At 68.1% G+C, this 111,873-nt stretch carries 105 protein-coding genes, 1 tRNA gene and 1 pseudogene (2 of these 107 only partly in view); 50 read left to right on the top strand and 57 right to left on the bottom strand.

All coding sequences use genetic code 11. The features are described 5' to 3' along the window. Positions 1-578: the 5' portion of a tryptophan 2,3-dioxygenase family protein gene (locus RZA67_RS14770; RefSeq protein WP_317213481.1), read on the bottom strand. 277 nt of this gene lie to the left of the window's left edge; the window shows 578 of its 855 coding nt (coding positions 1-578); it begins with the start codon at positions 576-578; the stop codon falls past the left edge of the window. Between the two features lie 337 nt (positions 579-915). Here RZA67_RS14770 and pdhA point away from each other — a divergent pair, with 337 nt between their 5' ends. The 4 genes from pdhA (at position 916) to RZA67_RS14790 (ending at position 4,807) form a co-directional block, all read left to right on the top strand. Further along, entirely contained in the window at positions 916-1,998 is a 1,083-nt protein-coding gene (gene pdhA / locus RZA67_RS14775) for a pyruvate dehydrogenase (acetyl-transferring) E1 component subunit alpha (protein WP_317213482.1), read from the top strand. A gap of 73 nt (positions 1,999-2,071) precedes the next feature. Then, entirely contained in the window at positions 2,072-3,058 is a 987-nt protein-coding gene (locus tag RZA67_RS14780) for an alpha-ketoacid dehydrogenase subunit beta (protein ID WP_317214031.1), read from the top strand. A 1-nt stretch (position 3,059) separates the two neighbouring features. Continuing rightward, complete coding sequence (locus RZA67_RS14785; protein ID WP_317213483.1) at positions 3,060-3,413, top strand: SH3 domain-containing protein; 354 nt, start codon at positions 3,060-3,062, stop codon at positions 3,411-3,413. Then, positions 3,410-4,807: a dihydrolipoamide acetyltransferase family protein gene (locus RZA67_RS14790; protein ID WP_317213484.1), complete on the top strand. Its 1,398-nt coding sequence runs from the start codon at positions 3,410-3,412 to the stop codon at positions 4,805-4,807. The genes RZA67_RS14785 and RZA67_RS14790 overlap by 4 nt, the downstream gene beginning before the upstream one ends. Before the next feature lie 362 nt (positions 4,808-5,169). Here the strand turns inward: RZA67_RS14790 and RZA67_RS14795 are convergent, their stop codons facing one another. Continuing rightward, on the bottom strand, positions 5,170-5,814 hold the full coding sequence (locus tag RZA67_RS14795; protein ID WP_317213485.1) for an NAD-dependent dehydratase: 645 nt from the start codon (positions 5,812-5,814) through the stop codon (positions 5,170-5,172). Between the two features lie 101 nt (positions 5,815-5,915). Between RZA67_RS14795 and RZA67_RS14800 the strand changes: the two genes are divergently transcribed. Next, entirely contained in the window at positions 5,916-7,439 is a 1,524-nt protein-coding gene (locus RZA67_RS14800; protein ID WP_317213486.1) for a GGDEF domain-containing protein, read from the top strand. 13 nt (positions 7,440-7,452) lie between these two features. Here RZA67_RS14800 and RZA67_RS14805 read toward each other — a convergent pair whose 3' ends face one another. Further along, positions 7,453-9,561 (bottom strand): phosphoglycerol transferase I, encoded by a 2,109-nt coding sequence (locus RZA67_RS14805; protein WP_317213487.1) that lies wholly within the window; start codon positions 9,559-9,561, stop codon positions 7,453-7,455. A 241-nt stretch (positions 9,562-9,802) separates the two neighbouring features. Next, complete coding sequence (locus RZA67_RS14810; protein WP_317213488.1) at positions 9,803-11,443, bottom strand: AarF/UbiB family protein; 1,641 nt, start codon at positions 11,441-11,443, stop codon at positions 9,803-9,805. 181 nt (positions 11,444-11,624) lie between these two features. Between RZA67_RS14810 and RZA67_RS14815 the strand changes: the two genes are divergently transcribed. Continuing rightward, entirely contained in the window at positions 11,625-12,557 is a 933-nt protein-coding gene (locus RZA67_RS14815) for a DUF808 domain-containing protein (RefSeq protein WP_317213489.1), read from the top strand. Positions 12,558-12,581: 24 nt separating this feature from the next. Here the strand turns inward: RZA67_RS14815 and RZA67_RS14820 are convergent, their stop codons facing one another. After that, complete coding sequence (locus tag RZA67_RS14820; protein WP_317213490.1) at positions 12,582-15,020, bottom strand: DUF3772 domain-containing protein; 2,439 nt, start codon at positions 15,018-15,020, stop codon at positions 12,582-12,584. 63 nt (positions 15,021-15,083) lie between these two features. Next, positions 15,084-15,332: a hypothetical protein gene (locus RZA67_RS14825; RefSeq protein WP_317213491.1), complete on the bottom strand. Its 249-nt coding sequence runs from the start codon at positions 15,330-15,332 to the stop codon at positions 15,084-15,086. Between the two features lie 174 nt (positions 15,333-15,506). Between RZA67_RS14825 and RZA67_RS14830 the strand changes: the two genes are divergently transcribed. From RZA67_RS14830 to RZA67_RS14840, 3 genes are all read left to right on the top strand, one after another. Further along, entirely contained in the window at positions 15,507-16,001 is a 495-nt protein-coding gene (locus RZA67_RS14830) for a lipocalin family protein (RefSeq protein ID WP_317214032.1), read from the top strand. Between the two features lie 15 nt (positions 16,002-16,016). Continuing rightward, positions 16,017-17,219 carry an FAD-dependent oxidoreductase gene (locus RZA67_RS14835; RefSeq protein ID WP_317213492.1) on the top strand — a complete coding sequence of 401 codons (1,203 nt, stop codon included), beginning with the start codon at positions 16,017-16,019 and terminating at the stop codon, positions 17,217-17,219. A 125-nt stretch (positions 17,220-17,344) separates the two neighbouring features. Further along, positions 17,345-17,842, top strand: coding sequence for a hypothetical protein (locus RZA67_RS14840; protein ID WP_317213493.1), 498 nt, complete (start codon positions 17,345-17,347; stop codon positions 17,840-17,842). A 9-nt stretch (positions 17,843-17,851) separates the two neighbouring features. Here the strand turns inward: RZA67_RS14840 and RZA67_RS14845 are convergent, their stop codons facing one another. Continuing rightward, a complete protein-coding gene (locus RZA67_RS14845) occupies positions 17,852-18,298 on the bottom strand; it encodes a PepSY domain-containing protein (protein ID WP_317213494.1) in 447 nt (148 codons plus the stop codon). A gap of 145 nt (positions 18,299-18,443) precedes the next feature. Between RZA67_RS14845 and RZA67_RS14850 the strand changes: the two genes are divergently transcribed. From RZA67_RS14850 to RZA67_RS14860, 3 genes are read left to right on the top strand one after another with little or no spacing between them, the layout of a single operon-like run. After that, positions 18,444-18,719, top strand: a complete 276-nt coding sequence (locus RZA67_RS14850; RefSeq protein ID WP_317214033.1) for a PepSY domain-containing protein — start codon at positions 18,444-18,446, stop codon at positions 18,717-18,719. After that, on the top strand, positions 18,719-19,381 hold the full coding sequence (locus RZA67_RS14855; RefSeq protein ID WP_317213495.1) for a response regulator transcription factor: 663 nt from the start codon (positions 18,719-18,721) through the stop codon (positions 19,379-19,381). The genes RZA67_RS14850 and RZA67_RS14855 overlap by 1 nt, the downstream gene beginning before the upstream one ends. After that, positions 19,378-20,703 carry a HAMP domain-containing sensor histidine kinase gene (locus tag RZA67_RS14860; RefSeq protein ID WP_317213496.1) on the top strand — a complete coding sequence of 442 codons (1,326 nt, stop codon included), beginning with the start codon at positions 19,378-19,380 and terminating at the stop codon, positions 20,701-20,703. The genes RZA67_RS14855 and RZA67_RS14860 overlap by 4 nt, the downstream gene beginning before the upstream one ends. A gap of 148 nt (positions 20,704-20,851) precedes the next feature. On the opposite strand, the gene RZA67_RS14865 is transcribed toward RZA67_RS14860, so the two are convergent. Together RZA67_RS14865 and speA are read right to left on the bottom strand one after the other, a co-directional pair. Beyond that, positions 20,852-21,172 (bottom strand): DUF6122 family protein, encoded by a 321-nt coding sequence (locus tag RZA67_RS14865; RefSeq protein ID WP_317213497.1) that lies wholly within the window; start codon positions 21,170-21,172, stop codon positions 20,852-20,854. A gap of 59 nt (positions 21,173-21,231) precedes the next feature. Further along, positions 21,232-23,121 (bottom strand): arginine decarboxylase, encoded by a 1,890-nt coding sequence (gene speA, locus RZA67_RS14870; RefSeq protein ID WP_317213498.1) that lies wholly within the window; start codon positions 23,119-23,121, stop codon positions 21,232-21,234. A gap of 196 nt (positions 23,122-23,317) precedes the next feature. Here speA and speE point away from each other — a divergent pair, with 196 nt between their 5' ends. The 3 genes from speE (at position 23,318) to RZA67_RS14885 (ending at position 26,569) form a co-directional block, all read left to right on the top strand. After that, positions 23,318-24,172, top strand: a complete 855-nt coding sequence (gene speE / locus RZA67_RS14875) for a polyamine aminopropyltransferase (protein ID WP_317213499.1) — start codon at positions 23,318-23,320, stop codon at positions 24,170-24,172. A gap of 145 nt (positions 24,173-24,317) precedes the next feature. Beyond that, on the top strand, positions 24,318-25,193 hold the full coding sequence (locus RZA67_RS14880; protein WP_317213500.1) for a TIM barrel protein: 876 nt from the start codon (positions 24,318-24,320) through the stop codon (positions 25,191-25,193). 65 nt (positions 25,194-25,258) lie between these two features. After that, positions 25,259-26,569, top strand: coding sequence for a hypothetical protein (locus tag RZA67_RS14885; RefSeq protein WP_317213501.1), 1,311 nt, complete (start codon positions 25,259-25,261; stop codon positions 26,567-26,569). Here RZA67_RS14885 and RZA67_RS14890 read toward each other — a convergent pair. After that, on the bottom strand, positions 26,566-27,471 hold the full coding sequence (locus RZA67_RS14890) for an aspartyl/asparaginyl beta-hydroxylase domain-containing protein (RefSeq protein ID WP_317213502.1): 906 nt from the start codon (positions 27,469-27,471) through the stop codon (positions 26,566-26,568). The genes RZA67_RS14885 and RZA67_RS14890 overlap by 4 nt on opposite strands. Positions 27,472-27,852: 381 nt before the next feature. Between RZA67_RS14890 and RZA67_RS14895 the strand changes: the two genes are divergently transcribed. After that, a complete protein-coding gene (locus RZA67_RS14895; RefSeq protein WP_317213503.1) occupies positions 27,853-28,509 on the top strand; it encodes an RIO1 family regulatory kinase/ATPase in 657 nt (218 codons plus the stop codon). 41 nt (positions 28,510-28,550) lie between these two features. On the opposite strand, the gene RZA67_RS14900 is transcribed toward RZA67_RS14895, so the two are convergent. Continuing rightward, complete coding sequence (locus RZA67_RS14900; protein ID WP_317213504.1) at positions 28,551-28,889, bottom strand: P-II family nitrogen regulator; 339 nt, start codon at positions 28,887-28,889, stop codon at positions 28,551-28,553. 148 nt (positions 28,890-29,037) lie between these two features. On the opposite strand from RZA67_RS14900, the gene RZA67_RS14905 reads away from it, so the two are divergent. Continuing rightward, on the top strand, positions 29,038-29,289 hold the full coding sequence (locus RZA67_RS14905) for an accessory factor UbiK family protein (protein ID WP_317213505.1): 252 nt from the start codon (positions 29,038-29,040) through the stop codon (positions 29,287-29,289). A 44-nt stretch (positions 29,290-29,333) separates the two neighbouring features. Here the strand turns inward: RZA67_RS14905 and RZA67_RS14910 are convergent, their stop codons facing one another. The 8 genes from RZA67_RS14910 to RZA67_RS14945 form a co-directional block, all read right to left on the bottom strand. Then, positions 29,334-30,101 (bottom strand): MipA/OmpV family protein, encoded by a 768-nt coding sequence (locus RZA67_RS14910; protein ID WP_317213506.1) that lies wholly within the window; start codon positions 30,099-30,101, stop codon positions 29,334-29,336. Between the two features lie 89 nt (positions 30,102-30,190). Further along, complete coding sequence (locus tag RZA67_RS14915; protein WP_317213507.1) at positions 30,191-31,756, bottom strand: EAL domain-containing protein; 1,566 nt, start codon at positions 31,754-31,756, stop codon at positions 30,191-30,193. A gap of 222 nt (positions 31,757-31,978) precedes the next feature. After that, positions 31,979-32,485 carry a hypothetical protein gene (locus RZA67_RS14920; RefSeq protein ID WP_317213508.1) on the bottom strand — a complete coding sequence of 169 codons (507 nt, stop codon included), beginning with the start codon at positions 32,483-32,485 and terminating at the stop codon, positions 31,979-31,981. Positions 32,486-32,597: 112 nt separating this feature from the next. Further along, positions 32,598-32,981, bottom strand: coding sequence for a glycine zipper 2TM domain-containing protein (locus RZA67_RS14925; RefSeq protein WP_317213509.1), 384 nt, complete (start codon positions 32,979-32,981; stop codon positions 32,598-32,600). Between the two features lie 155 nt (positions 32,982-33,136). Next, positions 33,137-33,415 (bottom strand): hypothetical protein, encoded by a 279-nt coding sequence (locus tag RZA67_RS14930; protein ID WP_317213510.1) that lies wholly within the window; start codon positions 33,413-33,415, stop codon positions 33,137-33,139. A gap of 49 nt (positions 33,416-33,464) precedes the next feature. Then, entirely contained in the window at positions 33,465-34,610 is a 1,146-nt protein-coding gene (locus tag RZA67_RS14935) for an SGNH/GDSL hydrolase family protein (protein WP_317213511.1), read from the bottom strand. 11 nt (positions 34,611-34,621) lie between these two features. After that, positions 34,622-35,680, bottom strand: a complete 1,059-nt coding sequence (locus RZA67_RS14940; protein ID WP_317213512.1) for a DUF459 domain-containing protein — start codon at positions 35,678-35,680, stop codon at positions 34,622-34,624. Next, positions 35,667-37,157 (bottom strand): MBOAT family O-acyltransferase, encoded by a 1,491-nt coding sequence (locus RZA67_RS14945; protein WP_317213513.1) that lies wholly within the window; start codon positions 37,155-37,157, stop codon positions 35,667-35,669. Before RZA67_RS14945 ends, RZA67_RS14940 begins: the two co-directional genes overlap by 14 nt. A 272-nt stretch (positions 37,158-37,429) precedes the next feature. Between RZA67_RS14945 and RZA67_RS14950 the strand changes: the two genes are divergently transcribed. Next, entirely contained in the window at positions 37,430-38,020 is a 591-nt protein-coding gene (locus tag RZA67_RS14950) for a hypothetical protein (RefSeq protein WP_317213514.1), read from the top strand. Positions 38,021-38,085: 65 nt separating this feature from the next. On the opposite strand, the gene RZA67_RS14955 is transcribed toward RZA67_RS14950, so the two are convergent. From RZA67_RS14955 to RZA67_RS14985, 7 genes are all read right to left on the bottom strand, one after another. Next, positions 38,086-38,619, bottom strand: a complete 534-nt coding sequence (locus RZA67_RS14955) for a hypothetical protein (RefSeq protein WP_317213515.1) — start codon at positions 38,617-38,619, stop codon at positions 38,086-38,088. 34 nt (positions 38,620-38,653) lie between these two features. Beyond that, complete coding sequence (locus tag RZA67_RS14960; protein WP_317213516.1) at positions 38,654-40,282, bottom strand: hypothetical protein; 1,629 nt, start codon at positions 40,280-40,282, stop codon at positions 38,654-38,656. A gap of 38 nt (positions 40,283-40,320) precedes the next feature. After that, positions 40,321-41,076, bottom strand: a complete 756-nt coding sequence (locus RZA67_RS14965; RefSeq protein WP_317213517.1) for a hypothetical protein — start codon at positions 41,074-41,076, stop codon at positions 40,321-40,323. 109 nt (positions 41,077-41,185) lie between these two features. Further along, the gene (locus RZA67_RS14970; RefSeq protein WP_317213518.1) at positions 41,186-41,620 is read right to left on the bottom strand and encodes a RidA family protein; all 435 of its coding nucleotides are present in this window, start codon (positions 41,618-41,620) and stop codon (positions 41,186-41,188) included. Positions 41,621-41,721: 101 nt separating this feature from the next. Continuing rightward, the gene (locus RZA67_RS14975) at positions 41,722-42,159 is read right to left on the bottom strand and encodes an N-acetyltransferase (RefSeq protein WP_317213519.1); all 438 of its coding nucleotides are present in this window, start codon (positions 42,157-42,159) and stop codon (positions 41,722-41,724) included. Between the two features lie 89 nt (positions 42,160-42,248). Beyond that, on the bottom strand, positions 42,249-42,518 hold the full coding sequence (locus tag RZA67_RS14980) for a helix-turn-helix domain-containing protein (RefSeq protein ID WP_317213520.1): 270 nt from the start codon (positions 42,516-42,518) through the stop codon (positions 42,249-42,251). A 398-nt stretch (positions 42,519-42,916) separates the two neighbouring features. Next, positions 42,917-43,255, bottom strand: a complete 339-nt coding sequence (locus RZA67_RS14985) for a hypothetical protein (protein WP_317213521.1) — start codon at positions 43,253-43,255, stop codon at positions 42,917-42,919. 461 nt (positions 43,256-43,716) lie between these two features. Between RZA67_RS14985 and RZA67_RS14990 the strand changes: the two genes are divergently transcribed. From RZA67_RS14990 to RZA67_RS15000, 3 genes and pseudogenes are all read left to right on the top strand, one after another. Continuing rightward, positions 43,717-45,225 (top strand): YifB family Mg chelatase-like AAA ATPase, encoded by a 1,509-nt coding sequence (locus RZA67_RS14990; RefSeq protein ID WP_317213522.1) that lies wholly within the window; start codon positions 43,717-43,719, stop codon positions 45,223-45,225. A gap of 98 nt (positions 45,226-45,323) precedes the next feature. Beyond that, positions 45,324-45,967 (top strand): annotated as a pseudogene (locus tag RZA67_RS14995) (YiiX/YebB-like N1pC/P60 family cysteine hydrolase). 133 nt (positions 45,968-46,100) lie between these two features. Beyond that, complete coding sequence (locus tag RZA67_RS15000) at positions 46,101-46,814, top strand: hypothetical protein (RefSeq protein ID WP_317213523.1); 714 nt, start codon at positions 46,101-46,103, stop codon at positions 46,812-46,814. 36 nt (positions 46,815-46,850) lie between these two features. Here RZA67_RS15000 and yidA read toward each other — a convergent pair whose 3' ends face one another. Both yidA and RZA67_RS15010 read right to left on the bottom strand, forming a co-directional pair. Continuing rightward, positions 46,851-47,687, bottom strand: a complete 837-nt coding sequence (gene yidA / locus RZA67_RS15005) for a sugar-phosphatase (protein ID WP_317213524.1) — start codon at positions 47,685-47,687, stop codon at positions 46,851-46,853. 195 nt (positions 47,688-47,882) lie between these two features. Continuing rightward, a complete protein-coding gene (locus RZA67_RS15010; protein WP_317213525.1) occupies positions 47,883-50,213 on the bottom strand; it encodes a TonB-dependent receptor in 2,331 nt (776 codons plus the stop codon). A gap of 228 nt (positions 50,214-50,441) precedes the next feature. On the opposite strand from RZA67_RS15010, the gene RZA67_RS15015 reads away from it, so the two are divergent. Next, positions 50,442-51,113 (top strand): VOC family protein, encoded by a 672-nt coding sequence (locus RZA67_RS15015; protein WP_317213526.1) that lies wholly within the window; start codon positions 50,442-50,444, stop codon positions 51,111-51,113. A gap of 466 nt (positions 51,114-51,579) precedes the next feature. On the opposite strand, the gene ubiA is transcribed toward RZA67_RS15015, so the two are convergent. Beyond that, complete coding sequence (gene ubiA / locus RZA67_RS15020; RefSeq protein WP_317213527.1) at positions 51,580-52,473, bottom strand: 4-hydroxybenzoate octaprenyltransferase; 894 nt, start codon at positions 52,471-52,473, stop codon at positions 51,580-51,582. Positions 52,474-52,629: 156 nt separating this feature from the next. Between ubiA and RZA67_RS15025 the strand changes: the two genes are divergently transcribed. Then, positions 52,630-52,706, top strand: a tRNA-Arg gene (locus tag RZA67_RS15025). Between the two features lie 91 nt (positions 52,707-52,797). On the opposite strand, the gene RZA67_RS15030 is transcribed toward RZA67_RS15025, so the two are convergent. Then, on the bottom strand, positions 52,798-53,514 hold the full coding sequence (locus tag RZA67_RS15030; RefSeq protein WP_317213528.1) for a ComF family protein: 717 nt from the start codon (positions 53,512-53,514) through the stop codon (positions 52,798-52,800). A gap of 149 nt (positions 53,515-53,663) precedes the next feature. On the opposite strand from RZA67_RS15030, the gene RZA67_RS15035 reads away from it, so the two are divergent. From RZA67_RS15035 to bioC, 4 genes are read left to right on the top strand one after another with little or no spacing between them, the layout of a single operon-like run. Beyond that, complete coding sequence (locus RZA67_RS15035; protein ID WP_317213529.1) at positions 53,664-54,860, top strand: aminotransferase class I/II-fold pyridoxal phosphate-dependent enzyme; 1,197 nt, start codon at positions 53,664-53,666, stop codon at positions 54,858-54,860. An 8-nt stretch (positions 54,861-54,868) separates the two neighbouring features. Beyond that, positions 54,869-55,627: a pimeloyl-ACP methyl ester esterase BioH gene (gene bioH / locus RZA67_RS15040; protein WP_317213530.1), complete on the top strand. Its 759-nt coding sequence runs from the start codon at positions 54,869-54,871 to the stop codon at positions 55,625-55,627. 45 nt (positions 55,628-55,672) lie between these two features. Beyond that, positions 55,673-56,455 (top strand): SDR family oxidoreductase, encoded by a 783-nt coding sequence (locus tag RZA67_RS15045; RefSeq protein WP_317213531.1) that lies wholly within the window; start codon positions 55,673-55,675, stop codon positions 56,453-56,455. A gap of 12 nt (positions 56,456-56,467) precedes the next feature. Next, positions 56,468-57,349 (top strand): malonyl-ACP O-methyltransferase BioC, encoded by an 882-nt coding sequence (bioC, locus tag RZA67_RS15050; protein WP_317213532.1) that lies wholly within the window; start codon positions 56,468-56,470, stop codon positions 57,347-57,349. A gap of 37 nt (positions 57,350-57,386) precedes the next feature. On the opposite strand, the gene RZA67_RS15055 is transcribed toward bioC, so the two are convergent. Together RZA67_RS15055 and RZA67_RS15060 are read right to left on the bottom strand one after the other, a co-directional pair. Continuing rightward, positions 57,387-57,992 (bottom strand): YdcF family protein, encoded by a 606-nt coding sequence (locus RZA67_RS15055; RefSeq protein WP_317213533.1) that lies wholly within the window; start codon positions 57,990-57,992, stop codon positions 57,387-57,389. After that, the gene (locus RZA67_RS15060) at positions 57,977-58,939 is read right to left on the bottom strand and encodes a pyridoxal-phosphate dependent enzyme (RefSeq protein ID WP_317213534.1); all 963 of its coding nucleotides are present in this window, start codon (positions 58,937-58,939) and stop codon (positions 57,977-57,979) included. Before RZA67_RS15060 ends, RZA67_RS15055 begins: the two co-directional genes overlap by 16 nt. A gap of 154 nt (positions 58,940-59,093) precedes the next feature. On the opposite strand from RZA67_RS15060, the gene RZA67_RS15065 reads away from it, so the two are divergent. From RZA67_RS15065 to RZA67_RS15110, 10 genes are all read left to right on the top strand, one after another. Next, complete coding sequence (locus RZA67_RS15065) at positions 59,094-59,621, top strand: hypothetical protein (protein WP_317213535.1); 528 nt, start codon at positions 59,094-59,096, stop codon at positions 59,619-59,621. A gap of 480 nt (positions 59,622-60,101) precedes the next feature. Beyond that, positions 60,102-61,985, top strand: coding sequence for a tRNA uridine-5-carboxymethylaminomethyl(34) synthesis enzyme MnmG (gene mnmG, locus RZA67_RS15070; protein ID WP_317213536.1), 1,884 nt, complete (start codon positions 60,102-60,104; stop codon positions 61,983-61,985). Positions 61,986-62,179: 194 nt separating this feature from the next. Beyond that, a complete protein-coding gene (locus RZA67_RS15075) occupies positions 62,180-63,454 on the top strand; it encodes a glycoside hydrolase family 88 protein (RefSeq protein ID WP_317213537.1) in 1,275 nt (424 codons plus the stop codon). A 59-nt stretch (positions 63,455-63,513) separates the two neighbouring features. Beyond that, the gene (locus RZA67_RS15080; RefSeq protein WP_317213538.1) at positions 63,514-64,044 is read left to right on the top strand and encodes a gamma carbonic anhydrase family protein; all 531 of its coding nucleotides are present in this window, start codon (positions 63,514-63,516) and stop codon (positions 64,042-64,044) included. Positions 64,045-64,177: 133 nt separating this feature from the next. Then, a complete protein-coding gene (locus RZA67_RS15085; protein ID WP_317213539.1) occupies positions 64,178-64,870 on the top strand; it encodes an RDD family protein in 693 nt (230 codons plus the stop codon). Further along, on the top strand, positions 64,867-65,877 hold the full coding sequence (locus tag RZA67_RS15090) for a stage II sporulation protein M (RefSeq protein WP_317213540.1): 1,011 nt from the start codon (positions 64,867-64,869) through the stop codon (positions 65,875-65,877). The genes RZA67_RS15085 and RZA67_RS15090 overlap by 4 nt, the downstream gene beginning before the upstream one ends. Beyond that, positions 65,867-67,516, top strand: a complete 1,650-nt coding sequence (locus RZA67_RS15095; RefSeq protein WP_317213541.1) for a DUF4129 domain-containing protein — start codon at positions 65,867-65,869, stop codon at positions 67,514-67,516. The genes RZA67_RS15090 and RZA67_RS15095 overlap by 11 nt, the downstream gene beginning before the upstream one ends. After that, the gene (locus tag RZA67_RS15100; protein ID WP_317213542.1) at positions 67,513-68,709 is read left to right on the top strand and encodes a DUF4350 domain-containing protein; all 1,197 of its coding nucleotides are present in this window, start codon (positions 67,513-67,515) and stop codon (positions 68,707-68,709) included. Before RZA67_RS15095 ends, RZA67_RS15100 begins: the two co-directional genes overlap by 4 nt. Next, the gene (locus RZA67_RS15105) at positions 68,706-69,734 is read left to right on the top strand and encodes a MoxR family ATPase (RefSeq protein ID WP_317213543.1); all 1,029 of its coding nucleotides are present in this window, start codon (positions 68,706-68,708) and stop codon (positions 69,732-69,734) included. The genes RZA67_RS15100 and RZA67_RS15105 overlap by 4 nt, the downstream gene beginning before the upstream one ends. Further along, positions 69,731-71,032, top strand: coding sequence for a DUF58 domain-containing protein (locus RZA67_RS15110; RefSeq protein ID WP_317213544.1), 1,302 nt, complete (start codon positions 69,731-69,733; stop codon positions 71,030-71,032). The genes RZA67_RS15105 and RZA67_RS15110 overlap by 4 nt, the downstream gene beginning before the upstream one ends. A 99-nt stretch (positions 71,033-71,131) precedes the next feature. On the opposite strand, the gene RZA67_RS15115 is transcribed toward RZA67_RS15110, so the two are convergent. Then, complete coding sequence (locus RZA67_RS15115) at positions 71,132-72,310, bottom strand: glutathionylspermidine synthase family protein (protein ID WP_317213545.1); 1,179 nt, start codon at positions 72,308-72,310, stop codon at positions 71,132-71,134. A 4-nt stretch (positions 72,311-72,314) separates the two neighbouring features. After that, positions 72,315-72,887, bottom strand: coding sequence for a DUF1190 domain-containing protein (locus RZA67_RS15120; RefSeq protein WP_317213546.1), 573 nt, complete (start codon positions 72,885-72,887; stop codon positions 72,315-72,317). A gap of 208 nt (positions 72,888-73,095) precedes the next feature. On the opposite strand from RZA67_RS15120, the gene ilvD reads away from it, so the two are divergent. Together ilvD and RZA67_RS15130 are read left to right on the top strand one after the other, a co-directional pair. Further along, complete coding sequence (gene ilvD / locus RZA67_RS15125; protein WP_317213547.1) at positions 73,096-74,934, top strand: dihydroxy-acid dehydratase; 1,839 nt, start codon at positions 73,096-73,098, stop codon at positions 74,932-74,934. A gap of 36 nt (positions 74,935-74,970) precedes the next feature. Continuing rightward, positions 74,971-75,609, top strand: coding sequence for a hypothetical protein (locus RZA67_RS15130; RefSeq protein WP_317213548.1), 639 nt, complete (start codon positions 74,971-74,973; stop codon positions 75,607-75,609). 403 nt (positions 75,610-76,012) lie between these two features. Here the strand turns inward: RZA67_RS15130 and dinG are convergent, their stop codons facing one another. The 3 genes from dinG to aroE all read right to left on the bottom strand — a co-directional run bounded on the left by dinG (position 76,013) and on the right by aroE (position 79,591). Continuing rightward, positions 76,013-78,115, bottom strand: a complete 2,103-nt coding sequence (gene dinG / locus RZA67_RS15135; protein ID WP_317213549.1) for an ATP-dependent DNA helicase DinG — start codon at positions 78,113-78,115, stop codon at positions 76,013-76,015. Between the two features lie 281 nt (positions 78,116-78,396). Next, positions 78,397-78,744: a hypothetical protein gene (locus RZA67_RS15140; protein ID WP_317213550.1), complete on the bottom strand. Its 348-nt coding sequence runs from the start codon at positions 78,742-78,744 to the stop codon at positions 78,397-78,399. Between the two features lies 1 nt (position 78,745). After that, positions 78,746-79,591 carry a shikimate dehydrogenase gene (gene aroE, locus RZA67_RS15145; RefSeq protein WP_317213551.1) on the bottom strand — a complete coding sequence of 282 codons (846 nt, stop codon included), beginning with the start codon at positions 79,589-79,591 and terminating at the stop codon, positions 78,746-78,748. Positions 79,592-79,656: 65 nt separating this feature from the next. Here aroE and RZA67_RS15150 point away from each other — a divergent pair, with 65 nt between their 5' ends. After that, entirely contained in the window at positions 79,657-80,535 is an 879-nt protein-coding gene (locus RZA67_RS15150; RefSeq protein ID WP_317213552.1) for a hypothetical protein, read from the top strand. Between the two features lie 172 nt (positions 80,536-80,707). Here the strand turns inward: RZA67_RS15150 and RZA67_RS15155 are convergent, their stop codons facing one another. The 4 genes from RZA67_RS15155 to RZA67_RS15170 all read right to left on the bottom strand — a co-directional run bounded on the left by RZA67_RS15155 (position 80,708) and on the right by RZA67_RS15170 (position 83,384). After that, positions 80,708-80,998, bottom strand: coding sequence for an SHOCT domain-containing protein (locus RZA67_RS15155; RefSeq protein ID WP_317213553.1), 291 nt, complete (start codon positions 80,996-80,998; stop codon positions 80,708-80,710). 33 nt (positions 80,999-81,031) lie between these two features. Next, positions 81,032-82,021: a porphobilinogen synthase gene (gene hemB, locus RZA67_RS15160; protein WP_317213554.1), complete on the bottom strand. Its 990-nt coding sequence runs from the start codon at positions 82,019-82,021 to the stop codon at positions 81,032-81,034. 52 nt (positions 82,022-82,073) lie between these two features. After that, complete coding sequence (locus tag RZA67_RS15165) at positions 82,074-82,991, bottom strand: bestrophin family protein (RefSeq protein WP_317213555.1); 918 nt, start codon at positions 82,989-82,991, stop codon at positions 82,074-82,076. Positions 82,992-83,135: 144 nt separating this feature from the next. Next, positions 83,136-83,384: a hypothetical protein gene (locus RZA67_RS15170; protein WP_317213556.1), complete on the bottom strand. Its 249-nt coding sequence runs from the start codon at positions 83,382-83,384 to the stop codon at positions 83,136-83,138. 187 nt (positions 83,385-83,571) lie between these two features. On the opposite strand from RZA67_RS15170, the gene RZA67_RS15175 reads away from it, so the two are divergent. Further along, the gene (locus RZA67_RS15175; protein ID WP_317213557.1) at positions 83,572-84,033 is read left to right on the top strand and encodes a hypothetical protein; all 462 of its coding nucleotides are present in this window, start codon (positions 83,572-83,574) and stop codon (positions 84,031-84,033) included. A 43-nt stretch (positions 84,034-84,076) separates the two neighbouring features. Here RZA67_RS15175 and RZA67_RS15180 read toward each other — a convergent pair whose 3' ends face one another. The 4 genes from RZA67_RS15180 to RZA67_RS15195 form a co-directional block, all read right to left on the bottom strand. After that, positions 84,077-85,870, bottom strand: a complete 1,794-nt coding sequence (locus RZA67_RS15180; RefSeq protein WP_317213558.1) for a DUF885 domain-containing protein — start codon at positions 85,868-85,870, stop codon at positions 84,077-84,079. Between the two features lie 81 nt (positions 85,871-85,951). Further along, on the bottom strand, positions 85,952-86,464 hold the full coding sequence (locus tag RZA67_RS15185) for a cytochrome c oxidase assembly factor Coa1 family protein (protein ID WP_317213560.1): 513 nt from the start codon (positions 86,462-86,464) through the stop codon (positions 85,952-85,954). A gap of 34 nt (positions 86,465-86,498) precedes the next feature. Beyond that, positions 86,499-88,724, bottom strand: a complete 2,226-nt coding sequence (locus tag RZA67_RS15190; RefSeq protein WP_317213561.1) for a S9 family peptidase — start codon at positions 88,722-88,724, stop codon at positions 86,499-86,501. A gap of 73 nt (positions 88,725-88,797) precedes the next feature. Beyond that, positions 88,798-89,487, bottom strand: coding sequence for a glutathione binding-like protein (locus RZA67_RS15195; RefSeq protein ID WP_317213562.1), 690 nt, complete (start codon positions 89,485-89,487; stop codon positions 88,798-88,800). A gap of 109 nt (positions 89,488-89,596) precedes the next feature. Between RZA67_RS15195 and RZA67_RS15200 the strand changes: the two genes are divergently transcribed. Further along, on the top strand, positions 89,597-90,211 hold the full coding sequence (locus RZA67_RS15200; RefSeq protein WP_317213563.1) for a TIGR00645 family protein: 615 nt from the start codon (positions 89,597-89,599) through the stop codon (positions 90,209-90,211). A 174-nt stretch (positions 90,212-90,385) separates the two neighbouring features. Further along, positions 90,386-91,402, top strand: a complete 1,017-nt coding sequence (locus tag RZA67_RS15205; protein ID WP_317213564.1) for an energy transducer TonB — start codon at positions 90,386-90,388, stop codon at positions 91,400-91,402. Positions 91,403-91,806: 404 nt separating this feature from the next. On the opposite strand, the gene RZA67_RS15210 is transcribed toward RZA67_RS15205, so the two are convergent. The 5 genes from RZA67_RS15210 to RZA67_RS15230 all read right to left on the bottom strand — a co-directional run bounded on the left by RZA67_RS15210 (position 91,807) and on the right by RZA67_RS15230 (position 98,922). After that, on the bottom strand, positions 91,807-92,991 hold the full coding sequence (locus tag RZA67_RS15210) for an ABC transporter permease (protein ID WP_317213565.1): 1,185 nt from the start codon (positions 92,989-92,991) through the stop codon (positions 91,807-91,809). Next, positions 92,988-93,734, bottom strand: coding sequence for an ATP-binding cassette domain-containing protein (locus RZA67_RS15215; RefSeq protein ID WP_317213566.1), 747 nt, complete (start codon positions 93,732-93,734; stop codon positions 92,988-92,990). The genes RZA67_RS15210 and RZA67_RS15215 overlap by 4 nt, the downstream gene beginning before the upstream one ends. After that, entirely contained in the window at positions 93,731-95,248 is a 1,518-nt protein-coding gene (locus tag RZA67_RS15220) for an alpha/beta hydrolase (RefSeq protein ID WP_317213567.1), read from the bottom strand. The genes RZA67_RS15215 and RZA67_RS15220 overlap by 4 nt, the downstream gene beginning before the upstream one ends. A gap of 147 nt (positions 95,249-95,395) precedes the next feature. Beyond that, the gene (locus tag RZA67_RS15225; protein WP_317213568.1) at positions 95,396-97,969 is read right to left on the bottom strand and encodes a glycoside hydrolase family 3 N-terminal domain-containing protein; all 2,574 of its coding nucleotides are present in this window, start codon (positions 97,967-97,969) and stop codon (positions 95,396-95,398) included. Between the two features lie 203 nt (positions 97,970-98,172). Further along, the gene (locus RZA67_RS15230) at positions 98,173-98,922 is read right to left on the bottom strand and encodes a ferredoxin--NADP reductase (RefSeq protein WP_317213569.1); all 750 of its coding nucleotides are present in this window, start codon (positions 98,920-98,922) and stop codon (positions 98,173-98,175) included. 102 nt (positions 98,923-99,024) lie between these two features. Between RZA67_RS15230 and RZA67_RS15235 the strand changes: the two genes are divergently transcribed. From RZA67_RS15235 to RZA67_RS15250, 4 genes are all read left to right on the top strand, one after another. After that, entirely contained in the window at positions 99,025-99,975 is a 951-nt protein-coding gene (locus tag RZA67_RS15235; protein WP_317213570.1) for an ABC transporter ATP-binding protein, read from the top strand. Then, positions 99,972-100,766: an ABC transporter permease gene (locus RZA67_RS15240; protein ID WP_317213571.1), complete on the top strand. Its 795-nt coding sequence runs from the start codon at positions 99,972-99,974 to the stop codon at positions 100,764-100,766. The genes RZA67_RS15235 and RZA67_RS15240 overlap by 4 nt, the downstream gene beginning before the upstream one ends. A gap of 559 nt (positions 100,767-101,325) precedes the next feature. After that, positions 101,326-102,261 carry a 2-dehydropantoate 2-reductase gene (gene panE, locus RZA67_RS15245; protein WP_317213572.1) on the top strand — a complete coding sequence of 312 codons (936 nt, stop codon included), beginning with the start codon at positions 101,326-101,328 and terminating at the stop codon, positions 102,259-102,261. Positions 102,262-102,266: 5 nt separating this feature from the next. Next, the gene (locus RZA67_RS15250) at positions 102,267-103,151 is read left to right on the top strand and encodes an NAD-dependent epimerase/dehydratase family protein (protein WP_317213573.1); all 885 of its coding nucleotides are present in this window, start codon (positions 102,267-102,269) and stop codon (positions 103,149-103,151) included. Positions 103,152-103,181: 30 nt separating this feature from the next. On the opposite strand, the gene RZA67_RS15255 is transcribed toward RZA67_RS15250, so the two are convergent. Next, on the bottom strand, positions 103,182-103,997 hold the full coding sequence (locus tag RZA67_RS15255; RefSeq protein ID WP_317213574.1) for a TatD family hydrolase: 816 nt from the start codon (positions 103,995-103,997) through the stop codon (positions 103,182-103,184). 98 nt (positions 103,998-104,095) lie between these two features. On the opposite strand from RZA67_RS15255, the gene hrpB reads away from it, so the two are divergent. Beyond that, complete coding sequence (gene hrpB, locus RZA67_RS15260) at positions 104,096-106,600, top strand: ATP-dependent helicase HrpB (RefSeq protein WP_317213575.1); 2,505 nt, start codon at positions 104,096-104,098, stop codon at positions 106,598-106,600. 122 nt (positions 106,601-106,722) lie between these two features. After that, positions 106,723-107,124 (top strand): hypothetical protein, encoded by a 402-nt coding sequence (locus RZA67_RS15265; protein ID WP_317213576.1) that lies wholly within the window; start codon positions 106,723-106,725, stop codon positions 107,122-107,124. Positions 107,125-107,269: 145 nt separating this feature from the next. Here RZA67_RS15265 and RZA67_RS15270 read toward each other — a convergent pair whose 3' ends face one another. The 3 genes from RZA67_RS15270 to RZA67_RS15280 are packed head-to-tail and all read right to left on the bottom strand — an operon-like array spanning position 107,270 to position 109,027. Further along, positions 107,270-107,809: a pseudouridine synthase gene (locus RZA67_RS15270; protein ID WP_317214034.1), complete on the bottom strand. Its 540-nt coding sequence runs from the start codon at positions 107,807-107,809 to the stop codon at positions 107,270-107,272. 49 nt (positions 107,810-107,858) lie between these two features. After that, complete coding sequence (locus tag RZA67_RS15275) at positions 107,859-108,155, bottom strand: hypothetical protein (protein WP_317213577.1); 297 nt, start codon at positions 108,153-108,155, stop codon at positions 107,859-107,861. Beyond that, positions 108,152-109,027, bottom strand: coding sequence for a methyltransferase (locus tag RZA67_RS15280; RefSeq protein WP_317214035.1), 876 nt, complete (start codon positions 109,025-109,027; stop codon positions 108,152-108,154). The genes RZA67_RS15275 and RZA67_RS15280 overlap by 4 nt, the downstream gene beginning before the upstream one ends. Before the next feature lie 165 nt (positions 109,028-109,192). Here RZA67_RS15280 and RZA67_RS15285 point away from each other — a divergent pair, with 165 nt between their 5' ends. After that, positions 109,193-110,149, top strand: a complete 957-nt coding sequence (locus RZA67_RS15285) for an aldo/keto reductase (protein ID WP_317213578.1) — start codon at positions 109,193-109,195, stop codon at positions 110,147-110,149. Positions 110,150-110,192: 43 nt separating this feature from the next. Here the strand turns inward: RZA67_RS15285 and RZA67_RS15290 are convergent, their stop codons facing one another. The 3 genes in view from RZA67_RS15290 to RZA67_RS15300 are tightly spaced (at most 57 nt apart) and all read right to left on the bottom strand, a layout consistent with a single transcriptional unit that may run on beyond the window. Continuing rightward, complete coding sequence (locus RZA67_RS15290; RefSeq protein WP_317213579.1) at positions 110,193-111,101, bottom strand: NAD(P)/FAD-dependent oxidoreductase; 909 nt, start codon at positions 111,099-111,101, stop codon at positions 110,193-110,195. Then, complete coding sequence (locus RZA67_RS15295; protein ID WP_317213580.1) at positions 111,091-111,549, bottom strand: Rrf2 family transcriptional regulator; 459 nt, start codon at positions 111,547-111,549, stop codon at positions 111,091-111,093. Before RZA67_RS15295 ends, RZA67_RS15290 begins: the two co-directional genes overlap by 11 nt. A gap of 57 nt (positions 111,550-111,606) precedes the next feature. After that, positions 111,607-111,873: the final stretch of a LysR family transcriptional regulator gene (locus tag RZA67_RS15300; protein WP_317213581.1), read on the bottom strand. The gene runs 630 nt beyond the window's last position; the window shows 267 of its 897 coding nt (coding positions 631-897); its start codon lies beyond the right edge, outside the window — the gene reads right to left on this strand; it ends in the stop codon at positions 111,607-111,609.

The raw sequence follows: 111,873 nt of genomic DNA on the forward strand, positions 1-111,873 counted from the left end.
GTCCAGTCGCGCTGCAGCCCATCGGCCGGGATGGCGTGGCCGAAGCGCGCCAGGTACCTGAGGAACTCCTGGTACAGGCTCGGCGCCTCCAGCACGGTGCGCAGCTGGGCCTGGCCTGCCGGGTCGTGCTCGAACACCTGCAGCATCTGCGCGTTCTTGTTGCCCAGCAGGAACTCGATGTAGCGGTACTGCAGCGACTGGAAGCCCGAGGACGGCCCCAGCACGTCGCGGAAGCCCATGTACTCGGACGGGGTCAGCGTTTCCAGCACCGACCACTGCTCGGTCAGCTGGCGCAGCACCTGCTTGCTGCGCGCCAGCACCTTGCGGCACTGCCAGACCTCATCGCGCTGCAGAAAGCCGATCGCGGCCCCCAGTTCATGGCCGAGCAGTTTCAGCCACAGTTCCGAAGTCTGGTGCTGGATGATGAACAGCATCTCGTCGTGGTGCGGCGGACTGGACTGCGGCTGCTGCGCGCTCAGCAGCTGGTCCAGCCGCAGGTAGCCGCCATAGGTCAGCCGGTCCTGCAGGTCGGTATGGATGCCGGCTTCGAGATCGCGTTGGTTGTTGTCAACAGACATGGGCAGGCCCGTACAAGGGCCGGCAAGCGTACCGTATGCGACATAAGTTGACGGTTTTGCGCAGCCCGGTCCGAACCGGTTGCAACCCTCTGCACGGCGCTGCGGAGGCGCTTCAGCGCATGGAAGCGCTTGCAGCGCCCCCCGGCGACCACTCGGCGGGGGTATTCTGGTGCTCTGCAGCAACGGCTGAATACGTTGCTGCTGCTGGCCCGCACGCGGCAGCCCGGGGACTGAACAGGGTCCTCCTTGCTGCGCCGCAGGACAGCTTTTTCATACGTCGTCCTTAACATGGCGATTCATATCATTTGTAACTTCCTGTCAGAAGGTGCAGTACGCAATGACGGTTGCCGCCGAGTTCAAGATTGACTACCTGCAGTACCTGGATGCGGACGGCGCGCTCGTCCGCGACGACCTGCCCGCGTCGCTGCGCGACCCCAAGGTGCTGGTCCCCCTGTTCAAGCAGATGCTGTACGTGCGCACGTTCGACAGCAAATCCATTGCCCTGCAGCGCACCGGCAAGCTGGGCACGTATGCCGCGTGCCTGGGCCATGAAGCAGCGCACGTGGGCATCGGCGCAGCGATGCAGGCCGGTGATGTGTTCGCGCCCAGCTACCGCGAGTACGGCGCGATGTTCATGCGTGGCGTTCGCCCGTATGACGTGCTGATGTACTGGGGCGGCGACGAGCGCGGCAACGACTACACCGGCAACGCGGTGAAGGACTTCCCGTTCTGCGTGCCGATCTCCACGCAGTGCCTGCACGCTGCCGGCGCTGCGCTGAAGTTCAAGCTCAATGACGAAAAACATATCGCGGTGGCCGTGTGCGGCGACGGCGGCAGCTCCAAGACCGACTTCTACGCGGCGGTCAACTCGGCCGGCGCCTACAAGCTTCCGTTGATCCTGTGCATCGTCAACAACGGCTGGGCCATCTCGGTGCCGCGCTCGGCCCAGACCGGTGCCGAAACCCTCGCCCAGAAAGGCCTGGCCGGCGGCCTGCATTGCCTGCAGGTGGACGGCAACGACCTGATCGCGGTACTGGCCGCCATGGAACAGGCGCGCGAGCGCGGCCTCGCCGGCGAAGGCGGCACCGTGCTCGAACTGATGACCTATCGTCTTTCCGACCACACCACCGCAGACGACGCACGCCGCTACCGCGACGACGCCGAGGTCAAGGACGCCTGGACCCGTGAGCCGATGCTGCGCCTGCGCAGGTACCTCACCGCCCAGGGCGTGTGGAGCGAAGAGGAAGAGAAGGCCTGGGTCGAACAGTGTGCTGCGCGCGTGGACGAGGAAGTGAACCAGTACCTCAACACGCCGGTGCAGCCCATCGAGGCGATGTTCGATTACCTGTACGCCGACCCGCCGCCGGACCTGCTGGCCCAGCGCGCAGAGGCCATTGCCCTGGAGCAGCGCCATGGATGAGATCAAGCGCGGCGCACCCGTTTCCCAGGCCAATGCCGCCGACAGCGCTGCTGTGGCCGCTGGAGATTCCCTCATGACCACCACCCCCATCACTCTGATCGAAGCGATCACCCAGGCCCTGGCGTGGGAACTGCAACACGACCCGTCGGTGCTGGTGCTGGGCGAGGACGTCGGCATCAACGGCGGCGTGTTCCGGGCCACTGCCGGACTGCAGCAGCGCTTCGGTGCCCAGCGCATCCTCGACACCCCGCTGGATGAAACCACCATTGCCGGCCTCACCGTCGGTCTGGCCGCACAGGGCATGAAGCCGGTGGCCGAAGCCCAGTTCGACGGCTTCGTGTACCCGATGGTCGACCACCTGATCTGCCATGCCGCGCGCCTGCGCACCCGCACCCGTGGACGCCTGCACTGCCCGATGGTGCTGCGCGTGCCGTGGGGCGGTGGCATCCGCGCCCCGGAGCACCACAGCGAAGCCAACGAGGCGATCTTCACCAACGTACCCGGCCTGCGCGTGGTGCTGCCGTCCAGCCCGCAGCGCGCCTACGGCCTGCTGCTGGCCGCCATCCGCGACCCGGATCCGGTGATCTACATGGAGCCCAAGCGCATCTACCGCCAGTACAAGGAAGTGGTGGCCAACGATGGTGAGGCGCTGCCGCTGGACGTGTGCTTCGTGCTGCGCGACGGCACCGACGTGACCCTGGTCGCCTGGGGTGCCCAGGTCAAGGAAGCGCTGGAAGCGGCCGACAAGCTGGCCGGCGAAGGCATCAGCGCCGAAGTGATCGACGTGGCCACCCTGCGCCCGCTGGACTTTGCCACCATCGCCGAGTCGGTGGCCAAGACCGGTCGCTGCGTGGTGGTGCAGGAAGCACCGAAGACCGCCGGGTTCGGGGCCGAGATCGCCGCCCGTCTGGCCGAGGAGTCGCTCTACGACCTGCTGGCGCCGGTCGAACGCGTGACCGGCTACGACACCCACATTCCGCTGTTCCGCCTGGAGATGAAGTACCTGCCCAGCGTGGAGCGGATCGTGGCCGCGGCCAAACGCACCATCGCGGCGGGCTGAGATGAGGGCCCGCCTGATAGGCCCTTACCGCAGCCAGTATCCCAACCCGCTCCGGTTCCACACCGGCCAGATCGTCGAAGTCGGTGTACGTGACGAGGAATGGCCGGCCTTTGCCTGGGTGCGCACCGATGACGGGCGTGCCGGCTGGGCACCGGTAGCGTGGTTGCAGGTGCTCGACGAGGGTCGCGCCGAAGCGATGCGCGACTACGATGCACGCGAACTGGATGTGGAAAGCGGCGAGCTGGTCAAGCTGCATCATGAACATGGTGGCTGGTGGTGGTCCGAGCGCGCCAATGGCGCAACGGGCTGGCTGCCGGGCCGCGAACTGGAACTGCTGGAAGAGAACTGCACATGAGCCAGACCAAGAATTTCAATCTGCCCGACTTGGGCGAAGGCCTGCCGGACGCCACCATCGTGGAGTGGTTCGTCAAGGAAGGCGATGTCATCAAGCTCGATGAGCCGCTGGTCTCGATGGAGACCGCCAAGGCCGTGGTGGAAGTGCCCTCGCCGGTCTCCGGCAAGGTACTCAAGCTGTCCGGCGCCGCCGGCGACATCATCGCCACCGGTGCGGTGCTGGCCAGCTTCGAGGTCGACCCGACCCTGCCGCAGCGCGCTGATGGCCAGGACACCGGCCACAGCCACGGCCATGCACCGGCAACGCCGAGCACCGGCCAGCCCGCTGCCGGCCAGCCGGACAAGGTGGTGGCCTCCGACGAAGGCGGTTCGATCAAGGCCGAAGGCGAGCGTGACGATGCCGGCACCGTGGTCGGTGCGATGCAGAGCTCCAATACCGTGCATACCGAGCAGGCGGTGGCCGTCGGAGGCGTCAAGGCGGTACCGGCGGTGCGTGCGATGGCACGCAAGCTCGGTGTCGATCTGGCGCTGGTCCACGCCACTGGTACCGATGGCGCGGTGACCATGGCCGACGTCAAGCAGGCCGCCGCCGCAGGCACCGCAAAGCCGGGCAGCGCAGCGCCGCGGGCCGCGGCAGCGGCCGCACCGGCAGCCTCTCAAGCCGCAGCAGTGGCGCCGGTGACGCAGCAGAGCGCACGTGCCCCGCTGTCGGCAAGTGGCAAGCCGATGCGCACCCAGCCGCCGGGTGTGGCCGCGATGGGCCAGCCGGAAGCACTCAAGGGCGTGCGCCGCAACATGGCGCGGGTGATGGCCGACGCGCACAGCAAGGTGGTGCCCACCACGCTCAACGATGACGCCGACATCCATGCCTGGCAGCCGGGCAACGATGTCACCGCACGTCTGGTACGCGCGATCGTGGTCGCCTGCCAGAAGGTACCGGCGATGAACGCCTGGTTCGACGGCGAGGCACTGACCCGCACGCTGCACGCGCATGTGGATGTAGGCATCGCGGTGGACACCGACGACGGCCTGTTCGTGCCGGCCCTGCGCAACGCCGACATGCTCGATGCACGCGGTGTACGCGAGGGCGTGAACCGTCTGCGCGAGCAGGTGGAAGCGCGTTCGCTGCCGTCCTCGGAGCTAAGTGGTTACACCATCTCGCTGTCCAATTTCGGCATGTTCGCCGGCCGTTATGCCACGCCGGTGGTGGTGCCGCCGTGCGTGGCCATCGTCGGTGCCGGCCGCGCCCGTCACCAGATGACCCCGGTGATGGGCGGCGTGGAAGCGCACAAGGTGATCCCGCTGTCGGTGACCTTCGACCATCGCGCCTGCACCGGTGGCGAAGCCGCCCGCTTCCTGCGCGCGATGATGGACGACCTGGCCCTGGCGGGGTAAAGCCGGGCGCGGCACCCGGTAGGTGACGACCGTTGGTCGTCACTCGCGCGGCACCCCTGGAAGCGTGACGACCAACGGTCGTCACCTGCCAACGCGTGGGCCCCGTGCCCGGCGGCGCTTCAATCGGACCGCGATGCACCGGTAGGTGACGACCGTTGGTCGTCACACGCCCCGATGAAGCGTGACGACCCACGGTCGTCACCTACCAAAGCGGGGTCCCCGTGCCCGGTGGCGCCTCAATCAGACCGCGATGCACCGGTAGGTGACGACCGTTGGTCGTCACTCGCGCGGCACCGCTGAAAGCGTGACGACCAACGGTCGTCACCTACCATCGCGCGGCCTGTGCCGCGCAGAGCCCGGCACTACCCGGCCAGGGTGTGCGCGGGCACGATGTGCTCGCCGGGCAGCGGTGCCAGTGCGGCTTCCACCATCGCCTCGGCGATGCGCTCTGCCGGGTTGATCCGCCAGCCGCGCGGCAGCACCGGCCCGATGAGGCCCAGCACGATCTGCCCCAACCGCTCGGCGGGCCGGCGCTCGCTGCGCTGGCCCCCGATCAACCCCGGTCGCACCAGCGTCAGCGAGGCAAAGCCCAGATCGCGCAGATCCTGTTCGAGCGCACCCTTGACCCGGTTGTAGAACAGGCGCGAGCCCGCATCGGCGCCAGCGGCCGAGTTCAACACGAACACATCGGCACCGCCGGCCTGCGCCAGCCGGGCAAACGCCAACGGGTAGCTGCGGTCAACCTGCTCGAAAGCCTCGCGGCTGCCGGCCTGCGCCAGCGTCGTCCCCAGCGCGCAGATCACCGCATCCACCCGTGCCCACGCAGGCACCTGCGGCGGCTGTGGCAGGCGATCAAAGGCCAGCACCGGCACCTCCAGCGTCGGCGCAGTTACCGGCAGACCGCGCCGGCCGGGTGCCACCACTGCGGTACATCGGGGGTCCTCCAGCAGCCGGTCCAGGACGGCACGGCCGACCAGTCCGCTTGCTCCCAGCAGCATCACACGCATCGCGACCTCTCCTGCGGCATCCTTGCCCATCGTAGCGGTTCAAGCTGCCGCGCATCGCGCCGATATGCTGTCACCAGTACCTGCCTGCCCAGGATGTGCCCATGCCCGATCCCCGCGATGATCTGCCTGCCCCCGGTACCCAGTTCGGGCCGCTGGCGTCGGTGCGGGCCGCCGGCGACAACCGGGTCACCCTGGCCGGCAGCGGTGCGAGCCTACACCAGCTGTTTGCCCATGCAGATACGCCACCGGCGCTGCTGGCCGCCTTTGCCGATGGCATGGCGACCCTGCCCGGTGAACTCGGTGACATGGGCGACCGGCTGCAGTCGGCGCTGGCCAGCGAGGACTGGCTGCGCTACGGCCGGGCGATGCGCCAGCTGATCGACAAGTACATCCGCACCATCGAACAGCATTCGCCCGACGGGCAGCCGGAAAGCCTGCGCCTGCGTGAGCAGCTGCGCCAGGTGCTCGGGGTTACCGTGGCCAGCCTGCTGCGCCATGATCCCGAGCTGGGTGCCCAGGCCGTGCAGCAGGCCGCGCAATGGCGGCACTGGCAGCCGGGCCAGCCGCTGGACGCACTGGAACAGGCACTGCGCGAGCTCGGCCACCAGGTCGGCGTGCGCGCCGAAGGCTGGCAGGAGCGCGACGACCTGTTGCTGGGGCTGTTCGACCTGCTGCTGGACAACATCAGCGAGCTGCTCGACGACAGCAGCTGGCTGCAGGGCCAGGTGGGCGCGGTGCGCCAGCTGCTCAGCGGCCCGCTGGACAGCGTCGCCATCGAGCGCACCCGTGCCGAACTGCGCGAAGTGATCTACAAGCAGGGCCTGCTCAAACAGGGCATCGCCGATTCCAAGCAGGCCATGCGCGGGTTGATGGGTGAGTTCGTCGAGCGCATGGATGGCATGGCCACCAGCACCGGCGAGTACCACGACCGCATCAGCAGCTACGCCCTTGCACTGCGCGAGGCGCGCAGCATCGCCGACCTCAACGGCCTGCTGCAGAACGTGCTGCACGACACCGGCAAGGTGCAGGCGCAGGCCGCCCAGGCCCGTGATCATCTGGCCACCGCGCGGCTGGAGGTGGAGAAGGCCGAACAGCGCATCGCCGAGCTGGAGCAGGAGCTGCGCGACGTGGCCGACCAGGTCCGCACCGATCCGCTGACCGGCGCCCTGAACCGCCGCGGCCTGGACGAACTGCTGCACTCGGAGTTGGCCCGTGCCGAGCGCGGTGGGGGTCCGCTGGCAGTGGCGATGATCGACCTGGACGACTTTGCCGCCGCCAACACCGCGTACGGCCACGCAGGTGGCGACGCGCTGCTGCGGCATTTCGTCGGCGTGTGCCAGCTGCTGCTGCGCGCCAGCGACAGCATCGCCCGCCTCGGCGGCGATGAGTTCGTATTGGTGATGCCGCAGACGCCCGGTGCCGATGGCATGTCCACGGTGCAGCGCCTGCAGCGCTCGATGGCACAGCGCGCGCTCGATGTGCAGAACCAGCGCGTTGCGGTGCATTTCAGCGCCGGGCTCGCCCAGTGGCAGGCCGGCGATACGGTCGACAACCTGCTGCGTCGCGCCGACGAAGCCCTGTATGCGGCCAAACGCCAGGGCAAGAACCGCGCGCAGGCCGGCTGAGCGAGCGCGCTGCTCAGCCCTGCGGGCGCCGTCGCGACGGCACCAGCGCAAAGGTATCCACCGCCAGCTTCTCGGCGTGGTTCAACCAGGCGCGGATCTCCAGGTCATCCACTTCGTGGTCAAGTCCGAAGCTGACGTTGATGCGGCCACTGGCATCGGGCTGCACCCACTGCTGGGCCAGCACGACCTTGCGCTTGGACGACACCGCCTCGATCCAGAAGCCGCGCTGCGGCTGGGTGCTGGCCACCAGCTCCAGCATGTACTGCCCCGCCCGCGTACGGCGACCCTTGTCGGTGATCATGTGCGCCTGGCGCACGCTGGGACGTGGGCCATCAAAGGCATCCAACGGGGCATCCACCGCGATGCCGCCACGCAGCTGGTCGTCGCGGTACAGCTTGATGCCCCTGTCCCGGTTGACCAGCAGCGCACACCAGTCGCCGTCGGCCGAGCCGTCCTCGAAGGCCGTGCAGCGGTCGACATAGGCCAGCGTGCTGTCTTCGTCGGCCTGCTCGAACTGCCGCGAGGTGTTCTCCAGATAGACCGATTTCAGCGACCAGTCCTTGCCATATTCCAGCAGCACCGGCGGCTGCACATGCTGCAGGCCCACCACCACCTGGTTGTCTTCATCGATGCGAAGATCCCGGGTCGGTTCGCCCAGCCACAACGTGCGGGCAAATGACAGGTACTGCGGGTAGTCGCGGCCATGGTCGCGCGTGGCGGCCACACTTGCGCTCGGGGCACGCTGCGGGTCCAGCAGCGAACGACCGAAGCCGATGGAATTGATGGCCGGGTCGAGCAGGCTCAGCAGGGTGGCGCCACTGTCCAGCGTGCTGCCGTGCTCGGCCTGCAGGCTGCGCGGCTCGATGCCCTCGCCCAGGAAAAGAAGAAGGTTCTCGCGCTGTTCCTGCCGTGCCAGCACGTGGCTCAGATCGTTGGGCATGGCCAGATGATCCGAAGCGATCACGATCAGCGTGTCCTTGCCGTAGGGGCTGGCCTGGATGCGGTCGACCAGCTGTGAGATCAGCCGGTCACTGCACTTGAGCGCGTTGAGCAGGCCGATGTTGCCGTAGCGGCTTTCATAGCGCTCGTTGCGGCAGGCCACCGGCAGGTGACCGGCCGGATGATGGGTGTCCATCGTCAACGTGGTCAGCATGAACGGCGCGCCGGCACGCGAAAGCTGCTCGAAGCGGCTGTACGCGGCATCCAGCAGCACATCGTCATGCACGCCCCAGGCGGAATAGTGGATGCGTCCGATCTTCTTCTGCTGCTTGAACCAGGCTACGTCGTGCACTTCGTCAAAGCCATGACTCTGCAGGAACTGGCCCTTGCCGGCGAACTGACCGTTGGCACCGCCGAGGTAGTGATTGGTATAGCCCTGCTGCTTGAGGTAATCGCCCAGGCACACCGCCTTGGGCAGGAAGGTGCCCATGCGGTCCATGCTGTTCTCATCGCCCTGCGAGGTGGTCAGCGGCACGCCGCACATCGAGGCCACCAGACCGGCGATGGTCCAGCCACTGCCCTCGGCCGAATCCAGCCCCCGCACATCCAGCGCCTGGCCAGCCAGCCGGTTGAGATTGGGCGTCAGGCCGGGGAACGTACGCTCGTCGAGATAGGTCCGCTCCAGACTTTCACCGTAGATCCAGACGATGTTGCGCGGACGGGTCAGCGGCTGCGTCGGCACCTGGTACTCGGGCGCCACCTGCGAGTGGTCTACCGGCATGAGCTGGGCATACAGACGCCGCCCGTCGGCGTACAACGGGCTCACCAGTATCGCCACCAGCCAGAGGCTGGCAAAGGCAGCAAGCCACGCGCGGCCGTGACCTGCACGCCGCCAGCGCGTGACCCGCGTCAACGCCAGCGGCAGCAGCGAGAGCAGCAGCAACACCACGTACCCGGCAATGACCTTCTTGAACTCGACCACGCCGGCGCCTTCCATATCGGCGTTGAGGTGGTACAGCGTCGCCGCGTTGATGCCATCGCCTGACAGCTGATCGATCATCCACCAACTGCTCAACGCCACCATCAGCAGCGAAAGCAGGCTTGCTTTCCACCACAGCCCGGTATCAGAGACCAGCAGCAACCAGGCCAGCAGCAGCAACAACAGCAGAAGAATCGGAAGCATGGGCACTTTCGGCAGTGACGGGAGTGGTGATGGACGTCGTACCGACGCGCTGTCCATCCGACCGAAACTGCCAAGCACACCTGCATGACAGCCCGATGACCGGATCATGCCTGCACGAACCTGACTGAAATGTTTGCTGGAAGCGACATGTTGTCGCGGCAGCTACCTCGATGAACACGAGGTGATGAGCGCGATCACCCTGCGTGATCGCGCTGCATGGTGGCACGTCAGAGCGGCCGCCTCAGCGGTGCCCGCGTTCTTCGCGCGCACGCGCGCGCCGATCAAACAGCAGCGCGCTGGCGATGATCGACAGGCCGAGCACCACGCCGATCAGCATCAGCAACATGGCGATGAGCGGATAGCCGAACAGATGCCAGCCCGTGTCCACGCGCATCATCAGCGAGGCCGCCATGATCAGGGCAGCGGTGATGATGCCGGCCGACACCCGGTTGGCGATCTTCTGCAGATTCTCCATCAGGCGCGATTCTTCCAGCCCGGTCACCTTCATCTGCAGGCGGTTCTCGGCCAGCAGCGCCAGGATGTCGGTCATCTTGCGCGGTCCCTCGCGCAGCAGCTGCTGCAGCTCCATCGCTTCACTGGCCAGATTGGCGGCGGAGAGTGACTTGCGCAGCCGCGCGCGCACGACATGCTGCAGCTGTTTTTCCACCACCCGGCGCGTATCCAGGTCGGGCGCCAGCTGGCGGCACACCGATTCCAGGTTGAGCATTGCCTTGCCGATCAGGCTCAGCTCCGGCGGCGTACGCAACCCGCAGGCGGTGGCGATGCGCACCAGGTCCAGCACCACCCGGCCCTCGGAGAAATGCGAGCTGGCCGCATAACGGGCGATCATCTGCCCCGTCTCGCGCAGGTAGCGTTCTTCTTCGAATGCTTCCAGGCGGGTGCTGATACCAATGATTTCGTCGGCCACTTCTTCACCACGCCCATCCACGGCGGCAAACAGCACCTTCAGCAGCCGCTCGCGCAGGCGCGGCGGCATATGCGCGACCATGCCCAGATCGAAAATTGCCAAACGGCCATCGGTGGTCACGCGCAGGTTGCCCGGATGCGGGTCGGCGTGGATCTCGCCATGTACGAAGATCTGATCCAGGTAGCCACGGATCAGTGCAGCGGCCAGCGGGTCCATCGACTCTTCGGTACGGCGCACCGCAGCGATGGCGTCCACGCGTACGCCGTTGGCCAGCTCCATGGTCAACACGCGGTTGCTGCAGTAGTCCCAGATCGGCTGCGGCACCCACAGCCGCTTGAACGGCCGCAGGTGCTGCCCAAAGCGCGCAAGGTTCTCTGCTTCGGTCTGGTAGTCCAGTTCCTGCATCAAGGTTTTGCCGAACTCGTTGAGCCAGTCGCGCAGGCGCACGCGCCGACCCACCTGGGTCAGGTGGTCAGCGGCCATCGCAAAGCTGCGCAGGGCTTCCAGATCCGAGCGCAGCTGCGCAGCGACTTCCGGCTTCTGCACCTTCACCGCGACCTCGCGGCCATCGTGCAACGTAGCGCGGTGGACCTGGGCAATCGAGGCGCAGCCCAGCGGTACCGGGTCGAAGCTGGAGAACAGCTTGTTCACCGAGGCACCCAGCTCTTTTTCGATGATCGTATGGATGCGCTCCAGCGGGATCGGCGCGACCTTTTCCTGCATGCGCTCCAGTGCGGTGGCGAACTCGACCGGCACCATGTCCGGCCGCGTGGACAGCATCTGGCCGAGCTTGACGAAGGTCGGCCCCAGCGATTCAAGGTCGCTGACGAACTGATCCGGGTTGCCGTCGGCGGGCACCTCATGACCATGGCCGGCATCCAGGTTCATGCCGGAGAAGACGCCGGAATGGCGATAGCGCAGCAGCAGTCGCAGAATCTGGCTGCGCCGGCTCATGCCGGTGACCAGGGGTGTGGCAGGGGACGACGACGGCTGGTTGTCCACGCCGGGCTCCAACTCGGGAAAGGCCCCCAGTGTGGCCGGGTCCAGGTCATCTGCTGGTGAATCCCGCCGTCTTCCCGTACTCACCGCAGTTGGTCCAGAATCCGCCAACTCCGCTCTCTTTGATGTGACCTCCATGGCTGGTGCAAGCCTGTTCGCCCTGCTGGACGATATCGCCACCCTGCTCGATGACGTGGCCCTGCTGACCAAGGTCGCCGCGCGCAAGACCGCCGGCGTGCTCGGCGACGACCTGGCGCTGAACGCGCAACAGGTGACCGGGGTGAGCGCCAGCCGCGAGCTGCCGGTGGTGTGGGCCGTGGCCAAGGGCTCGCTGGTGAACAAGGCGATCCTGGTACCGGCTGCGCTGGCCATCAGCGCACTGGAGGCCTGGCTGCGCTCGCGGGGCTACAACGTGCCGATGATCGTGCCGCTGATGATGGCCGGCGGCGCGTTCCTGTGCTTTGAAGGCGTGGAAAAGCTGGCCCACCGGTTCCTGCACCCCGCCGAGGACGAGGCCGAACGCAGGGCGCAGCGCCAGCAGGCGCTGGCCGACGAGGCCGTGGACATGGTGGCGTGGGAAAAGGACAAGATCAAAGGCGCGGTGCGCACCGACTTCATCCTCTCGGCCGAGATCATCGTGCTCTCGCTGGGCGTGGTGGTCGCTGCCAGCGCCGGCTTCGCCCAGCAGGTAGGCACGCTGGTCATCATCGCGCTGGCGATGACGGTCTTCGTTTATGGCCTGGTGGCCGGCATCGTCAAGCTGGACGACGTGGGCCTGTTCCTGTCCCGACGCGGTGGCGTGCAGGCCACCATCGGCCGGGGTCTGGTGGTCAGTGCGCCATGGTTGATGCGGTTCCTGTCGGTGGCCGGCACGGCAGCAATGTTCCTGGTCGGCGGCGGCATCCTGGTACACAACATCGCCCCCCTGCACCACCTGGTGCAGGCATGGGCCGGCACCGGCGGCTGGGCATGGCTGGTCAATGCGCTGGCCAACGTGGTGGTGGGGCTGGTGGCCGGCAGCATCGTGCTGGCGGCCGTCACCGGCTGGAAAAAGCTGCGCAGCCGCTGAAACACCCGCGACGGGCGTGGCCCGTCACTGCCCCGGTGCGCCTGGCTGCGGCGGCGGGTCGCGCACCAGATGGATGTCGGTCGGCGTGGCCAGCGGGATGTTGCGCTCGGCCAGCGCCGGCAGCAGGCTGAAGTACAGGTCGCTGCGCGTGCCATACACCTGCCGCGGGCTGGCCACATAGGCGAAGCTGTTGACCGTGATCTGCCCGCCGGCGATGGTGTCGATGAACACCGACGGGGCCGGGTCCTGCAGCACGGCCGGGTGAGCGGCGTAGTTGTCCAGCAGCAGCTGGCGCAGCGCCAGCACGTCGGTGCTCAGCGGCACCGTGAACTGGATCTGGATCCGCCCCTGCATGTTGCCCATCGTCATGTTGCGGATGGTCTTGGTGATCAGCTCCGAGTTCGGCACGATCAGGGTCGACTTGTCGCCCACCTGGATCTCGGTCGAGCGCACGTTGATCCGGCGGATGTCGCCCTCCTGGTCACCCAGCTTGACCCAGTCGCCGATCTTCACCGGCCGTTCGGCCAGCAGGATCAGGCCGGAGACGAAGTTCTGGGTGATCGCCTGCAGGCCGAAGCCGATACCCACCGACAACGCGCTGACCACCAGCGCCAGCCGCTCGAAGCCGATGCCGAGGGCGGCCAGCGCCCACAGCACCGCCAGAATGATGCCGACATAGCGGGCAATCGTGCTGATGGAGTTGCGCGCGCCGGTATCCAGCTCGGTCTTGGGCAGGTAGGTCTCGGTGAGCCAGCGCTGGATCGCCTGCATCAGCGCCAGGCCGACCAGCAGCACCACCACGGCCAGCGCCACCTTGCCCGGCTCCAGCCGGATGTCCTTGCCGATCGGGATGCCGTCGCCCAGCGACTGCAGGGTGTCCAGCACCGAGCCGACGTTGCCGAACGGGACGGCCATGGCCAGCACCGCCAGCACCACCACCAGGATGCGCACCACGGCTGACAGCAGCACCCCGCCCTGCTCCACCTGCGCCGCGCTCAGCCCGGTGGTCAGCACCACCGTCCGGCCCAGACGGCTCTCCGGGTGCAGCATCCAGGTACACAGGTCATCGGCGAACTTGAGCAGCAGCCCGGCTGCCAGCACCACCACCGCGCCCCAGACCAGCTGCTGGGTCACGAACTTGGCGAAGTTGAGGTAGCCCAGCAGCACAGCGATGATCGCGGCCACCACCACGATGTTGCCGGCCACCCGCGCCAGCACCAGCCAGCCGCTGCGGATGTTCGGGCCACGCGCGCGGGCGTCGTTGGCCTGCGCTTCGGCGCGCTGCTCGGCCTGCTGGGTCTGCCGCCGGTGCAGGCGCGCCAGCGACACCAGCATCGCCATGATCAGGCCGAGATAGGTCAGCGCGATCAGGCCATCCAGCGCAATGGTGGTCACCTGGCTGCTGCGTGCTTCCCGGTCCACGCCGACCAGCAGCAGGTTCAACCAGGTCAGGCCAGCGGCGCACCAGGCGTACTTGCGCAGGCTGCGTGCCGCGGTGTCGTCCAGGTTCAGCAGCCGCCACGAGGGCCGCTTGGGCGCAAGCAGGCAGGCACTGAGCGCGCCGATGAAGGCAGCCACCACCGTGCCGAAGATGAAAAGCCCGGCCAGCTCCTGCAGGCGCGGCGCGATGGCGTCGATGGCCTGCAGCGATGCGACCAGCGCCCAGGCAGCCAGACCGGGCAGCAACGTGCCCACCAGCAGCAGCCAGACCGCCAACCCGGTACGCCGCAGGCGCCCGGCCGGAGCGCGCTCAGAGGCGGCATGGCGTCGGCCCAGCGCGCGCAGCCACAGACGTAGCGGGAACAGCAGCAGCACGGCCACGGCCAGACCGGCCAGCGGAAGCCAGATGCCTTCCTTGCGGATCGCCGCGCGCAGCGCCTTCTCGCCCTGCACGTAGAGAACGACGACCTGATCGGTATCACGCGGCACTTTCGCGGCCACCTGCTGCCACAGCGCCGGCGACAACGGCGAGCTTACCTTTCGCCCAAGCTGTTCACTGAACTGCAGCTTGCGCTGCTTTTCGATCTGCTCGGCAAGCTGCACCGCGCTCACCGAGGCCACACGGGCCTGCTTGATTTCTCCATCCAGTGCGCTGCGCTGTGCGTTCAACTGCCTGCGCTGACCCGCCACATCGCGGCCCTCGCTGCTGCCTTCGGCCAGCTCGCCCAGCTGCGCCAGCTGGTCATCGAGCTGGGCCAGCTGCGGTGTGAGTGCCTCGACCACGGCATCGGCATCACGCTGCGCCGACCGTGCCCGCTCGGCCAGCGTGGCCAGCGTTTCGGTGCTCTCGGCGTTGTCGATCTGCGCGCGGACCGAGTCGATGGCGCGCTCGGCGCGCTGCAGCAGCGCGCCCGGCTTCACCTCGTCAGCGGCGTGGGCCAACAGCGGCGCGGCAAGCAGCAGCCAGCACAACAACAGCAGGCTGCGGATCAGATGAGGGCGTTGGGAAGACAAGGACCACACCAGCGTTCTCGCGCGGACCACCGCGCCTGCGCGGACTATACGGCAGGCACTGTCATCGGTGGATCAGTAATGCAGCTGCAGTTCTTCCACCTGGCTGCGCTGTGCGGCATACCAGTCCTGGAACTCTTCTTCGGTGATCTCCTCGGGCGCATACACCGCCACCGGATCCCACTCGTGGTCGGTCGGCAATGGCTGGCGCGGCCCCGCGCGCAGCGAATAGCTGGTGCCGTTGTGCTCGACCACGTCGTCGACCTGCTCCCAACGGGCACGTTCGTAGGTGTTCTGGCCGGTCAACAGAATGACCTGGTACATGGGCATGTTCCTCCCTGGACGTCAGAGGCCAGCATAGCGCTGCACCGTGGTGGTGGCGTCATGTCGGCTGCCACGCAGCGTCGCACGGGTGACGACGCCGCGCATCGGCGCGCTTTCACCTGGCGCTGGCGGCGCACCGGGCATGGTGGCGGCAACCTCAACGAGAAGGCCTGCATGAGCGACCATCCGCCGCTGAAGACCGTTCCTGACCTGATGCTGCCACGCTACCTGGGCACCTGGTACGAGATCGCCCGGCTGCCGATGTCGCATGAGCCGGACGAGTGCACCGACGTCTCTGCCAACTACAGCGTGCTGGAGAACGGCAACATCCAGGTACACAACCGTTGTCGCTACAACGGCAGCGTGGAAGACGCCACCGGCGAAGCCACCGTGGTCGACAATGACAGCGCACGACTGGAAGTGAGCTTCCTGCCCAAGGGGCTGCGCTGGCTGCCGTTTGCCCGCGGAGACTACTGGGTCATGCAGATCGCCCCGGACTACAGCGTGGCGCTGGTGGGTACGCCGGACCGCAAGTATCTTTGGCTGCTCTCGCGCACGCCGCAGCTGGATACGGTGGTGCAGGAGCATTACCTCGCCAATGCGCGCGCACAGGGTTTCGACCTCGGCCCGCTCATCCATACCCCACATACCGGCCACCCCACCGCCTGACCCGGAAGCCCGTGCATGGATCTCAAGAGCGGCTATCCCTGGTGGGCGGTACGCAACGGGCTGATGCGTGCGTTTCCGCCGCTGCAGCAGGACGAAACCTGCGATGTGCTGGTGGTGGGCGGTGGCATCAGTGGTGCGCTGGTGGCCGATGAGCTGACCGCGCACGGCCACGATGTGGTGCTGATCGAACAGCGCGACATCGGCTGGGGCAGCACGGCGGCCAGCACCGCCCTGCTGCAGTACGAGATCGACACCCACCTGGTCGAACTGGCCGACCGCCATGGCGAGCAGGCCGCCGCGCTGGCCTACCGCGCCTGCGCCGAGGCACTGCCTGCGCTGGGCGAGGTGAGTGCGGGCCTGCGCGGGGTCGACTTCAAGCGCATGGACAGCCTTTATCTGTGCAGTCGTCCACGTGATGTGCCGCTGGTCCAGGCCGAGGGCGAGGCCCGACGCCGGCATGGGCTCGACGCACGATGGCTCTCATCCGAGGAACTGCGCGAGCACAGCGGCATCGATGCACCAGGCGCGCTGATCACCCGTCAGGCGGCCCGGGTAGACCCGTACTGTCTGACCTACCGGCTGCTCGAGCGGGTCTCCAGGCGCGGCGGACGCGTGCACGACCGTACTGTGTTGCACAGCCTGCAGACCAGCGCGCGCGGCGTGCACGCACGTACCGAACAAGGTCCGTTGGTCCGCGCCCGCCACGTGGTGATGGCAGCGGGCTATGCCAGCCAGCGCTGGCTGAAGCCGCGGGTGGCACGCAACCGCAGCAGCTACGCGTTGGTCACCGACCCGCTCGACCTGGGCGTACTGGGGACCACGATGGTGTGGGAGAGCGCGCGTCCGTATCTGTACCTGCGCAGCACGGGCGACCACCGGCTGCTGCTGGGTGGCCTGGACGACAGCATCGACATTCCCCTGCGCCGCGACCACCGCGTACAGCGCCGGGCTGACCAGCTGCTGGAGCGGCTGCAGCGCTGGCTGCCCGCGCTGCGGCCGACCCCTGCCTTCGCCTGGGGCGGCACCTTTGCCGAGACAGCGGATGGCCTGCCCTGGTTCGGCGCGCACGAACAGTGGGGGCCGCGCGTGCACTTCGCCATGGCCTACGGCGGCAACGGCATCACCTATTCGATGATCGGTGCCGGCCTGCTGCGTGCAGCCATCGAACGACGCCGGCATCCGTTGCAGGACCTGTTCGGGTTCAAGCGCAAGGTCTGAGCGGCGCTGCCGGGTACAACCCGGCACTACCCATGCCGGACGGCGACAGGCACTATTCAAGCAGGGGCTGCTACGGTCGCCTTCAAGCGCCGCGTGCGTTTCCTTCCGCTGCATGGAGTGTGCCGATGATCCGCCCCCTGATGCTGCTGTGCCTGGCCGCCGGCCCGCTTGCCGCTTCCGCACAGAGCGCCGCCGGTGCTGTTGGCCCGCAGTCCTCCAGCGGGCTCGACCTGGGCGTTCCGCAGGAACCGGTCCGCTACATGAACGACCCACGTTTCCAGCAGGACCCGCCGGGCACATATTACGGCGACAAAAGTGGCCCGCGGCCGCAGGGTGATGGTCGGATCGCCGAGGTCACCGATGACAAGGTGCGCGTCTCGGGCAGCTTCACCACGGGCATCGGCTACTCAAAGCAGGGTGGCAACAGCCACTACAACGCCGCCTCGCTCAATCTCAGCAAGAACTACACCACCGATGAGGGCAAGACCCACGGGGTCAACCTCAACATCAACGTGAGCGAGGGCAAGGGGCCCGGCTTCATGGGCCCCTGGGGCGGCTACGGTGGCGGCTTCTACGGCCCAGGCCGCGGCTACTGGGACTACCCGCCGCCTTACGGCTGGTAAGCCGCGCCGTTACAGCCAGCCATCGCGCTCGCTGTGGATCAGGCGGCCATCGTGGCCGCTTAGCCGGGCTTCCACCGGCTGGTTGCGCGCATTGCGGGCCTCCAGCTTCCACGTCGCACCATCGCGTTCCAGCTTGTGGATGCCGTGCAGGCCCTGCTCCTTGGCTTTGGCCAGCAGTTGCTCGACGCTCAGCTCGCTGCGCCCGTCGAACGCGTCGAAGATCTCCCCATTGCGCGGGTCGACATAGACCTCGCGGAAACGCCCGTCATCACGGCTGACGTCGGCCTCCCACAGACCATCATCCTTTTCAATCTCATGGATGCGGCTGTACCCGGCGGTACGCAGCAGCTGTTCGACCTCGGCCAGCGTCGTGGCGGCAGCGGGCGCGCGGGGCGCCTGTGCCGACGCGGTGGCAGCCAGCAGCACAGCGGCGGCGACGGTAAGTGACTTGATCATGACATTCTCCTTGGGGGCGGGACGGTCCCGGCCTGCCCCTGCAGTGTGGCGACTCTGTCTAACAGCCTTCTAGGCAGCGCTGTTAGTCGATGGTTAGCCTGCACCGGCGATGATGGTGCCCATGTCAACGCGCCCCCGCCTGCTGCTGATCCTTGCCCTGCCGCTGCTGGCCAGCGCACCGCTGGCTGCCGGCCAGGACCCGGTGCAGCAGGATGCCCGCCAAGCGGTGCAACAGGGCCGTTACCTGCCGCTGGAAGACGTTGTGCGCGATGCACTGCGTCGTCATCCCGGCAAGCTGCTGGAGGTGAAGCTGGATGAAGGCATCTACGAGATCGAGATCCTGCGCAGCGACGGCGTGGTGGTCGAGCTGGACTATGATGCGCGCAACGGCAAGCTGCTCAAGACGGAGCTCGATGACTGATGCGGATCCTGCTGGCCGAGGATGACGCCGCGCTGGCCCAGCGCCTGCAGCCCCTGCTGGAGGACGCCGGCTACGTGGTGACGTGCCTGCATGATGGCGTGGCAGCCGAAGTGCATGGGCAGATTGAAGACATCGAAGCGGCCATCGTCGACCTGGGTCTGCCCGGACTGGACGGGCTGAGCATCATCGAGCGCTGGCGCGCCAATGGCCGCCACTTCCCCGTGCTGGTGCTGACCGCACGCAACCGCTGGCATGACAAGCTGGCCGGCTTTGATGCCGGTGCGGACGACTACCTCACCAAGCCGTTCCAGCCCGACGAACTGGTGCTGCGCCTGCGCGCGCTGATCCGGCGCAGCCGGGGCCACGCCAGCCCGCGCCTGCACTGCGGGCCGCTGCAGTTGGACATCAACGCTGCGCGGTTCACCCTGGACGGCGAGCCATTGGTCCTGAGCCCGCAGGAGTTCCGGCTGCTGAGCTGCTTCATGCACCAGCCCGACCGCGTGATCGGCCGCGAAACGCTCGGCGAACACGTGCTGGAGGGCGGCTTCGACCCGGATTCCAATGCGCTGGACGTGCTGCTCGGCCGCGTACGGCGCAAGCTGGGCATGGACCTGATCCAGACGGTGCGTGGCCACGGCTGGCGCCTGTCGGCCCCGGCATGAGGCGGCCCTCGCTGCGGGCACGGCTGCTGTGGGCCGGCGGCCTGGGTCTGGTCCTGGTCACGGTGGTGGCCACCGCGCTGCTGGGCCATCTCTTCGAGCGCAGCGCGCGCGACAATCTCGATGCCACCCTGGAACAACACCTGCTCACGCTACTGGCGCAGGCCGAAATCGATGCACAGGGCCGCCTGGCGCTGCGGCAGACGCCCAACGATGCACGCTTCCAACGGGTGTTCTCCGGCGCGTACTGGCAGATCGCCGACGCGCAGGGCCGGCCGCTGCTGCAGTCACGCTCGCTGTGGGACCAGAGTCTGGTGATGCCGGCGGCCACCGGCACGCCGCGTTCGATCGACCTGCCCGGGCCGCTGGGACAACCGCTGCGTGCCCGTCTGCAGCAGGTACGGCTGCCGCGTGCACAGGCCCCGATGCAGGTGGCGGTAGCGCTGGATCGCGGCGGCATGCAGGAACAGGTGGCACAGTTCCGCCAGCGCAGTGCCTTGGCGCTGGCGGTGCTGGTGGCCTGCTGGCTGGCGGTGCTGGTCAGCGTGGTGCATTTCGGGCTGCGCCCGCTGCAGCGGCTTGGTCGCCAGGTCGAACACGTACGCCGCGGCGACAGCCAGCAGATCGACACCGCAGCGCTGGGCGCCGAGCTCGCCCCGCTGGGGGAAGAGCTCAACGCACTGCTGCAGCACCATCAGCGCATGGTGGCGCGGGCCCGCACCAGTGCGCAGGATCTGGCGCATGCCTTGAAGACCCCACTGACCGTGCTCGGCACCGAGGCGGCCGGCGATGGCGTGCACTGGCGGCAGACCCTGCACGAACAGGGTGCGCGCATGCAGGCCAGCATCGACCGTTACCTGGCGGCCGGGCTGGCGGTGGACCACCGCCAGCGCAGCGAGGTCGCCCCTGTGCTGCAGGCGCTGTGCCGGCTGATGACGCGCGTGCACGAGGCGCGCGGCGTGCAGTTCAACACCTCAGCGGTCGTGCAGCCGTTGGCGTTTGCCGGCGCCAGTGCCGACCTGGAGGAGATGTTGGGCAACCTGCTGGACAATGCGGGCCGATGGGCCGCCGCGAGGGTGTGGGTGGAAGCGCGCTCCGAGCAGGATCAGCTGCGTATCGATGTCAGCGACGACGGTCCCGGGTTGAGCGAGGACGCACTGCAGCAGGTCACAAGGCGCGGCGTGCGCCTGGACGAACGCGAAGGCAGCAGCGGGCTGGGGCTGGCGATCGTAGGCGATGTTGCGGCCAGCTACGGCGGACGCCTGCAGTTGCGGAACCAACCCGACGGCGGCCTGCGCGCCACGCTGTGGCTGCCGGAAGCCTGAGTTCGCCTTGCGGGGCATCATCGCGACCCGGCCGACCGGTAGAGCCGACCCTACGGTCGGCTCGCCGCGCGCAAGCGCGGTGGTCTGGCCGGCGAGCAGCCGACCGGGGGGTCGGCTCCACCACAGCAGCGCGCGGTGGGCGGCGCGGTCAACGGTGGTGCATCCACCAGCAGTCAATGGCGTCCAAGGCGATATGCACCAGCAGACCAATACCCAACAGGCGCGTTTTCTTCGGTACGCACAGCCCGGCGTAGACCGCGATCGCTGGCGCAGTATGCAGGGGATGGAACCCGATGCTGCAGCGGTTCGGCGCATATACCGGGTCGGCCAGCAGATGGTCCAGGTCGATGATCCACCCCAGCAGCAACAGCAGCCAGGCCGAGGCGAAACGCTTGCGCCAGAACATCCACGCCAGCAACGCCGGCACTGCCGCGTGCAGGAACAGGTGGAAGATCGCGCGTGCGCTCATCGGCTTCCCTCATCGACAGGGCACCGCGCCAGGCGCGGTGCCCTGTCTGCCGGCCCTGCTCAGGCCAGCGGCTCGTCGGACAGGTAGGTGTACCCGGTCAGGCCGGCTTCCAGCGCCTGCGAGAGCTCGGCGGCGCGCGCCGGCGGGAGCGCGGCGGCGGCTACCCGCTTGGCATAGGTGGCGCGCAGTTCGTCCAGCGAATAGCCCACGTAGTCCAGCATCACGTCGGTGGTATCGCCCCGGCGCTGCTGGGTGATCGCATAGCCATCGGCATCGGCCACCACCTCCACCGCATCGGTGTCGCCGAACAGGTTGTGGATGTCGCCCAGGATCTCCTGGTAGGCACCGACCATGAAGAAGCCGATGCGGTAGCTCTCGCCGTGCTTCAGCGCATGCAGCGGCAGCGAGCTGTCCAGGCTTTCATTGCCCACGTAGGTGTCGACCATGCCATCGGAATCGCAGGTCATGTCGGCGACGATGCCGCGGCGCTGCGGGCGCTCGTCCAGCCGCTCGATCGGCACGATCGGGAACACCTGGTCGATGGCCCAGACATCCGGGATCGACTCGAACACGCTGAAGTTGACGAAGTACTTGTCCACCAGCCGCTCGTTCAGCTCGTCCAGCACCGGGCGGTGGCTCTTCTCATCGAAGCTCAGACGCGCGCGCACGCCATGGGCGATGGCGTAGAACAGATCGTCGATACGCGCACGCTGCGGCAGGTCGATCTGGCCCAGCGCATAACTGGACAGGCCTTCGGCGTGGAAGTGCTGCGCTTCCTGCCACAGCTCGATGGCCGGACGCACATCCAGCTCCTGCTGGATCTCGCGCAGATGGCGGATCGAGGCCGGCTCATCATCGTGCTGGTCGGGGATGCGGCCTTCCTGCGCCTGTTCCACTTCAGAGACGTTGGCAATCAGCACGGCGTGGTGCGCGGTCATCGCACGGCCGCATTCGGTGATGATGCGCGGCGGCGGCAGCCCATGCTCTTCGCAGGCACTGGCCAGCGGCTGCACGATGTTGCTGGCGTAGGAGTGCAGCCCGTAGTTGATCGAGCAGAAGCTGCGCGAGCGGGTGCCTTCGTAGTCCACGCCCAGCCCGCCGCCCACGTCGACGTGGGTGATCTTCGCGCCAAGCTGCGACATCTCGACGAAATAGCGGGTGGCCTCGCGCATGCCGTTGGCGATGTCGCGCACGTTGGAGATCTGCGAGCCCATGTGGAAATGCAGCAGGCTCAGGCAGTCGGCGTACTCGGTATCGCGCAGTGACTTCCACAGGTCCAGCAGCTGACGCGGCGACAGGCCGAACTTGGCCTTGTCACCGCCGCTGTTCTGCCATTTGCCAGCGCCCAGCGAGGCCAGCCGCATGCGCACGCCCAGACCCGGCTTGACGTCCAGCGCCCTGGATTCTTCCAGCACCAGCTTCAGCTCGGAGGGCTTTTCGATGACGATGAAGGTCTGCAGGCCCAGCTTGCGCCCGATCAGCGCCAGACGGATGTACTCGCGGTCCTTGTAGCCATTGCACACGATCACCCCACCCGGGCGCGACAAAGCCAGCACGGCCATCAGCTCGGGCTTGCTGCCCGCTTCCAGGCCAAAGCCCTCGCCATGGTGGCTGGCCAGGGTGCCGGCCACGCCGCGGTGCTGGTTGACCTTGATCGGGTAGACCGCGGTGTAGCCGCCGGCATAGTCCCAGTCCTGCTGGGCCTGCGCGAAGGCCGCCTGCAGCTTGCCCAGGCGCTGCCCGAGAATGTCCGGAAAACGCACCAGCAGCGGCAGTTTGGCCCCGGCTGCGCGCGCGGCGTCGACCACATCGGGCAACGACACGACCGGGCCGTCGGCCCCTGTCGGTCTCACTACCATGTGCCCGGCCTGATCCACATCGAAATAACCGTCCGCCCAATGCGGAATCGAATAGGTCTTGCGGGCTTGGTCGAGGGACCAATCGGTCATTGCAGTCGGCCTGGTTGGTAAAAAAGGGGGTGCATGATAACCCCTGATCGACCAAGGGTTCGTTATCATGCGCGCCCGCGCCCGTGCCCAGGCCAGAAACCTGAACGGGGCCCCCGTCCGGACGTGGCTCTGCCACGCGGCCTCCGCCGCCAGCCCGGTCGCCCCCATCCTCCGAACAGGACCTACAGGACTCTCCATGACTGACAACAGCAACTGGTACATCGAGCATTTCGAACGCACCGGCTCGGCCATCGGCTACCGCCTCACCGGCAAGCTGGATGAAGTGCAGTCGCCGTTCCAGAAGATCGAGATCTTCCAGACCACCGACTGGGGCAACCTGATGACCATCGATGGGGCCATCATGCTGACCACCAAGGACAACTTCTTCTACCACGAGATGATCAGCCACCCGGTGCTGTTCACCCACCCCGCCCCCAAGCGCGTGGTGATCATCGGTGGCGGCGACTGCGGCACCCTGCGTGAAGTGCTCAAGCACAAGGGCGTGGAGAGCGTGACCCAGTGCGATATCGACGAGCAGGTCACGGTGATGGCGCGCAAGCACTTCCCGGAACTGTGCGACTCCAATGACGACCCGCGCGCCGAACTGATGTTCGACGACGGCGTGGCCTACATGGCCAACTGCCCGGCCGGCAGCGTCGATGTGGTCATCGTCGACTCCACCGACCCGGTCGGCCCGGGCGAAGGGCTGTTCAACAAGGCCTTCTACGAGAGCTGCTTCAAGGCGCTCAAAGACGATGGCATCCTGGTGCAGCAGTCCGAATCGCCGCTGATGCAGCTGGCGCTGATCAACGAGATGCGCACCGAGATGGGCAAGGCCGGTTTCGGCTCGTTCAAGACCCTGCCGTTCCCGCAGCCGTGCTACCCCACCGGCTGGTGGAGCGTCACGCTGGCGCGCAAGGGCCAGCCGGGCTTCGACTTCCGCCAGGCCGATGCCGCCGCCAAGTCGTTCGACACCCTGTACTACACCGCCGCGCTGCATACCGGCGTGCTGGTCACCCCGCCGTTCGTTGAAGCCGCACTGACGCGCTGATCGCCAGACGCGCGTGCTGGAGGCAACCGGCGGTGTTTCCCACTGCCGGTTGCTGGTTTTACCTACATCCGAGCCTCGTGCCCCCTTAAGGCCCTGAGCGGCCGGGGTGCGCAGACTGATCCCATCGTCATGCATGGGGTCGTTCATGGAAACCGTACCCGGTGCCCGTCGCCACGTACCGGCGGCCGCGCGGAGGATGTGGCCCCGTTTCATGCGCGCGGCCGCCCGCCATGATGCCCTGCCGGCTGAGACCGGGCTGCGCTGCGCCGCGCTGCAGGGCTACAGCCACTGGTACATCGACGGCAACCTGCGGGGCGAAGAGCCGTCCGGTTTTTCGGCCTCGAGGCTGCAGGCGCTGCACACGGCAATCGCGCATAACGGCGTGCAGCCGATCTACCACGGCAGCTGCCGCAGCATGCTGGGCAGCCGCGAACGCGCGCGGGCCGATGCCGGCGTGACGCACGTGCTTGATGAAATCGAGCTGTGCAATGCGCTGGGCGGCGCGCCGCTGGTTCTCCACGGCGGCGGCGTGAGCGCACCGCAACGCTCGCCGCAGGCACGCGCGCGCGCCTTACAGCAGGCGGTGGAAACGCTGCGGCCACTGGTCGACATTGCCGCCACGCGCGGCGTGCCGGTCTGGATGGAGAGCCTGTGCGGCTACATGCGCTTCCACCCGTTCGACTACCTGTGCACCACCGAAGAAGAAGTCACCAGCATGCTGGAGCAGGTCCCACGCCTGTGCTGTTTCCTCGACGTGTCCAATGCCTGGATGAACGGCGGCGACCCGGTGGCCATGTTCCGCCGCCTCCATCACCGCATCGTCGGCCTGTGCATCAGTGATCTGGATCGCTGCGGCATGGCCCGGCACGCCGCCGAGCACGCCACGCCGCCCGTCTGCAGGCTGCTGGCAGCGGCCGACGCCCTGGAGTGGAGCGGCATCATCGCCTTCACGGCGGAAACCACCGATGTGCGGACAGGGCTGCATGACCTGGACCAGCTGCTGCGGCGGACACCGCCATGAACCGATCACGGAAGCGGCGCAACCGCGCAGCGTCGTCGGCAATGCCCGATGCCCGGAGCTTGACCATGTCCCTTGCAGCACGATGCCCTGCCCGTCCCCCGTCGTTGCACGGACTGCAGCTGTGGCATGCGCGCATGCGCGCCGCGCCATTGCAGCTGGACCTCAGTCGCGACCGGCTCTCACCGTCACAACAGGCCTTGTCGCAGGACCTGCTCAGCCTGCCCGGCGAGGCGCCCTATGGTGGCGAAGGCGGCCAGGACTGGCTCGATGGCGAGGGCTCGCGGCAAGGACTGGTCGCGCTGCGTGGTCTGCTGGGGCCCATGCTGCTGGGTATCCCGGCCGAGCAGGTCGCACTGCAGGGCAACAGCAGCCTGCAGCTGATGCATGCCACCGTCGGCCACGTCTGGGTTCGCGGTCTGCCGGGCCAGCGGCCATGGAGCCGCGCGGGGCGCGTGCGCCTGCTCTGCCCGGAACCGGGCGACGACCGCCACTTCGGCATCTGCCGCTATTTCGGCCTGGGCATGGTGCCGGTACCGATGCGCGCCGACGGGCCGGACATGGACGTGGTCGAGGCCCTGGTGGCGACCGATCCCTCCATCCATGGCATGTGGTGCACGCCCCGGCATGCGCGGCCCAGCGGCTGCATCTACAGCGAAGGGGTGATGCGGCGGCTGGCCGCGATGCCCGCAGCCGCGCCCGACTTTACCCTGCTGTGCGACAACGGCGGCGCCCTGCTGGATTTCGACCCGGCCCACGCACCCGCGCCACAGCTGCATGCCGCCTGCGTGGCGGCCGGCCATGCACAGCGCGCGCTGTCCTTCGCCTCGACCTCGAAGATGACCCTGCCGGGCAGCGGGATCGCGCTGTTTGGTGCCAGCCCGGAACGCCTGCGCTGGTGGCTGCGGTGCCAGCGCGCGCACGGCCTGCGCAGCGATACGGTCAACCAGCTGCGCCACCTGCGCCTGTTGCGCAGCGCCGATGACATCATCGAACGGATGCGCCAGCACGGGCGCTTGCTGCAGCTGCGGTTCCGGGTGCTGGAGAGCGTGTTCCGGGAGCTGCTCGACGACATGGCCGGGGTGCAGTGGCGCTCGCCTTCCGGCGGTTACCATCTGGCGCTGAAAGTGCCGGGCGGGTGCGCCGCGCGGGTGGCCACGCTGGCCGCCGATGTGGGCGTGCAGCTGCCCGCACCAGGCCTGACCCACTGCACCGGTAACGATGCCGGCGACTGCTGGCTGCCGATGACGCCCTCACGGCTCAGCCCCGATCAGATCCGCATGGCGGCGATGGTCGTGGCCCTGTGCGTGCGCCTTGCCAGCGCCGAGCGCGCCGCCGCCCGAGCGACGGCGGAGACGGCCCTTCTCTCGCGGGCCTAGAGCGCCCAGATGCCGGCGATCACCGCCAGGACCAGGCCCCACTTGATCACCTGGTAGGTCACGAAGCTGCGCTCGCGCAGCGCCTTGGCCTTCAGACGCACCTTGTACAGCCCGCCAAATGCCTTGTTGACCCCGCCGGTCGGGTCACCGGGCAGGTTCGGGGAGGCGCCGCCGGCCAGCAGCGTGGCCGCCACTGCCTTGTTGAACAGCCCCGGCAGACCGAAGCGCAGCGGGCGGGCGATGTCGCAGAACAGGATCACGCGGTCCTGTTCGGTGTCATTGTGCGCGTGGTGGATGTAGGTCTCGTCGAACATCATCCACTCACCGTCGCGCCAGCTCTTTTTGACCCCGTCCACCTCGATGTAGCAGCCATCGTCATTGGGCGTGCTCAGCCCCAGGTGCAGGCGCAGCGAGCCGGCAAACGGGTCGCGGTGCGGGCGCAGTTCGCTGCCGGGCGGCAGCTGCGCGAACATCGCCGCGCGCACATCGGGAATCGATTCGATCAGCGCGACGGTCTGCGGGCACATCGCCTTGGCCGAGGGATGCGAGGGGCCGTACCAGCGCAGGTAGAAACGCTTCCAGCCGCGGCGGAAGAAGGAGTTGAACCCGGCATCGTTGAAGCTGCTCGAGGCGGCGATCTTCTGGGCATCGCGCAGCGCCAGCGCCTCATCACGGATGACCTGCCAGTTCTGCCGCAGGGGCTCGAGTTGCGGAAACTCCTTGCCCGGGTCCAGGAACGGCGTCGTCGGTACCTTGGAGAACAGGTACATGATCACGTTGATCGGCGCCATGAAGCTGGAGTGGTCGAGCAGCTGCCGCGACCAGCGCGCGCGGACCCTGCCACGGTAGTGGATGTACAGCACGCAGGCCACGAACAGCAGCGCAAGCACGATCTTGATCATCGAATTCCTCCGGCACGGGCCGGATAGCAGAAGAGGGCAACACCTGCGGCAGGCGCCACAAGAGGCATCGCGCCGCAGGAGCCGGTCAGGCTGGCGGCGACGAGGCGATATGGTCGGCAGCGGCCCCGCTGCGGTCAAGGACTTCGCGTGCCGCCCCGCCCACGCTCACTCGGGCGATGTGTGCGATATGTGATGAAAATGCCGGGTTTCGTTTCAATTGCGCTGCCGAATACCCGTTTCACGACGCACTGTTGCATTCAAGTGGGTAATGCGCCATGGATTAACGTACTCGGCAGTACTAAAATTAACGAAAACTTAGCTCCCTTCCTCACACCGGTTCGCTTGACGCTTTGCGCCGCCCACCGGGTAGCCGAGAACGTCATGAACACCCTTGCATCCCAGATCCCCGTCTGCGGCGACGACGCCGCGATCCCGCAGCTGCTCAAGCGCGGTGAGCGCTTCCTGGAACCGGATGTCTACCGCACCTGCATGCAGGGGCAGCCAGCCGTGGTAAAGGACTACACCCGCTATCAGGGCACCCTGCTCTCGCCGCTGGCGCGCCTGCTGGTCAAGCGCGAGGCCCGCATGCTGGGCCGCCTGACCGGCTGGCGGCATGCGCCGGCCTTGCTGGGCACGATGGGCGGCTTGGCACTGGGCATGGAGTTCATCCCCGGCGAGACGCTCAGCAGCGCGCAGGCGGTCAGCGCCGAGGTCTTCGAGCAGCTGCAGCACGCGTTGTCGCGCCTGCACGGCGAGGGCATCACCCATAACGACCTGCATGGCACCAATGTGGTGGTCAGCGCGGGCGTTCCGGTGCTGCTGGACTTCACCTCGGCCTGGCGCACGCCGCGCTGGCTGCGTCGCGGTCCGCTGTCACGGCAGCTGCGCCGCTCGGACCTGAAAAACCTGCTGAAGATGCGCCAGCGCATGACCGGCCAGCCGCCGAGCCCGCGGCAGGCGGCGCTGGTGGCCGACCCCACCTGGGTAGCCGCGATCCGCCAGGGCTGGAAGCGCTTCTACCGCTGGGCCAAGCACTAGGCGCTGCGCGGAAGACCGGCCCCTGCCGGCCAGCCGCCGCGTCAGAGCGCGTCGGCGTCCAGCTCACCGGTGCGGATGCGCACCACGCTGCCCAGGTCGTACACGAACACCTTGCCATCGCCGATCTTGCCGGTGCCGGCCGCCTTGACGATGGCTTCGACCACCGACTCCACCTGGTCGTCGGTCACCGCCACTTCCAGCTTCACCTTGGGCAGGAAATCCACCACGTATTCGGCGCCGCGGTACAGCTCGGTGTGCCCCTTCTGCCGACCGAAGCCTTTCACCTCGGTCACCGTGATGCCGGTGACGCCCCGCTCGGCCAGCGCTTCGCGCACGTCGTCGAGCTTGAACGGCTTGACCACCGCCATGACCATCTTCATCCGTCGTTCCTCCACTCTGATGGCGGGGAGAATAGCGCCTGCCCGGCGCTGACGCGACGGCGCCGTGCTGGGCGCCGGTGGCGCACGGCAGTATCCTTGCCACGATGCCTGCGCTCAACGCGCGGGCCATTGCATTGATGGAGCCCGCATGATCGACCTCACCCACCTTGATGACCTGGCGCGCCGCCTCAGCGACCTGGTGCCGCCGGGCCTGCGGCAATCGCGCGAAGAGCTGCAGTCCACGTTCAAAAGCGCGCTGCAGGCCGGGCTGGGCAAGCTGGACCTGGTGACCCGCGAGGAGTTCGAGGTGCAGCGCGCGGTGCTGCTGCGCACGCGGGAAAAGCTGGAGACGCTGGAAGCGGCAGTAGCCGCGATGGAGAAACAGCCGCCGCAGGGCTGAGCGCGAGCGGGCGGCGCCTGCAGGCGGCCGCCCGGCTGGCGTACTCAGAAGCGGTAGTTCACCGAGGCCAGATAGCCGTTGGCCATGCTGCGGCCCACCATCGGGCTGTTCTTGACCTCGTCGGACAGGCGCAGCGAACGTACCCCGACCGTCGCGTCCCAGCGCTCGCCCAGCGAGATCCGCGCAGCAATGGACACGTAGGGCGAGACCGAGCTGCCCGGTCGATAGCCCGGCAGACCCGAGCGGGCTGCTTCGCGTGCGCTGATGCCATAGTAATAATCGTTCATGGCCGCGCTGGCGTATTCCACGCCCACCATCGGAATCCAGGTGACCCGGCCACTCGGCAGCGGATAGCTGTAGTTGAGGTCGCCGGTGATGCCGCCGCCGTGCCCGGTGATTTCCTTCTTCACCGCTGCGCCGACCATGCCCCATTCAGCGCGCCAGCGCGCGTCCAGGCCGGCCACGCCGGAAAAATCGCGGTTGTCGAGTTCGCGCATCGCGGCCAGCCGTGCATCCTTGGCCCGGTAGCGCTGCGGATGCAGGGTGAGCACGGCGTTGAGGTCGAACTGCGGCTGCTGCATCAGTCGATAGCCCACTCCCGGTCCTCTCACGAAGAACCTGTCGCCCTCGTAGGCAAAGGTGGGCACCGGCCAGGCCCGGTTCCGGTAATGGCGGTACGCACTCGGGCTCCACGCGGCACCGATGCCGGCACTCCAGCCGCGGTGCTGGCCGGGGTCGGTGTCATCGGCGCGCGCGGCGCTGATGAGAGTCATCAGGGCGGCGCTGCACACCGCAGTCAGGCAAAGGCGCATGGGCGATCCGTGCTGGAGGAAAGTGACAACCCTGCACCATGCGCGGCGAACGTTGCGCGAACATTGCGCGGCGGTGCGCACGCGGTTGCTCAGGGCAACGCGGCCAGCCCGCGCTGGCGGCCCAGGTCCTGTTCCAGCGCCACCTCGCGCGAGATGTCGGTGAACAGACCGAACCAGCGCGGTTGACCGGCGCCGACATGCAGCGTGGCCCGGCTCACCACCCAGCGCCACTCCTGCCCCGCCCACAGCACCCGGAAGCGGGTCTGGAACTGGGTGGCATCGATCGCGCGCGCATTCCACTCCGCACGCACACGCACGCGGTCCCTCGGATGCATGCGGGCATACCAGCGGTCGATGCGCTGTTGCAGGCTGGACCCTTCGTCGTCCATGGCATGCGGTGAGATATAGCTCAGCACACCCGAGGCTTCGGCCACCCACATCACCGTCGGGCTGTCCAACGCCATGCCGAGGTCGCCCTGCTCGCGCAACTGCAGTGCGGCCTCATAGCGCTTGCGTTCGGTAACATCGATGCACACCACCGACACCCCGAGCAGCACACCGGCCGCATCCAGTACCCGGTCGTGGCTGATCAGCCAGGTCTCTTCGCGGCCGGCAAAGGTGAACTCACGCAGGTCGCCCTGACCGTCGTACAGTGATTTCAGCAGCACGGCGAGCACGCGCTGGCGCAGCGGCTCGTCCAGCACGTCGCCGACCTGGCGCCCCAGGATTGCCGACCGCTGCAGACCGATCATCTGGCAGAAACGCAGGTTCGCATCGATGAAACGCAGGTCCGGGTCGATGAAGCACAGACCCACCGGCGAACGATCGTAGAGAATCTCCAGCTGGTACTGCCGCTGGTAGGGCGAGAGCATCGAGCCACCGCCCACGCGCTGCTGTGGCTGGTAGGCGGTCAACCATGCCTCAAGCTGGCTGGCCTCCATCGCTGCGGCCAGCAACCAGCCCTGGTAGGCGTCACAACCGATGCTGGCCAGGAAATCCAGCTGGAAACGGGTCTGCACACATTCGGCCACCACATCGGCACCCAGACTCTTGCCGAGTCCGACGATGGCCGAAACGATCTTGCGGCTGGCCTCATCCTCTTCCAGTGTCTGGATGAAACTACCGTCGATCTTGATCTTGTTGAACTCGAAGCGATGCAGACGCACCAGGCTCGAGTAGCCGGTGCCGAAGTCGTCGAGCATCGTCTTGATGCCGACCCGGCGCAGCAGCGCGATGCTCAGCTCGGCCGCCTCCTCATCCTCGACCACTTCGACTTCGGTCATCTCCACACGCAGGCGATGCAGCGGAAACGCACACTCGGCCGCCACATCCAGCCAGTCCTGCACGAAGGCCGGTTCGATCAACAGGCCCGGCGGGATGTTGAACGCCAGATAGAACTCACCGGCACATTCGCGCGCGGCGGTGCAGGCCTGGCGCATCAGCGACAGCGTCAACGCCGCGAGCATGCCGCCGCTGCGTGCCAACGGGATGAAGGTATCCGGCCGGATCGCCCCAAGCTGCGGGTCGGTCCAGCGCGCCAGCACTTCAAAGCCGCGCAGCTGCCCGGTGGCGACCGACACGATGGGCTGGAAGCAGGGATGCACACGCTTTTCTTCGATCGCCGTGCGCAGGCGCTCCACTTTTGCGAGCGCCATCAACCGGTGACCCCAGGACAGGGCAGGACAGCCCCACATCGACCGGTGCACGCGCTGACGCATTTTCTGCGATTTGCATCACACTTTTTTCGACATTGCCGCGTTTCTGCGTCATCCATGCGTTGAACCCACACCAGCAAGCTGCGACAAAACGTCATCCTGCTGTTCCTGCGGCACGCGTCAAGCGGTTTCTGCATGTGTACGCGGATGCCCGCGACGCGGTCAGTCCGGATCGTCAGCCTGCAGGCAGTCGCGCAGGCGGCGGTAGGTGTCCGGGTCGAGTGTGATATCGAACCCGGCGCCGCTGCGCAGCGTCATCCGGTCCTCGCCCCGTGCCAACGCAAAGGTGCGTGTGCCATCAACCGCTTCGAACCAGCCCGCGCGCACGCCATCGGCGCTCATGCCATTGGTGCGCCGTGGCAGGCGCCGGGTCGGCACCGGATCGAACTGCACATCTGCCAGTGGCGCCTGCGCACGCCAGAAGCCGGCCCTCACATGCAGCACGCCATCGCGCACCTGCACCTGCGACCGGCTGGCCAGCATCACCGTGGAAGCCACGCCCGCCAGCGACAGCAACCCCGTCACCGCCAGAACGATGAGCTTGCGGCGTCGTGGCAACCGGGTAAACAGACAGACCATCACGCCGGCGCCGAGCGCGAGCAGCGCGGGGATGACGCCGGATATCACCATGTCCGGTGACAACAGGGAAACCGGGATCTCGCATTCCATCGCATGCCACTCCTGTCCAAGCCCATGAGAAAAACAAAAGCCCCGCCCTGGTGTCAAGGCGGGGCCGATGCATCAGGCCTGGACTGCAGGGGCGTTGCGCACCCCTGCTGGATCAACGCCAGCCGTGACGGCGGCGGTCGTGATGACGACGGTCGTGATGATGGCGCTTGTCATGACGACGGCCGTTGTCCCAGTGACGTGCCTGGTTGCGGCGATCATAGCGGTGATCGTAGCGACGGTCGTGACGGTAGTCGCGGCGGTCGTGGTCCTTGGTGGTCAGGTTGCCGATGGCACCACCGGCCACCGCGCCACCGATGGTCATCGTCGGGTCGCCATTGGAGACCACATGCCCGGCGACACCACCGACGGCCGCACCGATCAGCGTGCGCTTGTCCTTGCGTGACATCGCATCGGCGTCACCCACAGCTGCAGCGCCGCCAACCAGTACCAGGGCCAGGGCGATACCACGGAAGCTGAGCGAGTTGGCGTTGAACATGGCGGTTCTCCAGAAGCAGGTGGTCGGGGCGACCTGATGTGCAGGTCATTTACGACTTGCAGCATCGATTCCGCTCGCTGAAGATTTCCGGAACATTACCCGCCTGGCTGAAGGGAAACCGCTTCCAGATTCAGCTTCCGCAGCCGACCGGCGCCTCAGCGCTGCGACTGCTCGCAGGCGGTGGCTTCACAGGCGCCCGCATCACGCCTGGCCAGTTCCTTGCCTACGTAGTAGCCGCCTGTCAGCAGCGCACCTGCCAGGCCGATCCCCAGCGTGATACGGCGCGCCAGAGGCGTGGGCCCGCCGGAAACTGCCAGGCACAGGAACACCAGCGGAAACCAGTGCGTGCTGGACGACATCGCCAGCACCATGAAAAACATCGCAGCGGCGAAGGCCACCGACTGCGTGCGCGTCGTGCGCGTTCGCTGCTGCATGCTGCTGTCCTCCCTGGACCTGATGTTCAAGCGGGCAGCATGCCACCGTTCAGCGCGGTGCCACCAGCCCCTGATACAGATCATCGGCGGCGCGCTCGTAGCCTTCCTTGCTGAAATGCACACCGTCCTTGCGCGCCAGTCCACTGCCCACCCAGCCCTTCATCGAGCAGCGTCCCCCCATCGCCTGCTGCCAGTCCCAGTACAGCGTCCGCCGTTGCTGGGCGACCTCGCGCTGGATCTGCTGCACCATGTCCAGCGAGGGCGCGCGCTGGCCACAGCTGCCCGCCTGGCTCTTCAGCGACTCCGGCGCACCGATGACCAGCACACCGACGCCCGGCAGCTGACGTCGCAACTGGTCGATGGCCGCCTCCAGCTCGCCGCGGAACTGTTCAGCGCTGAGCGGACTGCGGAAGGCTTCGTTGGTGCCGTAGGCAATGGCCACGATGTCCGGCTTGCCCGCCGCCAGGTCCTGCATCCAGCCCGGGCGCCAGCGCGACCAGTGCGCCAGCTCTGCCCCGTTGATGCCCACTGCCGACACGATCGCGCCCGGGCGGCCACTGCCCAGCCACCAGCCACCGATGCGGGTCTCCGGGCTGCCCTGGGTGGTCAGCGTGAACGGAAGCCGCGCCTTGAAACTGAAGCTGGCCCAGCCCGGTTCGACCACCGGACTGCTGAAGCGCAGCTGCCGGCCATCGGCATCCACCACATCCAGGTCCGGGTCCGTGGCGCCCTGGCTGAGCAGCACGGTCACTTCCTGCAGGGGCTGGTCACCGGCCTTGGACTTGATCGTCAACGCGGTCGGCGTGCCACCGCCCTGTGCGATCAGGCCACCGAACGGGTAATCGGCTTCGCCGGAACTGCGGCTGCTGAGCAGCACCAGTCCCTGCTGGTCATACCCCACCCGCGACATGCGCTGGCCATTGAACCAGGCCGGCATCGCCCAGCCCATGCCCCCATCACCGATGCGCTGCTGCAGGCGTTCGCGCAGCCGGTCGGTGAAGTAGTCACCGGCCGTATGCGAGTCGCCGATCTGCACCAGATGCAGGCGCGCGCCGGCCTCCGCGCCGGGTTGCAGGCGGGCCAGCGCGCGCGCCGCAGGCGCATCGCCGAAATCCTGCAGGGCATGGGCGGAAACCGTGGGGCTGGCCGCCAGCACGGCAGACAGGGCGAGGGCAAGCAGGGCAGGAGCGCGCATCGACATCCGTATCATCGGGAAGGGGGGCGGAGCGTCTCCAGTATCCTGCCTGCCAGATAACGCTGGCCAGCGACCGAGAAGTGGATGCCGTCTCCGCTGCGCATTTTGACCAACTGCCCGTCTACATCCACTGAATCCCGGTAACCGCCTTCGGCGCCCGCACCCGGCAGCTCGGCGCGCGAGGGCAGAAACACGGCGCCCTGCTTCTCCACTTCGCTCTGGATCACCGTCATCAGCCACTGCATCTGCCCGTCCAGGCGCGCAGCCTTCATGCCCGGTGCGCCCACCCACAACGTGGAAACGCCGTGTGCGGTGTTGAAGTTGATGATGCGGGCCACCCGCTCGCGGTAACGCTGCTCCCACGCTTCACTCTGGAAGCGCAGGTAAGGCCCGCCGTGGCGCGCCGGATCAGGCATATCCCACGGATCGTTCGGGCCCAGCATCACCACCACCAGACGCAGGGTCGGGTCGTCCTTCACGGCGGCCTCGATGGTCGCCGGCCAGTCGAACGAACCGGGGTAGGACAGCCCGGTGCTCTGCCGGCTCAGGTTCTGGCTGCTGATGCCAAAACGCTGGGCAAGCTCACGCTGCAGGTGCGGAGCAACGCCCTGCATCAGCGAATCGCCGGCCATCAGCACGTGGTCCTGCGCCGCCAGCGCCAGGTAGCGCTCCTTCAACTGCTGGGCTTCCAGCTGCGCAGCCTCGGCCAACCGCTGCTGCCGCAGTGCTTCGGCCGCAGCGGCCTGCTGGCGCTGCCGCTCGTGGTAGGACTCGGTCAGCACCATGCGCTGGTTGAACGCCTCGGTCACCTGTGCGGCCTGGCCTGCAATGCGGTCGCGCAGCTGACCATAGCCTTCATTGAGGCGCGTCCACGCCTGCGCGCCCACGCGCCACGCCGGCACGGTGGACAGCGGCGCCAGCGGGCTGGGTTGATGGTAGGTCTGCTCCACGTACGTCTCGATCGACTCCTGGGTCAGCCAGAGCGAAGCCGCCGCAAGCACCACCAGCACGAACAGCGTGCCCAGCACCGAGGTCGGCTGTGCGCGTACTGCCGATTCAGAAGTTTGCATACAGGAACCCCGGAATGCCTGACGGCGCGAACAGGACGATGGCAGCCAACGCGGCGAACAACGGTGCCGGGCGCAGCACGGTAGGCAGGTGGTCCACCATCGCCGCAAAGCGGCGCGGCACGTGCTGCAGCAGCGGGTAGACCAGCCACAGCAGCCCCATCGCCAGCAGCAGCGGCACGGCATGCGCCTGCGCGGGAATGTCGTGCACGTTGCCCAGTGCCGCGAACACGGCCATGGCTTCTTCCATCGAGCGCGCGCGGAAGGGTACGAACGCGGCGCAGACAAACTGCACGGTGATCAGTGTGCCCAGCACACGACCCGGCCAGCCAAGCGCGGCCAGATGATCGCGCCGGCGCGCCGGCATCAGCCAGGACAGCACCGCATCGCCAATGTTCAACAGCACCAGCGCGATGCCGTGGATCAGCCCCCACACCAGGAAGTTCCAGCCAAAGCCGTGCCAGATGCCCGACAGCATCATCGCCACCAGCAGGTTGAGCTGGGTGCGCACCCAGCCATCGCGGCTGCCACCGAGCGGCAGATAGATGTGGTCACGGATCCACGTGGACAGGCTGATATGCCAGCGGTTCCAGAACTCGCGGATGTTGTGCGCCAGCAGCGGCGCGCGGAAGTTCACCGGCAGGCGAAGACCCAGCAGCAGGCCCAACCCCACCACCATGTCGCTGTAGCCGGAGAAATCCAGGAACAGCTGCAGGGTGAACCCGAAGATCGCCACCAGCACATCCACACTCTGATACAGCGAAGGATTGGCGAACACGGGGTCCACGGCCAGCTGGGCCAGCCAGCCGGCCAGCCACCACTTCTTGCACAGCCCCAGCAGGATCAGGCTCACCGCCAGCGTCGGTGCCAGCATCGAGCGCGGCTGCCGGGTCTGGATCTGATCCAGCGCATTGCAGGGCTGATCATTGATGTCGGTCAGCTGCCTGGCATCCACCGTGCGGTGGATCGGCCCGGAGGTGATGGTCAGGAACAGACCGAAGTGATGCAGCAGGTCGAGCAGGGACAACCGGCGCACAGCGGGAATCTGCCCGCGATACTGGCCCACCAGGTAGCTGATGGCCTGGAAGCTGTAATACGAAATCCCCAGCGGCAGCGCCCAGGTGGTTTCGAACGGCGCGGCCGGCAGCCCACGCTGCTGCAGCCCGGCGGCGATGACCGGGCGGAAGAACTCCGAATACTTCCAGAACGCCAGATGGGCCACCGCCACCAGCACGCCCATCACCACCCAGAAGCGGCGCCAGCGGCCCTGCGCGTCGGCCAGCGCCAGCGAGAACAGATAGATCGCCGCGGTGAAGCCAACCAGCACCAGCACCGCCACGCCGGTAACGAAGTACCACAGCATGCCGAGGCTGGCGACGGTGAGCAGGAGATTCTGGGTCTGCGGGCTGCGTCGGAACGACCAGTACAGCGGCAGGAACAGAAGAAAGCCGAGCGCGAATTCGATCGAGATCAGGCCCATCGGGACCATCCCCGCACGCAGGGGCGCGCTGCGCCCGAAAGCTGCCAATCCATGGTTCTACCCATCCGCTCGTCATTGAGCGGCGAGGACATTGCCACTGCGTCCGGCAAACTTCAAGCACTTCCTGCGCAGGGGCGCACGCCTTGCGCGCCGGGGCATCGGCGCCAGAAATCCGGCGCACGCAAGCGGGCTGTCCTTGGCTACCATCGGCTGCCCGCCTCTGTTTCGCAACGGGCGGCCATCATCCCCGGGAACAAGGAAAAGAAGGACCTATGCGCACCCTGCCCACTTTGCTGCTGGCTGCCAGCAGCGCCTGCCTGCTCGGCGCCTGCCAGCCGGCTGCCGCTCCGCCTGCACCGCCCGCCCCGGCTGCGCCTGCCACCGACAGCGCGCCGCCAGCACCCGCTCCGCCGGCACCCGAAGCGCCCGCCGCACCGGCACCGCCAGCTGCCCCGGTCGCAGCGGCTGACACGGCCGTGCCCGCCTCATCGCTGCGCGTTTTCTACTGCCGCACCAACAGCAGCAAGACCGTCGAGCTGTTCGACGAAGGCACCACGATCCGCTACGTCTACACCGCGGCCAACGGCAAGCCGGAAATGGTGCTGGCCGTGCCGCGCGCGCGCGCCACCACCTGGCAGTGGGCAGGCGTGGGCCGCAGCATGACCTACCGGGTCAACGTGCCCAACGGCGATACCGTGTATTCGGTGTTCTGGAGCGCCGAGCGCGACCCGGATGCGGCCGAGCCGGTCAGCGCGGGCGTGGACGTGCAGATCCGCGGCGCGCACGCGGCCACGGTCAACTGCCGCCCCGACACCGCCGACAGCCAACTGGAAGGCATCGACCTGGCGCCTGAAGCCGACTGAGCCGCAGCGTGGCGGGCGGCGCTGTTTGCCGTCCGCCACACGCCATCGCGCCCAGGCAGCACCGGTTACAACGCGGTCAGTCTGCCGCCCACATAGCGCCAGGCCTTCTCACCCTCGGCGGCCGGCATGCTGACCACCACCGCCGCGCCCTCGGTTCTGAGCTGCGGCACGTCCGAACAGGTGCCGAATTCGGGCGAGACCACGGCCTGCCCCTGCGCGTCCACTTCAACGAAGAAGTACTGCGCCGGGCACGCCATGCCGCCACTGATCTCAGCGACCAGCACCGCCTGCCGTGGCCCCATGTCGACCCCTCGCACCAGCTCGTGCAGGAAGGCCTTGGGGCGGATCGTCCGCGCATCGAACAACAGCGCCTGCTCGCCCATCAGGCCGGTGACTTCCAGCATGCCGGCGTTGAGCTGTACCCGGTCGTCGGCAACCTCGAACAGCTGGGCGGTGTCGCCGTCCGCGTCCACCGGGGCGGGCGCATCACCCGTTTCCGCCGTGCCCGGCGCCTCTCCCTGCGCTGCGGTCGGCGTCGGGGACGGCGAGCAGCCCGCCAGCAGCGCCAGGGCAGTCACAACGAGAAGAGGCTTGGACATCGCGGTCATCCGGTCGGGGGAAGGGCAGGCGCGCTCAGGGCAGCAGTCGGAAATCCCAGGTTCGCGGCTCCAGCACCCACTGGTAATGACGCAACTGCAGCTGGCTTATCGGCCGCTGCGCGGCAATCTCAAGCCGGAACGGCTCATTGCGGCTTTCCCAGGCCAACGGCAGCTCGGCCAATGCGTTCACCTGGCCCAGTCTGATCGGCAGCACGGAAAGCTCGGTGAAGGGGATCGGCTCGCCTGCCGCATCCAGTGGCACCACCACCGTCCACAGGCCCTTCGGCCCCCGCTGCGCCTGGCGCGCATGACGCACCGTCACCCGCAGCGGCGAGGTGTGATCGATCTCCACCGACGCGTTCACCGCCGACGGCTGCCCGACCGGCACGGTTTCCACCGAGTGGACGCTGTAGACCTCCGCGCCCACCATCAGACGCAGCGTCGCCAGTGCATCGCGCAGCGCCTGCGAACTGCCCAGCGGCAGCCGGAACGGAAAGTCCACGGCCTGCTCATCGGCGGTGTAGTGCGACGGCAGGAACAACGTACGCATCACTGCCTGCGGCTGCAGCCCGGTGATGGGTTCGCCCGACGCGTCCAGCGGCACCACCGCGTTGAGTCGAGCGACCAGCAGCGCCTCGTCACCCGGTGCGGTGGACAGGCGCGAGCGCGCGCCCAGTCCCAGCCGTGCGCGGCCGCCAGCGGCGTCCGGCAGCCAGCCAAAGCCCATGTTGCGCTCCAGCGCCGGCAGCGCGTCGGCGGCCACCATGTGCGGCTGCAGCTCGCCCGCCGGCACCGGGTCCAGGCGGTACAGGCCCACCTCATCGACCGTGCCGTCAAACGGCGGGCGTGACAGAGTCTCTTCGATCTGCCCCACGTAGTCCTGGTACATCGCAAGGTCCTCGGCCATCTCCAGCCGGGGTTCGAACGCCATGTCCGCCACGTGGATCCGGTGCACCCGCGCCGGCACAGAGCGCGACGCCCGCTGGGTGAGCTCCATCCGCAGCTCGATCGGCATGCCATCGGCCAGGTCCACCGCCACGCGGCCGGCCCCCTCAATGCCCCTGCCCCGCACCTGCAACGCCAGCACCACCTCCGCCGGTGTGACCTCAAGGACCTCGACCTCGGCGGTGAGCGCGCCAAAGGGGTCCAGCCGCATCGGCGTTTTCGCCCGCTCGCCCACCGCCAGCCGCCGCGGCAGCACGAACGGCCGGATGCCCGGCGCCTGGCCGCGCAGCAGTTGATGCGTCAGCTGGTCGCGGTCGTGCGCGTGAAGCGCCCTGGCGGCCTCGGCATCCTGCGCCTCGAGCGCGCCGATGCTGCCCGACCCGGAAATGGACGAGGCAAACCCACCGCGCACCAGCGCGAGCACCCGCGCGTCATCGGCGTTGTCAGGGTCGAGCGAGGCCGCATCGACATCACCCTGCGGCCCGTTGGCCTCGCGCCACCACAGCGGCTGCACCTGCACGCGGCGGCGACCGTTGGCTGCCTGCTGCAGTTCCACCCCATGGAAGCCCGCGTACTCGGCGCTGCCTTGCGTCGCGCTGCCCTCTTCGGTGGCATGACGCACGTAATACAGCGCACGCTCTGCTGCGTGGCCGCTGCCCATCACCAGCACCAGCGCACCCAGCGCCAGCCGCATCCACCCTGCCCGACCTAGTTCCATCCGCTACCGCCCTTCCCTGCATCAACAAGGACGCAAGTCTAGCAATCTGCTACCGATGCCCCGGCCGCCACGCTGACATACATGTCCAGCGACGACGCCACCGGCGTGACGAGCGGCCCCAGCTGCACCTGCAGCTCGGCCGGCAGGCGATCCGCTACGGCGTACAGACCTTGCTGCAGGTCATCCACCAGCGCACCCTCCAGGCGGCCACGTGACTGCAGCTGCACCGACACGGTGGCCTGCTCCGCCCACGCCGGCGGCGCCATCACGTGGATCAGCGAGCCGAGCGCGAACAGCGGTGCATCCGGCTGCCCGGGCAGATCAAGCCACACCTGCTGCGCATCCACCGCCGTATCCGCCGTCGGGCGCCGCAGTGCCCAGGCCTGCAGCTCATGCCGACCCGGCATCGGCATCGCCGTCGCCTGCAACGCGTCTGCCAGCAGCGCCAGTGCCGCGTCCACCTGCAGGCCGTGGCGTGCCAGGTCGCAGGGATCGAGCTCCAACCACACCTGGATCGCGCCCGGCGCCGGCCCGAAGGCGATGAACGCCTCGGGCGGTGCCAGCAGCGGCAATACCTCGGACCGCATCACATCCAGCAGTTCCTGTTCGCTGTGCATGGCACTGCTGACCGTGACGAACGCCGTTGGCGCAGCGCCCTGCTGCCACGGCTGCAACTGCAGCCGCGATTCGGCAACGTCCGTTGCCTGCGCGCGAGCCAGCCACGGCAGCAACGGTGCACACCCCATCGCCGCCAGCAGGCGACGACGCGAAATCCTGTCATCCACGCGATCCATGCCCCATTGTAGTGCCGGCCTCTGGCCGGCAGGGGACCCGGGTGACTGCGTTCCGCTGCAGGAGGCATCCAGTGCTCAAGAGGTTGGCCTTGCTGACGCGGCCCGTACGCTATCGCGTATACGCCTCTGCTTCGATCTCGAACAGCATGCCCTCAAGGGCCAGCCGCGAAACAGGAATCAGCGTACACGTGGGCGCACCGGCATCGCCCCAGTACGCGCGCATCTGCCGGGCCAGCAGCTCAAGTCGGCGGTCGTCGTGGTCCACGACCAGCACACGCACGCGTGCCACGTCGGCGAGCCCGGCATCGACCGAGGCCAGGGCACGCTGGAGATTGGCCAAGGCCTGCACGACCTGGTCCTCGAACACCGGCGACAATCTGCCCTGCGCGTCCTCGCCGCCTTGGCCGGCGATGTGGACCAGCCGCGCAGGCAGCTGCACGACGGCAACATGCGAATAACCGTTCGGGGCTGGATCGTAGAGGCCAGCCGGGTTGCTGAGGGTAACCGTAGAGGTGGAAATGTTGGAGGTATGCTCGGAATGCATGACAGATGCCGTTTTCAGGGAAACCGGCATGCTAGGGGCTCAACCTTGGTTGAGGTAAAGCGCCATGGGTGACCTCCTGTTCATCAGCCGTGCTGCTGGATTCATTCGCCCAGCGTGAGTTGCCAACGCATCGTCAGTTCCGGCTGCCCGGTGACGGGGTCGAGTGACTCGGCAATCGTCGAGAATCCAGCGGCCTCGTAGAATGCGATGGCGCGCGCATTGGCGCTGTAGACACTCAGTTCGAGCGTCGGGCGCATGCGTTTGGCCTCGTCCAGCAACTGCCGGCCAAGCCCGCGTCCCTGCGCCTGCGGGCTGACAAACAGCGCAGCCAGACGCGCCTCATGCACTGACACGAAGCCAAGTACCCTGCCGTGTTCTTCAGTAACCCGCGTCTCGGCGAGGGGCAGGTACATATCGCGCATGGCGCCGAGTTGTTCTCGCCAGAACGCTTCAGGGATGAAGTGATGGGCGCGGATAGAGGCGTCCAGCCAGACGTTGAGGACGGCGTCGGTGTCGGAAGGGTGATAGGGGCGGATCACGTTGGCTCCTGCGGGTGTTCTCCGTTTTGTGGAGCGTAAGACTAAACGCCTTCAGTGTTTCAGCTGCCCGACCGCTCGCGACTGGTGGCTCATCGATGAGCGCTGCGTTTTTTCGCTTTCGCCTGCAGCAACTGCATGGCGGCGTCAGGAACATCAACCTCCACGCGTATCCCCAGTTCGTCAAGAACCTGGAAGAGCTTCTGCCATTGCACCGTGCCGCCACCGCGCTCGACCTTGGCCAGGAAGTTCTCGCTGACGCCGATGCCCTCGGCCGTATCGTCCTGTCGCATCCCTTGCTGCTTGCGCGTGGCCCGGACCAGCGGGCCGAGATCATCGTAAGACCTCAATCGGATCTTCATTCAAAGTCCTTTGGTTCATGAGGACTTATGCCGCCTGCGCGCAGGCAACATCAAAATCCTTGCGCTCGTAAGGATCTGTGCCGCATCCACTCCCATTCGACCACGTTCCTCACGCTCATGAGGATTTTATCTCCACTCACGGTTCTCCTGAGGCCTGGCTCGACTTGCCACTGCGTTCTTCGGCACAGCTTGCACCTTGGACGATGCTAGCGAGCTACGTTGTGGAACAACGCGCACCTGACCAAAGCGATGGGCAACCAACAGTGGCACCGGCATGGCTGGAGGGTAGCGGGCCACGGCACGCCGAGCAGTCGCTCCTGTGGAGCCGCCCCATGGTCGGCTGCTCCCCGAACAGACCACGCAGAGCGTGCCCACGCTCGCGCGTCGCACAGTGAGCCTCACGCAGCTCCCTCGTACACGGGCGGCAGCAACGCCGATGCCTGCATCATCGCCAACAACCCGACGAGTGCATGCAGGTGCTCACGCGCCACGCAGCCCAGCTCGCCGGTGCTGCCGATCAGATCCACCACCGCAGTGCGTGCATGGCGCGCCTCTGAAGGGTGATCATCGGCAAGTTCGTCAAGAAGGCTGAGCAGCATGGCCAGCTCGCCTCGCTCCGAATGCCCCAGGTGGTCGACGGGTTCAAGCAAGCTGGCAAGCGCGCTGAGGGAAAGACGGACCTTGTCGAGTCGATCAAGGGTGGAACCAGCGAATTGCGGCGTAACGGCAGAGGCCATAACGAAGTCCTTGTAGAGTGAGGACCGCCGCCCTGGCTCTCAGACAAGGGTGGCGGACGACACTCGGTTGAGAGTCCGGGCCACAAGCTCCGGCAGATCTTCCGATCTGCGCGCGCCTGGGCCATGGGCAGTTACCCCATCCCAGATCAGCGGCAGCAACGTGTTGCCGCGCCTTGGAAGAGGTGCTGGTGCGCTCGTGGACGGGCTCTCAAACCCGGTCACCGATTGTGCGGTGACGGTGGCTACGCTACAGAAACGCAATTTCTGCCACAAGGCGCGACGGGCTTCGATTCACGAAGGATATCGCGCCACCCGCTTTCAATTGATTGCACCTTCATTACCGCGCGGCACTCGCGGGTGGCACCCCCTTTCTGCCTACGCCGCCGTAGTCACCGCACCGACTGCTTCGCACCGCCCGATGGCACAGGCTTGAACTCAAGCCAACCCGCAAGGAACACCGCATGAGCCTGGCGCTGGTCCACAGCCGTGCACGCTGCGGCGTCGACGCGCCACTGGTACGGGTGGAGGTCCATCTCTCGGGTGGATTGCCGGCAACGCAGATCGTCGGCCTGCCGGAAACGACGGTGCGCGAATCACGCGAGCGGGTGCGCGCGGCCCTGCTCTGCGCGCGCTTCGACTACCCGCAGCGGCGCATCACGCTCAATCTGGGGCCGGCTGATCTGCCCAAGGAAGGCGGTCGTTTCGATCTGGCAATCGCGCTGGGCATTCTCGCCGCCAGCGGGCAGATCGATGCCGAACAGACATCGCGGCACGAGTTTCTGGGGGAATTGGCGTTGACAGGGGAGTTGCGGCCGGTAGAGGGGGTGCTGCCGGCCGCAATTGCCTCTGCCGAGGCAGGGCGGACGCTGTTCGTGCCCCCGGGCAACGCGGCCGAGGCCGCGCTCGCCGAACATGCCGATGTGCGCATCGCGCGCACCCTGTTGGAAGCCTGTGCCTCGGTTGACGACCCGCAACGGCTGCCGCGCGCCCAGCGCGTGGCCACCGAGCAGGAGGCCGCATTGGACCTGGTCGACGTGCGCGGCCAGGCGCACGCGCGGCGGGCGCTGGAGGTCGCTGCGGCCGGCGGCCACCATCTGCTGCTCATCGGCAGCCCCGGCTGCGGCAAAACCCTGCTCGCATCGCGGATGCCCGGCATCCTGCCCGAAGCCAGTGAAGCCGAGGCGCTTCAGGCTGCCGCCATCGCTTCGGTCAGCGGGTTGGGGCTGAACCCGAGGCGCTGGCGACAGCGCCCGTTCCGGGCGCCACACCACAGCGCCAGTCCGGCCGCGCTGGCCGGCGGTGGCAATCCACCGCATCCCGGCGAGATCTCGCTGGCCCACCACGGCGTGCTGTTTCTCGATGAACTGCCCGAGTGGAGCCGCAATGCGCTGGAAGTGCTGCGGGAACCGCTGGAATCCGGGCACATCCGCATCAGCCGCGCCGCACGCAGCGCGGTGTACCCGGCGCGCTTCCAGCTGGTAACCGCGATGAACCCCTGCCCTTGCGGCTGGGCGGGCGATCGCAGCAACCGCTGCCTGTGCACGCGCGAGCGCATCCTGCGCTACCGCTCACGGGTCTCGGGCCCGTTGTTGGACCGCATCGACCTGCATGTCTGCGTGCCACGGCTGTCGCCCGAGGAGTTACGCGATGACACCCCAGCCGGAGAGAGCAGCGCCATCGTGCGCGCGCGCGTGCTGGCCGCGCGTGAGGTGCAGCTGGCACGGGGCGCACTCAATGCTCATCTGGACAGCCGTGGCCTGCGCGACTGCGCGCACCTGGACGAGGCCGACCAGACACTGCTCGAACAGGCCATCGAGCGGCTGCAGTTGTCCGCACGTGCGATGCACCGCATCCTGCGCGTTGCCCGCACGATTGCCGACCTCGATGGCAGTGAGAAGATTCAGCGCGCGCACCTGACCGAGGCGATCGGCTACCGACAACTGGACCGGGGTGGCGCGATGGGCGCATGAGACCGCGACACTCGCCGCCCCGCGGACCAGCGGGCCAGCGGACCAGCGGGCCAGCGGGCCAGCGGGCCAGCGGGCCAGCGGGCGCTACAATCCACCCCATGCGTACGCTCATTCTATTGCTTGGCCTGCTGCTGCCCCCTGCCTGCCCGCCGCTGCCAGCGGCGTCGAGGTGCGCGAGGGCGACCTGCTGTTTGTCACCGCCAGCAACACTGGTCTGAGCGGCGCGATCAACGATGCGACGCGCCGGGCGGATCAGCTCAGCTTCGATCATGTGGCGATGGTCGCCAAAGCGGCCTCGTCTGCGGACGATGACGGTGCGCTGCAGGTATTGCATGCCGACAGCAAGGGCTCGCGCGAGCAGTCACTGGCCGAGTTCAGCCAGGAGGCACGGGACAAGCAGCGGCAGGTGATGGTCTATCGCTTGAAGGCGCCGCCGCGCAATGCCATCGGCGATGCAGTGGCCAAGGCGCGTACGATGCTGGGCAAGCCGTACAACACCACCTATGTGCAGTCCGAAGACAGTTATTACTGCTCGGACTTCATCGAACGCGCGTTCCGGGCCCACCACGTTTTCCACACCCAGCCGATGAACTTCCGCAATGTGGAGACCGGCGAGTTCCCCGCACATTGGCAGACCTTCTATGCCGGGCTGGGCATGCAGATCCCGCAGGGTGAGCCGGGCACCAATCCCAATGACATGGCGGCCGCACCGGTGCTGGAACGGGTCGGGCCGCTGTACTGAGCAGCGCGGGCGGCCCGGGCCGGCCCACGCGGGGCTGTGCGACGGGCCCGCAGCTGGCATAGTGGAGCACCGGCCAGGATTGGCGCAGCACACCGCCATGGCGCCGGCCACCTGCGTTGCTGCGAGGAATGTCATGCACCGGATTGCATTGTTGTTCGCCCCACTGCTGCTGGTTGGTACTGCCACAGCGCAGACCGTTTCTTCTCCCGGCTACGACGTGTACGTCGAGTTTCTCTGGTCGAAGACGCCGAGTGGCGCGCTGGCACGCCAGGAAACACGCACCTTCGCGCTTGAGCCAGGCCTGGACCCGCAGGTCTGCGTGGTGGTGAGCAGCCCGCGTTTTGCGGTCGACGCCGTGGAGCTGCAGGCCGTGGATGCACAAGGCAATGAGGTCACCCGCAGAATCTATCCCGATGTCGATGGCAGCAAGCGCTGTGTTGCGGCTGCGCTTCCTGCCGATGCAGCTCCTGGAAAATGGACCTACAAGGTCCGCGTCAACAGGCTGGACGAGGTCGCCGGCGAACGCAGCATCGATGTCTTCAGGACCATGGATGCGCTGGTCGCGCATGTTGCGCAGACCATGCCCGGCCTGCCCTATGTGCTGGGCCGACCGAACTACGACCGTTCGATTCCCCCGGCCAGCTACAACGGGGAGCTGGTCTGGGTGATGCATGTAAAGCCCGATGGCACGGTCAGCAAGGTCGACGTCGATACCGCCACCGGCATTGGCGAGCGGATGCGGCCCAGCGCCGTGGCGGCGGGCATGATCTCGCTGTTCCCGCCGGACCCGAAGCGGACCGCCGATGCGACCTTCCGCCGCCACCTTTCCCTGCGGCCGGACAACTGAGCGCGCAGCGCCCGGCCCGCGGCCGACCTTACCGGTTCACTGAGCGAGAACCAGCCGCTCGATGGCCAGCGCCACACCGTCCTCGGCATTGGTTGCCGTGTGGTGCAGCGCGGTCTGCTTGACCGCGTCCACCGCGTTGCCCATCGCCACGCTGGTGCCGGCAAACTGCAGCATGGTGAGGTCGTTTTCCTGGTCACCAATAGCCATCACCTGGCTGCGGTCGATGCCCAGCTGCTCGGCCAGCTTCTGCAGGCTCGGCCCCTTGCCTGCGCGGTGGTCGAAGATCTCCAGGAAGAAGGCCGCGCTTTTCAGCACCGCAAAACGCTCGGTCAGCGCGCTGGGCAAGCGTTGGATGGCGGCATCGAGCACGGCCGGCTCATCGATCATCATCAGTTTGATGAACTGCATTGACGGGTCGATCTCGTCGACCGCGCGGTAGGACAGTGGCATGTTGGACAGATGCGAGTCGAGCACGGTGTACGGGCTGATGTCACGGCTGGTGGTGTACAGGCGCTGCCCGTCCATCGCCTGGAAGTGCACGCCCAGCGCGCGCGCGATGCCAGCGCAGAACTGGAAGTCGTCATGGCTGAGCGGGTATTCCACCACGCGGTGGCCGTCGCTGATCCGCTCCACCACCGAGCCGTTGCATGCGATGCAGTAATCCTGCTCGCCCGCGATCCCCAGCTCCTGCAGATAGGGCGCCATCCCGGCCACCGGTCGGCCACTGGCCAGCACCACCTGCACGCCGTGTGCCCGCGCGCGGGTGATGGCCTGCTTCACGCGTGGGGTGATGCTGTGCGTGGGATCGAGCAGCGTGCCGTCCATATCGATGGCGATCAGGCGGACGGGCGAGGCAGCGTGGTGCATATCCATTGGGAAAAGGGCCGACAGCTTGGGGGTGCCGGCCATTATCGCCCGCGTGGCCTTGCCACGCTGCGCGCGGAGCCGACCGTGGGGTCGGCTCTCCCGATGCTTCTCCGGTAGGTGACGACCGTTGGTCGTCACTGCATCTGCTTGCCGCGCTGCGCGCGGAGCCGACCGTGGGGTCGGCTCTCCCGGTCGGGGGGCTCAGAGCTTGAGGTTAAGACCGATCTGGAAGCTGCGGCCGGGCAGTGGGGCGATGTACTTCAGCGGGGAGTTGTGTGGGCGTGCTTCCTGGTCAAGCAGGTTGCTTGCGTTGACGAACACTTCCAGCCCGGCCACCACGTTGCTGCGCAGTGCGATCTGTCGGCTGACCTGCATGTCGACCAGATTGAAGCCAGGCAGCGGAATCTCTTCGCTCACGTTCCTGCCGAGGTACTTCTGCCTGTCGTAATACGTACTGGACAGGCGCGCGCGCCAACCCCGGTTCTGCCACTGCAGCGTCGCGCCATAGCGGTTGGTCGGCATGTTCGGCAGGTACTCACCGTCATTGTGGGCACGCAGCGTGTCGGGATGATCGGCCTTGTTCTTGACCAGATCGGCGAACGCCGAAGCCTCGAGTTGTCCGTAGCTGCCAACGTCAATCGCCTGCGACAGGTCGACCTCGAAGCCCTTCACGGTGGTGTCGGTCTGCTTCCAGTACTTGAGCGGCATGCGGTTGGCGGTCTGCAGGCCGGAATAGCCCTGATAGAGGAAGTTCTCGTACTTCATCAGGTACGCGGTGGCCGTGGCCTCGAAGCCGGCTGCGTTGAACAGGACGGTGAACTCGGTGTTGCGCGCGCGTTCCGGCTTGAGGTTCTGGTTGCCCTCCTCCTGCGTCATCACCGCGTAGTGGCGATTGCTGGCGTACAGCTCATTGATCTCCGGCGCACGCTCGGAGGCGGAGTAACGCAGCTTGGCGGCCAACAGCCGACCGAGTTCAACACGGGTGCCGAGGTTGTAGCTGTCGAGGTGGAAGCGGCGGTCCTGCAGGCGCACATTGGGTGAATTGCGCGAGGTGCTGAAGCGCCCCGGCTGGATGCTGTGCTCCACGCGCTCATGGCGGTAGCCGGCATCAAACGCGGCCCCGTCGAGATCCAGTGTCTGGGTGAGGAACACGGCCTGGGTGTCGGTCCTGACATCAGGCAGGTAGCGCTCCTTGCCGGCACCGACCACATCGCGCGAACGGTAGTCCACGCCCAGCAGGCCGCTGAGCGCGCCGATGCGACGCTGGGCCAGCAGCAGTTCGGCCTGCTGGCTGTCGAAGTCGTACGCGTACGCGCGGCTGGCGCCAAGATATTCACCGGAGGTGTTGCGCACCTGCGAGGCACGCAGTTCGACGTTCTCCAGCAGCGGCAGCGGCTCGCGCAGCAGCGCTTCCACGGCGTACTTTTCCTGCTTGAGCTTCACCCCCACCGGACGGTCCTTGCTCGGGTCGGCACCGAAGGACTGGTTCTCCATCGAGAAGCCGGGCACGCCGTACTCGCTGTCTTTCCAGTCGACGCTGGCCGCCACGTAGCCGCGCTCGAAGAACAGGGTCGAACCGGCGGCGACGTTTGTGTTGCGCGAGTAGCTGTTGCCCAGGCGGCCGCGGTAGTTGGGGGTCACATCGTTGTTGATCCTGCGCTGCACGTAGGATGGGGTGCCCTGCACATAGTCCGGGTTGACCGGGTTGACATAGGTCCTGCCACTCCACACCGAGGTCGGGCGGTTGGTGTAGAAGGAGAACTCACCGTCGGCCCAGTCCGGGTTCTCGCGCATGAACTGGTCGATGTACGGCTGTGAGGCCTTGTTGTAGACCTGCTGCACCCGCGCTTCCTTCTGGCAGGCATCGGCCAGCGCACTGTTGACCCCGCCGGCCACCGGGAACAGCTGGGTGTTGCAGACCGCCGCCTTGCTGTTGCCGGGGATGTCGTAATGCGAGATGCGCTGGCTGGAGAACTGCAGGTTCGTGGAGATGTTGCGCTGGTTGTTGAAGTTCATGCGGAACCCCTGCGCGTCGGCCGCATTGATGCCCTTGCGCAGCACCAGTTCCATTTCCTGGTCCTTGTCCTCCATCCTGCGCGAGATCAACCCGGAGTCGATGTCGACGCTGCCGCCGATGGCATTGCCACCGTGGCGCACGCTGTCGGAGGACTTGTTGACGGTGACGCTGCGTACGAACAGCGGATCGAAGGGAATGTTGATGTTGCCGCTGAGCGCGTTCATGCCAAGGATGGACTGGCCGTCTTCTAGCACCTGCACGCGGCTGCCGCCGAGGCTGCGGATCACCGGCGCGCCGGCATTGGGCCCGAACGCACTGCTCTGTACACCGGATACCCGCTGCAGCATGTCGCCCAGGCTGCGGTCCGGCGCGTTGATGTTCTCCACCTGGACGATGCTGTCGATGCGCGACGGGCTCTGCGCACGCACGTTGACGGTAGGCAGGGTAGCGTCGTCGGCGCCGTAGGCGGTCTGGATACTGAGCAGCACGGCGGCGGCGAGGAGGTGGTGGCGCATGAGGGTCCCCTGGAAAAAGAGGCGGGATGTTATAACATTGCATTAACATTAAACAACTGCTGGTCGCCAGCCTGCCGAACGGCGGCGCCGCTAGGCAACGCGGGATCAAGCACCCCCCGGACGGTGTCGTTGGTTGGCCGTTGGCGGCGGCAAGCGCCGCGTGGATCTCGACCGCGCCCGAACGCTGCCGATGCCAGACTCACCCGAACGCTTCATGGAGCTGGCGCCATGCGTATCCAGCAGATCGTTCTTCCGGTGACCGATGTCGAGGCTGCCGCGGCGTGGTTTGCCGAGGTGCTGCAGTTGCCCGTGGACGGCGCGGCGATCACGATCGGCTGGAGCCGCATCGTGCTGCAAGCCGCCACCCAGCCCGGCGACGGCGTGGTGCATCTGGCCTTTAATGTGCCCGACAATCGCTTCGCCGCAGCCGAGGCGTGGCTGCGGCAGCGCGTGCCGCTGCAGCGCAACGCCGAGGGCGATGACTATTTCGCGCTGCCAGGCAACTGGCTCTCGCAGTCGATCTATTTCGCGGGCCCCGACGCCATGATTCTTGAACTCATCGGCCGCCGTCGCCTGCCGGCCAGCAGCGCGACCGGGCCGTTCCACGGCAGCGAACTCACCTGCGTCAGCGAAGTCGGACTGCCCAGCGACGATGTGGTCGCATTGGAGCGCCAGATTGCGCAGCAGTTCGGGCTGTCCCCGCTGTCACCGTCCTCGCCGCACTTCGCCCCGCTGGGCGATGACGAGGGCCTGCTGATCGTGGTGGCAGCGGATCGAACCTGGTTTCCTGAGCAGACTCAACTACCCGGAGCGCGCGGTATTGAGGTCACCCTCTCGCTTGTGCCGGCTGGTGCACACCTTGCCGACCTCGCGCAGGGCTGGGTGCTGAGCAGCGCCTGAGGTCGCCTGAACGACAAGGTCCCGCCGTGGCGGGACCTTGGTCTGTCGTCGCGCAGCACCCCTGAGGGTGCAGCATCGCACTTACTCTTCTTCTTCGTTGTCCTGCGGGCGCTGGGTGCGCTGCTGCTGATCCGCGCCGCCTTCCTTCTGTGGGGCACGCTGGTTCTGCTGCTGGTTCTGCTGCTGATTGGCCATGATTGCTCTCCACTGCCGCGGACGGAATGTCGCGGTCGGGGCCATGGTTCCGCCGAGCGGGTTAAACGCGCGTGCGAACAAGTGCAGGCTCGCGTCAAAGGTCGTGATTCAACACGCACAGACCCTAGTGCCACAAGGGTCTGAACGCTTCATCAGCACATGGCATAAGCAGATGCAGCGGGCGGGGATTCAGCTTGAAGCCACGCTCGCCCTCGCGAGAGAGACGATCAGCTCGAGAATCAGCAGCAGGAGCGCAGCCGACGACCCCTGACTACCCCTTCAACGCAAGATCAGCGGCGATGCCCGCAAACAAGGCCGCCCCCACACAGTTGTTGTGCAGGAACGCCTTGAAGCACGCCTCCCGCTCGCGGTGGCGGCACAGCCAGAACTCGTAGACCACCAGCAGCGCCGCCACGCCTACGCCGGCCGCAAAGTAGACGCCCAGGCCTGCACGCACGCCCACCAGCGCCATCGCACCCAGGAACACGGTGTACAGGATGCCCTGGATCACCAGATCCAGATCGCCGAACAGGATGGCGGTCGAGTGCGAACCCATCTTCAGATCGTCGTCGCGGTCGACCATCGCATACCAGGTGTCGTATGCGGTCGACCACAGGATATTGGCCACGTACAGCAGCCATGCCAGCGCCGGCACCTCGCCCTGGATTGCCGCAAAGGCCATCGGCACGCCCCAGCCGAACGCCATGCCCAGGTACACCTGCGGCAGGTGGGTGTAGCGCTTCAGGTAGGGGTAGCTGGCCGCAAGGAACACACCGACGAAGCTCAAGGCAATGGTCAACCCGTTCAAGGTCAGCACCAGCGCGAACGCCACCACCATCAGCACCGCAAACAGCAGCAATGCCGAGCGCCCACTGACCGCGCCACTGGCCAGCGGGCGGTCCTTGGTGCGCTTGACGTGCGGGTCGAGCCAGCGGTCGGCATAGTCGTTGATGACGCAACCAGCCGAACGGGTCAGCCAGACGCCGGCGGTGAACACGAACAGTATCCACAGCGGCGGCAGACCATCGGCGGCCAGCCACAGTGCCCACCAGGTCGGCCACAGCAGCAGCAGCGTGCCGATCGGACGGTCGGCGCGCATCAGTTTCCAGTAGTGACGCCAGCGCGGAAGGGCGGCGTCGGTGGGGTCAAGGCGGGTAGAAGGCATCGCACAAGGATACTCCCCGTGTGCCCGGCGATGACGGATGCAACAGCAGGGGGAGATTTGTTGCGCGTTTATGGATAGAATGCCGGACCCGCATCGCTGTTGCGCAGCGTTGCGATGTCCGCCCCGGCCTGCCGGTGGCGCGACGAACAGCAAAACGCGCCCGTAGCTCAGCCGGATAGAGTAGTGGCTTCCGAAGCCATTGGTCGGGGGTTCGAATCCCTCCGGGCGCGCCAGTTGCACTGCCAAGGATCTGCCCTGGCGAACAGAAGACCCGGATCGCTCCGGGTTTTTTTGTGCCCGCGTGGCGCTGCGCCGCGTGTATCCTCAGACGCCCCTGCCGGGTTTGCCCGGTACGCGCGCGCATACCCAGACGCGGACCTCATCCACGCCGTTGCTGCGCAGGTAACGCGCGATCTCGCCCACCGTGCTACCCGTGGTCATCACGTCGTCCACCACGGTCAGGCGCGGCGGTGGCGCACTGCGCAGTGCGAAGGCGCCGCTCAGGTTCGCGCGGCGCTCGGCGGCGCTGCGCTCGGACTGCGGCGCCGTGGCCCGCTGCCGTTGCAGGCCGTGCCAGCAGGGCTGACGCAACAGGCGGCACAGCTCGGCGGCCTGGTTGTAGCCTCGCGCGCGCAGGCGCCGGGCATGCAACGGCACCGGCAGCAGGGGTGGGCAGCACCACGGCGGCGGGGCACGCTGCATCAGCTGGGCCAGCAGCCGGCCCGCCGCCAGGTCCTGCTGGAACTTGTAGCGACGCAGCAGCTGGTCCACCGGCGGCAGATACAGCAGGCTCGCCCAGCTGGCGGCCTGCGGCGGCGGCGTGCGCTGGCAGACGTCGCACACCAGCGGCGCGTCGAGCGCCATGGGCAGCGCGCAGCGTGGACATGCCCTGCCCGACCACGGCAGCACCGCCAGGCAGGCCTGGCACAGGTCCAGTCCCTCGTGGCCGGGATCACCGCAGACCAGGCAGGTGTGCGGCAACAGCTCGGCCAGCAGGCGCTGGCCGCCATCTGCCACGCGCTGGAACCAGGAAACCGGCATGGCGGCATGCTCCCCCCGGCAACGCCGCAGCGCCATCAGGCAATGACGCGGCGACCGCTTCCCGCGCGGGAATGCCGGCGCACGCGACGCGCATGCGGTGGTTTTGCCGACGCGCTACCCTAGCCGCCCTGTCATTGCCGGTATTGCACATGGCCCGTCCCGATCTGTTCGCCCGCGCTCGCGTCCATGCGGTGCAGGCCACGCCGCACGGCACCGTGCATGGCAGCGTTGGCCGCCGCGACGGTGCACGGGTGGAGGTCGACGGACAATGGCTGTGCGACTTCAGCAGCCAGGATCATCTGGGCCTCTCCTCGCACTTCGCGGTGGTCAATGCGTTGCAGGACGCGGTGGCACGCGAAGGCGTCGGCAGCGCTTCCCCCCATGGTCCGCCGCCCCGCCATGCGGCGTGCCAGGCGCTGGAACAGGAACTGGCCGACTGGCTGGGCCAGCCACGTGCGCTGCTGTGCGGCAATGCGCTGCTGGCCAACCTTGCCGTGCAGCAGAGCCTGCTCGAGGACGAGGCCGATGTGTGCGTGCAGGACACCCTCAATCACGCCAGTCTGCTCGACAGCACGCATCTGGCCGGCGCACGCCTGCGCCGCTACCCGCATCTGGATGCAGAAGGGGCCCTGCGGCAGCTGCGCGCGATGCCGGGCGGTGCCGCCCTGCTGGCCACCGAAGCGGTGTTCGCGCTGGAAGGCGACAGCGCGCCGCTGCGCGCGCTGGCGCTGGTGGCGCGGCAGCAGCAGGCGCTGTTGTATGTCGATGACGGCCACGGTCTGGGCCTGCTGGGCGAGCAGGGAAGCGGCAGTGTCGCCGCTGCGGGGCTGGGCAGCGGCGATGTGCCGCTGCAGCAGGTGGCGCTGGACAAGGCGCTGGGCTGTGCGGGTGTGGCGCTGCTTGGCGATGCCGCGCTGCTCGACCATATCGCTGGCACCGCTGCCGCCACGCTGGCCGCGCACGCGCTGCACCCGGCGTGGGCGGCGGCGGCACTGGAAGCCGTGCGACTGACACAGCGCGAGCAATGGCGCCGCGACAAGCTGCAGGACGCGGTGGCCCTGTTCCGCGCCGCTGCGGGCCGTCACGGCCTTTCGCTGAGTGCGTCCACCTCGGCGATCCAGCCGGTGCTGTGTGGCAGTGATGCCGACACCGTGGCGATGGCGCACGCACTGCAGGCCGCCGGTTACCGGGTCGAGGCGGTGCTCGCGCCGCAGGTGCCCACGGGGCGTGCGCGGTTGCGCGTGTGTCTCACCGCCCTGCATGCGGTCAGCGAGATCGAGGGACTGGTCGCCGCCCTGGCTGCGGCGCGCGACGCCCTGCCGCGTTCCGCTGCGGCCATTGCCTGAGCCGGGCCATGCATATCGAGGTCAGTGGCAACGGGCCGGATCTGGTACTGCTGCATGGCTGGGCGATGCACGGCGAGGTGTTCGCGCCGCTGGTCGATCAGCTGCGCCCGCATTTCACCGTGCACGTGGTGGACCTGCCCGGCCACGGCCGCAGCGTCGAGGACAGCACGCCGCTGCGGCTGCCCTACGTGGTCAATGCCATCGCGGCGGCCACGCCGCCAGCGGTGTGGTGCGGCTGGTCGCTGGGCGGGCTGTTCGCGCAGCACGCGGCGGCGACCGCGCCGAAGGTGCGCGGGCTGGTGATGCTGGCCTCCAGCCCCCGCTTCGTGCGGGGCCACGGCTGGCCCGAGGGCGCCGATGCGGCCGTGTTCACCCAGCTCGGCCAGGCGCTGCACGATGATTTCGCCAGCACGATCGAGCGTTTTCTGGCACTGGATGTGATGGCCACGCCGGAGGCGCGGCAGCAGATGCAGCAGCTCAGGCAGCGCCTGCTGGACCTGCCCCCGGCACCGCGGGTGTTGCAGGAAGGCCTGAAGCTGCTGCAGGACACCGACCTGCGCGGCGCGCTTTCCGGCCTGCCACGTCCCAGTCTGTGGATGGCAGGGCAGCGCGACCGGGTGGTGACCCCGGCAGCGATGCAGGCTGCGGCGGCACTGGCGCCGCGCGCCCACGCGCTGACCATCGCCCAGGGCGGTCACGCGCCGTTCCTGGCCCGGCCGGAGCAGGTGGGACAGGCGCTGCAACAGTTCGTTGCCACCCTGGCATGAGCAGATGGGCGAAAATGACCGCCACGACGAACACGGTGGAATGACATGGACCTGGGAATCGCCGGCCGCTGGGCGCTGGTATGTGGCGCCAGCAAGGGACTGGGGCTGGGCTGCGCACGCGCGCTGGCCGCCGAGGGCGTCAACGTCGTCATCGTTGCCCGTGGCGAGCAGGCCCTGCAGCAGGCGGCGCAGACGCTGCGCGCGCTACCCGGGGCCGGCCAGGTACTCGCCGTGGCCGCCGACGTCACCACCGAGGCCGGCCGTGCCGCGGCGCTGGCAGCCTGTCCCCAGGTCGACATCCTGGTCACCAATGCAGGCGGTCCGCCCGCCGGCGACTTCCGCCAGTTCCAGCGCGAGGACTGGATCGCCGCGCTGGACGCCAACATGCTCGCGCCGATCGCGCTGATCCAGGCCACCGTGGACGGCATGCTCGCGCGCGGCTTTGGCCGCATCGTCAACATCACCTCGTCCTCGGTAAAGGCGCCCATCGACATTCTGGCGCTCTCCAACGGCTCACGTTCGGGCCTGACCGGTTTCAGCGCCGGCCTCGCGCGGCGTACCGTGGCCGCCAATGTCACCCTCAACAATCTGCTGCCCGGTCAGTTCGACACTGACCGGCTGCGCGGCAACTTCGCCTTCATCGCCGGCCAGCAGGGTCGCGATGCCGAGGCGGTGGCCGAGCAGAAACGCAGCAGCATTCCCGCCGGCCGCTTCGGCCACCCCGACGAGTTCGGCGCTGCCTGCGCCTTCCTGTGCAGCGCGCACGCCGGCTACATCACCGGGCAGAACCTGCTGATCGACGGCGGCGCCTACCCGGGCACGTTCTGACGAGAAACCACGATGTCCCGCTTCGACCCACATCACGTCCGCCGCGCCTATGGTCGCGCGGCCCACAGTTACGACGACGCCGCTGCGCTGCAGCGCGAGGTGCGCCAGCGCCTGATGGAATCACTGGATTACCTGGAGGCGCGCACGCCGCAGGTGGTGCTCGACGTCGGCGCCGGTACCGGACATGCCAGCGCGCAGATGCGCAAGCGCTGGCCCAAGGCGCAGGTGATCGCGCTGGATGTGGCCGCGCCGATGCTGCAGCAGGCAAAGCGCCAGGCCGGCTGGTGGAAACCGTTCCAGCGCGTCTGTGCAGATGCGGCCGCGCTGCCGCTGGCTGACAACAGTGTCGATGTGATCTTCTGCAACCTGTGCCTGCAGTGGTTGGATGATCTGCCGGCCGTGTTTGCCGGCTTCCGTCGTGTGCTCAAGCCCGGCGGCCTGCTGCTGTGCTCCACTTACGGGCCGGAAACGCTGGTCGAGTTGAGCGAGGCGTTCGCCCGCGATGACAGCGCGCCACACGTAAGCCGGTTCCCGCCCATCGCCCAGTTCGGCGATGCGCTGATGATGGCCGGCTTCCGCGACCCGGTACTGGACCGCGACCTGTTCACGCTGACCTATGCCGACCTGCCGGCGCTGATGCGCGAACTGCGCGCGCTGGGTGCCACCCATGCGGCCACTGACCGCCGCCGCACCTTGACCGGTCGCGGCCGGTTTGCCGCCGCAGCGGCAGCCTACGAGCCGCTGCGGCGTGCCGATGGCACGCTGCCCAGCAGCTGGGAGGTGCTGTACGCGCATGCCTGGGCGCCCGAACCGGGTGCGCCGATCCGCGAGCAGGGCAGCGACGTGGCGGCGGTGCCGGTCAGTGCGATTCCGATCCGGCGCAGGACACCCTGAGGCAGCGCTGCGTGAATCAGCGGGGCAGAGCCCCGCTCTACGCTAACAGGTCGCGATGGAAGAAATAGACTTCCTGCAGCAGGAAGCGCCAGCTGGTGTGGAAGCTGCGGAAACGGGTGCTGGGTGTCGATGACCCCAGCGCCTCGATCCCCAGGCCGCGGCTCAGGCGCAGCGCGCGCGCCATGTGCAGCGGGTCGCTGACTATGATCACCCGGTGCAGGCCACGCTGCTCCATCAGCCGCTTGGCTTCCACCAGGTTCTGCTCGGTGTTGCGCGAGGCCGTCTCGATCAGGATGGCGTCATCGGGAATGCCTTCGCGCAGCGCGTAGCGCCGGGCCACCTGCGATTCGGAAAAGCGCGCGCCGCTGCCACCATAGCCGCCGGTGAAGATCAACAGTGGCGCATAGCCGGCGCGGTAAAGATCCAGGCCATGACGGATGCGCTCCTGGAACACCGGTGACGGCTTGGCATCGTAGGCGGCCGCACCGAGCACGATGATCGCATCGGCATTGCTGGCCTGGTCGCGCTCGCCGACCCAGAAGATCCAGGCGATCACCCCCAGCAGCCATGCCAGCAGCAGCACCAGCAGGCGCCAGGTCCAGAGCAGCAGGCTGGGCCGTCGGCGGCTCATGCAGGCCTCCACGGCAAGGCATCAAGGTCGACATTGCCGCCGGACAGCACCAGCCCGATGCGCTGGCCGGCAAACCGCGCCGGCTCGGCCAGAACGGCAGCCAGCGCGATCGCCGAGGACGGCTCGACCACCTGCTTGGTGATCTGCCACAGCAGGCGCATCGCCTGCACGGTCGCCGCATCGTCCACCGTGATGACCTCGGCGCCGGCAGCACGCAACACCGCGAAATTGGGCGCGCCCAGCGTGCCGCGAAGCCCGTCGCAGACAGTGTCCGGCGTGAACTCCAGGCGCAGCGCGCCGGCGGCCAGCGAGGCGGCGGTATCGGCGGCACCGCTGGGCTCGGCCAGCACCAGCCGGGTCGTCGGCGCGTATGCCCGCAGGGCCAGTGCCGTTCCGGCCGCCAGGCCGCCGCCCCCGACCGGCACCACCAGCACGTCAAACGGCCCGTCGGTGCCCAGCAGTTCCAGCGCGGCGGTGCCCTGCCCGGCCATCACCTGCGCGTCGGCATACGGATGGACCACGCGTGCCCCGGTCTCGGCCTGCACCTGCGCGCACAACTGCTCGCGGGCGGCAATGGTCGGCGCGCAGCGCCACAGGGTGGCGCCGTGGCGCACTATGTTGGCCAGTTTGGCAGCCACCGCCCCTTCGGGCACCACCACATGGCAGGCGATGCCACGCAGACGGGCGGCCAGCGCCAACGCCGCGCCATGGTTGCCGGAAGAATGGGTGACCACGCCGTAGGCGGCCTGTTCCGGCGCCAGCGCCATCACCGCATTGCACGCGCCCCGGAACTTGAAGGCCCCGCCGCGCTGCAGGTGCTCGGCCTTGAAGGCCAGCCGTGCGCCGGACAGGGCATCCAGTTCGCGCGAGCGCAGCACCGGGGTCAGCGCGGCATGCGACGCCAGGCGCGTGGCGGCAGACAGCACATCAGCAGCGGTGGGCAGCGGCAGCTCGTTCATCCAGCAAGATTAACGTATGGCCCGCTGGCCATGGCGGCGGCCAACGTGCCAGCATGACTCTCGTGCGCCGCCATTCATGCTGTGTAAGGTGGATTAAGGGCTGATTCAATGCCCCGGCCGGAAGCTGGACGCCAAACCCCAGGGGGCCTCTGTCATGAAAACTCGCCTGTTCCTTGCCGGTGGCCTGCTGTTGGCCCTTACCGGCTGTGCATCCTATGACTATGTCGGCGGTGGCGGCGGCGGTGGCTACTACCACGGCGCCCCCTCGACCGAGTACCGCTATCCCTACGGCTACCCCTCGGCCTACCCCTATGGGTACGGCGGTTATTACGGTGGTGGCTACTACGGCAACGGTTACAACTACCCGATCTATCGCCCGGTGCGCCCGGTGCGTCCGGTGCGTCCGCCGCCGCATGGTGGTCACACGCGCCCGCCGGTGGTTCGTCCGCCGGATCATGGCCACCGGCCGCCGCCGCGACCGCCGCGCAACAATGGTGGCGCACCGTGGCGCAACATGGATTCAAACGCACCGCGTCCGCGCCCGCCGGAAAACCGTCCGCCGCCGCAGCAGCGTCCGCCGCGTCCCGCTGCCGCTCCGGCACCGCGTGCGCAGCCGCCGCGTTCGATGGGTTCGCCGGCGCGGAATATGAACCGTGCCACAGAACGGAGAGTTGAACCCTGACAACCCCTTGAACCTTCGACACTGAACGTTCAAGCTAGCCGCACAGTGACGCGCTGCGTCGCAAAGTGACACTGCAGCGTCCCATCGGTTTCCATGCCGATATCCGCCAGGAACCTCTGGATCCCCCCTGTTCCGGCCCTGACGGATGTCGGCACCCATAAAGCCAAGGCCCCGCATTGCGGGGCCTTGGTGTTGTCAAGCCGTGTAGATCGCGCATAAAAACAGGGCCGACAGTCCCCCGACTGTCGGCCCCTGGCTTCCCCTTCGTGCATCTGGACCGGCCCCTGTTCCAATTCCGGCCCTGCACGCCTGTCGGCGCGGATCACGCTGGGTGCTATTGGGTTATCTGCAGTAATCGTGCCAACTTTAGGGTCGATTTCGCTCCGGCCCTGCGCACGGCGCCCGGCACCACTCCGATTGGCGCTAAAATCGCCACCCTACGGCGCCCTGGCGCCTGCCCGCCCCTGATTGTCATTGCCCATGAGCCCCTCCTTCCATCGTTACGACGTCATCGTCATCGGCGGCGGCCATGCCGGTACCGAAGCCGCGCTGGCGGCTGCCCGCACCGGCGTGCGCACCCTGCTGCTGACCCACAACATCGAGACCGTCGGTGCGATGAGCTGCAACCCGGCCATCGGCGGCATCGGCAAGGGCCACCTGGTCAAGGAGATCGATGCGCTGGGCGGGGCCATGGCCCATGCGGCAGACCGCGCCGGCATCCAGTGGCGCACGCTCAATGCCTCCAAAGGCCCGGCCGTGCGCGCCACCCGCTGCCAGGCCGACCGCAACCTCTACCGCATGGCAATCCGCCAGATCGTCGAAGCGCAGCCCAACCTGACCGTGTTCCAGGCGGCCGTGGATGACCTGGTCATCGAGGGCGACGCGGTGCGCGGTGTCATCACCCAGACCGGCCTGCGCTTCGACGCCGCCGCGGTAGTGCTGACCGCGGGTACTTTCCTGGCCGGCAAGATCCACGTCGGCCCGACCCAGTATGCCGCCGGCCGCATGGGTGACCCGCCGGCCACCACGCTGGCCACGCGTCTGCGCGAGCGCCCCTTCCAGGTGGACCGCCTGAAGACCGGTACGCCGCCGCGCATCGATGGGCGCTCGCTGGACTACAGCCTGATGGACGAACAGCCGGGCGACACGCCGCGGCCGGTGATGTCCTTCCTCGGCTCGGTGGACGAGCACCCGGCACAGGTGAGCTGCTGGATCACCCACACCACCGGGCAGACCCACCAGATCATCCGCGACGCCCTGCACCGCTCGCCGCTGTACAGCGGGCAGATCGAGGGCATCGGCCCGCGCTACTGCCCGTCGATCGAAGACAAGGTGGTGCGTTTTGCCGAAAAGGCCAGCCACCAGATTTTCGTCGAGCCCGAGGGGCTGGGCATCATCGAGATCTACCCCAACGGCATTTCCACCTCGTTGCCGTTCGACGTGCAGCTGGAGATGGTGCGCAGCATCCGCGGTTTCGCCAACGCGCACATCACCCGCCCGGGTTACGCCATCGAGTACGACTTCTTCGACCCGCGCGGCCTGAAGGCCAGCCTGGAAACCAAGCTGGTCAACGGCCTGTTCTTCGCCGGCCAGATCAACGGCACCACCGGCTATGAGGAAGCGGCCGCACAGGGTCTGCTGGCCGGCCTCAACGCGGCGCGCCAGGTGCGTGGCGAGGAGGGCTGGTGCCCGCGTCGCGATGAGGCCTATCTGGGCGTGCTGGTGGATGACCTGATCACCCATGGCACCAACGAGCCCTACCGCATGTTCACCAGCCGCGCCGAGTACCGGCTGCAGCTGCGTGAGGACAACGCAGACCAGCGCCTGACCCCGGCCGGTCGCGAACTGGGGCTGGTCGACGACCGCCGCTGGGCGGCGTTCGAGGCCAAGCAGGCGGCGGTGGCGGCCGAGCGCGCCCGCTTGGGTGCGCTGTGGGCCACACCGGCCAATGCGCTGGGCCGCGAGGTCAATGAAACGCTGGGTGTGGCGGTCAGCCGCGAAACCAATGTGCTGGACCTGATCAAGCGACCGGAACTGGATTACGCCACGCTGATGCAGGTGCCGTCGCTGGGCCCGGCGGTGGCCGATGCCAAGGTGGCCGAGCAGGTGGAGATCGGCATCAAGTACGCCGGCTACCTCGAACGCCAGCGCGAGGAGATCGCACGCCAGCAGCGGCACGAGGCGACGCCGATCGCGGCGGGCTTCGACTATGCGACGGTGCGCGGGCTGTCGGCAGAGGTACTGCAGAAGCTGGAGCGCGTGCGGCCGGAGACGATCGGCCAGGCGCAGCGGATTCCGGGCATGACGCCGGCGGCGATTTCGCTGCTGCTGGTGCATCTGGAACGCGCCCGCCGCGTAGCGTGACCTGGTTGCCCGGTAGGTGACGACCGTTGGTCGTCACGATCCTGTGTGTTGCCGGGCAGAGCCCGGCCCTACGCGTTCGATTGCCCGGTAGGTGACGACCGTTGGTCGTCACGATGTTGCCTGTCGCGGCTGCCGCTGGTCTTGCCGGCGCTTGGCGCCACACTGGCCGTGTGTGCTCGCACCGGGGCTGAGAGATGGAACGCCGTTGTCGGGTGGTCGCGTGTTCGGCGCTGTTGCTGCTTGCGGGGTGTGCTGCCGCGCCGCCGCCGGACAGCATCTGCGGTACAACCTTCCAGGGACGTACGCCGCTGCAGTGGGCGGTGCACATCGCCGATGCCGAGATGGACAGCAAGGGCGGAACGCCCGAGCACCAGCCCGGCCAGCGTGGGCGGCTCGGCAAGGGCACCGACTACGCCAACGCATTCTGGGCGATGGCCCTGCTGCGGCTTGCGGTGGCCACCGGCGATGAACGCTACCGCCGCTATGCGCAGGCCATCGTCAGCGAGGTGGTCGACAGTGCCGGCGGCGACGGCCACCGGCCTGTGCCTGCATCGATCGGCTTCAACCAGATGCTGACCGGACGTGTGCTCATCGATGCGATGGAACACGATGCCGATGCGCGGCTGGTGCAGGCCGCGCATCGCTTCCGGCGTGCACTGGATGCCCTGCCGCGCACCACCGAAGGCGTGTATGCCTATCACCCCGGCAACATCATCGCCGATGGGCTGTACATGACCCTGCCGTTCCAGGCGCAGTACGCGCTGCGCTTCGGCCGTGGCGAGGACCGCGACGACGTGGTGCGCCAGCTGCGCGTCAGCCAGCAGCGCCTGTTCGATCCGGTGGTCGGGCTGCCGCGTCATGGCTGGGACGAGACCGGCCACGAGCGGTGGGCCGATGCCCGCAGTGGGCGCTCTCCGGGATTCTGGGGCCGCGGTGCCGGCTGGTTCATGATGACGGTCAGTGACACGCTGGATTACCTGCCCTTCGGCTATGACCGCGAGCGTGCGCAGCTGGTGCAGCAGCTGCGCGCACTCACCGCCGCGCTGCCGCGCTGGCAGCACCCGCGCAGCGGGCTGTGGCACCACGTGCCGGACAAACCCGGGCACGCCGGCAATGTGCTTGAAACCTCGTCCACCGCGATGTTCACCTACGTGCTGGCCAAGGGCATCAACCGCGGGCATCTGGATGCCGGCCTGCGCCGCACGGCCCACGCCGCCTATGCGGGGCTGCTGCGTCACCGCCTGCAGGTGGATGCAACGGGCCGGCCCCACCTGCTCTACGGCAGCAACGTGGCCAGTCTTGGCAAGGTGCCGGGCCAGCCCGATCCACAGGTGTACCGCGATGGCTCATGGGCGTACTACATGAGCGAGGGCTTCAGTGCGGACAACCCGCACGTGATCCCCGCCTTTGTCATCGCTTCGATCGAGATGGACCGGCTGGTGCAGACCGCCAGGTGTGACCCGCGTTGAGTCGGCGCACGTCGCAGACGGTTATCATCGAGGCCACTGACGATGCTGCCGGAGTAGCGATGACCCCCCTGCGCCCTTTCCGCAACACGATGCCGGTACTCGGTGAACGGGTCTATGTCGATCCCGCCTGCACGATCATCGGCGACGTAGAGCTGGGCGATGATGTCTCGATCTGGCCGGGGACCGTGATCCGCGGCGACGTCAACCACGTCCGCATCGGCGCTCGCACCAATGTGCAGGACGGTACCGTCATCCACGTCAGCCATCACAGCCCTTACAACAAGGCAGGCTTTCCGACGCTGATCGGCGAAGGTGTCACCATCGGCCACGGCTGCATCATCCATGCCTGCAGCATCGGTGACTACAGCCTGATCGGCATGGGGGCCTGCATCCTCGATGGCGCCCGCGTGGAAAAGCATGCTTTTGTCGGCGCCGGCGCGGTGATCGGGCCGGGCAAGGTGGTGCAGACCGGCGAGCTGTGGGTCGGCAACCCGGCACGCATGACCCGTCGCCTCAGCGACCGCGAGATCGAGTCACTGCGGTACTCGGCCGATCACTATGTACGGCTGAAGGACGAATACCTGGCGTGATCGGCTGCAGGCAGGCCATTGCAGGTGCTGACCTGCTAGAGTCGGGCTCCGACCAGGACGCAGTCGAGAGCCCCATGCCCGTGGCCGCATGCCGGAGAGGACCCCGGCGCCCCCACCCGGCCGTGTCACACCCATGAGTGACGCGACCATGCTGGACACCTACCGCGAAGTGATCACGCCCGAAGGCGTGCCGCTGCAGTTGCCAGCGGCCGGCCCGGTGCCGCGCGCGCTGGCGTGGCTGGTCGACCTCGGCATCCGCTTTTCAATGATGGTGGTGATGGCCATTCCGCTCGCGCTGCTTGGCGACTTCGGCCGCGGCATCAATCTTGCGGCGATGTTCCTGCTGCTGTGGGGCTATCCCATCGTGCTTGAAGCGGTATGGGGCCAGACCCTGGGCAAGCGCGCGCTTGGCCTGCGTGTGGTGGCCGCCAACGGCGCACCGATCGGCTGGAGCGCCGCGATCGCGCGCAATCTGCTGCGCACTGTGGACATGCTGCCGGTGGGCTATGCGATTGGCCTGCTCAGCTGCCTGTTCGATGCCCACAGCCGCCGGCTGGGTGACATGGCGGCCGGCACGCTGGTGGTGCACGTGGACAGGCTGCCGCCCCCGCCTGCGGTCGGCATCGACAGCGCATTGCCGTTGCCGCAGCCGCTGCGTGCCGAAGAACAGGCCGCGGTCATCGCCTTCGCCGAGCGTGGCCCGCGCCTGTCGCCTGCGCGCCAGCAGGAACTGGCCGCCATTGCCGAGCCACTCACCGGTGCCACCGGCCAGGTGGGTGTGCTGCGCCTGTACGCCATGGCCAACGGTCTGCTGGGGCGGCAATGAAGCAGGAACAGTTTGTCGCCCGTCACCAGCAGGAATGGCTGGCACTTGAACAGTGGCTGGCGCGCGCGCCCACGCGGCGGCGCCGGCGCCGGCAGGCGCCCGCTGCGGCAGCGCCGAGCAACGTGCCGGTGCTGGAAGATGCAGCGCTCCCGCAGCACTACCGCCGCCTGTGCCAGCAGTTGGCGCTCGCGCGCGAACGCGGCTACAGCCCACAGCTGGTGGCGCGCCTGCAGCAGCTGATGCAGCAGGGCCACACCGCGCTGTACCGCACGCCGCCTTTCAGCTGGCGCACGGCGCTGGCGTTCCTGCTGGCCGGCTTCCCGCGCCTGGTGCGCAGCCAGGCCGGCAGCATGTGGGCGGCGCTGGCGATGTTCGCCGTGCCGCTGATCGCCAGCTTCGTGCTGGTACAGCTCAAGCCCGAGCTGATCCACCTGCTGATGGACAACGCGCGCATTACCGAGATGGAGCGCATGTACGACCCCGCCGCCGAGCGTCTGGGACGTGACAGCGGTACCGACTGGATGATGTTCGGCTACTACATCATGAACAACATCAGCATCGGCCTGCGCACCTTCGCGCTGGGCCTGCTTGCCGGCGTCGGCACCATCGCGGTGATGCTGTTCAACGGAGTCGGCATCGGCGCGGTGGCCGGCCATCTGCAGCACATCGGCCACGGCGGCCCGTTCTGGCAGTTCGTGGTCGGGCATGGGTCGTTCGAGCTGACGGCCATCGTCATTGCCGGCGGCGCCGGTCTGCAGCTGGGCATGCGGGTGCTTGCCCCCGGCCGCCAGCGCCGCATCGACGCGCTGGTGGATGGCGGCCGGATCGGCGCGCGGCTGTGCCTGGGCGTGGCGGCGATGCTGCTGGCGGCGGCCTTCATCGAAGCGTTCTGGTCGTCCATCGCCTCGGTCCCGGCGTGGATCAAGTTCAGTGTGGCCGGCGTGCTCTGGACGCTCGTGCTGGGGTGGCTGGCGCTGGGCGGCCGCGGAGGCACCCATGCAGATTGAACAGCTCGGCGTGGTGCTGCGCGAGCGCAGCGCATGGCAGGCCATGGAGCTGGGCACCGCGCTGGTGCGCCGACGCGCGCAGGCGGTATGGGGCGCCTGGCTGCTGGCCAGCCTGCCGCTGCTGGTGCTGGCCAACGGCCTGGCGCTGTGGCGCGGCACCGGCAGCATGGCGGCGCTGCTGGTGATGTGGTGGTGCAAGCCGCTGTTCGAACGTGTGGTGCTGTACGTGCTTTCGCGCGATGTCTTTGGTGAGCCGGTGACCGCCGTGCAGGCGCTCAAGGCCCAGCGGCACTGGGGCGGCAACGGTTTCTGGGGCTACCTGGGCTGGCGTCGGCCCAGCCTGCTGCGCAGCGTGTGCCTGCCGGTGAACCTGCTTGAGGGTGCGGCTCCTGCCCTGCGTGCACAGCGCCGGCGCGCGGTGCTGGCCGATGCGCTGGGGCCGGCGGTGATCCTGGCCGGCGCGTGCATGGTGTTCGAGGGCGTGCTGTTGCTCGGTGGCCTGCTGGCAATCTTCATGTTCGTGCCGGTGGACCTGCTGTCCGATTCCTGGCACGCCGCGTGGCAGCTGATCAGCGTGGACACACCGCTGTGGGCGAAGATCGCCTTCAATGTGTTGTGCTGGATCGCGGCCAGCATCGTTGGACCGTTCCATATCGGCGCCGGCTTCGGCCTCTACCTCAACCGCCGCACGCAGATGGAAGCCTGGGATGTGGAGCTGGGTCTGCGCCGCCTGCGCGAACGCCTGCGCCAGGCCGCACCGCTGCTGGTGCTGCTGCTGGCGCTGGGTTCGCCGCTGCTGTCTTCTCCGCTGCAGGCCCAGAGCCGGACCGCGCAGGTGCAGGCGGACAGCGCACCGGCAGAGGAAGAGGACGGCGGCACCGACGATGCGGCGATGGATGCTGACGACAGTGCGCAGCGCCATGGCCGCACGCCACAGCACGCCGACAGCCCAGCGGGCATCTTCGGCGACCTGACGCCGGTGGATACCGCCGGTTTCCGCCAGGCGGTGCAGCGCGCGTATGAAGACCCGCTGCAGCGGCCCACGCGCACGGTCACCCGCTGGGAGCCCAGACCCAAGGCGCCGCAGGATGCCGCGCCCGAGCGTGACCTCGGGCCGCTGGGCGAGCTCATCCGCACCCTCGCCCAGGGCGCGGCGACGTTCATGGCCATTGCCGGCGAATGGCTGCTGTGGGGGGTGCTTGGCATTCTGCTGCTGATCCTGGCGCTGACCGCGCGGCGCTGGCTGCCGTGGCTGCGTGTCGGCAAACGCGTGCGCAAGGCGCCGCCCAGCGCCGTAAAGGAAGATACCCTTGCGCTGCCCGAGCAGCTGCCGCCGGACATCGCCACGCGCGCCCGTGCGCTGTGGGCGCAGGGTCTGCCGCGGCAGGCACTGGCCCTGCTGTACCGCGCCAGCGTAATGGCGGTCGAGCAGCGCAGCGCCGTGAACCTGCCGCCGGGCGCGACCGAAGCGGAGGTGCTGCGGCTGTCGCGGCGCATGAGCGATGCGCGCGACCGCGAGCTGTTCGCCGCCATGGTGCGCATGTGGCAGTACGCCGCCTACGGAGACCAGCTGCCGGATACCGCCTCCTTCGAGACACTGGCCGGGGCGCTGCAGGCCCAGTACCGGTGGCCGGCATGAGCGCGCGCGCCGGGTGGATGCTGGTCAGCGGTGTGATCGCACTGGTTGCCGCGCTGGTGGCGCTGTTGTTCCTCGGCACGCACGAGCGCGTGACCACCACCGAGGTGCTGCCACCGCAGGGCGAGGCCCGCTACAACCCGCTGTACGTACTGGGCCAGGCCCTGCGCGCGGACCGCCAGACGGTGCACTCGCGACCGACCCTGGACATGCGCGCGATGGCGCCGGCGGCCGGCGATACCATCGTGCTGCTGCAGGACCCGGGCGAGCTGGTACCAGCGCAGGCCGATGCGCTGCTGGCCTGGGTCGAGCGCGGCGGGCACCTGCTGGTGCGCACGCCCCCGCCCGGCGAGGATGCGCAGCGCGCCGAACCGCGTCTGCTGGCACAGCTGGGTGTGCAGAGCATCGGCTACGGCGCCAACTGCCAGTACTTCGATGTGGCCGATGATCCGGGCCACGTGGAGTTCTGCGAAGGGCGACGCTTCGGCCTGGACGAGGATGCCGCCGCACGCACCGAGGTCGACTGGCGCAGCACAGCGGGCCGGGTGATGGTGCGCCTGGCCCGCGGCCAGGGCAGCGTGGATGTGCTGGCCGACATGGAGTTCATGAAAGGCCGCCCGGACAAAGGCAATGTGTTCGAGCGCGCTGCGCGGGAACGGGAGGCGCTGGACCAGCCACGCGATGGGCTGTATGACCGCGCGCATCGCGACCTGACCCGTTACCTGCTGCAGCCCAACTATGGCAAAGGCACGTTCTGGCTGGTCTACGCCGGCCGCCCACCGACCCTGCTCGCACGGCTGTTCCATCAGGGCTGGCCGGTCTGGGTGCCGCTGCTGCTGGCCCTGCTCGGCTGGCTGGCGATGCGCGCGCAGCGTTTCGGCAGTGAACTGCCCAGCCCGCCCGAGGCGCGCCGTTCGCTGCTCGAACACGTGCATGCCAGCGGCATTCTGCTGTTACGCCGACGTCAGGGCCCGGCCCTGCATGCCGCGATGCGTACCCTGGTGCTGCGTCGCCTGCAGCGGCGCGCGCCGGTGGCCGCCGCGCTGCACGGAGCCGCGCAGCACCAGGCCATCGCCGAGCTGCTGAGCTGGCCGGTCGAGCGCGTGCGCACCGCGCTGGCCGACCTCCACGACCACAACGCGTCCGCCCTGGGCGAACGCATTTCCCTGCTGCTTCAGATGAGACGCCTGCTATGACCGAACAGGAAAGCCCCGTTCCCCCGCCGCTGGGCGCCGTGCCGCCGCCGTTGACCCCGCTGCACCCCGGCAGCGCCGCGCTGGTCGAACGCGTGGATGCGATCCGTGAAGCGGTCGGTCGTGCCTTCATCGGCCAGCCCGAGGTGCTCGACCAGATCCTCACCGCCCTGCTCGCCGGTGGCCACGTGCTGATCGAAGGCGTGCCCGGGCTCGGCAAGACCCTGCTGGTGCGTGCGCTGGCGCAGGCACTGGAGCTGGACCATGGCCGCGTGCAGTTCACCCCGGACCTGATGCCCAGCGATGTCAGCGGGCACGCCGTCTACGACCCCAAGAGCGAGAGCTTCAGAATCCGCCGCGGCCCGGTGTTCACCCACCTGCTGCTGGCCGACGAGATCAACCGCGCACCGGCCAAGACCCAGTCGGCGCTGCTGGAAGCCATGCAGGAAGGCCAGGTCACCATCGAGGGCAAGTCGTTTCCGCTGGCCGCACCGTTCATGGTGCTGGCCACACAGAACCCGGTGGAGCAGGAGGGCACCTACCCCCTGCCCGAGGCACAGCTGGACCGCTTCCTGCTCAAGGTGATCATCGATTACCCGGCACTGGAGGACGAAAAGCGCATGGTCGATGCCATCACCACCGGCCGCAGTGCCGGCGATTTCGACCTGAGCCAGGTGGCCCGCGTGCTCAATGCCGGTGACGTGGTGGCCCTGCAGCAGGCCACGGCGTCGATCCGGGTCGACCCGGAAGTCATCGACTACGCAGTGCGTATCGTGGCTGCGACCCGGCAGTGGCCCGGCATCGCACTCGGTGCAGGCCCGCGTGGCAGCATTGCCCTGGTGCGCGCCGCACGTGCGCAGGCCCTGTTGAGCGGCCGCGATTTCGTCACCCCCGATGATGTACGCGACGTGGCCCGGCCAGCGCTGCGTCACCGTATCGCGCTCGCCCCTGAACTGCAGATCGAGGGCCAGGGCAGCGACCAGGTGATCGCCGCCCTGCTGGCCAAGGTGGAAGCTCCCCGGCAATGAGGCCGGCGCCGCTGCTGCTGGTGATGCTGCTGCTGTGGGCCGCCGTGGGCGGTGCTGCCGTAGCGGGCTGGCTGCCCCTGTGGAGCTGGCCTGTCGCCGGTGGCGCCATCACGTTGTTGGCGGCAACCGACCTGCTGCGGCTGCGGCTGCAGCCTTCTCCGCGCCTGCAGCGCCAGCTGCCTGACGTCCTTGCGCTGGGCGTGCGGCGCACGGTGCAGCTGCAGGTGGAAAGCAGTCGATCGCAACATCTGGATCTGTTCGACCTGGTGCCAGGGGGCTGGCAGTGCGACGGGCTGCCGCGCCGGGTGCAGGTGCGTCCGGGCACCATGGCAAGCGTTGCGTATCACGTGCAGCCGCGGCAACGGGGCGAGGCGGAGTTCGCTGGCGTGCACGTGCGGCTGCACTCACCGTGGCGGCTGTGGCGTCAGCGCCGACTGCTGCCGCCGGCGCTGAAGGTGCGGGTGTTTCCCAACTTCGCGCCGCTTGCCCGCTTTGCTGTGTTCAGTGCCGAACAGGCGTCGCGACTGGTCGGCGCGCACCTCAAGCGGCGCCGTGGCGAAGGCACGGATTTCCACCAGATGCGCGAGTACCGCGTCGGTGACAGCCTGCGCCAGATCGACTGGAAGTCGACCTCGCGCGCCGGGCGGCTGATCTCGCGCGAATACCAGGACGAGCGCAACCAGCAGGTCGTGCTGATGATCGATACCGGTCGCCGCATGCTGGCCAGCGAAGGCGGGCTGACCCACTTCGACCACGCGCTCAACGCAGCGCTGGTGGTGGGCTATCTGGCGCTGCGCCAGGGCGATGGTGCCGGTCTGTTCGCCCGCACGCAGCAGGGCACGCGCTGGGTGGCGCCGCAGCGCGGGCTGGGCACCCTGCAGCAGCTGCTGCAGGCCAGCTACGACCTGCAGCCGCATGCGGTGGCCACCGATTTCCTGGCTGCTGCCACCGCGCTGACGCAGCGGCAGCCACGGCGCGCGCTGGTGATGCTGGTGACCAACGTGCGCGACGAGGACATCGACGACCTGCTCGGCGCGGTGCGCCTGCTGCAGCGCCGCCATCTGGTCTGCGTGGCCAGCCTGCGCGAGCAGGAGCTGGAGCAGGCGCTGGAGGTGGAGGTCGATGGACCCCAGCAGGCAGCTCAGGCAGCAGCGGTCGCGCTGTACCTGGAACAGCGTGCCAAAGCACACGACGCCCTGCGCGCCGAGAAGGTGATGGTGCTGGACGTCACCGCCGACGCCTTGCCGGCCGCGCTGGTGCAGCGTTATCTGGCGGTCAAGCGCGAAGGACTGTTGTAGCGCCGAGCCTGCGGTCGGCTGCTCTCCGTCCAGATCGCGCTGGCCTCACTGCGCTGCGCGCGGCGAGCCGACCATGGGGTCGGCTCTACCAACGGACAGTCACACGTAGATCTGCGTCGGCGCTTCGTCGATGATGGCGTGCGGAACAAAACGGGCGCTGTCCCGGGTGATCGCGCTGTCATCCTCGCGGATGCCGATGCCACAGGCGTGGTCGCCGATGACCCAGCTGCCGATCAGCGGATAGCCGCCGTCAAAGCGCGGCAGCGGGTGCGCACGCTGGATGATTGCCGGGCCGTCGTAGGGACCTTCACTGCGCTGCCGGCTGCCATCGGCCAGGTGCATGTCGATGTTCGCGCCTTCGCGCGAGAACAGCGGCTTGCGCACCCAGCCGGCGGCCAGCGTGCTGCCATCATCGAAGTGCGCTTCGAGCAGATTCGGGTGACCCGGATGGCGCTGCCACAGCAGCGGCAGGATGCCCTTGTTGCTCAGCACCGCTTTCCATGCCGGCTCCAGCAGCTGCAGGCCCGAGCTTGGCAGGGCCTGACCGAACTCCTCGGCCATCAGGTCTTCGAGCGGGTACAGCTTGAACAGGCTGCCGATCACCGTGTCGTCCACTGCAGTGAAGCGGCCGTCCTCGGAAAGCCCGATGTCCTCGATGGCGATGCCCTCGCCATGCAGCCCGGCCTGGGCCGCACAGTCACGCAGGTAGTCCACCGTGCCGACATCTTCCTGCGAGCTGCCCACGGCGCTGAAGTACAGCGGCGGCGGCAGCCGCGAGGCGAGTTCGGCAAAGCGCTCCACCAGTGCTTCATGCATGCCGTTGAACTGGTCCGCATGTGCAGGCAGGCGCCCGGCGTTGCGCTGGTCCTCCAGCCATTGCCACTGGAAGAAGCTCGCCTCGAACAGCGAGGTCGGGGTGTCGTAGTTCAGCTCGTACAGCTTGGCCGGCCCGGTGCCGTCGTAGGCCAGGTCGAGCCTGCCGTACAGATGCGCGTGGCGTTGACGCCAGCTGTCAGCGATCCAGTCGCGGTACTGCGCGGGAATGGCGAGCTGGTCCATCAGCTGCTCGCTGCCGACCACCTCGTCCACCAGCCCCAACGCCATCTGGTGCAGCTCGGCGCTGGGGTCTTCGATGTCCTGCTCGATCTGGCGCAGGGTGAAGGCGTAGTACGCCGTTTCATCCCAGTACGGCTGACCGTCGATGGTGTGGAAGCGGAAGCCGGCTTCCTCCGCGCGTGCCCGCCACTGGGCACGCTCGGCAATGCGTACGCGCTGCATCCGATCAGCCGCCGACGCTGTTGTTGCTGCGGCGGGCGCTGGTGCTGCCGAAGCCGCTGCGGCTGGCGGTGACGGCGCGGTTGGGCTGGGTGTTGACCGGCGCCAGGCCGGCCTTGCCCGCACCGATGCCACTGGCGGTGTTCAGGCCGCCGCTGCCACCCGGTGCCGGCCGTGCCCAGCCGGCGTTGCGGTCCTGGTAGGCCGGGCTGGCCGCCGGCGGCTGCTGGGCCAGGCCCGCGCGACCGCTGTTCATCATCTGCGACATGAAGAAGCCCATCATCATCGGGCCGATGAACGAGGTGCCGGCGCTGGTGCGCTGTTCCACGCACTGCTCGGCCGGGTATTCCTTCTCGCACTCGGCCTTGCTGGCGTATTTCGGCGCGGCATCGGCCGACTGCTGCTGGGCGGCAGCAAACGCAGTGCGGCATGCGGACGGGTCGGCGGTGGCCTCCGTGCATGCTTCCACCGAGGTGTAGAGGCCTTCCTGCACCTGCACCTGCTCGCTCTTCTGGCAGGCGGTGAACAGCAGCGGCGCAGCGCTCATCAGCAGCAGTGCGGTGGTGCGGGAACGTTTCATGGCGTCATGCCTCCTCGGATCAGTGCCCCATGATGCCAAATCCTGGCCAATAACCGTAATCAGCAAAGTGGGGAAGATGAACGGAAGCTTCATCAAGCACGTCGCGCGGGCGTCCCGCGGCGGCTGCGGTGGTTGCAGCAGCAACCGAGGAAATGCGCCATGATCGATTTACCCCCCTTGTTTTACGGCCCGTCCGTTCCGCCCGCACATGCCTGATTACCGCTCCCGCACCTCCACCGCTGGCCGCAACATGGCCGGCGCCCGCGCCCTGTGGCGTGCCACCGGCATGACCGACGGCGATTTCCACAAGCCGATCATCGCCATCGCCAACTCGTTCACCCAGTTCGTGCCCGGGCACGTGCACCTGAAGGATCTGGGCCAGCTGGTCGCGCGCGAAATCGAACAGGCCGGGGGCGTGGCGAAGGAGTTCAACACCATCGCGGTCGATGACGGCATCGCCATGGGTCACGACGGGATGCTGTATTCGCTGCCCAGCCGCGAGATCATCGCCGATGCGGTGGAGTACATGGTCAACGCGCACTGTGCCGATGCGCTGGTGTGCATCAGCAACTGCGACAAGATCACCCCGGGCATGCTGATGGCGGCGCTGCGGCTGGATGTGCCGGTGGTCTTCGTTTCCGGCGGGCCGATGGAAGCGGGCAAGACCCGGCTTGCCGAGCACAAGCTGGACCTGGTCGACGCGATGGTGGTTGCCGCCGACGACAGCGCATCGGACGAAAAGGTCGCTGCGTACGAGCGCAGCGCCTGCCCGACCTGCGGGTCGTGCTCGGGCATGTTCACCGCCAACTCGATGAACTGCCTGACCGAAGCGCTGGGTCTTTCGCTGCCGGGCAACGGCACCACGTTGGCCACCCATGCCGACCGCGAAGCCCTGTTCCGCCGCGCCGGGCGCCTCATCGTCGAGCTGTGCCACCGCTGGTACGGTGGCGAGGACCCGCGCGCGCTGCCCAGCGGTATCGCCACGCAGGCGGCCTTCGCCAATGCGATGACCCTGGACATCGCCATGGGCGGCTCGACCAATACCATCCTGCACCTGCTGGCCGCCGCGCAGGAAGCGGGCGTGGCGTTCGACCTGGACGACATCGATGCGCTGTCGCGGCGCGTGCCGCAGCTGTGCAAGGTGGCGCCGAACACGCCGAAGTACCACGTCGAGGATGTGCACCGCGCCGGCGGTGTGTTCGGCATCCTCGGTGAGCTGGACCGCGCCGGCCTGCTGCATACCGACGTGCCGACGGTGCACAGCAGCACCTTGGCCGACGCGCTGCAGCGCTGGGACGTGATGCGCAACGACGACGCCACCCTGCACACGTTCTTCAGCGCCGGCCCGGCAGGTGTTCCGACCCAGCAGGCCTTCAGCCAGGCCACGCGCTGGCCATCGCTGGACCTGGACCGAGCCGAAGGCTGCATCCGCTCGCTGCAGCATGCCTACTCGCAGGAAGGCGGCCTGGCGGTGCTGCGCGGCAACCTTGCGGTGGATGGCTGCGTGGTCAAGACCGCTGGCGTGGATGAGTCCATCCACGTGTTCGAGGGCGTCGCCCGCGTGTTCGAAAGTCAGGATTCGGCCGTGGCCGGCATTCTGGCCGACCAGGTGCAGGCCGGCGATGTGGTGGTGATCCGCTATGAAGGGCCCAAGGGCGGCCCCGGCATGCAGGAGATGCTCTACCCGACCAGCTACCTGAAATCCAAGGGCCTGGGCAAGCAGTGCGCCCTGCTCACCGACGGGCGCTTCTCCGGCGGCACGTCGGGGCTGTCGATCGGCCATGTATCGCCCGAGGCCGCCAGCGGCGGTGTGATCGGGCTGGTGGAGGACGGCGACCGCATCCGCATCGACATCCCGGCCCGTCGCATCGACCTGCGGGTGGATGAGGCCACGCTGGCCGCGCGCCGCGCCGCCGCCGATGCGCGCGGCTGGAAACCGCGGGAGCAGCGCCCGCGCAAGGTCACCAGCGCACTCAAGGCCTACGCCCTGCTGGCGACCAGTGCCGACAAGGGCGCGGTGCGCAACACGGCCCTGCTGGGAGAGTGATGCGGGGGCCAGCGCGGCGGTGCCACTTGCGGTACGGTGGCCTCGGACATCGACAGGGAGTGGGTGATGGTGCTGACCGGATGGATGCTGAGCGCGGCGATGGCCCTGACGCCTGCAGCAAGCGCGCCGCCGGCGGCCGCTGATTGCCAGGTTGACCAGGCGGCGATGCTGGCGCTGCCGCTTGAAGCGTTCGACCAGGACATGGAAGGCGGCTGGCGTGCGTTGGACAACCGCGGCTGCTCGCGCGAAGCAGCCGAGCTGATCGCCGCCTACCGGCGGACGCCGGCCAATGTGGGGCAGAACCTGCTGGCCTGGCACGAGGCGCAGATCCGTGCCGGGCTTGGACAGACCGCCGAGGCCGTCGCGCTGATGCGCCAGTCCTACCGCCCGGCGGAGAACAACAAGGCCGGCTGGAACCTGTATGTGGACGGCAGCATTGCCTTCCTGCAGGGTGACCGCGCGGCGCTGCAGCAGGCGCGCGACGCGCTGGCGGTGCTGCCGCCACCGGAGGGCATCACCGTGGTGGAGGGCCACTTCATGCTCAAGGACGGCGAGCGCGAGCACCGCATCGCGTGGCCGCCCAATCTCAACGTGCTCGACGCCCTGCTGCGCTGCTTCGGCCAGCCGTATGGTGAAGCCTACGGCAGCCAGGCCTGCCGCACCCCGAAGAAGTAGCGCCGAGCGCGGCAGGGCAACCGCGATCTGTCTCTGGTAGAGCCGACCCCATGGTCGGCTCACCGCGCGCAGCGCGGCGGCGCCACCGTGATCTGCACGGAGAGCAGCCGCCGTTAGCGCCGGGCACGTGGCACGCAGAAGCCGTGACGACCAACGGTCGTCACCTACCGGATCCCGGTGCGCGTCGATGATCCCGTTGCCATTGCGCAGCGCGGCACCGCCACCGTGACCTGCCTTTGGTAGAGCCGACCCCATGGTCGGCTCACCGCGCGCAGCGCGGCGGGGCCACCGCGATCTGCACGGAGAGCAGCCGCCGACAGCGCCGGGCAGGTGGCACGCAGAAGCTGTGACGACCAACGGTCGTCACCTACCGGATCCCGGTTCCGATCCCGGTCCCGGTGGCTCAGCCGATCACTCGCTTGAATGGCGGCAACGCGTCGATGATGCGCTTGCCGTAGCGCCGCGTCAGCAGACGCGAGTCAAGAATGATCACGCGCCCGGTGTCGGTGGAGGTACGGATCAGGCGGCCGGCAAACTGGGTCAGCGTGCGCAGCGCGTGCGGTATGGCGATCAGGTTGAAGGCGTTGAGCCCGCGCGCTTCGAACCATTCGCTCAGGGTGGCGGTCTGCGGGTCGGTCGGCACCGCGAACGGCACCTGGGTGATCACCACCGTGGTGCACGCCTCACCCGGCAGATCCAGACCTTCGCCGAACGAGTTCAGGCCGAACAGCACCGAGCCCTCGCCCGCTGCGACCCGGCGCAGGTGCTCGTCGATCAGCCGTGTCTTGGACATTTCGCCCTGCACCAGCACCTGCTTGCGCTTGGCCGCTGGCATCAGGCCGGCCACCTTTTCCATCTTCCAGCGCGAGGTGAACAGCACCATCGAGCCCTTGCGCCAGTCCAGCTCCTTGCCGAGGTAGCGCGCCACCTCACGCGGATGGCCTTCGCGGTCGTCCGGGGTCACCGGGAACGGCGGCACGATCAGCTCGGCCTGGTTGGGCAGGTCGAACGGCGAGGACAGCGAAACCATCTCGGCCTCCGCAGGGATGCCGTTGTCGATGGCCAACGACTGGAAGTCGCCACCGCCGGTGAGCGTCGCCGAGGTCATCACCACCGAGTCCACCTCATCCCACAGCAGCTTGCGCAGCACGTGCGCGGCCGAGACCGGGGAGCCATGCAGCACGAGGTCGCCATCGCGGGTGGCAGTGATCCAGCGCGCCATCGGCGGTGCGCCGTCCTTGTCTTCGCGGCGCCACGCCTGCCACAGGTTGTACTGCCCCTCGATCATCTCCAGCGCCATGCCGAGGTTGCGCTGCAGGCGTTCGCGCGCAGCGTCGTCCTGCTTGCCCTTGGCGACCTGGGCGGTGGCCGCGTGCGCCCAGTTGAACAGGCTGCGGGTGTCATCGGCCAGCGCTTCGATCGGCTCGCGCCAGCTGTCCGGCAGGCGGCCATTGGCCGCGCGCCACATCGGCTCTTCGTCGGCCGGGGCCGGCATCCACACTGCTTCAATGTGGTCGCGGAAGGCACGCAGCTGCTTGGTGACGTTGGCCGCCACCTCGATCGCTTCGTTGGGCAGCAGATTGCCGAGCCGGTCCTCGTCCACCGCGCGGTACGCGCCGGCGATCAGGATCTGCAGGCGACCGGTGCGCTTGGCCATCTCATCCAGCGCCAGGCTGGCCGCTCCCTGGTCGATGGCGACGTTGCCGATGTGGTGGCCTTCGTCCAGCACCAGCAGCATCTCGCCCGGCGGGGCGATCAACGGCTGACCGTTGTCACTGTCGCCGATCGACAGTGCCGACAACAGCAGGGCGTGGTTGGTGACCACGATCTGCGCGTCACGCACCGTGTTGCGCGAGCGCAGGACCGGGCACTGCGCCGAATACGCACAGCGACGCCCGGCACAGCCCGAGGCCGGCGTGGTGATGCGGCTGCGCAGGCCGGGGCTGATGGTTTCCGGGGCGTTGTCGATGTCACCGTCCCAGCTGCCGCTGGTGAACGCCTGCGTCAGGCGGCCGGCGATGTCCATCTCGATCGGCGCCAGCGGGCGGTCGTAGAGCGGTGCCTCGTCCTCGAACATGCCTCCCTGCGCGCCCTCGCCCTGGGCTTCAGCGGCGTTGCGCGTGCACAGGTAGCGGGTGCGCCCCTTGGCCAGCGCAATGGTGGCCTCCAGGCCGGTGGCCTTGAGGAAGTTGGGGATATCGCGCTCGACCAGCTGCGACTGCAGCGCCACGGTGCCGGTGCTGATGACCAGCTTCTTCTTGCTGGCCAGCGCGATGGGCACGCCGGCGGTGAGGTAGCCCAGACTCTTGCCGACGCCGGTCGGCGCCTCGACCACGCCGACGCCGCCACTATGCGCCAGCGCGCGCGACACCACGCCGATCATCTGGCTCTGCGAGCGGCGGGTGGCAAAGCCGGGCGTATTGGCCTGCAGGGCGCTGTACGCCTTGCGGATCGCGTCCTTCAAGGCGTCATCGAGTTTGCGCGGGGCAGCGACGGGTTCGGTCACGCCAAGGGTACCGTGATGCATCAGGCTGGTTATTGTCGCATGGCCGGGCATGCGGCTCATGACCGCCAGATGGCGCGCGGCGGGAGGGGCAGGCGCTGCCGCAGGTGGGTGCGGGTGGACGCGGGTGGCGGGGCGAAGTGCGTGCCCCATGCGGACGGATGGCCTGGTCCACGATGAGCCCGGCAGGTGACGACCGTTGGTCGTCACGCGCCTGCTCCGGCTTCTGCGGTGGCCCACGGCGTGATGACCAACGGTCGTCACCTGCCGGAGCTGCGGGAGGGTCAGCCGCCAGGCTGGCGCAGGGCGCGGGTCAACGCCCACACCACCAGCACCAGGCCAAAGGCATCGGCCAGGTTGAGCGCAAACCGTGCCATGCCCAGTACCTGGGTCAACGACGAAATGGAGGCGAAATCACCGCGGCCGACCAGCCACAACGGCAGCGCCGACAGCGCCAGACCCAGCAGGCACGAGGCGCCCAGCAGCGAAAGCCCCACCAGCGCGCCGGTGCGTGCCGCGGTGCGCGGTGCACCAACGGCCAGCACCAGCCCGGCGGTCACCGCGATCAGCACCGGCAGCTGCACCACCACCAGGCTCAGCAGGGTCATCAGCAGGTTGGTGTCGGTGTTCATCTCAGGCGCCGTCGCTCAGGCTTGCCGCGCCAGTGCGCAGGGTCTGGTAGACCGCGTCGGTCTGCGGGCGCACTTCATGCCACTGCTGGAAACTCTCGGCCGCCTGTTCGACCAGCATGCCGAGGCCATCGATGACGTTGCGGCACTCGGCTGCGCGTGCCCAGGCCAGGAAGGCGATGGCGGCTTCGCCGTAGTTGAGGTCGACCGCGGCGGTCAGTGAGTTCACCAGCGACAGCGGCAGCTTGAACTCGGCGTCGCGGTCGCGGCCGGCCGAGGTCGCATTGATGATCAGCTCGAAGTCACCCAGCTCGCGCAGGTCGTCCCAGTAGCGGCTCAGCGCGCGGCCCGGCTCGCCCATGGCGTCGATCAGTTCATCGGCGCGCTCCGGCGTGCGGTTGACCACCACCAGCTCCAGAATGCCGGCGTCGAGCAGGGCCGGTGCCACGCTGCGTGCCGAACCGCCTGCACCCAGCAGCAGCACGCGGCGGCCACGCAGGTCCAGACCATGGCGGTCGGTGAGGTCGCGCACCAGGCCGATGCCGTCGGTGGTGTCGCCATGCCAGCGTTCGCCCTTGCGCAGCAGGGTGTTGACCGAGCCGGCGCGGCGCGCGCGCGCGGTCAGCGTGGTGCACAGCGCGAAGGCGGCTTCCTTGTGCGGCAGGGTCACGTTGGCGCCCACACCGCCGTCGGCCGCGAACGCCTCCAGGGCGTCCTCGAACTGGCCCGGTGCAGCGTCGATGGCGCGGTAATCCACCGTGATGCCTTCCTGGCTGCCGAAAGCCGCGTGGATCTGCGGCGAGCGGGAATGGGCGACGGGGTGGCCAAAGACGGCGTAGCGATCGGTCATGGAATCCTCGGTTGGTTCGGTGGGACGCCCTACACTGGACGGCCCCGCCCTGCTGGACCCGGACCATGCGATCTGCCCTGCCCCTGCTGGCGTTCACTGCCAGTCTACTCTGTGCCCCTGTGGCGATGGCGTTGAATGAATACGGCATTGAAGGCATGGGTGTGGTCTCCACGCGCGCTGACGAGGGCCGCGCCAGCGTCGCCGCCGATGGACAGTCCATCGTGTGGGCCAGCACCCGTGAGGGCGCCGACAAAGGCTGGAACCTGTGGCAGGCGCGGCTGATCGATGGACGCTGGCAGCAGCCGCAGCCGTTGCCGCTCAACTCCAGCGGCGACGACATCGATCCGTACTTCAGCCATGACGGCCGCTGGCTGCTGTTTGCGTCCGACCGCGACGGTGCGATGGCGCTGTACCGCGTGCCGGTGTCAACCGAGGGCGCACTGGGCGAGCCCGAACGGCTGCCCGCGGCCGGGACCACGCGTAACGCGGTGAGCGAGCGCGCACCAGCGCTGAGTCGCAATGGACGCTGGCTGCTGTCGGTACGCGCGCCGGGCCGTGGCCAGCCAGCGCAGTTGTGGGTGAGCGCGCTGCAGGGCGCCCGGCGCGGGCTGGCCCAGCCGCTGTCGGCCTTGGGCGGCGATGACGGCGTGGATGGGGCGGACTGGCTGGGCAACGACGGCGCCGTGGTGTTCACCCGCGGCACCGCCGGGCAGCGACAGTTGTGGACCAGCGCCTGCGCCTGGAGCGGTGAGGCCACCCAGCCGCTGGCGCTGTCGTTCAACACCGCGCAGGGCCGCACGCTGGCGCCGGTCGTCGATGCGGCCAAGCCGAGCGAGCTGCTGCTGGTCAGCAGCAGCGCCCGGGCGCCGCGCGCCGGCGGCCTGGATGTCTATCGCATGCTCGCGCCGCAGCCACGCGCCGCGCAGCCGTGCCGGCCCGGCTGAGGCGCTGCCCTGCCGCGCTGCGCGCGGTGAGCCACGAAGAGCGGAGGCTGCTCCGGTAGGGGACGACCGTGGGTCGTCACGCTGTTGCCTGGCCGCACGCCGCCACGGCACGGCTGCGCCGCTGAGGCGTGACGACCAACGGTCGTCACCTACCACCGTCACAGCGGCCCTGTCATCGCCGCTGACCGAGGCGTTCGGCGCGTGCCGTCTCGTAGTCGGCATCGCTGAGCTGGCCGTCCTCGCGGCGCTGCGCGAGTGCGGCAAGATCGGCCTGCAGCTGCGGGTCCAGCTGCTGCTCGCGCGCCAGCCGCGCTGCGGCCGAGAACTGCTCCGGCGGTCGTCGGCCGGCACGGAAGGCGGCGCGGGCCACCAGCAGGATCAGCGCACCGAATACCAGTACGCCGACGATCCAGATGAACCACTGGCCGGCGCCCAGTTCGTAAGCCGCTGCCGTACTTTCCATGCCGCCTGTCTCCCGTTCGTCAGGGCGCTATTGTCAGCGCCCGCGCAGCCAACGCGCTACCTGCGGCGCGAAATAGGTCAGCACGCCATCGGCGCCGGCGCGCTTGAAGCCCATCAGCGACTCCAGCACGCAGGCACGCTCGTCCAGCCAGCCGTTGGCGGCGGCCGCCTTGAGCATCGCGTACTCGCCGCTGACCTGGTAGGCGAAGGTCGGCACGCCGAAGGTGTCCTTCACCCGTCGCACCACATCCAGATAGGGCATGCCGGGCTTGACCATGACCATGTCGGCACCTTCTTCCAGGTCCAGGGCGATCTCGCGCAGCGCTTCATCGCTGTTGGCCGGATCCATCTGGTAGGTCTTCTTGTCAGCCTTGCCGAGACTGGCCGAGCTGCCCACCGCATCGCGGAACGGCCCGTAGAACGCGGAGGCGTACTTGGCCGAGTAGGCCATGATGCGGGTGTTGATGAAGCCGGCCTCGTCCAGCGCGCGGCGGATGGCGCCGATGCGGCCGTCCATCATGTCCGAGGGTGAAACCACGTCCACGCCCGCCTGGGCATGCGACACCGACTGCTTGACCAGTGCGTCGACGGTGATGTCGTTGAGCACGTAGCCGTTGTCATCGATGATTCCGTCCTGGCCGTGCGTGGTGTACGGGTCCAGCGCCACGTCGGTCATCACGCCCAGCTCGGGGAAGCGCTGCTTCAGCGCGCGCACCGCACGCTGCGCCAGGCCGTCTTCGTCCCAGGCCGCAGCCGCGTCCAGCGACTTCTGCGCCGGGTCGATCACCGGGAACAGGTCCAGCACGGGAATGCCCAGCTCCAGCGCCTCTTCGGCCACCTTGAGCAGTTCCTCGATCGACAGCCTGTCCACGCCCGGCATCGACGGCACCGCCACGCGGCCGGCATGCTCGTGCACGAACACCGGGTAGATCAGGTCGTCGGTGGTCAGGGTGTTCTCGCGCATCATGCGGCGCGAGAAATCGTCGCGGCGCATGCGGCGGGGGCGGTAAAGCGGATGACTCATGACGGTCTCCAGAGGCAGCCAGTGCTGCGCGGATGGCGGAAGGGGTGAGCGGTCATTGCAGGCGGTAGCCCTGCGGCTGCAGCGGCGCCGGCAGGGGGCGCACGCCGAGCGCGTCGAGCTGGTCGATCTCGATGGTGCGCACGATGGCATCCAGCGGCAGGTCGTTCGGCTCGGTGCCGAACGGTTCTTCCATTTCCTCGCCCAGCTGGTCCAGACCAAAGAACGCATAGGCCAGCACCGCCGACAGCACCGGGGTGGCCCAGCCCAGCGTGGCTGCCAGCCCGAACGGCAGCAGGACGCAGAACATCCAGGCGCAGCGGTGCAGCAGCAGGGTGTAGGCGAACGGCAACGGGGTGGCGAGGATGCGCTCGCAGCCGGCCTGGATCGAGGACAGCGCATGCAGGCGCTCTTCGAACTGGGCATAGAGGATCGGTGACAGCGCACCTTCGCGCAGCGCGTCGGCCAGCTCCACGGCCATCATCGCCAGCAGGGCATCGGGGATGTTGCTGCGCTCGGCCAGCTGCTCGCGCTGGGCCGGCTGCAGCCACGGCAGGGCGGCCAACGCCGGTTCATTGCCGCGCAGACGGGCGCACAGCGCGTACGCGAAGGCGATGACCAGCGTTGCCAACCGCTCGCGGCGCGGCGCGTCGTCGGCCAGCAGCGCCTGCAGCTGGCGCCCCAGCGAGCGCGATTCGAACACCAGCTGGCCCCACAGCTTGCGGCCTTCCCACCAGCGCTCATGGCAGGCGCTGTTGCGGAAGCTCAGGAAGATCGACAGTGCGATGCCCAGCAGGGTGAACGGCACCACCGACACGCGCTCGATGCCCGGCGGGTTACCCAGCTCGACCACCGCCGACACCACGATGGCCAGCACCAGGATCGCCAGCACCTTGGGGGCGACGGCCGGCACGATGGAGCCGCGCAGGATGTAAAGAAGCTGCCAGCCGTGGGGGCGAGGACGGATGATCATTCGAAGGGGAACGCTGCGGGGACAGGGCCGCTGCCGCCCCGACGCACGGGGCCTGCGGCAAGCCCGTCATTGTACGCCCCTGCTCTGGCGCAGGTTGACCGGTTGCGACCGATGGTCGCACCCGGCCGGCCTGCGGGTGCCGGCTCAGATGATGCCGCCACCGAGGCTCAGGCGGGCGATGCCCACCACCACCACCATGCCGTTGAGCAGCAGACCGGTCCAGGCACGGCCGCGCTTGCTCGGGTGGGTGAACAGGATGCCGATGGCCGCGATCACCGCGCCGACGGCGGCGAAGGGAATCAGGAACCAGTTGCCCCATCCCAGCAGGGGAATCAGGGCCAGCACCATCCACAACACCGACACCACGCCCCACAACAGACTGATGAGCCCCATGACCACTCCCCTATGGCGATTGCGCCCACCATAGCCGTTTGCGTGACACCCGCCTAGCGGGCGCTTGGCGCCGCTGTCACCCGGGGTCTGCCAGCCTGCAGGCAGGCCAAAGCGCCAGCGGACGACGTTGGCTCCGCTTCAGGGCCGTGAAACGATGATAGCTTCCCTACATTCAGGGGTTTACGCCATGAACATGCGCTGTGCGGCCCTTGCCGCCATCCTGCTGGTCACTGCCGGCTGTGCCAGCACCTCCAAGGTGATGCTGGGCCAGGCCCGCGCGCCGATCAATCCGGCCGAAGTCCAGATCTATTCCACCCCGCCGGCCGGCGCCATCGAGATCGCGCAGCTGGAATCTTCCAGCGCGGTCGGCTTCGGCACGCAGGGCCAGACCGATGCAGCGGTCGAGCGTCTCAAGCGCGAGGCCGCTGCGCTCGGAGCCAACGGCGTGATCCTGATGGGGGTGGGCTCCAGCGGCTCGCCGGTGGGCATGTCGGTCGGTGCTGGCAGCTATGGCTCCCATGTGGGCGGCGGCGTCGGCATCGGCATTCCAACCACCCAGAAGCGTGCGGCGGGTGTGGCGATCTGGGTGCCCGACGCGGGCCGGCCCGCACCGCGCCTGCCCACCCAGACCATCACGCCGCAGCGCTGAGCGTGCGCGCCCCGGCGCCGCGCGCCGGGGTCGCCTGCGAGCGTCAGCGGTAACGCGGGACGAACACCTGCTGCACCGCTTCGGCCAGCTGGTCCGGTGGCAGCAGGCCCTGGTCGAGCAGGAAGTTGTTGAAGGCCAGCCTGTCGAACTTTTCACCCAGCGCCAGCTCGGTCTGCATGCGCAGCTCGAGGATGCGGGTGTAGCCGTAGAAGTAGCTGCCCGCCTGGCCCGGTGCACGTACGGTGTAACGGTCCAGTTCCTGGGTGGCCATCGCCTGCGACAGGCCCACGCCATCAAGAAGCACACGCTCGGCACGCGCACGGTCGATCTGGCCGAGATTGAGCATCGGGTCGAGCATCGCCCGGGCGGCACGCAGCAGGCGGAACTGCAGGGCGATCAGCTGCCCGTCCAGCGGCTCGTAGGGAACCATTTCCGCTTCGGCATACAGCGCCCAGCCTTCGACGTTGACCGAGTTGAAGGCAAACATGGTGCGGGCCAGCGAGACGCCGCGCTCGACCATGGCGGTGAACTGCAGCTCGTGCCCCGGACGTCCCTCGTGCGCGCTCAGCGTCCACGCCGCCGAGCCGAAGTTGAAGTCGTCGTACTGCACGTCCTTGCCCGCCGCCGGGTTACCCACCGGCAGCACGAAGGTGCCCTGCTGCCCGGTGTTGTTGACCAGCGGCGCCGGCAGGAAGTGCGGGGCCGGGCTGGCCGCGCTCTCGGCCGCTGAACCCAGCCGCATCTGCATCGGCCGCTTCGGCACATCGACGATGCGGTGCTGGTGGATCAGCGGGTCGATGGCATCGATGACACCGCGGTAGTGGGCTTCCAGCTGGTCATTGGCGATGGTATCGGCCTTCAGCGCGCGCACCACGGCGATCGGATCGGTCGGGTCGGCCACCTTCAGGCCCTTGGCCTGCACCACCAGCGGTGCCAGCTGGCGCATCGCCGAGCGGGTCTCCATGTACTCCAGCTGGGCACGCTGCATCAGCAGCGCCGGGTCCACATCGATGCCCACGCGCTTGAGCTGGTAGGCATACAGCGGCGCCGGCAGACGCGTCTCGGTGCGGGCCTTGGGCAGCACCTCGGCGCGGGTCCACGCCGCGTAATCCTTGAGCTGGGTCGACAGCGTGGCCAGCGCACCATCGGTATCGGCCACCTGGTACTTCTTCAGCAGCGAATCGATGCCGCTGATGTAGGTGTCCACGTTGTCCAGCGACTGCTGCACCTCGATGCGGGTCGGCTGCAGCAGGCCCGGTGTGGCCAGCCGTTCCTCGTAGCGCTGGCGGGCCAGCGTGGTCAGCGCGGTGCCACCGGGCTGCAGGCCGGCGTAGGCCTTCAGACGGTCCAGCGCCTTGGCCCGGCGCTCGGCCGGCACCTGGTCGGAGAGCAGCAGGTTGAGGCCGCTGAACACCGTCTGCGGCACGTCGCTCCACGGCAGCAGGTATTTTTCGTTGAGCTCGCTGCCTTCGATGCTCTCGCTGGCGGCCTTGATCATGATCGCCAGGTCCTGGCGCACGTTCGGGTCTTTCTCGGTGGCCAGCTTTGCCTGCAGTTCGGCACGAGCGGCGGTCATCGCGGCGCGGTAGCGCTTGCCGTTGTCCGGGCCGAAGTCGGCCACTTTGTCATCGTAGCCAGGCACACCGAAGAAGCCGGTTTCCTCGGGCTGGAACGGCCCCTGTGCATCCAGCAGGATCTGCGCCAGCGTATTGCTGCGCTCCACCCAGGCCGGTGCGGCCCGCTCGACCTGCTGGCCAGGCGCCGCAATCGCCGCAGGTGCGCACAACGAGGAGGTGGCGCCGAGCGCCAACGCAACAGCAAGGACAAGCGGCTTCATCATGCACTCCGGCACAGGGGGAATGTCCTGCACGGTAGCACCGCCGCGCGCGCCCACCACGGGCCGGAGGTCACGCCTGCGCTAGGCCGCCAGGCCGCCCGGCGGTGCGGGGCAGCGGCCTTCCTCGCGGCAGGTCTGCAGGGCGCAGCGCTGCGCCGCTTCGGCGTCGTCCAGTTCGGTCAGGTCATGCGGACGCTCGTCGGGCAGCAGCACGTACATCACCGGGTAGTCCCAGCGGCCATCGTGGCGGTGGCCACGCACATGCAGCGTGCCGCTGGCCTGCGGGCCATGCAGGCCCACACGCAGGTCGATCAGACTGTGGCCATCGTCGCGCTGGTGGATCTGCCCATAAGGCACCCGGTCGGCACGCAGGGGTTCGCCCAGCACCGCCACCAGTTCCACGCTGCAGCTGGAACGCCGCATCGCCTCGCGCATCGGCGCACTGGCGTGGGCGGCCTCGCTCCAGCGGTTGACGGCCCAGATCACGCTGGCCGCCAACCCAAGCGCAACCAGCGCGATACCCAGACTGACCAGCCAGCAGGCGGGTCGTGCACGGGGTCTGCGTGCAGCGGGTAGCGGCGGCGGCTGAGGCATGGCGGACTCCTTCCGGTTCAACGGCTGCGCGGCCTCAGGGGCGCAGGCAGCGCCCCAGGAAGTCTTCGGCCAGGCGGTAGCGGTGCAGCGCGTCGCTGCCCGACAGGCCGTGCTTGGCACCCGGGTAGGTCATCAGCTCGAACGGCTGCCCACGCTTCTGCAGCGCGCTCATCAGCGCCGTCGAGTTGGTGAACAGCACGTTGTCGTCGGCCATGCCGTGCACCAGCAGCAACCGCGCGCGCAGGCCGTCGATGTGGGTCAGCACGCGCGCGTCGCGGTAGCCGTCCGGGTTGCGTGCCGGCAGGTCCATGTAGCGCTCGGTGTAATGGCTGTCGTACAACCCCCAGTCGGTCACCGGGGCGCCGGCCACGCCACAGGCGTAGTGGTCGGAGGCCTTGGCCAGCAGCATCAGGGTCATGTAACCACCGTTGGACCATCCCTGCACGCCGATGCGCGCCGGGTCGACCCAGGGCTGCTGGCGCAGCCACGCCACACCGCGCAGCTGGTCGTCCACCTCGACGGTGCCCTGGCGGCCGTACAGCGCCCCGACAAAATCACGGCCTCGACGCGGCGTGCCCCGGTTGTCCAGCGAGAACACGACGTAGCCGCGCTGAGCCAGGTACTGGTTGAACAGGTGATCGCCGCGACCGGGCCAGCTGTCGGTCACGGTCTGTGCGGCCGGGCCGCCATACACGTAGACCGCCACCGGATAGCGCCTGCCCGGGTCGAAGCCGGCCGGCTTGATCAGGCTGTAGTGCAGCGGCGTGCGGCCATCGGCCGCGGTCAGCGTACCGAACTCGACCGGCAGCTGCGCGTCGCGGAAACGCGCGTACGGGTGCTGCGGATCGTCCAGATCGTTGTCCACCAGCGTGGCGATCTTCTCGCCGCTGGCGCGGTACAGCTCGATCTGCGGCGGCGTGCGGGTGTTGGACCAGCTGTCCACGTAGACGCTGGCATTGCGCGCGAAGCTGGCGCTGTGCATGCCCGGCGCGGTCGACAGCCGCTGCGGTTGTCCGCCCTGCAGGGAAACGACGTGGATCTGGCTTTCGCGCGGGCTGTCGATGCCGGCGCGGAAATAAACCTTGCCCGCCTCTTCGTCGACGGCCAGCAGTTCATCGACCTGCCACTGGCCCTGGGTGAGCGCGTGCGCCTTGCCCTTGCCGTCAACCCGGTACAGGTGCTGGAAGCCGGTGCGCTCGGACGACCACAGGAAGCTGCCATCACGCAGGAAGCGCAGGCTGTTGTGCAGCGGCACCCAGGTCGGGCTGGTTTCATGGGCCAGCACGCGCTGCGTGCCGTCTTCCAGATCCACCTCGACCAGGTCCAGCTGCTTCTGGTCGCGCGACTGGCGCTGGAAGCTCAGCTGCTGCGGGCTGCGCCAGTCGACGCGGGCCAGATAGATATCGGGGTTCCTGCCCAGGTCCAACCAACGGGTCTGTGCCTGCGGCTGCGGGCTGATCACCCCCAGCTGGACCCGCACGTTGGGGTCACCGGCGGCCGGGTAGCGCTGCTCGACCACATCGGTCCGGTCGGCATACATCTCATAGCGCTGCTGCACCGGTACCGGGCTTTCGTCGATGCGTGCATAGGCAATGGCCGAGTCATCCGGTGCCCACCAGTAACCGGTGTGGCGGTCCATTTCCTCGTCGGCCACGAACTCGGCCACGCCGTTGCCGATGGTCGCGCTGCCGTCGTGGGTGAGCTGCATCTGGCGGCCACTGGCCAGGTCGATCACCCACAGGTTGCGGCCGCGCACGAAGCTGACATAGCCGCCCTGCGGCGAGAGCTTGGCATCGGTGGCAAAGCCCTCACCGTGGGTAAGCTGGCGTACGGCCGCGCGGCCCTGCCGCTGCAGGTCGTACAGGTACAGCTCGCCGCCGAGCGGGAACAGCAGGGTCTTTGCATCGGGCGACCACTGGTAGTCGACGATGCCGGTCATCGCGGCGATGCGCTGGCGCTCGCGGCGTGCCTTCTCCTCGTCACTGAGGGCTTCGCTGCCGGGCAGCACGACCTTCGAATCGACCAGCAGGCGGGTCTGCCCGCTGCTGATGTCGTAACTCCACAGGTCCAGCTGGTTGCGATCCTGTTCCTTGCCGCGCAGGAAACTCACCTGCGAGCCGTCGGGTGCCACCTTGGGCTTCATCAGCGTCGGGCCCGACAGCGGCAGCGGCCCGGTGATGGCCTCGAGCGTGAGTTTTTCGGCGTGGACGGCGGTACTGGTGGCGAGCATCAGGGCGAGCGAGGCAAACAGGTGGCGCATGGACGGTTCCGGATCGCGGCAGGTCCGCCCGCGCACCAGCGCGGACGGGCGGGGTCCATCCTAACCCGAGCGGTCAGCGCTTGCCGAACAGCTGGCGGCGCTCTTCCTCGCTCAGCGGCTGGCCGGCTGCCGGGTTCACCTGCCGGGCCAGCGCATAGGCGCGCCCGGTGGCCGGGCGTGCGGCGATCGCCTGCTGCCAGCGCTGCAGGTGCGGGAAGGCCGCGTAATCCACCGGCAGGCTGCTGTAGGCGCCGATCCAGGGATAGCTGGCCATGTCGGCAATGCTGTAGGCATCACCGGCCAGCCACTCGTGCTCGGCCAGGCGCTTGTCCATCACCCCGTGCAGGCGGCGCACCTCGGTGTCGTAGCGTTCAATGGCATAGCCGATCTTCTCGGGCGCGTAGACGTTGAAGTGTCCCATCTGGCCGCTCATCGGGCCGAGGCCGGCCATCTGCCAGAACAGCCATTCCAGCGTGGCCAGACGCTCGCGCGGCTTGCTGGAAAGGAACTGACCGGTCTTTTCCGCCAGATAGACCAGGATCGCGCCGGACTCGAACACGCTCAGCGGCGCGCCGCCGTCGGCCGGCGCATGGTCAACGATGGCCGGCATCTTGTTGTTGGGCGAGATGGCCAGGAACTCGGGCTTGAACTGGTCGCCCGCGCCGATGTTGACCGGATGGACGCGGTAGTCCAGCCCGGTCTCTTCCAGCAGCAGGGTAACTTTATGGCCGTTCGGCGTCGGCCAATAGTGCAGATCAATCATGACGTGCGGTCTCAGCGAAGGAGGACCCGAGTGTAGTGCCGGGGGTGTCTTGGCACTGTGGCCTGCGGCCAGTAATCTGCGCCCTTTCCTGCAACGCAGCATGCCGCCCATGAGCCGCCCGTACCACACGTCCCCATTGTCCTCGCTGATCTTCGCCTCGCGCTGGCTGCAGCTGCCGCTGTATCTGGGCCTGATCGTGGCCCAGTGCGTCTATGTCTACCTGTTCGGCAAGGAACTGTGGCACCTGATCACACACTCCATCACGATGGGCGAGCAGCAGATCATGCTGATCGTGCTGGGCCTGATCGACGTGGTGATGATCTCCAACCTGCTGGTGATGGTGATCGTGGGCGGGTATGAAACCTTCGTCTCGCGCCTGCGCCTGGACGGGCATCCGGACCAGCCGGAGTGGCTCAGCCACGTCAACGCCAGCGTGCTGAAGGTCAAGCTGGCGATGGCGATCATCGGCATCTCCTCGATCCACCTGCTCAAGACGTTCATCGCCTCCGGCGCACTGGGCGGCCTGCCGCTGTGCCCGCCCGAGCGCATGGCGACCGCCGCCTCGAACCTCGGCGCGGACACCTGCTCGACCCTGACCCCCGAAGGCGTGCTGTGGCAGACCATCATCCACTGCGTGTTCATCCTCTCGGCGATCGGTATCGCCTGGACCGACAAGCTGATGAACAGCGGCCACGGCGACAAGCACGAGAAGCCGGCGCACTGAGCAGCCGGCGCAGGGGGCGGCGGGCGCTGCCGATGGCCGCCCCTGCCCCGCAGCGGTAAGGGATGCTAGATTGCGTCCAGAGCACCACCCACCGATGCCGCCGGGAACGTCATCGGTCCGTGCCAGCCCCCCGCGGGCCGGCCTTTCGCACCGTCGCACTCAAGGGGAAGTTGGATGTCGTACGCCGCATTGCCTGTGATCGCCCGCGCGCGCCTGTTGGCGCCCGTTGTCCTGCTGCTCGGCCTGGTGGCCTGTTCGGGCAAGGACGAACCTGCTGCCGCCCCGGCGGCCGGCACGGCACCGGCGGTGGCGCCGGCCGCGGCACCGGCGGTGTCCAGTACGGTGCAGGCGATGGGCACTGACGAACTGGCCGCCTCGGCCAGCCAGGCGCTGCGCGAAAACCGCATGTACGCGCCGGCGGGGGACAACGCCATCGAGTACTACCTGGCGCTGCGGGACAAGACACCGGACGATGCCGTGGTGAAGAGCGCGCTGACCGATCTGCTGCCGTACACGCTGATCGCGGCCGAGAACAATCTCGCGCGCGAGGACTTCACCGAGGCACAGCGGCTGATCGCCCTGATCGAGAAGGCCGACCCCGCTGCCCCCGCACTGCCGCGGTTGAAGCAGAGCCTCGAGGCCGGCATGGAGAAGGCCGCCCAGCGCACCAGCGACGAAACCGCCCGGGTGAAGGCCGAGGCCGAAGCCAAGAGCCGGCAGCAGGCCGAGCAGCAGCGCCAGGCGGAGCAGCGCGGGCGTGAGAGCGAAGCCGCGCAGCAGGTGGCCGCGCAGCAGGACGCCAGCCGTCGCCAGACCGAGCAGCAGGATGCGGAACGGCAGGCGGCCGAACGGCGTGCGGCCGAGCAGCGCCAGCAGCAGGCGGCGGCCGCGCAGGCGGCAGCGGCCCGTCAGCCGGCGGCGCCGGCAGCAGCAGCGCCCAGCCTGCGCCCGGTGAGTACGCCGGCACCGCGTTATCCGGCCGAAGCGCTGCGTTCGGGTACGTCGGGCGAGGTGCTGGTGGAGATCACGGTGGGGACCGATGGGTCGGTGGTGAACGCGCGGGTGCTGCGGTCGACGCCGGCACGGATTTTCGATCGCGAGGCGATCAATGCGGTGAAGCGGTGGCGGTTCGAGCCGGTGGCGGCGCCGGTGGTGACGCGTCGTACGCTGGCCTTCCAGCCGGGCGGCTGAGGGATTCTTTCTGCGGGGGCTTCGCCCCCGCGCCCCCTGCTTTCCAGCAACAGCAACAGCTAACAGCAACAGCAACAGCAACAGCAACAGCAACAGCGTGGAGCATCGGCTCTGCGCTGTTTTTTTTTGGGCGGGACGGGGTGGCTGTGCGGGGGACGGCAAAAACTGCGTCCTGCGTGCCTTGTTTCGCGCCATCCGTGGCGCTCGACACCCCCGCGCACCCACCCCGCCCCACCTTCGACACATTGCTGTGGACGGCCAGAACAGCCTTGGAGCGGATGCGATCTGTTGGTGTTGGTGTTGGTGTTGGTGTTGCTGTGCTGTTGGTAGGTGACGACCGTTGGTCGTCACGCTGTTGCGGTTGTTCGGGAGCGGGGCGTGGCCCCGCTCTGCCTTTCTCTGCCTCAGCCCGAGATTGCCAGGCGCTCCTGCCGGTAACGGTGCACCGTGGCCAGCCACAGCAGCACCGCCAGGCCGAGATTGGCCACCAGATAGATGCCCCACACCGTCACACTGATGTGCTCGTGGCGGATCACCTTCAGCAGCATCTGGTTCTGCGACAGGAACGGGATGGCGTACTGCCACATCTGACTCTTCAGCGGGTAGGCGATCAGCGCGTAGCTGGGCAGCATCGGCATCAGCACCAGCCAGGTCATGTGCGCCTGTGCTTCCTTCAGGCTCTTGGCGGCGGCCGAAAGGTAGGTCAGCAGCGCGGTGCCGATCATCAGCATCGGCATCATCACCAGCAGCATCTGCAGCATCGAGCCCAGGCCCATGTTGAGCTGGCGGCCGATGCCGGTGTCCGAGACCTGCGCGCTGAGCTTGAACGCCACCAGCGTGATGATCAGCGAGACCAGGCCGACCACCACCGCGGCGGTGATCTTGCCGCTGACGATCGCTGCGCGCGAGGCCGGGGTGGCCAGCAGCGGTTCCAGCGACTGGCGTTCGCGCTCACCGGCGGTGGTGTCCATCACCAGATAGGCACCGCCGAGGAACGAGGTCAGGGTCAGCAGCATCGGCAGCAGCACCGACAGCATCATGCCCTGCTTGGCTTCCGCGCTGGCCATGTCCTGGGTGGCCACATCCAGCGGGCGCACCACCTGTGGGTCGATGCCGCGGGCCATCAGACGCAGTGCGCCCACCTGGCTGCTGTACGCCGCCAGCGCGGTTTCCAGCCGGGTGGAGGGCACATCGGCATCGCGGCGCGTGCTGTCCTTGATGATCTCCACCAGCGCGGGGCGACCATCGCGCCAGCGGGCATCGAACTCGTCGCTGATGCGCAGGGCCACATCGACCTTCTGCTCGCGGATCGCCGCCTGCAGGTCCTTCGGCGGCTCCACCGGGTTGAGGCCCTGGGCCTTCAGGAAGGCCACCAGGTTCGGCGCGTTGGCGGTGCCGATCATGGGGATTTCCAACGGCTTGTCGATCTGGGTCTTGAAGCGGCTCTCGGCCAGCTTGCCCATGCCCAGGATCAGCAGCGGGTAGAGCAGCGGCCCCATCAGCAGGCTCAGTGCCAGCGTGCGGCGGTCACGGGAAAGATCGCGCAGTTCCTTGCGCATCACGGTCAACACGGTCGACATCAGGCTCATGCGTGCAGACCCTCCTCGCTGCCAATCAACTTGACGAAGGCATCTTCAAGATTGCTCTCGCCTGCCTGTTCGCGCAGTGCGTCGGCACTGCCTGCGGCCATCACCGTGCCCTTGGCGATGATGACGATGTGGTCACACAGCGCGGCCACCTCCTGCATGATGTGGCTGGAGAAGATCACGCAGCGTCCTTCATCACGCAGACCGTGCAGAAACCGGCGCATGCCACGGGTGGTCATCACGTCCAGCCCGTTGGTGGGTTCGTCCAGGATGACGTTGCGCGGATCGTGCACCAGCGCGCGCGCGATGGCGGTCTTGGTGCGCTGACCCTGCGAGAATCCGTCGGTCTGGCGGTCCAGGATGTCCCCCATGTCCAGCGCTCTGGACAGCACTTCGGTGCGCTGGGCGATCTCGCCGGCGGACATGCCATGCAGCTGGCCGAAGTAGGCGATGTTCTCGCGCGCGGTCAGCCGCTTGTAGACGCCACGCGCGTCGGGCAGCACGCCCAGGCGGCGGCGCACGCCGGTGGGATCGGTGGTCGAATCCACGCCATCCACGCTCACCCGGCCCTGGTCCGGGGTCATCAGCGTGTAGAGCATGCGCATGGTGGTGGTCTTGCCGGCACCGTTCGGGCCGAGCAGACCGGTGATGGCACCATCGGGGGCGCTGAAGCTCACATCGTTGACGGCCTGGATCACCCCGGCCTTGGTTTTGAATGCCTTGTGCAGGCTGTCGGCGACGATCATGGTTCCCATCCGTTGAACGAGGTGAACGCCGGCACGCGCGCAAGCGTGTCCAGGCAGGTGGCATCCAGTGCCTTGGCGTCGGCGCCGTCGATGAACTGGCCGAGCAGGCGCGGCATGCAGCCGGCCGTCAGCGTGCCGTGACCCTGGCCGCGCGCGACCAGATGGCGGCCGTTCGGCAACCCGGGCAGCACGCGCTCGGCGTAGCGCGGCGGCGTGACCGGGTCGACTTCGCCGGAGAGCAGCAGTACCGGCAGCTCGCTGGTCAATGCCGGTGTGGCGGCCACGTTCTCGTGCGGCCAGGCGCCGCAGGCGGCGAAGAACATCTCGGCCACGTGCGGCCCGATCAGGGTATCGCCCTGCGGTTCGGTCGGTGGCTGGTAACGCGCGGCGTCCTCGCTGCAGATCACCGACCACTGCATGCCGCGGTTGATCTGCATGTCCATCGCGCGGCTGGCATTGCGTGACAGCGCGGCCAGCGGCTCGTAGCGGCCATTGGCAGCTTCGTCGAGCACCACCGGCAGCAGTGCGGACAGCTGCGGCATGTAGGAGAACGCAAAGGCGAGGCCGGCCACGCTGTCATGGGTCAGCGCGTCGGTTCGCGGCTGTGCGGTGCCCGGGTCGCGGTAGGTCACCTGCACCGGCGCGGCGGCCAGGGTCTGCATCACCTTGGCCAGCTGGGTGCGCGTATCCACCGGGAAGCGTTTGGCGCAGGCTGCATCCTGTATGCACTGGGCTGCCTGCAGGGTGATCGCGTTCTGGAAGGTGTTGGCAAAATCGCCACCCACCACCAGGTCGTTGGGCACTACGCCGTCGATGACCACGGTGCGGGTGTGCTGCGGGTAGCGCGCGGCGTACTGCTGGGCCACCCGCGTACCGTAGGAGCCACCGACCAGGTTGAGCTGGCTCACGCCCAGTGCCTTGCGCACCGCATCCAGGTCGTCGATGGCCCGCGAGGTGGTGTACTGGCGCACGTCGGCTTTGTCAGCCAGGCCGGCCGCACAGGTGGCGGCGAATTCGCGCAGGAACGCCGGGGTCGGTTCGGCCGACTCGTCAAGCTTCATCGCCTTGCCATCAGCGTCCACGCAGTCCAGCGGATTGGAGCCGCCGGTGCCGCGCTGGTCGATCAGGAAAATGTCGCGGCGCTTGCGTACCTGGCCGAGCGCGGCGTTGACCACCTGCGCCACTTCACTGGCCGCCTGCCCTGGGCCGCCGGCCAGGAAGAACACCGGGTCGGCCATCGCCGAGCCGCTGTTGCCGGCATCCAGCCAGGCGATGCGCAGGTCGATATGCCGCCCGTCGGGACGCTGCGGATCTTCGGCCACCGACAACGTGCCGCACTGTGCCTCCACGTTCTGGCTGGCCATCGCGCCGCTGAGCGTGCACGGTGAGAAGGCAATGCTGCCAAAGTGGCGGGTGGTGGTTCCGTCCTTGCTGGCCTCGGGCGCAGGCGCGCTGCAGGCGACACACAGGACACTGGCCATGAGCCCGGCCAGTTTCAAGCGTTGGCTCGACATCTTCCTTGGTTCCCCGTTGCTGGAGTCATGCAGACCAGACGCGGTCCGGTCGCGGATGTGACTCAAAGTACACTGAACGCAGCGACGGGGCGATGGTCAGGCGCGGATCGTTTCGACTGTCGCCGCGCCTGACCCTCCAGGTACGCCTCAGGGCGCGGCGCGGCACTCCACCCTGGCATCGGCCGAGGTACCCAGCGCCGCCTTGGCCAACGAAAGCGTGACACCCTGGCTGCCACGCAGCGCGAACGGCGTGGTCAGCGCACCGGTGTTCACGCCGGCAGCGGCCAGGCACTTGAGCGGAATGCCGAGCTGCTGCCACTGGCCCTTGGGCAGCGTGGCCAGCGCCTTGTCGATGGCGAAGCCGCCCTCGCATGCCTTGCCACAGGCCGCGATGAAGTGCACCGGGGCATTGACCGGCAATGCGTCCACGCGCACGTCAGCCACCAGCATCACATCGCCGTTGGTCTCGCGTGTCCAGTCCAGCGGCTGGTTGGACAGCAGCGCCATGCTCGCCGGGGCGGCAAACGCGAACTGGCGCGCGCCTTCCTGCACGTCGGTGTTGATCGCGGTCATCTTCACCGCACCGTCGGTGGTGGCGGCGTTGGGGTGCACGATGTCGGTCGGGTTCCCCGCCGCATCGGTCAGCCGCAGGATCATGCCGGTGCTGGCCACGCCGCGCTCGAACAAGGTGCTGCCGCGGGCGGCGTTGAGGTCCACGCCGGCATCTTCGGACAGGGCCGGCAGGTCGCGCGTATCGGCGTAGGTCAGCCCGTAACCGAAGGCGAACTGCGGGTCGTAGCCGTCCTGGCCGACATTGTTGCGGAACTGGTCGGCACGGCGCGGCCAGGAGAAGCTGAGCGTGCCGCGGAAATCATGCTGTACCTTGCCGGCGGCATCGCGCAGCAGCACATCGGCCACACCGGCCCCTTCGGAGCCGGGCAGCCAGGCGGCGACGAACGCGTCGGCGGCGTTGATCTCGCGGTTCATCCATAACGGACGGCCACTGAGAAACACCGCCACCACCGGAATGCCGGCGCCCTTCAGCGTGCGGATCAGCTCCAGGTCACCGGACCGGCCGCCCTGGAACAGCAGGTCGGGCTGGTCGCCCTGGAACTCGGCATACGGGTCTTCGCCGAACACCACGATGGCCACGTCCGGCTTGCGCTTGTAGGTGCCATCGACGGCCAGCTCTGCACTGCCGCCAGCGGCCTTGATCTGCGCCTGCAGGCCTTCCCAGATCGTATCGGCGTTGGGGAAGTCGGCGCGGGTGGTGCCATCGCCCTGCCAGCTCAGCGTCCAGCCGCCGGTCTGCTTGGTCATGTTGTCGGCGCCGTCACCGGCCACCAGGATGCGCTGCTTCGGTGACAGCGGCAGCACGCCGCCATTGTTCTTCAGCAGCACCAGCGACTCGCGCACCGCCGTGCGCGCCACGGCACGGTGCTCAGGCGCGCCCAGCAGTTCAAACCTGCCACCCAGCGCGCGCTCGGAGGGCCGCGGTTTCTCGAACAGGCCCATGCGCAGCTTGGCGCGCAGGATGCGCCGCACCGCATCGTCCAGGCGTGCCATCGGCAGGGTGCCGTCGTTGACGTGGCGCAGCGTGCTTTCGTACAGGCCCTTCCAGCTGTCCGGCGCCATCGCCATGTCCAGCCCGGCGATGAAGGTCTGCGCGCAATCGGTGTTGCTGCACCCCTTCACCTGGCCATGGCCGTTCCAGTCGCCGACCACGAAGCCGCCGAAGTTCATGCGGTCTTTCAGCACGTCGGTCAGCAGCGGCTTGTGCCCGTGCAGCTTCTCACCATGGAAGCTGTTGAACGAAGCCATCACCGACTGCGCACCGGCAGCAATGGCCGGGTAGTAGCCCGCACCGTGGATGTCGCGCAGTTCGGCCTCGCTGACACTGGTGTCGCCCTGGTCCTTGCCGTTGTCGGTACCGCCATCGCCAAGAAAATGCTTGACCGTGGTCATCACCCGCGTGTCGTCCAGAAAGTCCTTGTCGCCGACCTTGCCCTGCAAGCCTTCGACGAACACGCCGGCATAGCTGGCCACCAGCTTCGGGTCTTCCGAATAACCTTCGTAGGTGCGGCCCCAGCGGTCGTCCTGGGGTACCGCCACGGTCGGCGCGAAGGTCCACTCCATGCCGGTGGTGCGGGTCTCGGCCGCAGTGATGCGCGCAATCTCGCGCAGCAGTTCGGGATTGCGGGTGGCACCCAGGCCGATGTTGTGCGGGAACAGCGTGGCGCCGATCACGTTGCTCTGGCCGTGCATGGCGTCGATGCCCCAGATGATCGGGATGGCCTTGCCACCGCCTCGGGTATCCATCGAGGCTTCCCAGAAGGCATCGGCCAGCGCCAGCCATTCGGCCGGCGCTGCGTTGTAGCGGCCACCCGGATCCGAACCACCGCCCGCGAGGATCGACCCCAGCCGGTACTTGCGCACGTCGTCCGGGGTGATGCTGGCGATGTCGCCCTGCACGATCTGGCCGACCTTCTCCTCCACCGTCATCGATGCGAGGAGGCTTTCCAGCCGCTGCTCCAGCGCGGCGTCGGTGGCCAGCGGCCAGGACGGCTGCGGCCAGCTGGCCGGATGGATGGCGCCCGCCGCATCGGCGGTGCCCACTGGCGACGCCGCCAGCGCGGGTGCGCTCAGTACCGCCAGCACGGCGGTGAACAGCAGCGGACGCAGGCGCAGGCGCGCGCGCTCGGAACGGTTTGCACGGTACATGATCACCTCGAAACAGGTTGCGGATGCCGGCCCCCGACCGGAAGCCCCCGTTGTACGGGCCGCCTGACAACGCTGTCAATTCGAGCCGGTGCAAGCCGCGCCGGAATCCCCGCAACGCCTTGTGTATCGTGCGCGGTGCGCGCTTGCCATGCTGCAGCGCCGCACGGCTGAAGGCAAGAGCGCGTGCACGCTCCTGCCCCGTCTCAGGTGCTGGAGACGTACTTCTCGCGGCGCAGCTGCGGGTTGCCCAGCCCCATGCCCTTCAGGGCCTCGACACAGGCGTCGACCATGTCCGGGTTGCCGCACAGGTAGGCGATGTCGGTGGCCGGATCCGGGCTGAACTCGGCCAGGAACTGCTGCACGTACCCATGGCGCACGTCCGGGTGCGGCTCGGCCGGCAGCTCGCGCGACAGGCAGGGCACGTAGCGGAAGTTCGGGTGCTGCTGGGCAAACGCCTCGAAATCGGCGCTGTACAGCAGCTCGCTCGGGCTGCGCGCACCCTGCAGCAGCACCACTTCGGCGCCACGCTCCGCCATGGCGGTGGCCAGCAGCGGCAGCATCGAACGGTAGGGCGTGACGCCGGTACCGGTGGCGATCAGCAGGTAGCGGCCATTACGGTCACCTGGGTTCAGGCAGAAGCGGCCGTATGGCCCACTGGCCTGCAGCTGGCCGCCGATGTCCAGGCCTTCAAACAGGGCCGTGGCCGCGCCGCCGGGAACGAAGCTGACCGCGATGTCCACCGCCTCGCCCGGGCCCAGGGCGTGGTCATGAATGGTCGCCAGCGAATAGCTGCGCTTGGTGACGGTGCCGTCGGCGTAGCTGAAATGGATCTGGATGAACTGGCCGGGCTGGAAATCCAGCGGCTGGCCGTCGTCACGCAGGAACTGGTAGTGGCCAACGGTCGGCGCCAGCATGTGGCGGCCAACCAGCCTGAGGGGGAATTGAACTGGCACGACAGTGGGAACAGTGTGTAGCCGGGGCGGACCCTCGGGGGCACCTATAATACCCCCCCTGCCCCACTCCAGCGCCCGCCCGGCGGCGCGAAGGCTTCGAGCTTGGATTCCCAGAACACCCCCACGGCGCCCGCCCTGCGCGTGCGCGACCTGCGCAAAACCTACGACAACGGCACCCAGGCCCTGAAGGGCGTGTCGCTGGAAGTCGCCCCGGGCGATTTCTTCGCCCTGCTCGGCCCCAACGGGGCCGGCAAGTCGACCCTGATCGGCATCATCAGCTCGCTGGTCAACCTCAGCGAGGGCCAGGTCGAGGTCTTCGGCAGCGACCTGGTGCGCCAGCGCAGTGCCACCATGCGCCTGATCGGTCTGGTGCCGCAGGAAATCAACTTCAACCTGTTCGAGAAACCCTTCGACATCCTGGTCAACTATGCCGGCTTCTACGGTGTACCGCGCGAGGAAGCCGAGCAGATGGCCGAGCAGGAGCTCAAGCGCGCCCATCTGTGGGAGAAGGCGCAGGTGATGAGCCGCACCCTGTCCGGCGGCATGAAGCGCCGGCTGATGATTGCCCGCGCGATGATGACCCGCCCGCGTCTGCTGATCCTTGACGAGCCCACCGCTGGCGTGGACATCGAGATCCGCCGCGACATGTGGCGGGTGCTGAAGGAGATCAACGCCGCCGGCACCACCATCATCCTCACCACCCATTACCTGGAAGAAGCCGAGCACCTGTGCCGGCATCTGGCGATCATCAACCACGGCCGGATCGTCGAGCAGGGGCCGATGCGCAGCCTGCTGGCCAAGCTGGACGTGGAAGGCTTCCTGCTGGACATCGACGGTGAGCTGCCGGCGCAGCTGCCGGTGATCGAGGGCACCACCATCACCGCCGCCGACGCGCACACGCTGGACATCGACATGCCGCGCGCGATGGACCTCAACCGGGTCTTCGCCGAGCTCAACGCGGCCGGTATCCGTGTGCGTTCGATGCGCACCAAGAGCAACCGCCTGGAGGAACTGTTCGTGCGCCTCACCGGCAACCTGGAGACGCCCGCATGAGCAGCACCCCGACCCTGACCGACGGCCAGCGCAACCGCATCGCGCTGATGACCATCGTGCGCCGCGAAGTGGCGCGCATCATGCGCATCTGGGGCCAGACGCTGGTGCCTCCGGCGATCACGATGACGCTGTACTTCCTGATCTTCGGCGGGTTGATCGGCTCGCGCGTCGGCGAGATGGGGGGCTACAGCTACATGCAGTTCATCGTGCCGGGCCTGGTGATGATGAGCGTGATCCAGAACAGCTACGGCAACATCAGCTCGTCGTTCTTCGGCGCCAAGTTCGGCCGGCACGTGGAGGAGCTGCTGGTCAGCCCGATGCCCAACTGGGTGATCCTGTGGGGCTATGTGGCTGGTGCGGTGCTGCGCGGCCTGATGGTCGGGGTGATCGTGCTGATCATCGCGATGTTCTTCACGCCGGTGCGTATTCCGCACCCGCTGGTGACGCTGGCGACGGTGCTGCTGGGGGCGACGATCTTCTCGCTGGCCGGTTTCATCAATGCGGTGTACGCCAAGAAGTTCGATGATGTGGCCATCGTGCCGACCTTCATCCTGACCCCGCTGACCTACCTGGGCGGTGTGTTCTATTCGGTGAAGCTGCTGCCGGGCTGGGCCGAGACGGCCACCCATGCCAACCCGATCTTCTACATGGTCAATGCGTTCCGCTACGGTCTGCTGGGCACCAGTGATGTGCCGCTGCCGGTGGCGTTCGGGCTGATGATCGCGTTTGTGGTGGGGCTGACGGCGTTGGCGCTGTGGTTGCTGCGCCGGGGCGTGGGCATGCGCAGCTGAGGGGTGGTTGGCCGGGGCCTGCGGCCCCGGCGCCCCGCTCTACGGCAACAGCAACAGCGTGGAGCGGCGGCTCTGCGCTGTTTTTGTGTGGGCGGGGCGGGGTGAGGCGGCGGGGGACGGCAACAACTGCGTCCTGCGTGCCTTGTCTCGCGCCATCCCTGGCGCTCCACACCCCCGCCACCTCACCCCGCCCCACCTCCGACACACTCCGATGGACGGACAGCAGAACCGCTGTTGGTAGGGGACGACCGTTGGTCGTCACGCTTTTGACTTTTGACTTTTGGCTTTTGACTTTTGGCTTTTGGCTTTTTGCTTTTGGCTTTTTGCTGTTGGCTTTTGGCTTTGGTTTTGCTTTTGGTTTTCGGTTTGGTTTTTGGTTTTTTTTTGGTAGGTGACGACCGTTGGTCGTCACGCTGTTGCTGCTGTCGGCTTGGCGGGCTTTCTGCTCTGGTCGTGGTGGGTGTTGCCGTCTGTTCGCGGCTTCGCTGCGTTCGATCGGGGGAGCGGGCGCGTGGCTTCTCCTGCACAATCGAGGCCTGTCCCAAGTGGTGAGTCGGCAATGCGTATCCTGATCCTTGGCGCCGGTGGTACCGGTGGTTACTTCGGCGGCCGCTTGGCCGAGGCGGGGGTGGACGTCACGTTCCTGGTGCGGCCGCGACGTGCGGCCCAGCTTGAGCGTGAGGGTCTGGTGCTGCGCAGCCCGCTCGGCCATGCCTGCTTCCCGGTGCAGCACGTCACCGCCGAGGCGTTGCCGGCACTGGCGGCCAGCGCGCCGTTCGATCTGGTTATCCTCAGCTGCAAGGCCTATGACCTGGACAGCGCGATCGAGGCCATCGCCCCTGCGGTCGGTGCGCAGACCACGGTGCTGCCGATCCTCAACGGCCTGCGCCATTACGCGGCGCTGGATGCGCGGTTTGGCCATGACGCGGTACTTGGTGGCCTGTGCTTCATCAGCGCCACCAAGGCCGACGATGGCGCGGTGATGCATCTGGGCAAGCCGGCCCGGCTGACCTTCGGTGAGCGTGACGGCGCGGCATCCAGCGCGCGGGTGCAGGCCTTCGCTGCGGCCTGTGCACAGGCCGGCATCGATCATCTGGCCAGCGACCGGATCGGCCAGGAACAGTGGGCCAAGTACAGCTTCCTCACCGCGCTGGCCGCGGGCACCTGTCTGCTGCGCGCCGATGTCGGTACGGTGGTGGCCACCGACGACGGCGACGCGATCATGCGCGGCCTGTATGCCGAATGCACGGCCGTGGCCGCCGCTGCCGGCCAACCGATCCCGGACAAGGCGCAGCAGACCGCCCTGGCCACACTGACCGAAGCCGGATCGACGTTGAAGGCCTCGATGCTGCGTGACCTTGAGGCGGGCCAGCAGGTGGAAGGGGCGCATATTGTCGGCGACATGCTCGACCGCGCACGTCACGCCGGCCAGCAGGCTCCCCTGCTGACGGTGGCCTGGAGCGGCCTGCAGGCGTATCAGGCCCTGCGCCGGTGAGCGTGATGGGCCATGTGCCCACGTCGTTGCCGCGCCGGGTGGTGATCCTCGGCATGGGCTGGAGCGGTCGCGTGATCGCCCGCCATCTGCGGTCAAACGGGTTGCAGGTCTGCGGCACGGTGCGCGACCCGGCACGCGCCGAGGCCGATGGGCTGCAGCGTCACCGTCTGGGCGCGGACCACGCGCCCGACCCCGCCCTGCGCGCTGCCCTGCATGCCGCGGAGGCGGTGCTGTGCAGCGTGCCACCCGATGCCGAAGGTGATCCTGCGCTGCGCTGGGTGGCCGACGTGCTGCGTACCGCGCCGGCCCTGCGCTGGGTCGGGTATCTGTCCTCGACCTCGGTGTATGCCGACCGGGGTGGCGGCTGGGTGGACGAGCACAGCGTGGCCGATGCGCAGGACAGCACGGGGCGCCAGCGGCTGCTGGCCGAGGCGCAGTGGCAGGCGCTGGCTGCTTCGCGCGGCATCGCGTCAGTCGCCCTGCGCCTGCCGGGACTGTACGGGCCGGGACGCAATGCCCTGCGACAGCTGGCCGACGGCCGTGCCCGGCATGTGCTGCGGCCGGGGCTGGTGTTCAACCGGCTGCATGTGGACGACCTCGCCAGCGTGGTGCTGGCCGCGCTGTCCCACCGCGCGGGTCACGCAGTGCTGCTGCCGAGTGATGACGAGCCTGCCCCATCGCACGAGGTGCTGGCCTTTGCGGCACAACTGGGCGGGCACGCACTGCCGCCGCCCGTGGCCTGGGATGACCCGTCGCTCAGCGCAACGCTGCGCCGCTTCTATGCCAGCCACAAGCGCATCGACAGCCGCGGTACGCGTGCCCGGCTGGGCTGGACACCGCGCTTCCCGACCTACCGCGAAGGCCTGCGCGACGCCTTGACCCGGCCTTGATGCAGGTGCTGCCCGCGCCGTGACGGGCGGTCAGCGAAGGGCTGGCAGACGGAAGAAGGCGCGGCTGGCAGCCGTCGCATTGGCCGCGGTGATGGCGGCATCCTCGCCGCGATCACGTGCCAGCTCCTCGACGATGTGCGCCAGGAACATCGGTTCGTTGCGGCGGTCCTTGGGCATCGGCTTGAGCGAGCGCGGCAGCAGATACGGCGCGTCGGTCTCGATCATCAGGCGGTTGGCGGGAATATGCCTGACCAGTTCGCGCAGGTGTGCACCCCGGCGTTCGTCGCACAGCCAGCCGGTGATGCCGATGTACCAGTCCTGGTCCAGGTAATCGAACAGTTCCTGGCGCTCGCCGGTGAAGCAGTGGACCACGGCCGGACCCAGGCGCCCCTCGAAATTCTTCATCTGTGCCATGAAATCGGCATGCGCATCACGCTGATGCAGGAACAGTGGCTTGCGCGCGCCGTCGGCAGCGACGACGTCCGCGGCCAGCTGCAGTTGCCGCTCGAAGGCCCGATGCTGGGCCGGGCGCGGGCAGAAGTCCCGGAAGTAGTCCAGGCCGCACTCGCCCACCGCCACCACTTCAGGGTGGGCGTGCAGCGCGCGCATTTCCGCATCGCATTCGTCGGTGTACTCCACGGCGTGATGCGGGTGCACGCCTGCGGTGGCGAACAGCATGCCGGGATGCTGCCGGGCCAGCTGCAGGGCCAGGGGAGAATGCTCGCGGCTGGCACCGGTGATGACCATCTGGGCGACACCGGCCTCACGGGCGCGCGCCAGCACGGCATCGCGGTCGCGGTCGAAGGAGTCGTGGGTCAGGTTGGCGCCGATATCGATCAGTTGCATGGTCTTCGCGGTTCAGAGGTGCCTGCGCATTGTACCTGCGGCTCTGTCGCGACCCGGCGGTGGCCGGGAACCGGCCCGCTCTCCCTTATCCTTGCAGCATGACTGCCGCAACGTTTCCCATCTCCACCCTGCTGCCCGAGCTGAAGGCGCAGCTGCAGCACCACACCCGGCTGGTGCTGGAAGCCCCGCCGGGCGCCGGCAAGACCACCCAGGTCCCGCTGGCCCTGCTCGATGCAGCGTGGCTGGGTGCGCGGAAGATCATCCTGCTCGAACCGCGCCGCGTGGCGGCGCGCAGCGCGGCGCAGTTCATGGCGCGGCAGCTGGGCGAAGAAACCGGCGACACCGTCGGCTACCGCATCCGCTTCGAGAACAAGGTGTCTGCACGTACCCGCATCGAGGTGGTCACCGAGGGCATCCTCACCCGCATGCTGCAGGATGACCCGATGCTGGAAGGCGTCGGGGCGATCCTGTTCGATGAGTTCCACGAGCGCCACCTCAGTGGCGATCTCGGGCTGGCCCTGGCGCTGGATGTGCAGTCCCAGCTGCGCGATGACCTGCGCCTGCTGGTGATGTCGGCCACGCTCGATGGTGAGCGCCTGGCCGGTTTTCTGGATGCGCCGCGCCTGAGCAGTGAAGGTCGCAGCTTCCCGGTGGCCATCAGCCACTTCCCGGCCCGCCGCGACGAGGCGCTCGAGCTGCAGGTGCGGCGCGCGGTGCAGCAGGCGCTGGCCGAGCATCCCGGCGATGTGCTGGTGTTCCTTCCGGGCCAGCGCGAGATCCAGCGCGTGCTGGCCGGGCTGCAGGATGCGCTGCACAGCGCGGTGGAGGTGCTGGCCCTGCACGGCGAGTTGCCGGTGGAGCAGCAGGCACGCGTGCTGCAGGTCGCCGCTGATGGCCGCCGCCGGGTGGTGCTGGCCACCAACGTGGCCGAATCGTCGGTGACCCTGCCGGGGGTGCGTGTGGTCATCGACAGTGGGCTGGCGCGCGAGCCGCGCTACGACCCCAACAGTGGTTTTACCCGACTGGACCTGGTGCCCATCGCGCAGGCCTCGGCGGACCAGCGCGCGGGCCGTGCCGGCCGTGTGGCCGAGGGCGTGGCATGGCGGCTGTGGCCGCAGTCGCAGCGGTTGGAACCGCAGCGTCGCGCCGAGATCGACCAGGTCGAACTGGCCGGGCTGGCGCTGGAACTGGCCGCCTGGGGCAGCGACGCACTGCGCCTTGTCGACCCACCGCCAGCAGGCCCGATGGCGGCGGCGCGTGAGCTGCTGCAGCGGCTGGGGGCCTTGTCCTCCACCGGCGCGATCACCGCACTCGGGCGGCGGGTGCTGGGCCTGGGCACGCATCCGCGGCTGGCGGTGATGCTGCTTTCGGCCACGGCCGGGGTGCAGCAGGCGTTGGCGGCCGATCTCGCCGCCCTGCTGGAAGCACGCGACCCACTGCGCCAAGGGGGTGATGCGCTCGCTGCGCGGTGGCGGGCGCTGGCGGCGCTGCGCACCGGACGGGTGCCCGCCGATGCCAACCGCAGTGGCCTGGCGGCCATTGATGCGGCGGCACGACAGTGGCGCCGTCGCCTGCGCTGCGAGGCCGCGCCCCCGACCAGCATCGAAGCTCATGCGCTGGGCGACCTGCTTGCGCATGCCTTCCCGGACCGCATCGCGTTCCAGCATCGCAGCGATCCGCTGCGTTACCTGCTGGCCAATGGCCGCAGTGCGCGCCTGCACGAGCTCAGCGACCTGCGTGGCGAGCCCTGGCTCGTCGCCAGCGAACTGCGCTTTGAAGCCCGCGATGGGTTGCTGCTGCGCGCGGCGCCGGTGGACGAAGGCTACCTGCGCCGGGCGTTTGCCGACGGGTTTGTCACCGAGGACGTGGTGCGCTGGGATGCCGAACGGCGGGCGCTGGTCGCGCTGCGCGAATCCCGCTTCGAGCGCATTGTGCTCGACAGCCGCTCGGCAGGCCGGGTTGACCCGGCGCAGGCAGCGCAGGCACTGACCGATGCGGTGGCTGAGCTGGGCCTGCAGGCGCTGCCGTGGACCGACGGACTGCGCCAGTGGCAGGCGCGGGTTGAATCACTGCGCCATTGGATGCCCGAACTTGCGCTGCCCGACTGCAGCGACGCCGCGCTGCTGGCGCAGCGCCAGCAATGGCTGCAGCCGGCCTTCGCCGGCCGTACCCGGCTCGATGCACTGGACGAGGCCAGCTTCGGCCAAGCGTTGAAGTCCCTGCTGCAGTGGCCGCAGCAGCAGGCGGTGGAGCGCCATGCCCCCACCCGCATCACGATGCCTTCCGGGCTCGAGCGCCCGGTCAGCTACGCGCTGGACAGCGAAGGCGGTGAGCCCGTCGCGCCGGTGCTGGCGGTGAAACTGCAGGAACTGTTCGGACTGGCCGATACGCCGCGTGTCGCCGATGGCCGCATCGCGTTGACCCTGCACCTGCTCTCACCCGGCGGTCGTCCCCTGCAGGTCACCCAGGACCTGCGCAGCTTCTGGGCCAGCACCTATGCCGAGGTGAAAAAGGAAATGAAGGGCCGTTACCCACGGCACCCGTGGCCTGACGACCCATGGACCGCCACCGCGACCCACCGTGCCAAGCCACGTGGGACGTAAGCGCTGCCCCGCCCCTGGCTGAACGGTGGACGCTGCGTCAGCAACGCAGTGGCCTGGGCTGACATACCGTTTACACGCATCACGCGACACTGGAATTCGACCCGAGGCAAAGGACCCCACAGATGAGCAGACTGACCGTGATTACCGATCGTGCACTGGAACGTGCACTGGACCTGGCCCACAGCGCCGGCGATGGCATCAAGCATGCTGGCGGCAGCCTGAGCGGCGGCCTTCGCCACCTCGGCCCGACGGCCAGTGACTGGCTGAAGACCGGTGCCGCGCTGGGTGCAGTGAAGACCGGCGGCAAGGTGGCGGGTCGTTTCGCCAAGCGCAATCCTGCGGTCACCGTGGCTGCGGCCGCCGTCGGCGTCGGCCTGCTGGGCTATGCGCTGTACCGCAAGCAGCAGCAGAAGAAGGCCGCCAAGGGCCAGGTGGTGAACGGCCAGGCGCAGCGCATAAACGCGCGTGATCGCCGCAACGACACCGTCGTGGACGAGCACAGCGACATCGGCAGCGACGCCTGAGCAGGTGCGCAGTGACGGACATCGCCCGTCATCGCGCATTGCGGTTCTGCGCACGTACCGCCGGGCTCTGCCCGGCTGTTCTGCGGCCGGACCGCGATTGAAAGCCGCGCTTCGCGCTCGCCGGGCAGAGCCCGGCGCTACGGGCTCAGCCAAGGGTGCGCCATTGGCCCGGTTGCAGGTCCCCCAGCGCATGCGGACCCATCGATACCCGTACCAGCCGTAGCGTAGGTAGGCCTACTGCTGCGGTCATCCGACGCACCTGTCGGTTCCTGCCTTCGCGCAGGGTAATGGCCAGCCAGGCATCGGGCACGGTTTTGCGGAAGCGCACCGGCGGGTCCCGCGGCCATAGTGCAGGTGCCGCAGCCAGCCGATCGACCCCGGCCGGCAGGGTCGGCCCGTCCTTGAGCATCACACCGCGCCGCAGTTGCTGCAGCGCCTCTTCGTCCGGCTCGCCCTCGACCTGCACCCAATACGTTTTGTCGGCCTTGTGACGCGGGTCGGTCAGCCGATGCGCCAGGCCGCCGTCATCGGTGAGCAGCAGCAGGCCCTCGCTGTCGTGGTCGAGCCGGCCCGCCGCGTACACGTGCGGCGGCAGGTCGTAGCCGGCCAGCGTCGGTCGCGGCGGCACGCTGCGATCGGTGAACTGGCAAAGCACATTGAAGGGTTTGTTGAAGGCGATGAGCATCGGAACCACGACAGCCGGGGACGGGCCATTGTCCCATCCCCGGCATCGCTCAGCCGAACAGGCCGAAGCGCAGTGCGAACGACAGCGCGAACGCCACGAACCCTACCCACAACGCCGTGCGCGATATCCGCAGACAACGCGCCTGCCGGGCAGCAGTCTCACCTCGTTCGTCCAGCAGGGTGCCGACGAACATCAACGCCAGCCCCAGCCCTGCCACGAGGTCGTACACCTGCTGCCCATGGAGCCAATAGTCGTACACCCGTATCAGCGCGAGCAGCGGCAACAGGATCAGCAGCACGCGACGCATCAGCGACGTATTTTTCCCGGGGTAGTACGGAGCGCTCATGCGGCCGGCTTGATGAAGCGCAGGGTCATGCGGTCGCTTTCGCCGATCGCTTCATAGCGGGCCGCATCAGCGGCGTCATGGTTGTTGGACGGCGGCAGGGTCCAGACGCCGTTGGGATGGTCCTTGGTATCGCGCGGGTTGGCGTTGATTTCGCTGCGGCCGTCGAGACGGAAGCCGGCGGCCTCGGCCATCGCGATCACCTGCTGCTGACCGACATAGCCGGTGCCATCGTCAGCCGGCACGTCAGCCTTGGCCCGGTGCTCGACCACGCCGAGCACGCCGCCCGGCTTGAGCACGTCGAAGAAGCCGCGGAACATGCCCTCGGCCTGCCCGGATTTGCGCCAGTTGTGCACGTTGCGGAAGGTCAGCACCACGTCGGCCGATGCAGCAGGCCCGAACACCGGGCTGGCCGGATCGTAGGCCACCAGCGTGGCTTTGTCGTACTGCGCCGGCGCGGCGGCGAACCTCTGCTGCAGGCCCTCGCGACTGCGCTGCTGGTAGTCGCGTCCGCGCCCTTCGGCGACTGTGGCCGGATCGACCACCGCTGCGATGTAGCGGCCATCGGCACGCAGCAGCGGCGCCAGGATCTCGCTGTACCAGCCCGCACCCGGGGTGATCTCAATGACCGTCTTCTGCGGTGCAACCTGGAAGAAGGACAGCGTCTGCGCCGGGTGGCGTGCGCCATCGCGCTTGACGTTATCGGCACTGCGGGTTTTGGCGTTCACCGCTGCGGCAACCGGTGCGGTTACCTGGATGCCGACGTCGGGAATGTCAGCGGCCGAGGCCGTCGTGGACAACAGTGGCGTGGCCAGCAGGGCAGCGGCCAACAGCAGGGTACGGCGACAGGCAGGCAGACTCGGCTTCATCAGCAGGACTCACGCGTTGGGATGCGGCGAGACTAGCAGCGATCCGGTGCCAGGTGTTCACAAAACGTTATGGGTTGCGGTGTCGGCGGAACACTGTTTTGTGTGTACTGCCGCAGCACCGTCATTCCCCGCATCTTATGCTGACAGTCTGTTCTGCAACGAGAGACCACCATGACGGCAACCCGCGAACTCGGCCGCTCCGGCCTGCATGTGCGCCCCATCGCCTTCGGTGGCAATGTCTTCGGCTGGAGCGCCGATGAGAAGACCAGCTTTGCACTGCTTGATGCCTTCGTCGATGCCGGCTTCAACCTGATTGATACCGCCGATGTCTATTCGGCCTGGGTGCCGGGCAACCATGGCGGCGAGTCGGAGACTCTGCTGGGCCGTTGGTTCGCGCGCAGTGGCAAGCGCGAGCAGGTGGTGCTGGCAACCAAGGTCGCCAAGTGGGCCGAGCAGCCGGGACTGACCCCGGAGAACATCAGTGCTGCGCTGGAAGGTTCGCTCGCGCGTCTGCAGACCGACTACATCGATCTCTACCAGGCCCATGAAGACGATCCCTCCACGCCGCTGGAAGCCACGCTGGGCGCCTTTGCACGGCTGATCGAGCAGGGCAAGGTGCGCGCCATCGGCGCGTCCAACTATTCCGCCGAACGCCTGGAATGCGCATTGAAGGTGTCGGCGGACTATCACCTGCCGCGCTACGAGACGCTGCAGCCGGAGTACAACCTGTACGACCGCGCCGGCTACGAAGACGCGCTGGAACCGCTGGTGCAGCGCGAAGGCATCGGCGTCATCAGCTATTACGCACTGGCCAGCGGCTTCCTCAGCGGCAAGTACCGCAGCCGCGACGACGCCGGCAAGAGTTCGGCGCGCGGCAACGCGGTGGTGGAGAAGTACCTCAACCCGCGCGGACTGCGCATTCTCGATGCGCTGGACGATGTTGCCAGCAAGCATGCGGCCACCGCATCGCAGGTGGCACTGGCGTGGCTGCTGGCCCGGCCCTCGGTGACCGCACCGATCGTCAGCGCCAGCCGCGTGGAGCAGCTGCACGACGTGCTCGCTGCTGCGCGTCTGGCGCTCTCCACACAGGACATCGCCGAACTCGACGCGGCCAGCGCCGAAGGCTGATGCGCGACACGGTGGCGGGCATGCCCGCCACCGCCCGCCCCGCTCACTGCGTCGGTGTGCTGTCCTCGGCGACCAGCGCATGATGGATGCCGATGCCGGCACGTACACCTTCGGCGGTGGCCAGGGTGATGTTGCCGATGGTCGTGGCATCACCGGCGGCATACACGTTGGCCACCGAGGTCTGCTTCATTGCATCGACCTCGACCAGCACACCGAGCGGACTTTCCTGCAGTGCGCAGCCCAGCTGCTGCACCAGCGGTGTGGCCATGGTCTGCAGCGCCGGCACGAACAGAGCGCGCTGCGCGATGCGACGGCCGTCGTCCAGCACGACCTCCAGCCACTGCGGCTGATCGCCCTGCACGCCGACCACCGGCGTGCTCTCCAGCTGCACACCGCGCTGGGCGAACATCGCCAGCTCGTCTTCGTCGGGCGCAATGCCTTGGCTGAAGAAGGTCACCGTTCCCCATTCGGCAAACAGGCCGGCCTTGGCCGCCGACCATGGCTGGCCGCCAAGCACGCCGATCGCCCCGCCGCCAATCTCATAGCCGTGGCAGTAGGGGCAATGCAGCACTGTGCTGCCCCAGCGCTCGGCCAGCCCCGGCAGCGCCGGCAGCTGGTCGGCGATGCCGGTGGCCAGCAGCAGCTTGCGTGCCGACAGCACCTGACCATCAGCGGTGCGAACCTGCACATCGGCGCCCCCGGCCGCCGCGTCCACCACCTCGCCGTGCAACCAGCGCACGCTGGGGTACTGCAGCAGCTGCTGGCGTGCGGTCTTCAACAGCTCGGCGCCGCTGACGCCGTCGAGCCCGAGCACGCCATGCGAATGGCTGGCAGCCCGGTTGCGCGGCAGGCCGGCGTCGATGACGGTGACCGGCCGCCGCGCACGCGCCAGGATCAGGGCCGCGGCAATGCCGGCATGGCTGCCGCCGACGATCAGGACATCAGGTTGCATCGGAACCTCCGTGGGCAATGGCGTGCTGGTGCAGGTGGTGGGCGAACGCGGCGCCGAGCTGGTCGAGCGTGGTCGCCCGCAGGCGCTGCTCAAGCAGCTGCTGCGCCTGCCGGGCACCGTCGTCGAGTGCCTGCTGCACCAGCTGCTGGATCGGGCAGCCGTTGCCGGCGTTGCGGGCGCCGAACTGGACCATCGGCGGCGCGCCCACGGCCAGGTAGATGTCATGCAGGTTGATGTCGGCCGCCTCGCGTGCCAGCTGGCTGCCACCGCCGTGCCCGCGCACGCTGCGTACCAGACCGGCCTTGGCCATCTGCGCAAGCAGCCGGCGGATGACCACCGGATGGGTCGGCAGGCAGGTTGCCAGCTGCTCGGACGTGCGGGGTCCGGTCTGACCGACCAGATGCGCCATCACGTGCAGGGCGTCAGAAAGTGGGTTGGCTGATTTCATGTAACAACAATAGTTACATTTAAGGCCGATGTCCATCGCGGCGGGGGCGATTGCGTCTCAGTCGGACCAAGCGGACATCGCGTCGGCCAGATGGTCCAGAAACGAACTGATCCGCGCGGAGAGCGCGGTGTTGCGGTAGTAAACGGCGTGGATCAGCTGGTGCTCCGGCAGGGTCTGGGCGGTGAGCACGGGCACGAGCGCGCCGCTGTGGCGGTCGGCCGTGGTGACGAAGTCGGCCAGGCAGCAGATGCCCGCCCCCTGCACCGCCAGCGCACGCAGCGTCTCACCGCTGGAGACCGCGATGTCCGGCTGCACCTGCAGCTG

This window comes from Stenotrophomonas sp. C3(2023), from assembly GCF_032911385.1.
GTDB lineage: Bacteria > Pseudomonadota > Gammaproteobacteria > Xanthomonadales > Xanthomonadaceae > Stenotrophomonas.

Bases quoted from the DNA above. Each gene is read 5' to 3' on its own strand.
- RZA67_RS15155 (WP_317213553.1), bottom strand. From the start codon at position 80,998: ATGGAAAGTACGGCAGCGGCTTACGAACTGGGCGCCGGCCAGTGGTTC.
- RZA67_RS15045 (WP_317213531.1), top strand. From the start codon at position 55,673: ATGGACCTGGGAATCGCCGGCCGCTGGGCGCTGGTATGTGGCGCCAGC.
- RZA67_RS14800 (WP_317213486.1), top strand. From the start codon at position 5,916: ATGCCCGATCCCCGCGATGATCTGCCTGCCCCCGGTACCCAGTTCGGG.
- RZA67_RS14785 (WP_317213483.1), top strand. From the start codon at position 3,060: ATGAGGGCCCGCCTGATAGGCCCTTACCGCAGCCAGTATCCCAACCCG.
- RZA67_RS14990 (WP_317213522.1), top strand. From the start codon at position 43,717: ATGAGCCTGGCGCTGGTCCACAGCCGTGCACGCTGCGGCGTCGACGCG.
- RZA67_RS15220 (WP_317213567.1), bottom strand. From the start codon at position 95,248: ATGTCGAGCCAACGCTTGAAACTGGCCGGGCTCATGGCCAGTGTCCTG.
- RZA67_RS15120 (WP_317213546.1), bottom strand. From the start codon at position 72,887: ATGAAACGTTCCCGCACCACCGCACTGCTGCTGATGAGCGCTGCGCCG.
- RZA67_RS14815 (WP_317213489.1), top strand. From the start codon at position 11,625: ATGGCTGGTGCAAGCCTGTTCGCCCTGCTGGACGATATCGCCACCCTG.
- RZA67_RS14790 (WP_317213484.1), top strand. From the start codon at position 3,410: ATGAGCCAGACCAAGAATTTCAATCTGCCCGACTTGGGCGAAGGCCTG.
- RZA67_RS15215 (WP_317213566.1), bottom strand. From the start codon at position 93,734: ATGATCGTCGCCGACAGCCTGCACAAGGCATTCAAAACCAAGGCCGGG.
- RZA67_RS14985 (WP_317213521.1), bottom strand. From the start codon at position 43,255: ATGGCCTCTGCCGTTACGCCGCAATTCGCTGGTTCCACCCTTGATCGA.
- RZA67_RS15065 (WP_317213535.1), top strand. From the start codon at position 59,094: ATGAAAACTCGCCTGTTCCTTGCCGGTGGCCTGCTGTTGGCCCTTACC.
- yidA (WP_317213524.1), bottom strand. From the start codon at position 47,687: ATGGATATGCACCACGCTGCCTCGCCCGTCCGCCTGATCGCCATCGAT.
- RZA67_RS15275 (WP_317213577.1), bottom strand. From the start codon at position 108,155: ATGAGCGCTCCGTACTACCCCGGGAAAAATACGTCGCTGATGCGTCGC.
- RZA67_RS15250 (WP_317213573.1), top strand. From the start codon at position 102,267: ATGGGCCATGTGCCCACGTCGTTGCCGCGCCGGGTGGTGATCCTCGGC.
- RZA67_RS15140 (WP_317213550.1), bottom strand. From the start codon at position 78,744: ATGAACACCGACACCAACCTGCTGATGACCCTGCTGAGCCTGGTGGTG.
- RZA67_RS15255 (WP_317213574.1), bottom strand. From the start codon at position 103,997: ATGCAACTGATCGATATCGGCGCCAACCTGACCCACGACTCCTTCGAC.
- RZA67_RS15205 (WP_317213564.1), top strand. From the start codon at position 90,386: ATGTCGTACGCCGCATTGCCTGTGATCGCCCGCGCGCGCCTGTTGGCG.
- RZA67_RS15015 (WP_317213526.1), top strand. From the start codon at position 50,442: ATGCGTATCCAGCAGATCGTTCTTCCGGTGACCGATGTCGAGGCTGCC.
- RZA67_RS15290 (WP_317213579.1), bottom strand. From the start codon at position 111,101: ATGCAACCTGATGTCCTGATCGTCGGCGGCAGCCATGCCGGCATTGCC.
- RZA67_RS15295 (WP_317213580.1), bottom strand. From the start codon at position 111,549: ATGAAATCAGCCAACCCACTTTCTGACGCCCTGCACGTGATGGCGCAT.
- RZA67_RS14830 (WP_317214032.1), top strand. From the start codon at position 15,507: ATGAGCGACCATCCGCCGCTGAAGACCGTTCCTGACCTGATGCTGCCA.
- RZA67_RS14940 (WP_317213512.1), bottom strand. From the start codon at position 35,680: ATGCAAACTTCTGAATCGGCAGTACGCGCACAGCCGACCTCGGTGCTG.
- RZA67_RS15285 (WP_317213578.1), top strand. From the start codon at position 109,193: ATGACGGCAACCCGCGAACTCGGCCGCTCCGGCCTGCATGTGCGCCCC.
- hrpB (WP_317213575.1), top strand. From the start codon at position 104,096: ATGACTGCCGCAACGTTTCCCATCTCCACCCTGCTGCCCGAGCTGAAG.
- RZA67_RS15010 (WP_317213525.1), bottom strand. From the start codon at position 50,213: ATGCGCCACCACCTCCTCGCCGCCGCCGTGCTGCTCAGTATCCAGACC.
- RZA67_RS14910 (WP_317213506.1), bottom strand. From the start codon at position 30,101: ATGCGCCTTTGCCTGACTGCGGTGTGCAGCGCCGCCCTGATGACTCTC.
- RZA67_RS15175 (WP_317213557.1), top strand. From the start codon at position 83,572: ATGAACATGCGCTGTGCGGCCCTTGCCGCCATCCTGCTGGTCACTGCC.
- RZA67_RS14825 (WP_317213491.1), bottom strand. From the start codon at position 15,332: ATGTACCAGGTCATTCTGTTGACCGGCCAGAACACCTACGAACGTGCC.
- RZA67_RS15180 (WP_317213558.1), bottom strand. From the start codon at position 85,870: ATGAAGCCGCTTGTCCTTGCTGTTGCGTTGGCGCTCGGCGCCACCTCC.
- RZA67_RS15150 (WP_317213552.1), top strand. From the start codon at position 79,657: ATGCGATCTGCCCTGCCCCTGCTGGCGTTCACTGCCAGTCTACTCTGT.
- bioH (WP_317213530.1), top strand. From the start codon at position 54,869: ATGCATATCGAGGTCAGTGGCAACGGGCCGGATCTGGTACTGCTGCAT.
- RZA67_RS14930 (WP_317213510.1), bottom strand. From the start codon at position 33,415: ATGCAGCAGCGAACGCGCACGACGCGCACGCAGTCGGTGGCCTTCGCC.
- RZA67_RS14865 (WP_317213497.1), bottom strand. From the start codon at position 21,172: ATGAGCGCACGCGCGATCTTCCACCTGTTCCTGCACGCGGCAGTGCCG.
- RZA67_RS14895 (WP_317213503.1), top strand. From the start codon at position 27,853: ATGAACACCCTTGCATCCCAGATCCCCGTCTGCGGCGACGACGCCGCG.
- RZA67_RS15080 (WP_317213538.1), top strand. From the start codon at position 63,514: ATGACCCCCCTGCGCCCTTTCCGCAACACGATGCCGGTACTCGGTGAA.
- RZA67_RS14890 (WP_317213502.1), bottom strand. From the start codon at position 27,471: ATGATCAAGATCGTGCTTGCGCTGCTGTTCGTGGCCTGCGTGCTGTAC.
- mnmG (WP_317213536.1), top strand. From the start codon at position 60,102: ATGAGCCCCTCCTTCCATCGTTACGACGTCATCGTCATCGGCGGCGGC.
- pdhA (WP_317213482.1), top strand. From the start codon at position 916: ATGACGGTTGCCGCCGAGTTCAAGATTGACTACCTGCAGTACCTGGAT.
- RZA67_RS14840 (WP_317213493.1), top strand. From the start codon at position 17,345: ATGATCCGCCCCCTGATGCTGCTGTGCCTGGCCGCCGGCCCGCTTGCC.
- RZA67_RS15170 (WP_317213556.1), bottom strand. From the start codon at position 83,384: ATGGGGCTCATCAGTCTGTTGTGGGGCGTGGTGTCGGTGTTGTGGATG.
- RZA67_RS14885 (WP_317213501.1), top strand. From the start codon at position 25,259: ATGTCCCTTGCAGCACGATGCCCTGCCCGTCCCCCGTCGTTGCACGGA.
- RZA67_RS14860 (WP_317213496.1), top strand. From the start codon at position 19,378: ATGAGGCGGCCCTCGCTGCGGGCACGGCTGCTGTGGGCCGGCGGCCTG.
- aroE (WP_317213551.1), bottom strand. From the start codon at position 79,591: ATGACCGATCGCTACGCCGTCTTTGGCCACCCCGTCGCCCATTCCCGC.
- RZA67_RS14945 (WP_317213513.1), bottom strand. From the start codon at position 37,157: ATGGGCCTGATCTCGATCGAATTCGCGCTCGGCTTTCTTCTGTTCCTG.
- ubiA (WP_317213527.1), bottom strand. From the start codon at position 52,473: ATGCCTTCTACCCGCCTTGACCCCACCGACGCCGCCCTTCCGCGCTGG.
- RZA67_RS14935 (WP_317213511.1), bottom strand. From the start codon at position 34,610: ATGCGCGCTCCTGCCCTGCTTGCCCTCGCCCTGTCTGCCGTGCTGGCG.
- RZA67_RS14905 (WP_317213505.1), top strand. From the start codon at position 29,038: ATGATCGACCTCACCCACCTTGATGACCTGGCGCGCCGCCTCAGCGAC.
- RZA67_RS15090 (WP_317213540.1), top strand. From the start codon at position 64,867: ATGAAGCAGGAACAGTTTGTCGCCCGTCACCAGCAGGAATGGCTGGCA.
- ilvD (WP_317213547.1), top strand. From the start codon at position 73,096: ATGCCTGATTACCGCTCCCGCACCTCCACCGCTGGCCGCAACATGGCC.
- RZA67_RS15185 (WP_317213560.1), bottom strand. From the start codon at position 86,464: ATGCCTCAGCCGCCGCCGCTACCCGCTGCACGCAGACCCCGTGCACGA.
- RZA67_RS14845 (WP_317213494.1), bottom strand. From the start codon at position 18,298: ATGATCAAGTCACTTACCGTCGCCGCCGCTGTGCTGCTGGCTGCCACC.
- RZA67_RS14915 (WP_317213507.1), bottom strand. From the start codon at position 31,756: ATGGCGCTCGCAAAAGTGGAGCGCCTGCGCACGGCGATCGAAGAAAAG.
- RZA67_RS15095 (WP_317213541.1), top strand. From the start codon at position 65,867: ATGCAGATTGAACAGCTCGGCGTGGTGCTGCGCGAGCGCAGCGCATGG.
- RZA67_RS14805 (WP_317213487.1), bottom strand. From the start codon at position 9,561: ATGCTTCCGATTCTTCTGCTGTTGTTGCTGCTGCTGGCCTGGTTGCTG.
- RZA67_RS15035 (WP_317213529.1), top strand. From the start codon at position 53,664: ATGGCCCGTCCCGATCTGTTCGCCCGCGCTCGCGTCCATGCGGTGCAG.
- RZA67_RS15060 (WP_317213534.1), bottom strand. From the start codon at position 58,939: ATGAACGAGCTGCCGCTGCCCACCGCTGCTGATGTGCTGTCTGCCGCC.
- RZA67_RS14880 (WP_317213500.1), top strand. From the start codon at position 24,318: ATGGAAACCGTACCCGGTGCCCGTCGCCACGTACCGGCGGCCGCGCGG.
- RZA67_RS14900 (WP_317213504.1), bottom strand. From the start codon at position 28,889: ATGAAGATGGTCATGGCGGTGGTCAAGCCGTTCAAGCTCGACGACGTG.
- RZA67_RS15190 (WP_317213561.1), bottom strand. From the start codon at position 88,724: ATGCGCCACCTGTTTGCCTCGCTCGCCCTGATGCTCGCCACCAGTACC.
- RZA67_RS15240 (WP_317213571.1), top strand. From the start codon at position 99,972: ATGAGCAGCACCCCGACCCTGACCGACGGCCAGCGCAACCGCATCGCG.
- RZA67_RS15265 (WP_317213576.1), top strand. From the start codon at position 106,723: ATGAGCAGACTGACCGTGATTACCGATCGTGCACTGGAACGTGCACTG.
- RZA67_RS14980 (WP_317213520.1), bottom strand. From the start codon at position 42,518: ATGAAGATCCGATTGAGGTCTTACGATGATCTCGGCCCGCTGGTCCGG.
- RZA67_RS14950 (WP_317213514.1), top strand. From the start codon at position 37,430: ATGCGCACCCTGCCCACTTTGCTGCTGGCTGCCAGCAGCGCCTGCCTG.
- RZA67_RS15115 (WP_317213545.1), bottom strand. From the start codon at position 72,310: ATGCAGCGCGTACGCATTGCCGAGCGTGCCCAGTGGCGGGCACGCGCG.
- RZA67_RS15225 (WP_317213568.1), bottom strand. From the start codon at position 97,969: ATGTACCGTGCAAACCGTTCCGAGCGCGCGCGCCTGCGCCTGCGTCCG.
- RZA67_RS14970 (WP_317213518.1), bottom strand. From the start codon at position 41,620: ATGCATTCCGAGCATACCTCCAACATTTCCACCTCTACGGTTACCCTC.
- RZA67_RS15165 (WP_317213555.1), bottom strand. From the start codon at position 82,991: ATGATCATCCGTCCTCGCCCCCACGGCTGGCAGCTTCTTTACATCCTG.
- speE (WP_317213499.1), top strand. From the start codon at position 23,318: ATGACTGACAACAGCAACTGGTACATCGAGCATTTCGAACGCACCGGC.
- RZA67_RS14795 (WP_317213485.1), bottom strand. From the start codon at position 5,814: ATGCGTGTGATGCTGCTGGGAGCAAGCGGACTGGTCGGCCGTGCCGTC.
- RZA67_RS15100 (WP_317213542.1), top strand. From the start codon at position 67,513: ATGAGCGCGCGCGCCGGGTGGATGCTGGTCAGCGGTGTGATCGCACTG.
- RZA67_RS15000 (WP_317213523.1), top strand. From the start codon at position 46,101: ATGCACCGGATTGCATTGTTGTTCGCCCCACTGCTGCTGGTTGGTACT.
- RZA67_RS14960 (WP_317213516.1), bottom strand. From the start codon at position 40,282: ATGGAACTAGGTCGGGCAGGGTGGATGCGGCTGGCGCTGGGTGCGCTG.
- RZA67_RS15105 (WP_317213543.1), top strand. From the start codon at position 68,706: ATGACCGAACAGGAAAGCCCCGTTCCCCCGCCGCTGGGCGCCGTGCCG.
- RZA67_RS14855 (WP_317213495.1), top strand. From the start codon at position 18,719: ATGCGGATCCTGCTGGCCGAGGATGACGCCGCGCTGGCCCAGCGCCTG.
- bioC (WP_317213532.1), top strand. From the start codon at position 56,468: ATGTCCCGCTTCGACCCACATCACGTCCGCCGCGCCTATGGTCGCGCG.
- panE (WP_317213572.1), top strand. From the start codon at position 101,326: ATGCGTATCCTGATCCTTGGCGCCGGTGGTACCGGTGGTTACTTCGGC.
- RZA67_RS15270 (WP_317214034.1), bottom strand. From the start codon at position 107,809: ATGCTCATCGCCTTCAACAAACCCTTCAATGTGCTTTGCCAGTTCACC.
- RZA67_RS15110 (WP_317213544.1), top strand. From the start codon at position 69,731: ATGAGGCCGGCGCCGCTGCTGCTGGTGATGCTGCTGCTGTGGGCCGCC.
- RZA67_RS14810 (WP_317213488.1), bottom strand. From the start codon at position 11,443: ATGAGCCGGCGCAGCCAGATTCTGCGACTGCTGCTGCGCTATCGCCAT.
- hemB (WP_317213554.1), bottom strand. From the start codon at position 82,021: ATGAGTCATCCGCTTTACCGCCCCCGCCGCATGCGCCGCGACGATTTC.
- RZA67_RS15030 (WP_317213528.1), bottom strand. From the start codon at position 53,514: ATGCCGGTTTCCTGGTTCCAGCGCGTGGCAGATGGCGGCCAGCGCCTG.
- RZA67_RS14920 (WP_317213508.1), bottom strand. From the start codon at position 32,485: ATGGAATGCGAGATCCCGGTTTCCCTGTTGTCACCGGACATGGTGATA.
- speA (WP_317213498.1), bottom strand. From the start codon at position 23,121: ATGACCGATTGGTCCCTCGACCAAGCCCGCAAGACCTATTCGATTCCG.
- RZA67_RS15075 (WP_317213537.1), top strand. From the start codon at position 62,180: ATGGAACGCCGTTGTCGGGTGGTCGCGTGTTCGGCGCTGTTGCTGCTT.
- RZA67_RS14925 (WP_317213509.1), bottom strand. From the start codon at position 32,981: ATGTTCAACGCCAACTCGCTCAGCTTCCGTGGTATCGCCCTGGCCCTG.
- RZA67_RS14955 (WP_317213515.1), bottom strand. From the start codon at position 38,619: ATGTCCAAGCCTCTTCTCGTTGTGACTGCCCTGGCGCTGCTGGCGGGC.
- RZA67_RS14965 (WP_317213517.1), bottom strand. From the start codon at position 41,076: ATGGATCGCGTGGATGACAGGATTTCGCGTCGTCGCCTGCTGGCGGCG.
- RZA67_RS15085 (WP_317213539.1), top strand. From the start codon at position 64,178: ATGAGTGACGCGACCATGCTGGACACCTACCGCGAAGTGATCACGCCC.
- RZA67_RS14780 (WP_317214031.1), top strand. From the start codon at position 2,072: ATGACCACCACCCCCATCACTCTGATCGAAGCGATCACCCAGGCCCTG.
- RZA67_RS15200 (WP_317213563.1), top strand. From the start codon at position 89,597: ATGAGCCGCCCGTACCACACGTCCCCATTGTCCTCGCTGATCTTCGCC.
- RZA67_RS15210 (WP_317213565.1), bottom strand. From the start codon at position 92,991: ATGAGCCTGATGTCGACCGTGTTGACCGTGATGCGCAAGGAACTGCGC.
- RZA67_RS15195 (WP_317213562.1), bottom strand. From the start codon at position 89,487: ATGATTGATCTGCACTATTGGCCGACGCCGAACGGCCATAAAGTTACC.
- RZA67_RS14835 (WP_317213492.1), top strand. From the start codon at position 16,017: ATGGATCTCAAGAGCGGCTATCCCTGGTGGGCGGTACGCAACGGGCTG.